This window comes from Streptomyces sp. P17, assembly GCF_032436805.1.
Lineage (GTDB): Bacteria > Actinomycetota > Actinomycetes > Streptomycetales > Streptomycetaceae > Streptomyces.
In genome coordinates, this window is sequence record NZ_JAVRBF010000009.1 from 1 (window position 1) to 111,663 (window position 111,663).

The 111,663-nt window shown below is 70.2% G+C and carries 121 protein-coding genes, 1 tRNA gene and 2 pseudogenes (1 of these 124 only partly in view); 67 read left to right on the forward strand and 57 right to left on the reverse strand.

What is annotated here, in order from left to right:
- From RMT89_RS07605 to RMT89_RS07625, 5 genes are all read left to right on the forward strand, one after another.
- Positions 1 to 539 (forward strand): hypothetical protein (locus RMT89_RS07605; protein WP_315883155.1); only part of this gene is annotated, 539 nt, incomplete at its 5' end.
- Between the two features lie 1,744 nt (positions 540 to 2,283).
- On the forward strand, positions 2,284 to 3,129 hold the full coding sequence (locus RMT89_RS07610; protein ID WP_007496767.1) for a ParA family protein: 846 nt from the start codon (positions 2,284 to 2,286) through the stop codon (positions 3,127 to 3,129).
- Positions 3,130 to 3,740: 611 nt separating this feature from the next.
- The gene (locus tag RMT89_RS07615) at positions 3,741 to 4,184 is read left to right on the forward strand and encodes a hypothetical protein (protein ID WP_007496766.1); all 444 of its coding nucleotides are present in this window, start codon (positions 3,741 to 3,743) and stop codon (positions 4,182 to 4,184) included.
- Positions 4,185 to 4,568: 384 nt separating this feature from the next.
- The gene (locus RMT89_RS07620) at positions 4,569 to 5,024 is read left to right on the forward strand and encodes a hypothetical protein (RefSeq protein ID WP_043731339.1); all 456 of its coding nucleotides are present in this window, start codon (positions 4,569 to 4,571) and stop codon (positions 5,022 to 5,024) included.
- Positions 5,025 to 6,709: 1,685 nt separating this feature from the next.
- On the forward strand, positions 6,710 to 7,861 hold the full coding sequence (locus RMT89_RS07625; protein WP_315883156.1) for a hypothetical protein: 1,152 nt from the start codon (positions 6,710 to 6,712) through the stop codon (positions 7,859 to 7,861).
- A 146-nt stretch (positions 7,862 to 8,007) separates the two neighbouring features.
- Here the strand turns inward: RMT89_RS07625 and RMT89_RS07630 are convergent, their stop codons facing one another.
- Entirely contained in the window at positions 8,008 to 8,367 is a 360-nt protein-coding gene (locus tag RMT89_RS07630; RefSeq protein ID WP_007496763.1) for a hypothetical protein, read from the reverse strand.
- A gap of 167 nt (positions 8,368 to 8,534) precedes the next feature.
- Between RMT89_RS07630 and RMT89_RS07635 the strand changes: the two genes are divergently transcribed.
- The 5 genes from RMT89_RS07635 (at position 8,535) to RMT89_RS07655 (ending at position 12,254) form a co-directional block, all read left to right on the forward strand.
- Entirely contained in the window at positions 8,535 to 9,530 is a 996-nt protein-coding gene (locus RMT89_RS07635; RefSeq protein ID WP_007496762.1) for a hypothetical protein, read from the forward strand.
- Positions 9,527 to 9,661 (forward strand): hypothetical protein, encoded by a 135-nt coding sequence (locus RMT89_RS07640; RefSeq protein WP_007496761.1) that lies wholly within the window; start codon positions 9,527 to 9,529, stop codon positions 9,659 to 9,661. The genes RMT89_RS07635 and RMT89_RS07640 overlap by 4 nt, the downstream gene beginning before the upstream one ends.
- A gap of 97 nt (positions 9,662 to 9,758) precedes the next feature.
- Entirely contained in the window at positions 9,759 to 10,409 is a 651-nt protein-coding gene (locus RMT89_RS07645; RefSeq protein WP_007496760.1) for a DUF402 domain-containing protein, read from the forward strand.
- A 136-nt stretch (positions 10,410 to 10,545) separates the two neighbouring features.
- Positions 10,546 to 10,830 (forward strand): hypothetical protein, encoded by a 285-nt coding sequence (locus tag RMT89_RS07650; RefSeq protein WP_007496759.1) that lies wholly within the window; start codon positions 10,546 to 10,548, stop codon positions 10,828 to 10,830.
- Between the two features lie 95 nt (positions 10,831 to 10,925).
- Entirely contained in the window at positions 10,926 to 12,254 is a 1,329-nt protein-coding gene (locus tag RMT89_RS07655) for a DUF2637 domain-containing protein (protein WP_043731335.1), read from the forward strand.
- Positions 12,255 to 12,551: 297 nt separating this feature from the next.
- Here RMT89_RS07655 and RMT89_RS07660 read toward each other — a convergent pair whose 3' ends face one another.
- Positions 12,552 to 12,737 carry a hypothetical protein gene (locus RMT89_RS07660; protein WP_007496757.1) on the reverse strand — a complete coding sequence of 62 codons (186 nt, stop codon included), beginning with the start codon at positions 12,735 to 12,737 and terminating at the stop codon, positions 12,552 to 12,554.
- 483 nt (positions 12,738 to 13,220) lie between these two features.
- On the opposite strand from RMT89_RS07660, the gene RMT89_RS07665 reads away from it, so the two are divergent.
- From RMT89_RS07665 to RMT89_RS07790, 26 genes are all read left to right on the forward strand, one after another.
- The gene (locus tag RMT89_RS07665; RefSeq protein ID WP_315883157.1) at positions 13,221 to 15,008 is read left to right on the forward strand and encodes a pRL2-11; all 1,788 of its coding nucleotides are present in this window, start codon (positions 13,221 to 13,223) and stop codon (positions 15,006 to 15,008) included.
- A 216-nt stretch (positions 15,009 to 15,224) separates the two neighbouring features.
- Positions 15,225 to 16,289: a conjugal transfer protein gene (locus tag RMT89_RS07670; RefSeq protein ID WP_007496755.1), complete on the forward strand. Its 1,065-nt coding sequence runs from the start codon at positions 15,225 to 15,227 to the stop codon at positions 16,287 to 16,289.
- A gap of 70 nt (positions 16,290 to 16,359) precedes the next feature.
- Positions 16,360 to 16,587 carry a hypothetical protein gene (locus RMT89_RS07675; protein WP_007496754.1) on the forward strand — a complete coding sequence of 76 codons (228 nt, stop codon included), beginning with the start codon at positions 16,360 to 16,362 and terminating at the stop codon, positions 16,585 to 16,587.
- Positions 16,588 to 16,602: 15 nt separating this feature from the next.
- The gene (locus tag RMT89_RS07680; protein WP_007496753.1) at positions 16,603 to 17,178 is read left to right on the forward strand and encodes a hypothetical protein; all 576 of its coding nucleotides are present in this window, start codon (positions 16,603 to 16,605) and stop codon (positions 17,176 to 17,178) included.
- Entirely contained in the window at positions 17,175 to 17,999 is an 825-nt protein-coding gene (locus RMT89_RS07685) for a hypothetical protein (protein WP_007496751.1), read from the forward strand. The genes RMT89_RS07680 and RMT89_RS07685 overlap by 4 nt, the downstream gene beginning before the upstream one ends.
- Entirely contained in the window at positions 17,996 to 20,596 is a 2,601-nt protein-coding gene (locus RMT89_RS07690) for an ATP-binding protein (protein ID WP_007496749.1), read from the forward strand. Before RMT89_RS07685 ends, RMT89_RS07690 begins: the two co-directional genes overlap by 4 nt.
- A 31-nt stretch (positions 20,597 to 20,627) precedes the next feature.
- Positions 20,628 to 21,182, forward strand: a complete 555-nt coding sequence (locus RMT89_RS07695) for a hypothetical protein (RefSeq protein WP_007496747.1) — start codon at positions 20,628 to 20,630, stop codon at positions 21,180 to 21,182.
- Positions 21,095 to 23,275: a hypothetical protein gene (locus tag RMT89_RS07700; protein WP_315883158.1), complete on the forward strand. Its 2,181-nt coding sequence runs from the start codon at positions 21,095 to 21,097 to the stop codon at positions 23,273 to 23,275. The genes RMT89_RS07695 and RMT89_RS07700 overlap by 88 nt, the downstream gene beginning before the upstream one ends.
- Positions 23,276 to 23,421: 146 nt before the next feature.
- Entirely contained in the window at positions 23,422 to 24,240 is an 819-nt protein-coding gene (locus RMT89_RS07705) for a hypothetical protein (protein ID WP_007496743.1), read from the forward strand.
- Between the two features lie 2 nt (positions 24,241 to 24,242).
- A complete protein-coding gene (locus RMT89_RS07710; RefSeq protein ID WP_007496741.1) occupies positions 24,243 to 25,418 on the forward strand; it encodes a hypothetical protein in 1,176 nt (391 codons plus the stop codon).
- Positions 25,419 to 25,582: 164 nt separating this feature from the next.
- On the forward strand, positions 25,583 to 26,002 hold the full coding sequence (locus RMT89_RS07715) for an SH3 domain-containing protein (protein ID WP_007496740.1): 420 nt from the start codon (positions 25,583 to 25,585) through the stop codon (positions 26,000 to 26,002).
- A 348-nt stretch (positions 26,003 to 26,350) separates the two neighbouring features.
- A complete protein-coding gene (locus RMT89_RS07720) occupies positions 26,351 to 27,655 on the forward strand; it encodes an MFS transporter (protein WP_007496738.1) in 1,305 nt (434 codons plus the stop codon).
- Between the two features lie 27 nt (positions 27,656 to 27,682).
- Positions 27,683 to 28,945 carry an MFS transporter gene (locus RMT89_RS07725; protein WP_007496736.1) on the forward strand — a complete coding sequence of 421 codons (1,263 nt, stop codon included), beginning with the start codon at positions 27,683 to 27,685 and terminating at the stop codon, positions 28,943 to 28,945.
- Positions 28,946 to 29,225: 280 nt separating this feature from the next.
- Positions 29,226 to 30,386: an MFS transporter gene (locus RMT89_RS07730; protein ID WP_007496734.1), complete on the forward strand. Its 1,161-nt coding sequence runs from the start codon at positions 29,226 to 29,228 to the stop codon at positions 30,384 to 30,386.
- Positions 30,383 to 31,057 (forward strand): HAD-IA family hydrolase, encoded by a 675-nt coding sequence (locus RMT89_RS07735; RefSeq protein WP_007496732.1) that lies wholly within the window; start codon positions 30,383 to 30,385, stop codon positions 31,055 to 31,057. The genes RMT89_RS07730 and RMT89_RS07735 overlap by 4 nt, the downstream gene beginning before the upstream one ends.
- 196 nt (positions 31,058 to 31,253) lie before the next feature.
- A complete protein-coding gene (locus RMT89_RS07740; protein WP_007496729.1) occupies positions 31,254 to 32,057 on the forward strand; it encodes a hypothetical protein in 804 nt (267 codons plus the stop codon).
- A 108-nt stretch (positions 32,058 to 32,165) separates the two neighbouring features.
- Complete coding sequence (locus RMT89_RS07745) at positions 32,166 to 32,504, forward strand: hypothetical protein (RefSeq protein ID WP_007496727.1); 339 nt, start codon at positions 32,166 to 32,168, stop codon at positions 32,502 to 32,504.
- Positions 32,505 to 32,708: 204 nt separating this feature from the next.
- Complete coding sequence (locus RMT89_RS07750) at positions 32,709 to 33,068, forward strand: SH3 domain-containing protein (protein WP_050815082.1); 360 nt, start codon at positions 32,709 to 32,711, stop codon at positions 33,066 to 33,068.
- A gap of 107 nt (positions 33,069 to 33,175) precedes the next feature.
- A complete protein-coding gene (locus RMT89_RS07755) occupies positions 33,176 to 34,471 on the forward strand; it encodes an MFS transporter (protein ID WP_043731325.1) in 1,296 nt (431 codons plus the stop codon).
- A gap of 32 nt (positions 34,472 to 34,503) precedes the next feature.
- Positions 34,504 to 35,748 (forward strand): ATP-grasp domain-containing protein, encoded by a 1,245-nt coding sequence (locus RMT89_RS07760; protein ID WP_007496721.1) that lies wholly within the window; start codon positions 34,504 to 34,506, stop codon positions 35,746 to 35,748.
- Positions 35,745 to 35,876: a hypothetical protein gene (locus tag RMT89_RS07765; protein WP_279627024.1), complete on the forward strand. Its 132-nt coding sequence runs from the start codon at positions 35,745 to 35,747 to the stop codon at positions 35,874 to 35,876. Before RMT89_RS07760 ends, RMT89_RS07765 begins: the two co-directional genes overlap by 4 nt.
- 113 nt (positions 35,877 to 35,989) lie before the next feature.
- Complete coding sequence (locus RMT89_RS07770) at positions 35,990 to 36,334, forward strand: SH3 domain-containing protein (protein ID WP_007496719.1); 345 nt, start codon at positions 35,990 to 35,992, stop codon at positions 36,332 to 36,334.
- A gap of 237 nt (positions 36,335 to 36,571) precedes the next feature.
- Positions 36,572 to 37,111 carry a hypothetical protein gene (locus RMT89_RS07775; RefSeq protein ID WP_007496718.1) on the forward strand — a complete coding sequence of 180 codons (540 nt, stop codon included), beginning with the start codon at positions 36,572 to 36,574 and terminating at the stop codon, positions 37,109 to 37,111.
- A 61-nt stretch (positions 37,112 to 37,172) separates the two neighbouring features.
- Positions 37,173 to 37,532: an SH3 domain-containing protein gene (locus RMT89_RS07780; RefSeq protein ID WP_007496716.1), complete on the forward strand. Its 360-nt coding sequence runs from the start codon at positions 37,173 to 37,175 to the stop codon at positions 37,530 to 37,532.
- A 220-nt stretch (positions 37,533 to 37,752) separates the two neighbouring features.
- The gene (locus tag RMT89_RS07785) at positions 37,753 to 38,139 is read left to right on the forward strand and encodes a hypothetical protein (RefSeq protein ID WP_007496713.1); all 387 of its coding nucleotides are present in this window, start codon (positions 37,753 to 37,755) and stop codon (positions 38,137 to 38,139) included.
- Between the two features lie 106 nt (positions 38,140 to 38,245).
- Entirely contained in the window at positions 38,246 to 38,464 is a 219-nt protein-coding gene (locus RMT89_RS07790; protein WP_315883159.1) for a hypothetical protein, read from the forward strand.
- A gap of 261 nt (positions 38,465 to 38,725) precedes the next feature.
- Here the strand turns inward: RMT89_RS07790 and RMT89_RS07795 are convergent, their stop codons facing one another.
- The gene (locus RMT89_RS07795; protein WP_007492747.1) at positions 38,726 to 39,196 is read right to left on the reverse strand and encodes a recombinase family protein; all 471 of its coding nucleotides are present in this window, start codon (positions 39,194 to 39,196) and stop codon (positions 38,726 to 38,728) included.
- 178 nt (positions 39,197 to 39,374) lie between these two features.
- The gene (locus tag RMT89_RS07800; RefSeq protein WP_043728929.1) at positions 39,375 to 39,761 is read right to left on the reverse strand and encodes a DUF302 domain-containing protein; all 387 of its coding nucleotides are present in this window, start codon (positions 39,759 to 39,761) and stop codon (positions 39,375 to 39,377) included.
- A gap of 178 nt (positions 39,762 to 39,939) precedes the next feature.
- On the opposite strand from RMT89_RS07800, the gene RMT89_RS07805 reads away from it, so the two are divergent.
- The 3 genes from RMT89_RS07805 to RMT89_RS07815 are packed head-to-tail and all read left to right on the forward strand — an operon-like array spanning position 39,940 to position 42,466.
- Entirely contained in the window at positions 39,940 to 41,316 is a 1,377-nt protein-coding gene (locus tag RMT89_RS07805; RefSeq protein ID WP_007492744.1) for a rhodanese-like domain-containing protein, read from the forward strand.
- 38 nt (positions 41,317 to 41,354) lie between these two features.
- Entirely contained in the window at positions 41,355 to 41,717 is a 363-nt protein-coding gene (locus RMT89_RS07810) for a rhodanese-like domain-containing protein (protein ID WP_007492742.1), read from the forward strand.
- A complete protein-coding gene (locus RMT89_RS07815) occupies positions 41,714 to 42,466 on the forward strand; it encodes a sulfite exporter TauE/SafE family protein (protein ID WP_007492740.1) in 753 nt (250 codons plus the stop codon). Before RMT89_RS07810 ends, RMT89_RS07815 begins: the two co-directional genes overlap by 4 nt.
- 37 nt (positions 42,467 to 42,503) lie before the next feature.
- Here RMT89_RS07815 and RMT89_RS07820 read toward each other — a convergent pair whose 3' ends face one another.
- Complete coding sequence (locus RMT89_RS07820) at positions 42,504 to 42,785, reverse strand: metal-sensitive transcriptional regulator (protein ID WP_007492737.1); 282 nt, start codon at positions 42,783 to 42,785, stop codon at positions 42,504 to 42,506.
- A 76-nt stretch (positions 42,786 to 42,861) separates the two neighbouring features.
- Between RMT89_RS07820 and RMT89_RS07825 the strand changes: the two genes are divergently transcribed.
- The 4 genes from RMT89_RS07825 (at position 42,862) to RMT89_RS07840 (ending at position 44,911) form a co-directional block, all read left to right on the forward strand.
- A complete protein-coding gene (locus tag RMT89_RS07825) occupies positions 42,862 to 43,428 on the forward strand; it encodes a rhodanese-like domain-containing protein (RefSeq protein WP_007492736.1) in 567 nt (188 codons plus the stop codon).
- Between the two features lie 472 nt (positions 43,429 to 43,900).
- Positions 43,901 to 44,170 (forward strand): SHOCT domain-containing protein, encoded by a 270-nt coding sequence (locus RMT89_RS07830; RefSeq protein ID WP_244313309.1) that lies wholly within the window; start codon positions 43,901 to 43,903, stop codon positions 44,168 to 44,170.
- On the forward strand, positions 44,167 to 44,757 hold the full coding sequence (locus RMT89_RS07835) for a sulfocyanin-like copper-binding protein (protein WP_007492732.1): 591 nt from the start codon (positions 44,167 to 44,169) through the stop codon (positions 44,755 to 44,757). The genes RMT89_RS07830 and RMT89_RS07835 overlap by 4 nt, the downstream gene beginning before the upstream one ends.
- 31 nt (positions 44,758 to 44,788) lie before the next feature.
- A complete protein-coding gene (locus RMT89_RS07840; RefSeq protein ID WP_007492730.1) occupies positions 44,789 to 44,911 on the forward strand; it encodes a hypothetical protein in 123 nt (40 codons plus the stop codon).
- 128 nt (positions 44,912 to 45,039) lie between these two features.
- Here RMT89_RS07840 and RMT89_RS07845 read toward each other — a convergent pair whose 3' ends face one another.
- Positions 45,040 to 45,270 carry a Tn3 family transposase gene (locus tag RMT89_RS07845; RefSeq protein WP_007492728.1) on the reverse strand — a complete coding sequence of 77 codons (231 nt, stop codon included), beginning with the start codon at positions 45,268 to 45,270 and terminating at the stop codon, positions 45,040 to 45,042.
- Between the two features lie 20 nt (positions 45,271 to 45,290).
- Here RMT89_RS07845 and RMT89_RS07850 point away from each other — a divergent pair.
- Positions 45,291 to 45,716, forward strand: a pseudogene (locus RMT89_RS07850) (tryptophan synthase subunit alpha); the annotation flags it as partial.
- A 120-nt stretch (positions 45,717 to 45,836) separates the two neighbouring features.
- On the opposite strand, the pseudogene RMT89_RS07855 reads toward RMT89_RS07850, so the two are convergent.
- From RMT89_RS07855 to RMT89_RS07875, 5 genes and pseudogenes are all read right to left on the reverse strand, one after another.
- Positions 45,837 to 46,454: pseudogene (locus RMT89_RS07855) on the reverse strand (cadmium resistance transporter).
- A 302-nt stretch (positions 46,455 to 46,756) separates the two neighbouring features.
- Complete coding sequence (locus RMT89_RS07860; RefSeq protein ID WP_007492721.1) at positions 46,757 to 47,230, reverse strand: ATP-binding protein; 474 nt, start codon at positions 47,228 to 47,230, stop codon at positions 46,757 to 46,759.
- Positions 47,231 to 47,317: 87 nt separating this feature from the next.
- On the reverse strand, positions 47,318 to 47,902 hold the full coding sequence (locus RMT89_RS07865; protein WP_007492720.1) for a DUF6262 family protein: 585 nt from the start codon (positions 47,900 to 47,902) through the stop codon (positions 47,318 to 47,320).
- A 9-nt stretch (positions 47,903 to 47,911) separates the two neighbouring features.
- Entirely contained in the window at positions 47,912 to 50,524 is a 2,613-nt protein-coding gene (locus tag RMT89_RS07870) for a tyrosine-type recombinase/integrase (RefSeq protein WP_007492717.1), read from the reverse strand.
- Positions 50,521 to 51,678, reverse strand: coding sequence for a tyrosine-type recombinase/integrase (locus tag RMT89_RS07875; protein WP_315883160.1), 1,158 nt, complete (start codon positions 51,676 to 51,678; stop codon positions 50,521 to 50,523). Before RMT89_RS07875 ends, RMT89_RS07870 begins: the two co-directional genes overlap by 4 nt.
- A gap of 87 nt (positions 51,679 to 51,765) precedes the next feature.
- On the opposite strand from RMT89_RS07875, the gene RMT89_RS07880 reads away from it, so the two are divergent.
- The 3 genes from RMT89_RS07880 to mihF all read left to right on the forward strand — a co-directional run bounded on the left by RMT89_RS07880 (position 51,766) and on the right by mihF (position 53,269).
- Positions 51,766 to 52,518, forward strand: a complete 753-nt coding sequence (locus RMT89_RS07880) for a tryptophan synthase subunit alpha (RefSeq protein ID WP_007492713.1) — start codon at positions 51,766 to 51,768, stop codon at positions 52,516 to 52,518.
- Between the two features lie 102 nt (positions 52,519 to 52,620).
- Positions 52,621 to 52,827: a hypothetical protein gene (locus RMT89_RS07885; protein WP_139063534.1), complete on the forward strand. Its 207-nt coding sequence runs from the start codon at positions 52,621 to 52,623 to the stop codon at positions 52,825 to 52,827.
- A 124-nt stretch (positions 52,828 to 52,951) separates the two neighbouring features.
- Positions 52,952 to 53,269, forward strand: coding sequence for an integration host factor, actinobacterial type (gene mihF / locus RMT89_RS07890; RefSeq protein WP_007492712.1), 318 nt, complete (start codon positions 52,952 to 52,954; stop codon positions 53,267 to 53,269).
- On the opposite strand, the gene RMT89_RS07895 is transcribed toward mihF, so the two are convergent.
- Complete coding sequence (locus RMT89_RS07895; protein WP_139063533.1) at positions 53,224 to 53,481, reverse strand: hypothetical protein; 258 nt, start codon at positions 53,479 to 53,481, stop codon at positions 53,224 to 53,226. The genes mihF and RMT89_RS07895 overlap by 46 nt on opposite strands.
- 129 nt (positions 53,482 to 53,610) lie before the next feature.
- Between RMT89_RS07895 and RMT89_RS07900 the strand changes: the two genes are divergently transcribed.
- Positions 53,611 to 54,600, forward strand: coding sequence for an ATP-dependent DNA ligase (locus tag RMT89_RS07900; protein ID WP_043728922.1), 990 nt, complete (start codon positions 53,611 to 53,613; stop codon positions 54,598 to 54,600).
- A 208-nt stretch (positions 54,601 to 54,808) separates the two neighbouring features.
- On the opposite strand, the gene RMT89_RS07905 is transcribed toward RMT89_RS07900, so the two are convergent.
- The 11 genes from RMT89_RS07905 to RMT89_RS07955 form a co-directional block, all read right to left on the reverse strand.
- Entirely contained in the window at positions 54,809 to 55,789 is a 981-nt protein-coding gene (locus RMT89_RS07905) for a DUF6884 domain-containing protein (RefSeq protein ID WP_007492705.1), read from the reverse strand.
- Between the two features lie 129 nt (positions 55,790 to 55,918).
- Positions 55,919 to 57,208, reverse strand: a complete 1,290-nt coding sequence (locus RMT89_RS07910) for a hypothetical protein (protein WP_007492703.1) — start codon at positions 57,206 to 57,208, stop codon at positions 55,919 to 55,921.
- 55 nt (positions 57,209 to 57,263) lie between these two features.
- A complete protein-coding gene (locus tag RMT89_RS07915) occupies positions 57,264 to 57,755 on the reverse strand; it encodes a hypothetical protein (protein ID WP_007492701.1) in 492 nt (163 codons plus the stop codon).
- A 71-nt stretch (positions 57,756 to 57,826) separates the two neighbouring features.
- Positions 57,827 to 57,897 (reverse strand) — tRNA-OTHER (locus RMT89_RS07920).
- 88 nt (positions 57,898 to 57,985) lie between these two features.
- Positions 57,986 to 58,402 carry a hypothetical protein gene (locus RMT89_RS07925; protein WP_007492699.1) on the reverse strand — a complete coding sequence of 139 codons (417 nt, stop codon included), beginning with the start codon at positions 58,400 to 58,402 and terminating at the stop codon, positions 57,986 to 57,988.
- Positions 58,399 to 59,091: a hypothetical protein gene (locus RMT89_RS07930; protein WP_007492697.1), complete on the reverse strand. Its 693-nt coding sequence runs from the start codon at positions 59,089 to 59,091 to the stop codon at positions 58,399 to 58,401. The genes RMT89_RS07925 and RMT89_RS07930 overlap by 4 nt, the downstream gene beginning before the upstream one ends.
- 150 nt (positions 59,092 to 59,241) lie before the next feature.
- Positions 59,242 to 60,186, reverse strand: a complete 945-nt coding sequence (locus RMT89_RS07935) for an AAA family ATPase (protein ID WP_007492695.1) — start codon at positions 60,184 to 60,186, stop codon at positions 59,242 to 59,244.
- A gap of 264 nt (positions 60,187 to 60,450) precedes the next feature.
- Entirely contained in the window at positions 60,451 to 60,795 is a 345-nt protein-coding gene (locus RMT89_RS07940) for a GFA family protein (RefSeq protein ID WP_315883161.1), read from the reverse strand.
- Between the two features lie 430 nt (positions 60,796 to 61,225).
- Positions 61,226 to 61,792: a hypothetical protein gene (locus RMT89_RS07945; protein WP_043728862.1), complete on the reverse strand. Its 567-nt coding sequence runs from the start codon at positions 61,790 to 61,792 to the stop codon at positions 61,226 to 61,228.
- A gap of 168 nt (positions 61,793 to 61,960) precedes the next feature.
- Positions 61,961 to 62,176, reverse strand: coding sequence for a hypothetical protein (locus tag RMT89_RS07950; RefSeq protein WP_007492689.1), 216 nt, complete (start codon positions 62,174 to 62,176; stop codon positions 61,961 to 61,963).
- Between the two features lie 36 nt (positions 62,177 to 62,212).
- Positions 62,213 to 62,596 carry a hypothetical protein gene (locus tag RMT89_RS07955; RefSeq protein ID WP_007492687.1) on the reverse strand — a complete coding sequence of 128 codons (384 nt, stop codon included), beginning with the start codon at positions 62,594 to 62,596 and terminating at the stop codon, positions 62,213 to 62,215.
- 558 nt (positions 62,597 to 63,154) lie between these two features.
- Here RMT89_RS07955 and hisH point away from each other — a divergent pair.
- From hisH to RMT89_RS07970, 3 genes are all read left to right on the forward strand, one after another.
- Positions 63,155 to 63,799: an imidazole glycerol phosphate synthase subunit HisH gene (gene hisH, locus RMT89_RS07960; protein WP_007492684.1), complete on the forward strand. Its 645-nt coding sequence runs from the start codon at positions 63,155 to 63,157 to the stop codon at positions 63,797 to 63,799.
- Positions 63,787 to 64,602 carry an imidazole glycerol phosphate synthase subunit HisF gene (hisF, locus tag RMT89_RS07965; RefSeq protein ID WP_007492683.1) on the forward strand — a complete coding sequence of 272 codons (816 nt, stop codon included), beginning with the start codon at positions 63,787 to 63,789 and terminating at the stop codon, positions 64,600 to 64,602. Before hisH ends, hisF begins: the two co-directional genes overlap by 13 nt.
- Positions 64,603 to 64,719: 117 nt before the next feature.
- On the forward strand, positions 64,720 to 64,842 hold the full coding sequence (locus RMT89_RS07970) for a hypothetical protein (RefSeq protein ID WP_315883162.1): 123 nt from the start codon (positions 64,720 to 64,722) through the stop codon (positions 64,840 to 64,842).
- 18 nt (positions 64,843 to 64,860) lie between these two features.
- On the opposite strand, the gene RMT89_RS07975 is transcribed toward RMT89_RS07970, so the two are convergent.
- The 7 genes from RMT89_RS07975 to RMT89_RS08005 are packed head-to-tail and all read right to left on the reverse strand — an operon-like array spanning position 64,861 to position 74,031.
- Complete coding sequence (locus RMT89_RS07975) at positions 64,861 to 65,640, reverse strand: HisA/HisF-related TIM barrel protein (RefSeq protein ID WP_007492679.1); 780 nt, start codon at positions 65,638 to 65,640, stop codon at positions 64,861 to 64,863.
- A 16-nt stretch (positions 65,641 to 65,656) separates the two neighbouring features.
- Positions 65,657 to 66,991, reverse strand: coding sequence for a phosphoribosyltransferase (locus RMT89_RS07980; protein WP_007492678.1), 1,335 nt, complete (start codon positions 66,989 to 66,991; stop codon positions 65,657 to 65,659).
- A complete protein-coding gene (locus tag RMT89_RS07985; protein WP_007492676.1) occupies positions 66,988 to 67,776 on the reverse strand; it encodes an HAD family hydrolase in 789 nt (262 codons plus the stop codon). The genes RMT89_RS07980 and RMT89_RS07985 overlap by 4 nt, the downstream gene beginning before the upstream one ends.
- Positions 67,773 to 70,748: a methyltransferase domain-containing protein gene (locus tag RMT89_RS07990; RefSeq protein ID WP_007492675.1), complete on the reverse strand. Its 2,976-nt coding sequence runs from the start codon at positions 70,746 to 70,748 to the stop codon at positions 67,773 to 67,775. Before RMT89_RS07990 ends, RMT89_RS07985 begins: the two co-directional genes overlap by 4 nt.
- Positions 70,657 to 71,385 carry a phosphoribosyltransferase gene (locus tag RMT89_RS07995; protein WP_007492674.1) on the reverse strand — a complete coding sequence of 243 codons (729 nt, stop codon included), beginning with the start codon at positions 71,383 to 71,385 and terminating at the stop codon, positions 70,657 to 70,659. The genes RMT89_RS07990 and RMT89_RS07995 overlap by 92 nt, the downstream gene beginning before the upstream one ends.
- Positions 71,378 to 72,826 (reverse strand): hypothetical protein, encoded by a 1,449-nt coding sequence (locus tag RMT89_RS08000; protein WP_007492672.1) that lies wholly within the window; start codon positions 72,824 to 72,826, stop codon positions 71,378 to 71,380. Before RMT89_RS08000 ends, RMT89_RS07995 begins: the two co-directional genes overlap by 8 nt.
- Positions 72,823 to 74,031 carry a DegT/DnrJ/EryC1/StrS aminotransferase family protein gene (locus RMT89_RS08005; RefSeq protein ID WP_078508475.1) on the reverse strand — a complete coding sequence of 403 codons (1,209 nt, stop codon included), beginning with the start codon at positions 74,029 to 74,031 and terminating at the stop codon, positions 72,823 to 72,825. Before RMT89_RS08005 ends, RMT89_RS08000 begins: the two co-directional genes overlap by 4 nt.
- A 251-nt stretch (positions 74,032 to 74,282) precedes the next feature.
- Between RMT89_RS08005 and RMT89_RS08010 the strand changes: the two genes are divergently transcribed.
- Both RMT89_RS08010 and RMT89_RS08015 read left to right on the forward strand, forming a co-directional pair.
- Complete coding sequence (locus RMT89_RS08010) at positions 74,283 to 75,722, forward strand: hypothetical protein (RefSeq protein ID WP_007492670.1); 1,440 nt, start codon at positions 74,283 to 74,285, stop codon at positions 75,720 to 75,722.
- Positions 75,719 to 76,237: a GNAT family N-acetyltransferase gene (locus tag RMT89_RS08015; protein ID WP_007492669.1), complete on the forward strand. Its 519-nt coding sequence runs from the start codon at positions 75,719 to 75,721 to the stop codon at positions 76,235 to 76,237. The genes RMT89_RS08010 and RMT89_RS08015 overlap by 4 nt, the downstream gene beginning before the upstream one ends.
- Here RMT89_RS08015 and RMT89_RS08020 read toward each other — a convergent pair.
- The 4 genes from RMT89_RS08020 to RMT89_RS08035 form a co-directional block, all read right to left on the reverse strand.
- Entirely contained in the window at positions 76,229 to 77,014 is a 786-nt protein-coding gene (locus RMT89_RS08020) for a PIG-L deacetylase family protein (protein WP_007492668.1), read from the reverse strand. The two genes, RMT89_RS08015 and RMT89_RS08020, sit on opposite strands and share 9 nt — an antisense overlap.
- 50 nt (positions 77,015 to 77,064) lie before the next feature.
- Positions 77,065 to 78,225 carry a bifunctional class I SAM-dependent methyltransferase/NUDIX hydrolase gene (locus RMT89_RS08025; RefSeq protein ID WP_007492667.1) on the reverse strand — a complete coding sequence of 387 codons (1,161 nt, stop codon included), beginning with the start codon at positions 78,223 to 78,225 and terminating at the stop codon, positions 77,065 to 77,067.
- A gap of 30 nt (positions 78,226 to 78,255) precedes the next feature.
- Positions 78,256 to 78,747, reverse strand: coding sequence for a bifunctional 2-polyprenyl-6-hydroxyphenol methylase/3-demethylubiquinol 3-O-methyltransferase UbiG (locus tag RMT89_RS08030; RefSeq protein ID WP_106432613.1), 492 nt, complete (start codon positions 78,745 to 78,747; stop codon positions 78,256 to 78,258).
- A 341-nt stretch (positions 78,748 to 79,088) separates the two neighbouring features.
- Positions 79,089 to 80,978, reverse strand: a complete 1,890-nt coding sequence (locus RMT89_RS08035; protein WP_043728859.1) for an ABC transporter ATP-binding protein — start codon at positions 80,976 to 80,978, stop codon at positions 79,089 to 79,091.
- A 365-nt stretch (positions 80,979 to 81,343) separates the two neighbouring features.
- Between RMT89_RS08035 and RMT89_RS08040 the strand changes: the two genes are divergently transcribed.
- Positions 81,344 to 81,904, forward strand: coding sequence for an NUDIX hydrolase (locus tag RMT89_RS08040; protein WP_007492664.1), 561 nt, complete (start codon positions 81,344 to 81,346; stop codon positions 81,902 to 81,904).
- Positions 81,905 to 81,996: 92 nt separating this feature from the next.
- On the opposite strand, the gene RMT89_RS08045 is transcribed toward RMT89_RS08040, so the two are convergent.
- The 13 genes from RMT89_RS08045 to RMT89_RS08105 form a co-directional block, all read right to left on the reverse strand.
- A complete protein-coding gene (locus RMT89_RS08045; RefSeq protein WP_007492663.1) occupies positions 81,997 to 82,830 on the reverse strand; it encodes a class I SAM-dependent methyltransferase in 834 nt (277 codons plus the stop codon).
- Between the two features lie 100 nt (positions 82,831 to 82,930).
- The gene (locus RMT89_RS08050) at positions 82,931 to 83,575 is read right to left on the reverse strand and encodes a disulfide bond formation protein DsbA (protein ID WP_050815019.1); all 645 of its coding nucleotides are present in this window, start codon (positions 83,573 to 83,575) and stop codon (positions 82,931 to 82,933) included.
- A gap of 58 nt (positions 83,576 to 83,633) precedes the next feature.
- A complete protein-coding gene (locus RMT89_RS08055; RefSeq protein WP_007492660.1) occupies positions 83,634 to 84,296 on the reverse strand; it encodes a PolC-type DNA polymerase III in 663 nt (220 codons plus the stop codon).
- 91 nt (positions 84,297 to 84,387) lie between these two features.
- A complete protein-coding gene (locus RMT89_RS08060) occupies positions 84,388 to 85,353 on the reverse strand; it encodes a phosphoribosylaminoimidazolesuccinocarboxamide synthase (protein WP_007492657.1) in 966 nt (321 codons plus the stop codon).
- Between the two features lie 31 nt (positions 85,354 to 85,384).
- Complete coding sequence (locus RMT89_RS08065; RefSeq protein ID WP_043728894.1) at positions 85,385 to 86,161, reverse strand: HAD family phosphatase; 777 nt, start codon at positions 86,159 to 86,161, stop codon at positions 85,385 to 85,387.
- Entirely contained in the window at positions 86,158 to 86,925 is a 768-nt protein-coding gene (locus tag RMT89_RS08070; protein ID WP_007492653.1) for a thymidylate kinase, read from the reverse strand. The genes RMT89_RS08065 and RMT89_RS08070 overlap by 4 nt, the downstream gene beginning before the upstream one ends.
- 79 nt (positions 86,926 to 87,004) lie before the next feature.
- Entirely contained in the window at positions 87,005 to 88,117 is a 1,113-nt protein-coding gene (locus RMT89_RS08075) for a DegT/DnrJ/EryC1/StrS aminotransferase family protein (protein ID WP_007492651.1), read from the reverse strand.
- On the reverse strand, positions 88,114 to 89,148 hold the full coding sequence (locus RMT89_RS08080; RefSeq protein ID WP_007492649.1) for a radical SAM protein: 1,035 nt from the start codon (positions 89,146 to 89,148) through the stop codon (positions 88,114 to 88,116). Before RMT89_RS08080 ends, RMT89_RS08075 begins: the two co-directional genes overlap by 4 nt.
- A complete protein-coding gene (locus RMT89_RS08085) occupies positions 89,138 to 89,860 on the reverse strand; it encodes a thymidylate kinase (protein WP_078508474.1) in 723 nt (240 codons plus the stop codon). Before RMT89_RS08085 ends, RMT89_RS08080 begins: the two co-directional genes overlap by 11 nt.
- A gap of 90 nt (positions 89,861 to 89,950) precedes the next feature.
- Positions 89,951 to 90,481 (reverse strand): phosphoribosyltransferase, encoded by a 531-nt coding sequence (locus RMT89_RS08090; RefSeq protein WP_007492645.1) that lies wholly within the window; start codon positions 90,479 to 90,481, stop codon positions 89,951 to 89,953.
- A 43-nt stretch (positions 90,482 to 90,524) separates the two neighbouring features.
- Positions 90,525 to 91,160, reverse strand: coding sequence for a GTP cyclohydrolase I (gene folE, locus RMT89_RS08095; protein WP_007492644.1), 636 nt, complete (start codon positions 91,158 to 91,160; stop codon positions 90,525 to 90,527).
- 49 nt (positions 91,161 to 91,209) lie between these two features.
- A complete protein-coding gene (locus RMT89_RS08100; protein ID WP_007492643.1) occupies positions 91,210 to 91,956 on the reverse strand; it encodes a 7-carboxy-7-deazaguanine synthase QueE in 747 nt (248 codons plus the stop codon).
- Positions 91,953 to 92,363 carry a 6-carboxytetrahydropterin synthase gene (locus RMT89_RS08105; RefSeq protein ID WP_007492641.1) on the reverse strand — a complete coding sequence of 137 codons (411 nt, stop codon included), beginning with the start codon at positions 92,361 to 92,363 and terminating at the stop codon, positions 91,953 to 91,955. The genes RMT89_RS08100 and RMT89_RS08105 overlap by 4 nt, the downstream gene beginning before the upstream one ends.
- A gap of 327 nt (positions 92,364 to 92,690) precedes the next feature.
- Between RMT89_RS08105 and RMT89_RS08110 the strand changes: the two genes are divergently transcribed.
- Positions 92,691 to 94,157 (forward strand): peptide deformylase, encoded by a 1,467-nt coding sequence (locus tag RMT89_RS08110; protein WP_007492638.1) that lies wholly within the window; start codon positions 92,691 to 92,693, stop codon positions 94,155 to 94,157.
- Between the two features lie 256 nt (positions 94,158 to 94,413).
- Here the strand turns inward: RMT89_RS08110 and RMT89_RS08115 are convergent, their stop codons facing one another.
- From RMT89_RS08115 to RMT89_RS08130, 4 genes are all read right to left on the reverse strand, one after another.
- Entirely contained in the window at positions 94,414 to 95,184 is a 771-nt protein-coding gene (locus RMT89_RS08115) for an aldo/keto reductase (protein ID WP_007492636.1), read from the reverse strand.
- Positions 95,181 to 95,780: an AAA family ATPase gene (locus RMT89_RS08120; protein WP_106432611.1), complete on the reverse strand. Its 600-nt coding sequence runs from the start codon at positions 95,778 to 95,780 to the stop codon at positions 95,181 to 95,183. The genes RMT89_RS08115 and RMT89_RS08120 overlap by 4 nt, the downstream gene beginning before the upstream one ends.
- Before the next feature lie 160 nt (positions 95,781 to 95,940).
- Positions 95,941 to 96,651 carry a hypothetical protein gene (locus RMT89_RS08125; RefSeq protein ID WP_007492632.1) on the reverse strand — a complete coding sequence of 237 codons (711 nt, stop codon included), beginning with the start codon at positions 96,649 to 96,651 and terminating at the stop codon, positions 95,941 to 95,943.
- The gene (locus RMT89_RS08130; protein ID WP_007492630.1) at positions 96,648 to 97,130 is read right to left on the reverse strand and encodes an ATP-binding protein; all 483 of its coding nucleotides are present in this window, start codon (positions 97,128 to 97,130) and stop codon (positions 96,648 to 96,650) included. The genes RMT89_RS08125 and RMT89_RS08130 overlap by 4 nt, the downstream gene beginning before the upstream one ends.
- Positions 97,131 to 97,235: 105 nt before the next feature.
- Between RMT89_RS08130 and RMT89_RS08135 the strand changes: the two genes are divergently transcribed.
- The 3 genes from RMT89_RS08135 to RMT89_RS08145 are packed head-to-tail and all read left to right on the forward strand — an operon-like array spanning position 97,236 to position 100,021.
- Positions 97,236 to 98,693, forward strand: coding sequence for a helix-turn-helix transcriptional regulator (locus tag RMT89_RS08135; protein WP_007492628.1), 1,458 nt, complete (start codon positions 97,236 to 97,238; stop codon positions 98,691 to 98,693).
- Positions 98,690 to 99,580, forward strand: coding sequence for an aminoglycoside phosphotransferase family protein (locus tag RMT89_RS08140; RefSeq protein WP_043728851.1), 891 nt, complete (start codon positions 98,690 to 98,692; stop codon positions 99,578 to 99,580). Before RMT89_RS08135 ends, RMT89_RS08140 begins: the two co-directional genes overlap by 4 nt.
- The gene (locus RMT89_RS08145) at positions 99,581 to 100,021 is read left to right on the forward strand and encodes a gamma-glutamylcyclotransferase family protein (protein WP_007492623.1); all 441 of its coding nucleotides are present in this window, start codon (positions 99,581 to 99,583) and stop codon (positions 100,019 to 100,021) included. It abuts the gene before it with no gap.
- Between the two features lie 60 nt (positions 100,022 to 100,081).
- Here RMT89_RS08145 and RMT89_RS08150 read toward each other — a convergent pair whose 3' ends face one another.
- Positions 100,082 to 100,462 carry a hypothetical protein gene (locus tag RMT89_RS08150; RefSeq protein ID WP_007492621.1) on the reverse strand — a complete coding sequence of 127 codons (381 nt, stop codon included), beginning with the start codon at positions 100,460 to 100,462 and terminating at the stop codon, positions 100,082 to 100,084.
- A 3-nt stretch (positions 100,463 to 100,465) separates the two neighbouring features.
- Positions 100,466 to 100,714 (reverse strand): hypothetical protein, encoded by a 249-nt coding sequence (locus RMT89_RS08155; RefSeq protein WP_043728875.1) that lies wholly within the window; start codon positions 100,712 to 100,714, stop codon positions 100,466 to 100,468.
- Between the two features lie 44 nt (positions 100,715 to 100,758).
- On the opposite strand from RMT89_RS08155, the gene RMT89_RS08160 reads away from it, so the two are divergent.
- Positions 100,759 to 100,935, forward strand: a complete 177-nt coding sequence (locus RMT89_RS08160) for a hypothetical protein (protein ID WP_007492617.1) — start codon at positions 100,759 to 100,761, stop codon at positions 100,933 to 100,935.
- A 2-nt stretch (positions 100,936 to 100,937) separates the two neighbouring features.
- On the opposite strand, the gene RMT89_RS08165 is transcribed toward RMT89_RS08160, so the two are convergent.
- The 4 genes from RMT89_RS08165 to RMT89_RS08180 all read right to left on the reverse strand — a co-directional run bounded on the left by RMT89_RS08165 (position 100,938) and on the right by RMT89_RS08180 (position 104,667).
- Positions 100,938 to 101,864: an FAD-dependent oxidoreductase gene (locus RMT89_RS08165; protein ID WP_007492614.1), complete on the reverse strand. Its 927-nt coding sequence runs from the start codon at positions 101,862 to 101,864 to the stop codon at positions 100,938 to 100,940.
- The gene (locus RMT89_RS08170; protein WP_050815017.1) at positions 101,861 to 102,427 is read right to left on the reverse strand and encodes an isochorismatase family cysteine hydrolase; all 567 of its coding nucleotides are present in this window, start codon (positions 102,425 to 102,427) and stop codon (positions 101,861 to 101,863) included. Before RMT89_RS08170 ends, RMT89_RS08165 begins: the two co-directional genes overlap by 4 nt.
- A gap of 21 nt (positions 102,428 to 102,448) precedes the next feature.
- The gene (locus RMT89_RS08175; RefSeq protein ID WP_315883163.1) at positions 102,449 to 103,453 is read right to left on the reverse strand and encodes an XRE family transcriptional regulator; all 1,005 of its coding nucleotides are present in this window, start codon (positions 103,451 to 103,453) and stop codon (positions 102,449 to 102,451) included.
- Positions 103,454 to 103,911: 458 nt separating this feature from the next.
- Positions 103,912 to 104,667, reverse strand: a complete 756-nt coding sequence (locus RMT89_RS08180; RefSeq protein ID WP_007492606.1) for a GntR family transcriptional regulator — start codon at positions 104,665 to 104,667, stop codon at positions 103,912 to 103,914.
- A gap of 767 nt (positions 104,668 to 105,434) precedes the next feature.
- Between RMT89_RS08180 and RMT89_RS08185 the strand changes: the two genes are divergently transcribed.
- The 8 genes from RMT89_RS08185 to RMT89_RS08220 all read left to right on the forward strand — a co-directional run.
- On the forward strand, positions 105,435 to 105,557 hold the full coding sequence (locus RMT89_RS08185) for a hypothetical protein (RefSeq protein ID WP_007492604.1): 123 nt from the start codon (positions 105,435 to 105,437) through the stop codon (positions 105,555 to 105,557).
- A 29-nt stretch (positions 105,558 to 105,586) separates the two neighbouring features.
- Entirely contained in the window at positions 105,587 to 106,039 is a 453-nt protein-coding gene (locus RMT89_RS08190) for an ATP-binding protein (RefSeq protein WP_007492602.1), read from the forward strand.
- A gap of 146 nt (positions 106,040 to 106,185) precedes the next feature.
- Positions 106,186 to 106,449, forward strand: a complete 264-nt coding sequence (locus RMT89_RS08195) for a WhiB family transcriptional regulator (protein WP_007492601.1) — start codon at positions 106,186 to 106,188, stop codon at positions 106,447 to 106,449.
- Positions 106,450 to 106,498: 49 nt separating this feature from the next.
- Positions 106,499 to 106,708, forward strand: coding sequence for a hypothetical protein (locus RMT89_RS08200; protein ID WP_007492599.1), 210 nt, complete (start codon positions 106,499 to 106,501; stop codon positions 106,706 to 106,708).
- Between the two features lie 149 nt (positions 106,709 to 106,857).
- Complete coding sequence (locus tag RMT89_RS08205) at positions 106,858 to 107,130, forward strand: hypothetical protein (protein WP_106432607.1); 273 nt, start codon at positions 106,858 to 106,860, stop codon at positions 107,128 to 107,130.
- Positions 107,127 to 108,857, forward strand: coding sequence for a DUF2637 domain-containing protein (locus RMT89_RS08210; RefSeq protein ID WP_007492594.1), 1,731 nt, complete (start codon positions 107,127 to 107,129; stop codon positions 108,855 to 108,857). The genes RMT89_RS08205 and RMT89_RS08210 overlap by 4 nt, the downstream gene beginning before the upstream one ends.
- 1,179 nt (positions 108,858 to 110,036) lie before the next feature.
- Complete coding sequence (locus RMT89_RS08215) at positions 110,037 to 111,191, forward strand: hypothetical protein (RefSeq protein WP_007492592.1); 1,155 nt, start codon at positions 110,037 to 110,039, stop codon at positions 111,189 to 111,191.
- Between the two features lie 123 nt (positions 111,192 to 111,314).
- Positions 111,315 to 111,663, forward strand: the 5' portion of a protein-coding gene (locus RMT89_RS08220; protein WP_399497759.1) for a DNA translocase FtsK. It continues 2,114 nt past the right edge of the window; only the first 349 of its 2,463 coding nucleotides appear in the window; its start codon is at positions 111,315 to 111,317; the stop codon falls past the right edge of the window.

Consider the following 111,663-nt stretch of genomic DNA (forward strand, 5'->3'; position numbering starts at 1 on the left):
ACGGGGCCGTCGGCCCTGCCCCCAACGGCAACCTCTCCGTACGCCTGACCGTCGAGGCCGACAGCGTCACCCAGGCCCTCACGCGCGGAATCGAGTACGCCCAGACCGCCGCCGCGCAGCACAACATCACCCCCGAGACCGTCATCGGGGCCGAGGTCGTCACCGAGGCCGAGCGCGATCGACGGCTGAGCGACGACGAGTTCGGTGAGCTGTCCGCCGAGGAGGTGCACGGCATCAGCGGCGCGCCGGCGTATGGCGTGTACGTCGAGTTCGACACCGCAGACGTTGCTCCCGAGGCGTACGAGGCACTCTTCGACGCGCTGCACGACCAGCACGGGGCCGTCGGCCCTGCCCCCAACGGCAACCTCTCCGTACGCCTGACCGTCGAGGCCGACAGCGTCACCCAGGCCGTCACGCGCGGAATCGAGTACGCCCAGGCCGCCGCCGCGCAGCACGACATCGCCTCGAACACCGTCATCGGCGCCGAAGTGGGTCTGGCGCTTCGCGCAGACCTGCCGCAGGAACCTGAACGTTCCTGACTCTGTCAGCTCACACAAGCACATACAGCACCCAACGCGCGGTCATCATGAGCAGCACTGGGTGCTGTTCGCGCCTCTGCACGACAAGTGGCAGTTGCACTTGGCGCTCGCCATCAGCGCTGCAGGTCCGCCAGGCCCACTCCAGCGGCGACGTTTCCGCTCCCGTGGCAAGGCGGCGCTGCGTCCGTCGCGACTCTCAGCCCAATCGGCATGTGAGCTTGAGTTCACAAACACACATACTTTCACGCACGCACACATACAAGCGAAGCTACCGACGCTGTCACCTGCGCATTCACGCTTTCCCTCATACTCCTCGACAGCCCCACACGCTCGCCGAAGCACCCGTCAGTGCGTTCACCCGCCCACCCCCTGCATGAGGCGTGCGTTCCATCAGCGCGCGCTTTCACGATTTCACATACTTTCACGCACGCATACACTCATCCACGTGCGGACACTCACACTGTCGCTGACGCGCTGCCATATATGCGCACCCACCTTCCCTCTTTCTGATCTCCACCATCACTTCTCTTCTTTCAATCTCGCGTTCTTCCGCACATCATCTCTCTCCTTCGGATTGTCATGCCCTCTACCCTGCTTTATCTCGCTCTACGAAACCCACATTCACAGTGCCCTACTCCTCCGCTACAACTCATTCCCACCCACGCGCGTTCACATATGCCTTCATTCACCCTGGCGCACTCCCGTGCTTTCCTTTCGTCATGCACAACGACACTCTTACTAGCGCTCGCTCATGACTTCATACCTGCGTGCGGTGAGAAGCTCATCACCAATCACACTCCTTCTTTCGCAACTCTCCAGACTCATTCCTACTGAAGTACCTGCATTGCTTTACGCGCTCTTTCGTTGGCTCTTTCGTTCTTGCTAACGCAGTCCACTTCTGGCATCTCCGCATACGTAGTTCGGGGCGTACTAATGCGCGCACAGTTACGGGCTCACACGGCGTCTCCTGCTCTCGCTGGCGCCTCAGGACACCCGTCATTCCGAACAGCCATAAGCCGTCACGTCGAAGCATGCATTCGCACCCGCTAGCGACCCCACCCAGACGCTCTGTCACGGACGCGCTCTCTCACCCAGTTTCTCGACCTCCCACTCGCTCGCGGTGTGTCGCCCCGGCTTGCGACGACCCTTCAGGCCGCACGCGGGCGCAGGGGTACTACGGCGCACCCAATCGGACACCACCTGCCTCAGGCCCACCCCAACCCGATCTCTCGCAGTGCCCGACACCCCTTCGGCGACCACCCCGTGTGCACGTCCTCCTCACAGCGCAGCTGCGCGAACGTCCCCTCAGCAGGGCTTCCACGAGCGCGTGCACCCGGCACGGCACCACACTTCACACCCACACGAGCACGAGCTCTACCCTCCGGCACCCCTACCGAGCTGGCGCTGCCCCGTGCACCCACCCCACTGGAGCCGCGTCCACCGCGCCCCGCATGGTGCTCTTCGCACACATACGCGACTGGAGGAAGTTCCCAAACATGCAGATTCCAGTTGAAACAACCATCAAGGAACGACGCGACCGAGTCTGACAGGCTCGGTCAAGGCCATCCCTTCCTTGGTCGACACGCTGCTTGAGCTCGTTCTGTAAGGCGTGAGCCGTCCAGGCTGTTAATCTTTCGGCCGTCATCGTGAATCTGTCAGTCCCAAACCCCGTAGACGTCGGCAGTGCATCCCGGGAAGCGAGAAGCCAGGGCGAGGCATCAGGGGAAAGGGGAGGAAGGCACCCATGAAGGTCATCGTCCTCGCCAGTCAAAAGGGTGGTGTGGGTAAGACCACCACATCAGCCAATATCGGTTCGAGCCTCGCCAGTGGCGGCGCGCGTGTAGGCATGGTGGACCTGGAGCTCCAAGGCCAGCTCGGTGTGTCCCTGGGCGCGTTCGCGCGCAAGCCACAGGACATCGGAAGCGCTCTGCTCGACTACATCGACGCCGTCGACGCCGACGATCTCGGCGGCATGGCCCCCTTGCACACCCGCATGATCGACAGGAGCGTCCTACTCAAGGGGTTCGACAACCCCGGAGCGCTCAGCGTCATCGGCTCAGTCATGAACGTTACTGATCGAGCCCGGACCGAGATCGCGAAGCGGGGCTGGGAGGCTGTGTCGAGTCTCCGCCATCTCCTTCTCACCCTTCGCAATGACTTCGACTTCATCATCGTCGACACGCCGCCCTCGGCGGACGCGCTGTCTTCCGTGGCCTTGGCAGCCGGCGATTACGTGATCGCGGTTTGCAACCCGCGGCTGGCGACAGCTGACGGGGCCCGAGTTGTCCGCAACAACGTGGACAGGGTGCCGGAACGCACCGGCGGTACGTGCCACCCCGTGTTCCTTGGCACCGTCATCAACGAAGCCCAGCCCCCCTCCAAGCGCACGGAGGAGGCGGACGCCGTCGACGCCTTCCTGGCCAAGCACGAACTGGCGCCGTTCAGCAAGGAGATCAGGACGAGCCCACAGATCTCAGCGTCGTACGGCATCAGCCGTCCCATCGTCATCGACGAGCCGGCTTATGCGGCAAGCGGCTGGTACGAGGACCTCACCATGGAAATCATCGACCGTATTAGGGGTCTGTCGTGACGCCTTCTACAGACGAGCCTGCGCAGGAACCAACCGCCGCACCCGCCGGCAGGAGGGGCAAGGGGCGGGGTGCGCGGGGCAAGTCCCGAAGCTTCGACTTCACTGCCATCGAGCATGTGGGTAATGACGCCACCGAGGGGGGGTTCCTGGGTGACGACGCAGCTGAGTCCGAACGGCGGGGCGGGGCTGTCCAGGTTTCTGCCCCACCTGTGGAGCCCATCAGTTCTCTGGCTGCTGGACCGAGCCAGTCGGGGGAGGCCGAGGCTTCTGACCTTCCTGTTACTCGGACCCGCGCTCCGGAGGAGCACGACGCAATCCCCACGCCGGCGCCAGATGGAAGCGCGAGCGTCGTACCTTCGCCGTCCCAGCCTCCGAAGGAGGAGTCGACCGGGGCACCTGCCGTGGCGCACGAACCGTCCGCGGTTGAGTCAGAAGTCCAGAACGAGCGACCGTCTCGTCCGGTTCACGAAGAGCCGTCTGAAACGCCTCGTGTGCCTGAGGCTTCGGCTGCTTCGCGTCGCAGGAATGATGGCCCTGGGTTCACCCCCGCTTCGGCCGAGCCGACTCTGAAGCCGAAGCCACGCAAGAAGGCTGCCAGTTCGACGCCCACGATGCAGGAGGAAGTGCTCGCCTCCTTCATAAGGCACCGGACCCAGCGGAACTGGCCCACGTGGTCCGGCCGCATCGAGGGGGAGACGAAGACACGTCTTCTCCAGAAGGCCGACGATGACGCGCTGTCCTCCGGCCGGAACCTCATGCCTGGGCACTACCTCGACGCTGCATTGAGGCTGGTGAAGGACCTGAGTGCCGAGGAGCTCGCTGCACTCGCCAACGAATGGCTGATTGAGAAGTGGTCTGGCGAGCACCCGCCTGGTGTGAGCATCCAGGCCGGCGTTTCTCCGGAGGTGTACGAGCTTCTCAAGGGGCTTAAGCGCACATTGCGCGGTCAGCGCGGCGCCGGGAGCGGCGGGCTGATCCTCGATGTGGTCTCGGCTGCTGTGGATCGTTTCCTGGACGCAGCTGACCAGGAAGGTCCTTTCCCTTCCGCACGCTAGTGATCCCGTAAGGGGGTGGCCCGGCCGTATCGGTCGGGCCACCCCCTTACGACGTGGTTCACGTATTCACCCACTTCCACACACGCGTCACGACATGCACCCCCGCATGCGCACGGACAGCCGGGCCGACCCATGCGCCACCTGTCGCGCCTATGTGCAGAACCGCCCACCGTGACACTGTCATACCCACCGAACGGCCAACGTGCTTCTGACACTTCCAGCGACAGCCGTGCGGAATGCCCTATTCATGCAGGCAGGAGCCGAATATCCCTGCGCCATCGAGGCCCTGACGGTATGAAGATCCGACACGCATTGGTTCTGTCATTACCACCTTCCCGTCGATCGGTGAGTAAGATGCTCTTGACTGAAAGCGAGGACTGATTCATGAGCACGGCGACCAGCGGTTGGTCACTCCGCGCCCTGGCACAAGAAGCGCACGTCCTACCGAAGGTGGCTCGGGACGCAGCCGAAGAAGGCGTGATCGACGCTCAGCACACCGTAGAGACGGACATCGTCCTCGTCCGCCTCTACGGCGCCTTGAAGCGCCTCGTCTGGCCCGAGGAGCGGAGGCCGGCGAACAAGGACCAGGGACTCCGGGTCTGGGAAGCCATAACGATCGAGACAGCGCGGGCCGCCCTTCCGGACGAAGTTCAGGACGACACCGGCCTGTTCATCCATCAGACGGGTTGCGAACTCGTCACAGGGCCAGGTCCTCACTGCCTCGCTCTCTTCAAGCTCGCTGACCAGCCGTTCTACTACGCCCCGTTGGGTCGATGGTTCAACCAGTTGCCTTCCCGGCGTCCCAGCACAGAGCAGAACAAGGACACGGCAGGGGTCTGACAGACCCAAGCAGTACCGGGCTAACCGGTAGAGATCCGCCCAACGGGCGCACAAAAGCAACTGGCCCGGGACTCCGCAATCCCGGGCCAGCCATGTCGAGGAGGTGAGCGCTACTCCACATCCCTAGCTGAATACCTATCGCGCGCGTCCGGCCTCCCTACCTCCCCAGGCGGTGCCGGTTGGCGATGTGAGTTTCCCTCGTACCTCCTCGACTGGAGCACATCATAGCTACCCGTCCGAGGGCTGGCGCAGTCGTGCCCGAAGCAGACCGAAATCGTGCGTCCGCCCGTTCACCGGTTCCTCCGTCCTCGTCTTCCCCGACCGCTCCGCCTGCTTCGGAAGGTACTGGGGGCGGCGGGGGGTCTGTTCTCGCTTCCAGCGAGCCCCTCGTCCTCATGCCGGGCTTGCGCAGCGCTCTGCTCTCGGCTGCGCGGACCGTCCTCGATGACCCGCGGCTGGATGGGGCGTGCGACTCGGTGCGTCTCACGTCTGTACTTCTCCTGGCGAAGGCGCCAGTCGCGTCCTCCCATGTGATCACGATGTCCCGGGATCTCGCTGGATGGCTCGGCTATGGGGTCTCTCATGTCGCTCATACGGTCGTTCCTCGCGTTCGGGCGAGTGGGATCGCGACGTGTGTCCCTGCGCGGGACGCTGCCGGCTGGACTCACGCCCTCGACTTCGAGCTGTTGCCGCTCAAGGAGGCGAGGGCTGGGCAGGGGTTCAACCCGTTGTCGTTGTTGAACAAGCGGGATCTGGCGACGTTCCTGCGTTTCTGCGAGGCAGTGTTGTGCCCGGGGTGGACGCCGCGGGACAAGCCCGCGACGCCGGCCGGGTTCTTTGCACGGCGGCGGGGGTGGGGGTCGGCCACTGACCGTTTGGCCATGCTGCTACTGGCGCTGAACGCGCGTCCGGATGGCCGGGTGCCGATGGCGCCTGGCCGTCTCCCGAAGGGCTTCAACCGGTCCGAGGTGACGGTTGCCCGCCTGCTGGGTTGTTCCGTCGAGGTTGGCAGTGCCGTGCTGAAGCGGTTGTTGGTGCTCGATGGTGTGGCGTGGGACCGTCCGGAGCGGTACGGGCAGGATCGTCTGCTGGTTCCCGCGATCCAGGCCGCGTATCGGCGTTCGCGGGCGGCGTCGACGGCCCCGGCGGAGCCGACCGTGGAGGGCGTGTCCGCTTCCGCCTCCGCGGAGGAGGCGGCCCCGGAGGCGTCGTGCGCGGGGTGCGCTGCACATGAGAAGCCCGACGACCTGCTGCTCGAAGGGGACGGGTGGGCTCAACTCTGCTTCGAGGACGTCCCCGTTGAGGCTGCCGGTAGTGCATGTGGGGATCAGAACACCGAATCTGAGGCATCGTCGCAGGTAGATCAGGGCTTTGACGGTACTTCAGGGGGAGCTGTTTGTGCAGACCCCCACGCTGCCCACCCACCGGTGGTTACTCTCTCTCCTTCTTCTGCGGGTGCTCTGGACTGCTTTTCCGGCTCCGCCGTCTTGGGTGAGGACCGGCTGCCGGAACGCGCGGGCGCGGACGAGGATCTCCAGGAGACGACGGGAATTCTTGCCGGTGCGGCGGGTGGGGCAAGCCCGCTTCGCGGGGAACAGCAAAGCGCGTCGACGGGATCGGGGTGGGGCTCGCCGGTGCGAACTGGCGATTTCGTCGGGGCGGTTGGGGTGCCAGAGGACCTGAAGGTGGCGCTGGCACCGGTGGCGTGGCTGTGGGCCGGGCTGGGACGGGCGTCGACTGGGGCGTGGCTGGCGAAAACGGTGCGTCGGGAGCTGGTGGGCCTGCGGAGATTCGTGGGTGACGGCGAGGGTGTGGCTGAGCGTCGGCTGGCCGAGCGGCTCAAGCGCCGCCTGGACCGGCAGAGGACTCCGGTGCAGGACCTGGCGGCCTGGCTGATCCGGCGAGGGCTGCCGCAGAACAACGGGTGCTGGTCGAACCTGTGTGACGACGGGATCCGCATCGACTCCGGTGGCACCTGCCCCAGCTGCGACTGTCTGATCGGGGATCGGCGTGGCCTGCGCCAGATCGTCGCAACCGAGGTCGCGGCCCAGCACCCGCACGCGACTGGGGGGGAGTGGCGCGGGGTCTACGAGGAGGCGCTGCGCGCGAGGTTCGACTACCAGAGTGCGATGGATGCGGTGCGCCGGGAACGGGCGGCCGAACGCCAAGTCGCCTTCTACGCAGCCGTCGAGGAGCAGAAGGCACAGCTGGCCGAGGACAAGGTGCGGCGGGCTGCGCGGCCGTGTGAGGACTGCGGTCGCGCCGAGGCCGCCGGGCTGTGCCCGGTGTGCTCGCTGCGCCGGTCCACGAAGGCCTTGGTCGACCAGGCGGTCGACATCGCCGTGGCACTACGGGCCGACGTGGACGATCCCCAGGCGGTCGCCGGGCTGACCGCACAGGTCGGCAAGGACACGTGGGCGTTCATCCGGGGTGCCGTGGCGTCGGACGGCACCGACGATCCGGTGTGCCGGGCGTTCGCCGAGAAGGACCTGGCCCAGAAGGTCCTCGAACAGCGCAGGCAGCGGGCGCTGGTTCGGCTGCGGGAGTCCGGGCCGGCCGAGATGGAGGCCGCTCATGTGCGGCGGATGACTCTGCACGGCATGTTCCCGACGGAGAAGAACCGCAAGCGGGCCGATAAGGCGGCCGCGACGGCGCGGGAGCGGGTCGCTCAGGACCTGTTGCGCGAGTTCCTCGGCGACCTGGCCCGGGCGCGAGCCGCGGCGGTGTCGCGCGAGAGGCCGCCGGCGTGGAGCGAGCGGTGCTCCGACCTGGCGGTCCGCCCGCTGGACGAGGACACGGTCGCGGTCGCGGTCGGCGCGGGCACGGGGTCGGTGTGATGCGGCCTGCACCGTACGGTGGCGAACTGCCGTGCCCGGCGCGGGTCGTGTCGGAGGTGTTGGGCGGGCGCTGTGCGGGCCTGGCCGTGCGCGTCACGCCGCTGCGGTTCGCGCGGCGTGGTGCTCGCCGGGGCCCGGTCCTCTTCTCAGCCGGTTGCCGCGGGCTCGGCCGGGGCCGGCTGGGTGGCGTGGATCAGCTTGGACCGTGCGTCGGCGCGTTCGGCGGCGGCGACCTCGCCCCAGAACTTGTGGGTGATCACGAACGCGCTCAGCTCCCGGGCGCGTTCCTGCAGAGCCGTGTAGGCCGCGGTGTCCTCGGCGCTCCAGCCCTCGGTCGCGGGGCGGACGGACGGATACCACTTGGCGGAGTCGTCCCAGCCGTCGTTCGGCTCGACCGACCAGGGCCGGTCCGCCTGCATCGTGCGGAGCTGGGCGTGGATCTCGTGCAGTTCCCGGCGGGCGTCGAAGAGGTCTTTGGGGAAATCGAAGTCGTTCTGGTCGGGCATGAGCGCATCGTAGGCGGCTGGTCTGACACCGCCCCTGCAGCGACGAGCCCACCGCCACAGGTGTGTGAGGCAGACCACATGCCGGTTTGAAGATTCTTTGTCGGACGGGCGTCCTGCCGGTGCCGAGGGGTGAACGCTCGTACCGATCAGCAAGGAGTACAACCCCGATGACCATCCACGACGGTGCTCCCTCGGAGCCGTCCGGCCCCAGCGGCCCTCAGCCGTCGGCCGACCTCGTCGCCGTCCCCCGCTTCCGGCTGGCGCAGCTGCCCCTGGACGTGCGGGGCGAGCTCGCCGAGGCTCGGCGTGCGCTGGCCGGCCGCAGGCCTGCCGCCAGCGACGTCGCGACATCGCTTTCGGAGAAGATCTGCTCGATCGCCTTCCTGGGCGGCGTCGCGAAGCCGGAACCGCGGGAGCGCGGAGCCGACTGGACCTGGGTGCAGCAGGTCGACGGGCAGCTGCGCACGCTGGTGGTCCAGGCGAAGTGGGCGCCCTACGGTGCCGAGGCTGCGCGGGCCCGGCTGGGCGTCTTCGCCGCCCTCAACGCCCGCCGGGCGATCCTCGAGACGCGGACCGTCGACGGGTGGAAGCCGGCGGTCGCCGAGTTCGCCGCCACGTGGCTCGGTATCCCGAACCCCGACACCGAGTGGCTGGAGGCGGTGTCGACGGCGCTGCTGGGCAGCTGGGTGGACCTGCTGGACGAGCCCCTCGTCGACGACGCCGGCGCCCTCGGCCTGAAGCAGCTGAAGCGGGAGTCGGCCGTGGTGCACCGCCAGTTGCAGCCGCTGTGGCGGCGCAAGACGGCCGGCGGGCGGCTCCTGTCGCTCGACCACCCCGTCCCCGGCGGCGGCACGCTCGTCGGCCTGCTCGCCGACCGGGCCGCCCCCACGGAGCCCTCGCTGCTGTGGGAGCCGGAGACGGAGAGCGCGGCGGCCGTGTTCGCCGGACTGTCGCCCGGCGAGCAGCAGGTGGCCCGCGTCTGGGCGCAGTCCGGGCGGACCTCGTGGGCCGAGGCCGCCGACCTGGCCGGGGTCAGTGCGGCCGAGGCCGACAGCGTCCGCCGCAAGCTCCGCCGTCTGGGGCGCCGGTACGAACAGCGGGCGGCGTCCGCCCGTGCCACGTCCGGGCGTCCGCTGCCCGGCGGCTGCGGGAGCTGGGCGTGAACCTCCTCGGCCAGGTCCTGGCCGAGTACCTCGCGGACATCGCCGCCGCGCTGACGGTCACGGCCGCGGCGTGGCTCGTCCGCAAGAGGCGCGGTCGGCAAACCGGCCTGGGCGAGGGGGATGCGACGTAGTCGCGCCGGTTCGCCGGACCCGTGCGCGTGCGGCATGGTGTCCGGCGGGCGCATCCCGTACGAAGGGGTGCGCGGCGAGCGTGCAGGAGGTGGTCAAGTGGAGCCCTTCGGCGTCGGCCAGACGGTGCAGCGGCGGGACGTCTTCCGTGGACGCGTGTGGAGCACCCAGGCGCTGCGCGTGATCGAGGACGCGCCCACGGCCCTGATCACCTGCGCCTGGCCGGGCACCCACGTGCGAGTGCCCGAGACCTACGCGCGGGTGCGCCGCGGCGACCCGTCCGCCTCGCGTGAGGAGGCGGTGCGGCAACTCGCCGCCGGCACCTGGACGCTGAGCGCGGGGGAGTGGCAGGAGACGGTGCTGCTGCTGTGGAAGGCGCCGGGGGCGTACTTCAGCGTCAACGCCTTCTACAGCGGCGACGCCGACCACCGCCTGCTCACCTGGTACGTCAACTTCGAACGCCCGAACGTCCGCCAGCCCGGCGGCTTCGACACCTTCGACCTGCTCGTCGACCTCCTCATCGACGCGGACCTGACCGGCTGGCGGTGGAAGGACGAGGACGAGTACGCCCACGGCCGCCGTCTGGGCATCATCGACGACGCCGAGCACGCGCACGTCGACGCCGCCCGCCAGCAGGTCCTCGCCCTCCTCGCCGACCGGGCAGGACCCTTCGCCGAGGCCGAACGGTGGTCCGCCTGGCGCCGTGACCCGGCCTGGCCGACCCCGTCCCTGCCGGCTCCGCAGCCCTGATCGGCCCCAGCCGACGGCACACGGGACGAGGACGCGACACAAGCGGTACCCGCCTTCTACCGTCCGCGCGATCAGGGGCCCGGCACGCCCATCTCCGCTCGGGAGATGACCGGGCTCCATGCGAAGGACGGACACCATGAAGACGATCGAAGACGGCCTCCAGGTGCACAACGGTCACGCCTGCGGGCCGCTGGCCGACGCCGCCGCCCGTCGAGCCGAGCGCACCGGCGCCCGCCTCGACGAGATAGGAGAGCGGGCCGGCACGCTCACCGACGCCGAGCTGTTCGCCGCGGTGGCCGACGCCCTGCGGCACTTCACCCAGCGCGCCCCGCGCGCCGGACAGGTCCAGGCCCTCGTCCGGCAGATCCGCCAGAGCGGTCCCGTCGCATGGGACTTCACGGGCCGCCTGCCCTGCGCGTGATTCGCCCGCCACGGCGGCCGCGGCAGGACCCGCGGTCGCCGTGGCGGCGGGAAATCTATCCACAGGTGATCCGGGTGACACTCACGGCACAAACGATGGAAGGAGTCGGTGTGCCCCCCAGCCGCGTCCAGCTCACGCGCACCCACCGCGTCCTGATCGCGGTCGTGGTCCTCGGCGCGGTCATCGTGGCCGCGATCGGTTTCGCCGGGTCCTACACAGCCGTCCGCGAGCTGGCCGCCAAGAAGGGCTTCCATAACTTCTCCTACTTCTTCCCGATCGGCATCGACGCCGGCATCTGCGTCCTGCTCGCCCTCGACCTGCTGCTGACCTGGATCCGCATCCCCTTCCCACTGCTGCGCCAGACGGCCTGGCTGCTGACCATCGCGACCATCGCGTTCAACGCCGCCGCGGCCTCCGACCCGCTGGGCATGGGGATGCACGCCGTCATCCCGGTCCTGTTCGTCGTCACCGTCGAGGCCGCCCGCCACACCGTCGGCCGGATCGCCGACCTCACCGCCGACAAGCACATGGAAGGCGTGCGCCTCACGCGCTGGCTGCTCTCCCCGCTGCCGACGTTCCTGCTGTGGCGGCGGATGAAGCTCTGGGAGCTGCGCTCGTACGACCAGGTGATCAAGCTGGAACAGGAACGCCTGGTCTACCAGGCACGCCTGCGGTCCCGGTTCGGTCGCAGCTGGCGCCGCAAGGCACCCGTGGAATCGCTGATGCCGCTGCGGCTCGCCCGGTACGGCGTCCCCCTGGCCCAGACCGCACCGGCCGGCCTTGCCGCTGCAGGCATCGACAACCACCTCCTGCCTGCTGCCGAGCGCACCGCGATCGACCCCGCCCCCGAGCCAGAGGCCATCGTCGGCTCCAGCACCCCGACCACAAGCCCGGCGGACGAAGAGGGCCCAGCTGCCGCGGAGACGGAAGGCGACACCACCCGTCCCGATCCGCACCCGCCCGAGGACGAGACGGTGTCACCCGACCCGGCGAGAGAGGATCCCGGCCCGACCGGCGCAGGTGAGGACCCCGCCCCGCAGGCCGGACAGCCAGATGCCGACGAAGGCGAGGACGACGAGCGGGAGCCCGATGCGGACAACGACCGCGACGACGAAGGTGACCAGGACCACGAGGGCGGCGGTGCCGACGGAAGCGGGGGAGAGGACGGCAACGATCAAGTCCGCCCCGACAGCATCGACCACACGAAGGTCATCGCGTCGATGAAGAACGCCGACGCAGTCCGATACGCCATCACCCAACTGGCGACCTACGACGCCCCGGCGCTCTCCCGGTGGTTGAAGGAGCACGGCAAGAACGTCAACGGCGGACAGATCTGGCGGATCGCCAACAGCGCTTCCAAGCGGGCCGCCACCGAGCCGGCCCAGAGCACGCAGGAGAAGGAGTCGGAGTCGGCTGCTGCGTAGGAAGCGCTCCGCTGCACAGATGCGCCCTGCCGACGGCAGTTCCGTTCGAATCGACTCCGCCGTCCGTCACGTCGGAACCGGCGCGGCCGGCCGGCCACATCATCCGGGCGGCGGCGGCCGCCCTCGTGCAGTGCAGCAGTAGTACGACCGTACGAAGCAGCAGGCCCGCGAGCAGGAGGAGTCTGCCGCTGCACGCCCTGCTCGGCGTGACGCCCTTACGGAGTGCTGCTCGACGTGCTGCTCCTGCACGCTGCTGCTCGTCCTGGTCCAGCGGTGCAGCAGCCGGCGCCGGGACTGCTACTGCACCAGGACGATGCAGTACGCGGTGAAGTGCAGTCCGGGAAACGGCAACCGGATCTCCAGCAGTCGCGTGCAGTCGCCGTGCACCAGCGCGCGCACGCCCGACCCCGGAGAAGGCCGGAGACGGAACTGCCGCCGACCGTAGGCCTCCTGCTCGTGCACTGCCCGGTGCAGCAGGACCACTGCTTCCGGCGTCGATCTGCTGCTCCCGGCCTGCTGCTGTGCTGCTGCTTGCAGTGCCGGTGCAGTCCTGCACGCGGTCGTGCAGTGCAGAAGCAGCTGCTGCTCGTGCAGCGGAGCAGCGCCCGAAGAGCAGCGAGCAGCCCGGTGCAGTGCGCGGCGTACTGCTCGGTGCAGCGGGCCAGCCGCCGATGTGCAGTACGTGCAGTACGGCGCGCACTGCGAGCAGCGAAATCTATCCACAGGCCAACGGGCTTAGCGTCCCTGGAGATCAACGTCCGCTTCCCGCGGGCGGCACCGCGCGCATGGGAGGCGAGGTAGGCGATGGGGCGCAGCGAGTTCGACCGGCAGCTCGAAGAAGGCGTCGAGGCCTTCCTCATGGGCGTCGGCCGGCTGTTGTCCGGGCGGGACATGGACGGGCAGCGCCGTACGGACGCGACGTTCTTCAAGGGCGGCCGGCGTGTCCTCGACGGTGTCGAGGGCCGGGTGGGTCCGTGGTCGTACCGGCCCGGCTGGCAGCGGGCGGCCGCCAGGCTGACCACGCTCGGCGGTCTGGGCGCGGGCGGGTGGCTCTACTGGACCGATCCCGAACAGACGCTCACGGCGCTGGAGTACGGCGGGGCCGGGGCCGGCGGACTGCTGGTGAGCGGCGCAGCGGTGCACGCCGTACGCAACCGCGGCCAGCGCGAGCTGATGCGGGAGTGGGTCGAGCCGCTGCACCAGGCCCTGGTGGGCCCGCTGGGCATTCCCGAGGCCACCCGGCCACGTTCTTACCTGCACGTTCCGCTGAACTTCTCCGACGACGACGCCGAGATCCGCATCGACCTGCCGGTCGCCTTGAAGTTCAAGGAGACCGAGGTCGCCGAGATGATCGTCAAGAAGCTCGCCTTGCAGGGGGTGTCCTTCAGCTGGAAGTACGACGGCCGCAACCCCTACGTGACGGTGAAGAAGGTCCACCGCCCGCCGTCGAAGGTCGTCTTCAGCGACCCCAAGGTCAAAGAGCTGGTGAAGAAGGTGCCGGAATCGGCGCCGTTGATCGGTCTGGAGCGCGGACAGAAGATCGTGTCCGTGGACCTGGACGCCGAGTCCCCGCACGTTCTGGTCTCCGCGGGCACCGGCGGCGGCAAGAGCGTCATCCTGCGCACCATCGCCTCCCAGCTCATTCACCACGGCGCACACGGATACATCCTCGACTTCAAACGCGTATCCCATATGTGGGCCCGCGGCGTGAAGAACGTCGAATACTGCCGTGATATCGCCGACATTCACGACGCCCTGGTCCGGCTCGGGGCCGAAGGACAGCGCCGTATTCACGTCGCGGAGAAGCTCGGCGACGACGCCGACCCGTCCGAGGTTGGGCCGCGCATTGTGATCCTGCTGGAGGAGATCAATGCGACGATGAAACAGCTGACTCGGTACTGGGAGAAGATCAAGGAGAAGGGCGATCCGAAGATATCTCCGGCGGTCGATGCGCTCGCCGAAATTCTCTTCATGGGTCGTGCAGTTCGCCTCCACGTGCTCCTGGTCGCCCAGTCGGCTACTGCCCGCGCTCTCGGCGGTCCGGAAATGCGCGAGAACTTCGCCACCCGCATTCTCGCCCGCTACACGCAAAACGCCTGGAAAATGCTCGTCCCCGAGGTCCAGCCCGCTCCCAAGAGCACCCGCCACATCGGCCGCGCCCAGGTCGTGCTCGGCGGCATGGCCCACGAGACCCAGGTCATGTTCATGAGCGACGCTGAGGCCCGCGCCTGGGCCATGGCCGGCTCAGGCCCCGCGCCCTCCGTCACCCTCACCAAGAGCGCCCCAGTCGCGGCGGATGACTCAGTGACACAGCTGAACAGTGACACAGACGAAAGTCTCCACCTGGGGAAACAGGGGGTTGATGACACAGATCAGACTGTTCACGGCCGAGCTGTTCAGGCCCTGGCGTCCGTCGCCGGGGACCGGTACGAGGAAGGTGACGCGGACGAGGACAGCGACGACGAAGCCGCTCAGCTGCCCGCTGGCGACGAGCAACCGGGAGCCGACGAGGACACCGACCCGCTCGTCGGGCTGCGCGAGGCCGAAGACCTCCTGTCCGACGTCGACCTGACCGCCCTGCGTAATGCCCGGGCCCGTGATCCGGAATTCCCGGCCCCCGCAGACAAACGAGGCCGAGAAAGCCTCTACCGGCTGAGTGACCTGCAACGCTGGGAACGCAATCGCCTCTCCTCTGAAAGCGATGAAGTCGACGAGGACGACGTCTCCGAACAGGAAGACGTCTCCGTCCTCTGACCTCTCCCTGTCCAACCCCAAAGGGCCCGCACTTCGTGCGGGCCTTTTTCGTTGTCGCCGCCGTGCCGACCGACAGTCGTGCGGCTGCGAAATCTATCCACAGGGCAGTCGACATAGCTTCTTGGGTGTGCGCTTCCCGTATCTCGCGCGGAAGCCGATCAGTCACTGCGCCTGCGCGCGCACAACGACCGGACGCGATACGGCCGAGGAGTTCCCATGAAGTTGCTGCGGAAGGTGTTCCGCCTTCCCCAAAAGGACAAGGCGGGGGGTGAAGAATTCGCCGACGCCCTCGCCAGCCGCACCCGACGGAAGGCCGGTGAACAGCCGGAAGCCGGCGCCCCCGAAGACGCCCCGGCCGTACGGACAGACGTGCCGGCGCGACGACCGGACACCTCGGCATGGACGGAGGAGGACGAAGGGTCGGGGAGCGTCGTCGCCCGCCGCACCGGACGGATCGCAGTGTGGGCCGTGATCGGCCTGTTCGCCTTCATCGGCGTGCGCAGCGTCATCGCCCCGCCGCAGCAGCCGACGACCGCGCCCAAGACCAACCCCCAGGCCGAGGCCGCCAAGGACGACGTGCCCGAGGCCGCCGCCCAGCAGGTAGCCGCCAGGTTCGCCCGCTCCTACCTGACATGGTCCAAGGACGACCCCGACTCCCGGGCGACGGAGCTCGCCCGGGACCTGCCCAAGGGCGCGGACACGAAGGCCGGCTGGGACGGCCAGGGCCTCCAACTCGTCGCGCAGACCATCCCTGGCGCAGTCACCCAGACCAGCGCGCACCAGGCCCGGGTCTCGGTCGACGTGCGGGTGTCCAACACCCAGGGCACCGGCTCCAAAGCCAAGACGGTCTCCTCGTGGGTCGGCCTGGAGGTTCCCGTCGCCGAGACGAGCGGACGCGTCATCGTCACAGGACAGCCCGCCCTGGTCGGCCTCGCACAACCGGTCACCTGGAAGGAACCGGGCGCACCCGACACCGACATCGAGCTGTCCGAGCGCACCCGCACGACCGTCGCGAACTTCTTCGAGGCCTGGGTCGACGGCACCGCCGACCAGTCGGCAGCCCCCGGAGCCAGGATCGCGCCGCTCGGCGGCGGCCTCACGTGGCACTCCCTGGACACCTGGGCTGTCGAGACCGGCTCCGGCTCACGGCGCACCGGACTTGCCACCGTCCGCTGGGAGCTGGCCGGCGCCGAACTGCAGCAGACCTACCGCGTGACCCTCACACAGGTCAGCGCCGACGGGGCGTCCCGCTGGCAGGTCTGGCAGGTGACGTCGCAGTGATCACGCCCTCACCTCCGGCCGCGCCGCGCCCCTACGAACCCCCACTCATACCCGCACGCCAAGGAGAGTCATGGGCACCAACCCGCTGACCTCGTACATCATCACCATCGTCTCGTCGCTGTTCGGCGCCGTACTTGTTGTGCAGGTCTTCCTGTATTTCACCAGGAGCCAGTGGGGCAAGTTCGGAACCTGCCTCGCCGGCGCCGCGGTCGCGGCGTTCTGCATCATCAAGACCGACCAGGCCATCGACATCCTCAGCGTGCTGGGGACGAAGATCGTCTCCATCTTCCCGGTGTGAGCGGCGGGATCGACGATGCGAGAATCCCGCACCTTCAGCCGCCACTGGGACCTGGAGACCCGGCAGCACGAACTGCTCGGCGTCGACCTCGGCGAGGGCATCCCCCGCACCACGCTGCGCTACGGGCTCGTGTGCTTCGGCACCTGGTGGACCCTCTGGCTCAGCCTGTTCGGCTTCCCTCCGCAGCCGGCCGTGCCGTTCTTCCTGCTGCCGCCGCTCGGCCTGACCTACGCCGGCGCCAAACGCTCCGTCGTCTACTGGCGGCGCACCAACCTCCTCGTGTGGAGCGTGCACCTTCAGTACCTGGTGCGCGGCGTCCATCCGGTCGTCGGCCGCGGCCGCATCCCCGTGCGTCGGCTCGGAATGCGGCTGCGGACGCGCCGGATCGGCGAGCGCCTGCCGCACCTGGTCCACATGCCCCTGTTCGGCGCGCTGTTCGCCGCCCGCGGCCCGGACCCGGCCCACACCGTCGGCAAGCCGGTGCTCATCCGGCCCCGGGTGCGGCTGTACGGACCGGACGCCGTGGCCCGCTCCCGCCGACGCCTGCGCCGCAAGCACCGCACGGCCGCCCCTCTGGAGAACTCACCATGACCGCCCAGACCCGCATGCCGATTGAGGCGATGCGCGACATGGTCCGCCTCACCGACCCGCACACCGTGCGCGCCCTGCGCAGCAGCGACCGCATCCTGCTCGGCCTGGCCGACGGCGACCGACCGGTCTACCTGCCCGACGCGCCGTCCAACGTGCTGGTCGCCACCGGCGGGGGAGGGGGCACGACCACCGTGCTCCGCTCCATCGCCGCGCAGGCTCTGCACCGCGGAGCGCACGTCGACATCGTCGACCTGGATGCCCGCCGCTCCTCCCACACCTGGGCGGCCTCGCTGGACAACACGGTCGTCTACAGCCGGATCGACGCCATCCACACCTTCCTCATCGAGATGCTCGACCGGCTGCGCCACGAGTACGCCGCCGACCCCGACGCCTGGCACCGGCGCCGCTTCATCGTCATCGAACACGCCGAGCGCCTCCTGGTTGGGCTACGCCAGCACTGGATGCTGACCCACCCCGACAGCCAGCTCGAAGAGGCACCCGGCGTCGAGGCGCTGGGAATGCTGCTGGCCGCCGGCCAGCACAACGGCATCCAGATCGCCGCCGGCAGCACCCGCGGCATCCCTCCCTACCTCGGCACCCAGGTCGGCGACGTGTTCGCCACCCGCGTCCTGGCCTACGGCGGACAGACCCTGTGGGCCCGGGTGGCCCCCGAGGTGTGGCCAGTACCCCCGTACTCCGTCATCCCCGGCCGGATGCACGCCGTCCAGGACGGCACCGCCACCCGCATGCAGGCCCTGCACCTTTCCGAGTCCGAGGCACGCGCCTGGGCGCGCGGCACCGTACCCAAGGAGTTCCGATGAGCAGCGCGACGAAGACGAAGACGGCGAAGAAGGGCGTCTCCCGCTTCGGCCGGCTCCTCGGACTCGGCGCCGAACGGTTCATGCCGGTGCCCCAACTGGTCGCCGTCGCCGACGGCCTGGTGGTGACCGCCACGGGCGCAGAGGCCTGGTTCGTCCTGTCCAGCGCCAACACTGACCTGATGCCCGAACCGGCGCAGGACGCCGAACAGGACGCGGCCGCGCTCGCCCTGGCCAAGGTGCTGCCCGGATACGACGCCCACCTGAAGGTCCTGTGGTCGCCATTGGACGGCGAGGTCTACCGGGCCGAAGCGCACGAGATGTTCACCGCCGGCGACGTGGAGGCCTTCGCCGACATGTGGGCACAGCGCCTGGACGGCCTGGACCTGCCACAGCGTCACCTCCTGCTCGGCATCAAGATCGCCGAGCGGGCCACCGCGACGAACGCGACCGTCAAGGACGCCACCTCCTCAGCGCTCGGCCTGCGCCACACCGGCCTGGCCGAAGGGGAACTCGCCCAGCTCGACGCCGCGGTGCGGCGACTGGAGCGCCGGCTGGAGGCCACGCCGTGGCGGGCGCGGATCGCGCCGGTCGAACTCCTGGCGTGGGCGATCTCCCGCGAGTCCTACCGTCCGCAGCCGGCCCCGCCCAAGCTCCCCGTCGTCACCGGCGCCTCCCTGGTCCGCCTGAGCCTGTCGAGGGCGATCCCCCACTCCGACCACCTCCAGCTCCTCGACGCCCGCGGCGAGACCGCGGCCTGGGTGGCGATGCTCGCCATGCCCGCCTTCCCGGAGGCGATTCACACCCCCGGCGAGCAGGAGTGGCTGCGCTGCCTGTCGGAGATCCGCTACACCCACGAATCCGGCGACGAGCTCCTGGTCTGCCCCGAGGCCAGCGTCCGGTTCACCGTCTGGCGCAAGGGCGCAGCGATCAAGGCCGTCGACAAGGTGCGGCAGTCGGCGAAAGAGCAGCGCCGCTCCGCCGCGGAGAACTCGGCCGGCGAAACCCTGGCCGAGACCGAGGAGACCGAGCTCGTCATGGAGGCCCTGCGCCAGCGGATGTCCCGCGACAGCATGACCCTCCTCGAGGACCACCCGCGGCTGCTGGTGGCCTCCGCCGAGTCGCTCGAGGACCTGCGCGCCCGGTGCGACGCGGTCATCTCGCACTATGCCGGCCTGTCGATCGACGTCATCGTCGCCGCCGACGAACAGCGCGAGATGTGGCTGGAGAGCCAGGTCGGCGACATGCTGCGGGTCGCCGACCTCGGGCACATCCGCGAGACCGACGCCCTCGCCGCGTCCATGTTCTGGGGCGGATCCGAAGCCGGTGACGACGAAGGCCCCATCGCCGGACTGCTCACCGGCACCACCCCGGGCGTGGTCCGCTTCGACATCACCGCCGGCAGTGCCCGCGGTGACGCCACGACCACCGCCTACCTGGGCCGCTCCGGGCGCGGCAAGACGACGGCGATGATGCTGGCCACCCTCACCGCCGCGATGCGCGGCGCCTACGCCCTGATGCTCGGCTTCAAGGGCGACGAGATCGGCCTCATCCGCGCCGGCGAATACCTCGGCCTGCCCTCCCACCACGTCACCTGCGGCATCGACACCCCGGGCGTCGCCGACCTGTTCCGCATGCTCCAGCGCGGCGAAGCGGCCCTGCAAGTCGTCTCCCAGATGCTGATCATGCTGCCCGAACGGATGCGCAACCAGGGCGTCGAGACGCATCTGCTGCGCGCGGTCAACGAGATCGCCGAGCACCACGACCCGGCCTCGTGGCGCGTGGTCGACCTGCTCAAGGACAGCGACAACGAGCTGGCCCGCGACGCCGGGCAGGCCCTCGCCGAGGTTGCCCGCACCCAGCTCGGAGCGCCGGTGCTCGGCAGGCCCCGCGACGGCGCCAGCCCGCTGCGGCCCGAGGCGGGCCTGTGGCTCGTCCAGGTCCCCGGCCTGACGATGCCGCAGGCCGGCACACGGCCGGCGGACATGACGATGAACGAGCGCGTCAGCCTGGCCCTGATGCGCGGGCTGATCGCCTACGCCCTCAACACCGCCTCCCGCGCCGACCTGCGCAACCTGCCCAAGGTGATCAGCGTGCCGGAGGTCCACGTCCTCACCGGCACCGACGACGGCAAACGCTTCCTCGACCTCGTCGCCCGCATGGGCCGCGCGCTGGACACCAGCCTGGCCATCGACAGCCAGGACCCCAACTCCTTGCTCGGCCTGGACGGCGTCCTGGAGGCCATCACCACGGTCTTCGGCTTCGAGCAGAGCACGCGGGTGCAGCAGGACGCGCTCGCCGAACTGCTGCGCCTGCCCGTCGGGGAGGCGAGCCGGGCGCTGATCCACGGCGTCGGCAAGACGGCCCACGGCGTCATCCGCCACGGCCACTGCATCGTGCGGGACCGCTTCGACCGGGTCGCCACCATGCAGTGGGACTCGCCCAGTTACGAACTCCTGCGGGCCCTGTCCACCAACCCCAAACACCAGGCAGAAGACGCCGAACGCGATCAAAGCGGACGCGAGGAAGGGGAGTTGGAGCCCGAGGACGAGGGGGCGGATCACCGCGCCGACTTCGTCAAGGCAGGATCGGAGGGTTGAGTGATCACCCCTATCCGATCGAGGAGAGCTCATGAACCCGCGTATCCGCCGCGCGTCCGCCGCCGCACTTGCTGCAGCCGTCCTGACCGCCCTGGCCGCCTGCTCCAACTCCGACTCCGACTCCGGCTCCGACAAGCCGCAGAAGAAGGGACCGAGCACCGAGCAACTGGTGTCGAAGGCCGCGCAGGACTACATGCACGCGTGGATGGCGGTCAAACCCGCCGACGCCAAGACGATGTGCGAGCTGTCGACGAAGGCCTCTCGCCCGAACTTCGACGAGGACGGCGGCACCCTCGCCGGCTGCGTCAAGGAGCGCAAGACCATCGGCGCCGAGGACACCGACACCACCCGCGCCCCGCTCGACATCAAGATCAGCAACGTGCAGGACGTCCCGGCGTCCGACACCCACCCGGCCGGCAAGGGTGCGCTGGCCACCATGCACCGGTCCGGCGAGGACCAATTCCGATACGCCGTACGCCTTGTGAAGGAGGGTGACAAGTGGCTCATCGAGCAGACGAGCGACGTTGGCGACCGCTTCGCGCACACCGCCGACCCCGTCGCACCGGTCCTGGCCGGGACGGACTGATACTCCGCGCGGCCCGCCGGATCCGCACGTACACATGGCGGCTGCCGCGGCTGCGCACCCTGCTCCTGTGGGGCGTCGGCCTGCTCACCACCTTCATGGTGACCGCGCCGGCCGCGGCCGCCGCCGACGGCAAGTACCACCCGGCCGGCATCGGCGATCTGATGCCGTCCCCACTCAAGCCGCCCGGAGGCCAGGGCACGCTCTTCGAGAGCTACCCGGCCAACACCTTCCAGCTGGACAAGCAGCTCAGCGACGACCTCACCGGCGGCGACCTGATCGACGGCAGCATGCACCAGATCGCCTCGCTCCTCATGGCGATCCTGACGATGATCGGCCGTGCCGCGATCACCATCATGCAGTGGACCTTCAAGGCGGTCTCCCTGCCCGAGATCGAGCCGGCCATCTCCCGCGCCATCGGCGCCGCCGCCCAGCCGATGGTCACGATGTTCCTGCCGGCCGCGCTCGCCGTGGGCATGTTCATCGCCTGGGCCCGGCGCTCCGACACCAGCATGCTCGGCCAACTCGTGTGGGTTGCCGCGTCCGCGGCCATCGCCACCACGCTGCTGACCTCGCCCCAGACCTGGGTCAAGGGTGTCGACGAGGCCCGGCAGGCCGGCTCGAACGTCGCCATGACCACCCTCTCCGGCGGCCTCGCCGGCGACACCTCCAACGCGCTGCCGTTCAAAACGCCCACCCCGACCTGGTCGGACAACGACCGCGACAACGCCGTCCGCAAGGCCTCCGACGCCGTGTGGCGCACCTACGTTGCCGTCCCGTGGTGCGTCGCGGATCTGGGATCCATCGAGGCCTGCAAGCGGTGGGGGCCCGACGTCGTCAAGCTCCGCGACGACATGGACAAGCGCGAGGACTACCTCGCGGAGAACATGAACAGCGACAACGCCGGGCACGAGGCCGTCCAATGGCGCCAGGGCCACACCCCCTCCGGCCGTCTCGGCGTGCTGCTCGCCGCCGTCATCACCGCCGTGATCTTCTGCGCACTGGTAATCATCCTCGCGGCGGCCACCCTCGCCAGCCTCCTCGGTGCGCTGATGCTCCTGGTGTGCGGCGTCGTATTCGCATGCCTGTGGTGCATCCCCGGCAAGCCGAGGCAGTGGGGCGTGGCCTGGGTCGAGGCGCTGGCCGGGACCGTGCTCACGTCGATGGTCGCGATGATGCTTCTCGGCAGCGTCATGATCCTCAACATGGCGATGATCAGCCTGCTGAACGTCTACGGCTGGCTCATCGTCTCCCTGCTCAACATCGCCACCGCCGGCACCGCCCTCAAGCTCAAGAGCCAGCTCGACGGGATCGTCTCCGGAGGCGGCGCCCAGCTGGCCGGCCGCGGTGTGCTGAGCACCCTCGGCAGCCTCGCGACCGCCCGGCGCCTGCGCTCGCTGCGCCCGAACAGCTCCGGCGGCGGCAGCGGCGGCCTGATCGGGGCGATGCGCCGCGGCGGAGGACGTGCCGGCAGCATCCTCGGCGGCATCGGATCAATGGGCGGCATCATCCGCGACCGCTGGGGCCGCGGCGGAGGGGGAGGGGGAGGGGGAGCAGCAGGCGGCGTCGGCAGCGACCCCGGCGAGAGCACCATCCGCGTCACCCGTGCCCGCACCTACCCCGAGCCGCCCAGCTTCCCCCGGCTGCCCGGAGGCTCCTACGGCGACCACGCCGCCACCCGGCCCGGCCTGCCCGGCGGGCCCGGAGGACCTCCCGGCCGAGGCCGCGGACCAGGACCTCGCCCGCTGCCCGGCGGTCCGGGGCAGCCCGCCGACGCAGCCGCCGCACGCGCAGCCCGGGCGGAAGCCGCCCGGCAACGGGGCTACGTTCCCGGCAGCGGCTACGCCGTCCGCCCCGGCCCGCCCGAGCGCACCGGCGTACCGCCGCACACACGGCAGAACAGCTCACAGCCCATCACCGGACAGATCGTCGACACGAACAACCCGGTCGGAGCCCGGTTCCGGGCCTACCCGCCCGCGCCCGCCCAGCGGTCCTCGAGCTCTCGGGCGCCCGCGCCTCCTGCCAGCCGCAGGCCGGCCATCCGCGGCGAGGTCGTGCGCCGGCCTCAACTGCCCCCGGGCCGCGGTAGTTCCTAGTCCGCCGTCCGGCTCCACCGGACCGTCCACCCCTTCTTCCCACGCGTGAGATCCCCGCGGTCCGGCCGCATTGCGGCCGGACCGCCCCGGGGCCATCTCGCCATGCCCGCGTGCCCGCACGCGGGCCGCCCACCCCGGAGTTCCCCATGTCCGACCGCGACCACGACGAGCTGCACAACCCGACACCGACCCCGAAGAAGAATGCCCCGCCCTCCCGCACCCCCGAAGGGTGGCGCGAGTTCCTGCGCGCCGACGAACTGCCCGACGAGATCGCCGATCTGCCCTTCCGTCAGCGGCGCCGCGTCCGCAGAGCCTGGCGATCGGCCCGCCGCGACGCCCGCGCCCGCTGGGTGAAGGCGGAACGCAGGAAGGTGCCCACGCCGCTGAGCGTGCCGATCATCCTGCTCGTCGTCGCGGGACTCGTCGCCGGCGCCTCCTGGCTGAACTCCCACGACGACCGCGACACCGTGCAGACCAAACCCCCGGCAACGTATTCGGCCACGCCAGCCCCGCAGGAGGACACCCCGTCCCCCGCTGCCTCGGCGAGCCGCACGGTCCGGCGCCCCGGCACCCCCGACGGCATCGCCAAGGCCTTCGTCCTCGCCTACACCACCCGGATGCCGCTGCAGGACGGCACCCACTCCGCGGCCGTCGAACGGGCAGCGCCGTACGCGTCCACCGCCCTGGCGGACAACCTCAACAAGCACGACGACATCGACTGGAACAAGCTCGTCGCCGCCCAGGCCACGTCCGCCACCCCCACCCAGGTGAGCATCAACCCGCCTGCTTCCAAGAAGGAGTTCGCCCCCGACACCCCCGTGCGGGTCTACCGGGATGCCACCGCACACATCGAAGTCAAGGGCACCGACAACTACACCTACACCCGCCACCTCACGCTCGAGGTCTCCCGCGCCGACGTCGGCCAGCCCTGGATGGTCACCCGCGTCGTCGGCCTGGAGGAGTAGCCGTGGACCAGGACGACCTCACCCAGATCGCGATGCGGGCGGCCGGCGTCGCGAAGAAGGGCCTGATGCTCAAGCTCGGCGCGGTCGCCGCCGTCCTCTTCTTCCTGGGCCTGCTCCTTCTGGGCGCCATGCCCATGGGCTCCAGCGCCGAGGCCTCCACCTGCGAGGACACAGGCCCGGGCACCGGCGCGGCCGCCCCCGACAGCAACAACAGCCCGCCCGCCCAGGGAAGCGTGCACAAGCAGCAGCTCACCAACGCGAAGGCCATCGCCAAGGCCTCCCAGAAACTTCCGGGCAGGGCGACGCTTATCGCCCTGATGACGGCCATGCAGGAGTCGTCGCTGATCAACCGGCCGGACGGTCACCTGGACTCGGTCGGTCTCTTCCAGCAGCGGCCCTCGATGGACTGGGGATCCAAGGCCCAGATCAGGGACCCCGCGTTCGCCACAGCGTCATTCCTGTACGGGCGCGGCACCAACAAGGGCCTCGTCGACGTCCCGAACTGGCAGACCAAGCCGCCCGGCGACGTCGCCCAGGCGGTCCAGGGCAGCGCCCACCCCGAGCTGTACGCCGGGCGTGAGTCCGAGGTCCGCGCGCTGGCCAAGGAGGCAGGCATCGACCTTTCCCGCGGCGGCACCGACTCCGGCTCGACCTCCGGTGGCACGGCGGACTCCGGCACCGCGTCCGGCGCCGAGCCCAGCCAGTGCGCAGACAGCGAGACGGGCACCTCCGGCAGCAGCGCGGGCGGCACCTTCACCGACGGCACGGCAACCTGGCAGCTGAGCAACCCCCGCTCCGTCAAGGACGCCATCGCTTGGGCCCGCCACCACTCCGGGCTCATGTCGACCAACGGCTGGTACCGCAGGTGCCTCGCCTTCGTGGCGAACGTCTACGGCTGGAATTTCAGCGGAGTCACCTACGCCATCGACCACTACAAGGTCGTGCCCGCCGACATGCGGCACGACGGCGACCGCACCCCGCCCCCGGGCGCCCTCATGTACTGGGACACCGGCCACCGGGCCGGCCACATCGCCGTCTACCTCGGCAACGGCGAGATCGTCAGCAACGACGTGAAACGCCCGGGCTACATCGACGTCGTCAAGGCCGACTTCATCGAAAAGAACTGGAAGGCCAAATACGTGGGTTGGACGCCGCCGTATTTCCCCAAGGCCGGGTGAAAGCGGACACGGAAGGTCCGGCGGCGAGGATTTCGCAAAATCTATCCACAGGGTATCCGTTCTACCTTTCCGGAGTCAGCGCATCGGAGCGCAGGCCGCGAAACAACGGTCGCGGCACCTGCCCAACGGCGCATTCCGCATGCGGATTTCATCGGGAGGACGACATGCAGACCACCAGCGACGGCATACCCGAAGCGGCGCAGGCCACCCCGCCCGCCTCCCGGCGGACCCGGTCCAACCTCATCGGGCGGGTGGCCGCCTCTACGGCCGTAGCCATCTTCGCGGCCGTCGGCACGACGATCGCGATCGCACCCACGGCTTCTGCCGTGGACTCGAAAGGATGCAATTCCGCCTGGTATTACTTCGACGGTCACATCAACACCAACGGCGTCAATCTGAGGAGCGGGCCGGGCACGTCGTACGCTTCCAAGGGCCTGCTGTCCAAGGGGACCCGCACCTACATGTACTGCTACCACAAGGCCTCAGGCGCCAAGATGTGGTCCTGGGAATACATCAAGGTCACCTCCGGCCCCAACAAGAACGTCAAGGGCTGGGTGCGGTCGAGCTACAACGACTGGTGGTAGACGCCAGCGCGACCTGCTGAGGGCAACGAGACCACAGACCCCTCTGCAGCCGCCAGCCCAGCGCCACGTCGGTGACGGCGCGGGCTCACCGGCTGCCCGGCACCGCCCGCCCCTCCCGCGGCGGCACCACCGATGACTCCCGGCCAGGCCCAACCCCCGAGCCTGGCCGGGGCCGGCCGAGCGCGCCGCCTGCATCCGGCGCCCGAGCCCCGGCCACCAGCGCGTGCGCTACGGGGCCCTCGGCCACGGGGGTGCCGCCGAGCCCCCGTCCTCGGCGGCACCCCGCCCCTCACTTCCGTACCGGCGTACGCCCGTCCGGCGCGCGCTGTCCCATCCACAGGAGTCCCTGTGACCACCACCGTGCCGGTCAGAGCACCGGACGTGCAGGCAGCGGGATACACGCGCTCATGGCCGGCGTCCATCTGGACCCTGCTGGTCGGCACGTTCACCGTGAGGGCCTTCGGCTTCACCTTCCCGTTCCTGCCCTATCACCTCACCAACCTCCACCTGGCCACGAGCTTGGTGGGCGTACTACTCGCGACGTTTGGGACCGGCTGGCTGGCAGGCTCGGTCCTGAGCGGCTGGCTCGCCGACCGCTGGGGCCGACGCGCCACCCTGGTCGCGACCATGCTGCTCGCCGCAGCCGTACTCCCGCCGCTCGCTCTCGCACACACCACACCGGCGCTCGTCACCACGTCCTTCCTGGCTGGCCTCGTGTACGACGCCCCACGGCCGGTCGTCACCGCGGCGATAGCCGACGCCTTCCCCGACGCCGCCGCGCGCGCCAAGGCCAACGGGTGGCGCAACTACGCGGTGAACGTCGGTGCTGCCTTCGCCGGCACCGTCGGCGGCCTGCTCGCGGCGCCCCTCGGGATCGGCGCGCTGATCTGCATCAATGCGGCCGTCTGCGGAGGGTTCGCACTGATCGCATGGCAACTGGTCGACTCCCGGAAGCCCGGACGCTCCTTTGCCTCACCGGGTGTGGCCGCCGCACTCAGCGACCCGCGCCTGTGGTGGCTGCTCGCCGCCAGCCTCGCCGCCCTCACCTGCACCGGCAGCCTGTTCTCCGCTCTGCCGCTGCTCATGGAAGGCGACGGCCTGTCGGCCGCGGACTACGGCTGGGCCCAGGCCGCGAACGCCGGCGTCGTCCTCGCGCTGTCGCCCGCGCTGAACGGCTGGCTAAGCCGCCGAGCCAGCCGTCCCCACGCGATGACCGGACTGTTCGCCCTCAGTTCCCTCGGCCTGGCCGTCACCGTAGGCTCCACCGGCTTCGTGTCCACCACCCTCGGCTACGCCACCGCGGCCGCCCTGGCCGTACCCGGCGAGATCGTGATCTTCGTGGCGGCTGCCGACATCCTCAACCGGATCGCGCCTCCCGCGGCCCAGGGAACCTACGCCGGCATCTGGGGAACCACCCTGGCCGGCGCCGTCATCGTCGCTCCAGCGCTCGCCACCTGGGCGCTCACTCACGGCGGCGACGCCCTGGTCGGCGCCTGCACCTTCAGCTCCGGGCTCCTCGGCGCCGCCCTGTGCTGGCCACTCGCCACCTCCGTACGACGTTCCCGCACCCCCAACGCGCCATGCCCTGCCGCGCCTTGGCGCACCCGCGGCCCTGCGCCCGCCACTTCCGTCACGCCCCGCACCCCGTGCTGATCTCCGAACCGAAGGACCCGGTCCCCCATGACCACCGGCACCACCACCGAACGCCCACCCGCCCTGAACGGCTACAGGCACCTGCTGACCGCGCCCCACATCCTGCGCCTGCTGACCGGAGCCGTCGTCGGACACCTCCCAGTCGCGATGGCACCGATCGCCTTGCTCCTGGTCGTGCGAGCCGACGGCGGAAGCGTCCGCCAGGCCGGTCTCCTTGCCGCCGCGTACGGCGTCAGCGCAGCCCTCGGACAGCCCTGGTGGGGCCGCATGCTGGACCGTCACGGCCCGATGCCGACTCTCCTCGGCACGGCCCTCGCCTCAACCGCCGCTTTCACCGTCCTTGCAGTCCTCGACACCGTCGACCATCCGTTGGCCGCCGCGCTGCTCGCCGTCACCGCGGGCGGGGCGACACCGCCGACCGAGGCAGCGCTCCGAGTCGTGTGGGGCGACGTGACCGCCTCCGATGCCCAACTCCGCGCCGCCCTCAGCCTCGACGCCTGCGCCCAGGAAGTCGTGTTCATCGTCGGTCCGCTCCTCGTCCTGGCCGTGGACGCCATTACGGAAGCGCAGGTGACCCTGGCCGCAGCTGCGGTCCTCGGCCTCGCCGGAACGGCCATTCTCGCCACCGCGGCACCCACCCGGCGCTGGCAGCCGGCCCCCGCGCGCCGCACTGACGTGCTCGGCCCCCTGCGAGCTCCGGGCACACGGACTCTGGCCATCGCGCTCCTCGGTGCCGGCGTCGCCCTGGGCGCGATCAACGTCGTGGCCCTGGCGCTCGCCGAGGAACACCGTGCGCCCGCCCTGTCCACCCTCATGCCCGCCGCCCTCGCGGTCGGCAGTCTCACCGGAGGCCTCGTCTACGGCAAACGCCGCTGGCCCGGCACGCCGTCCGCGCATCTGCGCGCAACCACCCTGGGACTTCTTGTCGGCCTCCTGCCGCTGCTGTTCCAGCCCTCGGCACCGGCAGCCGTAGTAGTGGCTGTCCTTCCCGGGTTGTTCCTCGCCCCGCTGCTGGTCAGCGTCTTCTCCAGCCTGGACGACCTGGCCCCGCACGGCACGCTCGGCGAGGCCTCGGCGTGGATGGTCGCGTGCCTGGGCCTTGGGCAGGCCGGTGGAACTGCGCTCGCAAGCTCGGCCGCCGGTCCGCTGCCGTCCATCTCCACCGCCCTGGCCGGTGCCGCCGCGGCCTGGGTCACCCTGGCCATGCGCCGGTCCTCCCTCACGCCCTTGACGCCGCACCCCTCACGCGTGATCCGCCGAGGGCCCCGCGAGACGGCGCCGCTGAGATAGGCGCATTCCGGACTCCCTGGCGCTTGCGGAAGCGCGAAATCTATCCACAGGCCAACCGGGTGATGATCGGGGCTCACCCGCTGACCGGTGACCAACTCCCCTTCGGCGCACGGCGGATGCCGACTCGCGAACGTGCCGCGCCGTCTCCCCTTTCTCCAACGTGTGAGGACGTCATGCACATCGCCCTGCCCCCACCGCTGCGTGGGACTGGCTGTTCTCGGGGTGCCGAGCCAGCTCACGCTCCTCGTCCCGCCCGAACGCTCACCCTGCGGGAGGCGAGATGACCGCCCTCGCCGCTGAGCGCTCCGCACCCCCGAGGACCGACCGTCGGCTGCTGACCGGAGCCTTCGCCGCCTTGGGCGTCGTGATGGCCGTGTGGGGCTCGAGGATGCCCGCGCTCCAGGCTGCCGCCCACCTGACGGCCGGCGAGCTCGCGGTCGTCCTGCTCGGTGCGGCGGTCGGCATGGTCGCCGGACTCCAGGTAGGCGGCCGGCTGGCCGATCGTCACGGTCCCTCACGACTGCTGGTCGGCCCCACGGTCATCTTCGGTGCCGTGCTCGTGGTACTCGGACAGTGCCGCACGCTGCCGTCGCTGGTTCTGGGAGCTGCGGTCTTCGGGCTCGCACACGGGCTTCTCGACGTCGGCGCCAACACCTGTGCGGTCCACGTCGAGCGGGCCTACCGCCGCAAGATCATGTCCTCGCTTCACTGCTCGTACTCGGTCGGGGCCCTCGGCGGAGCCGCGCTCGCGGCCACTACCACGTGGCTGCCGTACGACGTGCTGTTCACCACGGTCGGTGCCGTCACTGTCCTCGCCGCGCTCGCCACCGTGCCGGTCGTCCGCGCAGCACAGCATCTCGACGACACAACCGGGTCAGCTTGTACGGACGATGAGGCCGCACCGTCCTCGTCCCGCGCCACAGTTTGGCTGCTGGGCGCCCTCGCGGCCGGATGTCTCCTGGGCGAGGGTGCCGCAGTGGACTGGAGCGCGGTCCATCTGCACTCCCTGCACTCCGGCGAAGCCACCGCCGCGGCCGCGTACGCCCTCTACAGCGCGGCCATGGCCACGGGACGGCTCTTCGGCGACCGGCTGACCACCCGCTACGGCGCCACCACCGTGGTGCGAGGCGGAGCGGCCCTGGCTGCCGCCGGCCTCGGCGCCGGCCTGGCCATCGGCACCGTCCCGGCCGCCCTGCTCGGCTGGACAGCGCTCGGACTGGGCCTGTCCACCGCCGTCCCCTCCCTCATCTCCGCCGCCGGACGAGGAGGACCACGCGCCGTCGCCGCAGTAGCCGCGACCGGCTACCTCGGCCTGCTCACCGGCCCCGCCGCCATCGGGGCGCTCGCATCCCTGACCAGCGTGCCCGCCGCCCTGGCGCTGCCTGTCCTCCTGGCAGCAGCCGTCGCCCTCGCCGCCCACCGAGCCCTGGAGGCACGATGACCACCCACCCCGACACTGAGATTGACGCACTGATCCTCGACTACAACGGGGTCAAGGGCCTGCAGCCCACCGTCCCGATGTGGCACCAGCTCGCCGAGGTTGCCGACTGGCCCGACAGGGACATCCGCTCCTTTCAGGAAGCCTTCTGGGGCCCCCGGGACGCGTACGACGCCGGTCAGCTGAGCGACCTGGCCTACTGGGCGAAGGTCCTGGGCTACCACCCCGGCCCCCGGGCCCTGCGCTCCCTGCGCGCCGCCGACACCGAGATGTGGATCCGAACCGACGACCGCGTCCTGGACATCCTGTACCGCGCTCACCGGCCAGACCTGCCCATGGTCCTGTTGTCGAATGCTCCGCACTTTCTGAGCGACGCCCTCGACGCCACTGCCTGGCGCCGTGAGCTGATGACCGAGGCCCTGTACTCGGCCCGACTGGGCCTGTGCAAGCCCGACCCCGCCGCCTACCGCCACGCCCTGGCGGCCACTGGAGTCGCCGACCCTGGCCGCGTGCTGTTTGTCGACGATCGCGCAGACAACTGCGCGGCCGCCGTCCGATTGGGGCTGCGCACCCTCCACTACACCGGTGATCCGGACGACCTCGCCCGCCACCTCCCGTCGGGCTCGGCCGCGACCCTCGCACGCACCGTCGGCAGCACGTTGCTGGCCAGCTGACCCACAGCCTCCCGGCGCCGGCGACGAAATCTATCCACAGGCAATCCGGATGACGATTGATCACGGCACGCGGCACCGCCCCGCGAATAGGCCGAACCGACGCCTTCCCCTTTCTCCCTATCTATAGAGAGGCACCATCCTCATGCTCAGAACTCGATCGCGCCTCCTGCGCAGCGCTGCTGCGACTGCGGCGGTGGTGGCAGCGGCCGGCCTCTTCGCGGCTCCGGCCGCATCGGCTGCCGACGAGACCACGGCGAGCGCCTCGGACGCACCGCTGCTGGACATCTCCGCATCGGCCGAGGTCAGCGTCGGTGCAACGACCGATCCGACCACGGATCCGACCGACCCGGGCGACGGCACGGACCCGAGCACGGACCCGACGGACCCTGGCACGCCCACCGACCCTGGAACCGACCCGACCGACCCGGGTACCGACCCGTCGGACCCCGGTACGGACCCCACCGATCCCGGCACGCCGACGGATCCCGGGACCCCGACGGACCCGGGCACGCCCACCGATCCGGGGACGCCGACGGATCCCGGGACCCCGACGGACCCGGGCACGCCCACCGATCCCGGCACGCCGACGGACCCTGGTACGCCGACCGACCCTGGTACGCCGACGGACCCTGGTACCGACCCGTCGGACCCCGGTACGGACCCCACGACTCCAACGCCGACCCCGACGGACCCCAGCCAGGACGGTGGTGGATCCGGTGAGGGCTCGAACTCCGGCGGTGAAGGCAGCAGCAGCTCCGACAGCGGGTCCGCAAGCGGGGACGGAGAGGCGTCCCACAGTGACGACCGCACCTTGGCGAGCGAGCCCAACACCTACAAGCCCGCGGCCGACGCCTCGCTGGCGCACACCGGTGCCTCGGGCGACGGCACCTTGGCGCTGGCTGCCGGCGGACTGCTCGCGGTGGGCATTTCGGCCGTCGGAGCGGCCCGCTATACCCGCCGCAGCACCGGATCCGACGAGCAGCCCGATCCGCAGGGCTGACCCACAGACACGCCGGCGCACCACGTGTGCCGGTGGGGAGCCCGAGCAGCCGGCCCGGGCCATCCCGACCCCCGAACGAACACCTCACCCAGCGAAGGAACGTTCCTCATGCGACCTGCGCTCCGCAACGCCGTCATGACAACGACGGCCACCGCGGTCCTGCTCGGCGGCCTGGCCGCCGTTGCCACACCCGCATCCGCTGTCGGCTCGTCCGCCTGCACCCGCAACGACCGGAACCACTCCGTGTGGGGCCCCAACCTGGAGTGGCCGAACATCCGCACCGGCCCGGGCGTGGCCTACAAGTCCAAGGGCCACCTCGACTCGGCCGGCGAGTTCTGGGTCGAGTGCTCCGCCGTCAACAAGCACGGCAACCGCTGGTACTACGGCAAGTCCCTGTCCAGCGGCTCGTACGGCACGAAGGGCTGGGTCGCCGCCAGCTGGTTCTAGCACCACCGCGCGCCGCCATCGCGACGCGCCCCCAGACCGCTCCTCCGAGGAGCAATGCGGCCGAAGCACCGTGATCTGACCACGGCCAGCCCCATTCCGGGCCTCGGCGACGCCGGTGTCCCACACAGCGCCCAGCGCCTGCCCACTGACCTCTCGCTGAGGCACACCCGTACCCAACTGCACCCCATTTATGGAGGTTTGTGCATGTCTGCACGTCGTATAGCCGTGCTCGCGGCCACCGCGGCCGCCGTCGCCCTGCCGCTGCTGTCCGCCCCGGCGGCCACCGCGGCACCGACCACCGCCACCCCGGCGTCCACCTCGTGGTCCTGCCCCGACAAGCCGCCGCTGCCGTACAAGGTGCACGGGACCAACGCGGTGACCATCCGCTCGAAGGCCACCACCAACTCGACGGCCGTCGGGATCCTCTACAAGAGCCACAAGTTCACGGTGCACAAGACCACCCACCGCGCGAAGTGGCTCTACATCACCGACAAGAACACCGGCAAGAAGGGCTGGGTCTCCGGCAGGTACGTCTACCGCGACGTGCGCATGTGCCTGGACTGACGCGCCGCCTCTCCTCGATGCCCCGGGCCACCCGGCCCGGGGCACCCGGCCCGGCTTTCCCCCTCGCACCGCGCTTCCACTCCAGACCTCACGCCAGGTGATCTCTCATGCCGTTGTTCCCGCACCCCGGAGGCGTCCTGCGCCGTCCGACGCTCATGCGCGCGGCCGACGCACTGGCCACCGCCGTCACCACGTACGCCGTCCCGCTCCTGGTGCTGACGACCACCGGCTCCACCGCCCTAACGGGCGTCGCCTTCCTCCTGGAGTGGCTGCCCCGCCTCGCCGCGTTCACCATCGGCGGCCCTCTCGTCGACCGCTACCGCGCCGACACCGTCTTCCGCGCCGCCACCACCTGCCGAGGCCTGCTGCTTGCCGGCGCGGCCCTCACACTCCTGCTGCTCCCCGGCGGCAGCACCGCCGCCACGACCACGGTCATGGCCGTCGGCGCCCTGAGCGGCCTCCTCGCACAGGCCTCGTTCGTCGCCGTCGAGACCATCGGAGCCCAGGCCAGCCGGACCGCCGGTGCCCAGGCCCACCGCGTACAGTCCGTCCAGATCAGCATCGACCAAGGCGCCCTGCTCGTCGGCCCGTTGCTCGGCGGCCTGCTGCTCCTTGCCGGTCCCTCCACCCTCCTCGCCGCTGTTGCATTCCTCTCCATCAGCGCCGCGATCGTCACCGAACCCCTGCCGGGCCCCAACGTTCCCGTCAGCGGCCCGGAGGCACAGTCGGTCGTCGCCAGCCTGCGCACCGGCTGGCGGACCGTACGTACCATCCCCGCCCTCGGCTGGCTCGTCACCGGCCTGATCGCCAGCAATCTCGCCGTCGCCGTCGCCCAGGCCAGCGCGCCGATCACCGTGCTCCACACCTACGGCGCCTCCTCCCTCGCGGTAGGTGCCGTATGGAGCGCGGCCGGCGTCATCGCGCTGGGCGCCGTTGCGGCCAGCCGCCGCCTCATCGACCACCACGGCCTGTGGCCGGTCGGCGCCGCCGCGGCCGCCACCGCCTGCCTGGCCTGCTTCACCACCGCGCTCGCCCCCGGACTGAGCAGCTACGCCCTGACGATCGCCGTCCTGATGGCCGGTGAAGGCGCGCTCACCGTCGTCCTGCGCACCCTGCGCGCCCGGCTGATCCCGGCAGCCGTCTTCGGCGGCACCCTGAGCGTCACCATCGTCCTGATCGTCATCCCGATGCCCGTCGCCGGAGCCCTCGTCGCCGCACTGCCCGCCGACCGGCTCCCCGCCCTGCTGCTGGCCTGCTCCGCAGCCCAGGGACTCGCGATGGCGCTGGCCTTCCGCGGCCTGTGGCGCCACCGCGCCTCCTACACCGCGCCGCACACCCCTGCCGAACAGACGGCACCCACCAACCCCTCTCCCGCGGCCCTCGCGGCCAGCGACGCCGCCTGACCCAACACCGTGCCACCCCCAGGAGTTGCTCCATGTCCCAACCGATGCTGCTCGTCATCGGCTCCGCACCCGAGCTGATGCGCCGGTACATGCTGGAAGCCGCCGCCGCCGAGCATTCCGTACTCCTCATCGACGACCAGCCGCCCACCTGGCAACTGCCCTACGTCGTCGACTTCGAGACGACCGACCTCAACGACCCGGCACGCGTGATCGCGGCCGCCGAGTCCCTGGCCCGCCACTGGACCATCGCCGGCGTCCTGACCTTCAACGAGTACCTGCTCGTCACGACGGCGCGGGTCGCCGAACATCTCCAACTGCCCGGCAACACACCGACCGCCGTCGCCGCGGCCCGCGACAAGGCCACCAGCCGGCAGCTGTTCGCCGCCTCCGACGTCCCCTCGGCGGCCTCCACCTGGGTACACAGCTTCGACGCAGCCGCCTCCGCCGCCGAGCGCCTCGGCGGATACCCCGTCGTCCTCAAGCCCACCGCGCACGCCGGCAGCATCGGCGTCGTCCGCGTCGACAGCATCACCGACCTGCCCGCCCTCTGGAACATCGCCTCCGCCGGCGCCGCCCACCAGGGCCCCGAAGGCCAGGGCATCCTCCTGGAGGAGTTCCTCGACGGCCCGGAGGTATCCGTCGAAACCGTCACCGACAGCGGCGTCACCACCGCCGTCGCCGTCACCCGCAAGGCCGTCGGCTTCGAGCCGTTCTTCATGGAACAAGCCCACCTCGTCATCGCCGGTGACCCGCTACTCGACGACGTCGCTCCCGTCGCCGCAGCCGCCCTGCGGGCCGTGGGCATCACCCACGGCGTCTCCCACGTCGAGATGAAGCTCACGGCCTCCGGCCCCCGGCTCATCGAGGTCAACGCGCGCCTCGGCGGCGACCGCATCGGCCAACTCGTGCGCCACGCAACGGGCGTAGACCTCGCCGCAGCCGCCGCCGACCTCGCCATCGGCCGAACCCCGGACCTCACGCCCACCCACACCCGCAGCGCCGCGATCGGCATGATCTACCCGCCCGCCGACGGCACCGTGACCGGACTCGCCCTGCGCCCCCACCCGTTCGACGCCCATCACCTGCAAGAACTCCAGTGGCTGTGCGACGTGGGCGACCACGTCACCCTCAAGCCGTCGCCCAGCACGCCCAACAACATCCGAGCAGGCTTCGCCATCGTCGTCGGCGACACCCCCACCGACGTACGCCGCCACCTCAACAGCGTCCTGGACCGTGCCCAGGTCAAGGTCCGTCCCACGATGATCAGCGCCGCATGAGCCCCACCCCTGGCCGCCGCGCCGTGGCTGAGCGTCCGCCCGCCGAGCTCCAGGAGACCAAGGCCGTCGTCAGCGCCAGCCAGTGCGCGGCCGCCCTCCGGTACGCGAACCAGGCCCGAGGCCCCTGAACACGTCGAGGCGTCCGCCTCACGGCCCGGCACTCCGCCCGCCTCTGCATCTCGGAACTCCGGCTGTCACCGAAATCCGTCGAGCAAGCCGTCCCGAAAGGACACCGAACGCCATGACCGGCATACGCCGTCTCGCCACCGTCACCCTGTCCGCGTCCCTGCTCGCCGGGACCGCGGCTGCCCTCGCGCCGACCGCATCGGCCGCCACGTCGTCCACGTGCACCTACAACATCGCGGACCACAACGCCCAGGTCGACGGCGCCGGCGTCAACTACCGCACCGGCCCCTCCACCAGCTATCGCAGCAAGGGATTCCTGTACACCGGCGATGACCTGCGCGTCTACTGCGGCAAGGGCAACTGGTACTACACCAAGCTGACGCACCGCTCGAAGAGCGGCCTCGCCTCCGGCACCTACGGATGGATCCGCAGCGACATGCTGCTCTCTCTCGCCGGCTAACCGCGCCACCCCGTCTGTGGGATCCAGACCCCCTTGTCGGAATCCCCGCCGCGAAGCCGGCCGTGCCGAATACAGCAGCTGCTCTCGAATTCGCAGGCGAAGCACGCCTTGCCGAGCTCGCAGCAGTGCCGCGGACGAACTGGATGGCCCTACGCGGCACCCGCTCCCGCTCACCACCCATGTCAACGGCCCGGCCACACCACCTGCAGTCAGTAACCAAGCACCGAAAGGCCCACTATGCGCGCCCTCAAGCGCTCCACCTCTGCCGCCGTCGTCCTCACCGCGCTCGCCGGCACCGCCGCGCTGGCCACTGCCACCCCGGCCTCCGCAGCCAGCTACCAGTGCAGGACCAGCAGCCACACCGTCGATGACCCGACCTACAACGGGCCCGACTCCGACAACTGGGACCTGACCGTGACGCTCTGCGCCAAGAGGAGCGGCGGCTACATCTACACCACCGCCAAGGTCAACTGGGACGGCCCCTACACGGCAAAGAACCGCAGCACGCTCACCTTCAACAACGCCAAGTTCCAGCTCCAGACCAAGCACAGCGTCCGCGGCACGGACCCGGTCGTGAGGTCCGCCGCCTACACGGGCCTGGAGCACGCGCTCGAGCACAGCAGCGGGCACGGCAACGGCTCCTACGAAACAGGAACCACCGCGTACAAGGCCGGATCGGGCCGCTACCTCGCCGACGGCTACATCCAGCTGGACTGGAGCGGCGACGGCAAGGGCTACAGGTCACCGGTCCTGTTCACCGCATCCCCGACCGTGTAGGCGCCGACCCCGTCTCGCGCAACCACTCCTGACCCGCAACTCCTCTGATGGAAGGATCGTCATGCAAGCCCGCACCTCTGCGCGCCTGGCCGTCACGACCATGCTCGCCCTCTCGGTGGTCGCCGGCGTGACGGCAACCACCGCCTCGGCTGCTACTCCAGCAGTCGGCGCCAGTGCCTGCACCACGTCGGTGAAGCTCAACACCGACGTCAACACCACCGTCCGTTTCCGCACGGGGCCGGGGACCAAGTACCTCGCGACCGGGCAGCTCGCCAAGGGCACGAAGGTCTACTGGGCCTGCAACAAGGGATCCACCGGCAGCGCGAAGTCCTGGGGCCTCGTCAAGGTGAAGTCGGGCGCTCACAAGAACAAGATCGGCTGGGTGGCCAGGACGTACATCAACACGCCGATGCAGTTCTGACCCGGCAACCCCCGGCACCTGCTCTCGGAGCCGCGTCGGCTCCGACGCGGCTCCGAGAGCCCCGGTCTGCCTTTGCACAACCGGACGCGCGACTCAGCCGACTTCTGCAGCGCCTGTCCCGCAACCGCTGCAATCCCGGCCCCTCCTCGATACACACCCTCAGCACGCACCGGTCGCCCCGCATCTGAACGCAGGCGACCACCACCCAAGGGAGCACTCCATGTCCGTCCCCCGCCTCGTCACACGCACCCTGCCCGCCGTCCTCGGGGGCGCGCTCGCAGCTGCGGCGTTTGCCACCACACCTGCCTCCGCAAGCTCAGGCTGGTGGACGTCGCCGGGCGGGCGCGCCGAGGGCTACTACAACAGCTTCAACGGCCACGTCTATGCAAACGATCTCAAGCGGGACGGGTACAGCGCGATCACTCAGGTCCGCACCAACCGCAACGGCTACTTCGTCGCCGACGTCACGGACAAGTGGGCCAACGGCCGCGGAAGTTGGAAGACGCCGACCCTCTACTCGGGCGTGGTTTTCAAGATGCGGGTCTGCGTGGTCAAGAGCGGTCACAAGCCGACTAAGTGCTCAGCCTGGCACCAGTTTGAGAAGTGATTTCCTCCCGCCTCGGGGATGGCAGAAGCCGTCCCCGAGGCTGCCCCGGCCTCCACATGCGCGCCCGACCGTTGCTCCACCTCGTCTCGTGAAAGGTGCTTCCACCGTGAGCGCACTCACTCCTGCTGCGGCCTGGCTCACCCAGCGTCTTACCCAGCACGCCCCTCAACTGGGCGTTTTCCTCCCAGCGGGTTTCCCCTCCACGAGTGACGACAGCGCCGCACTACGCCTGTTCGCCGACCGCGGCGCCGGCGTTCTCGAGGTCGGCATCCCGTTCCACTTTTCCGAACGCCACGGTGCCCGGATCGTGGGTGACCTGCGATGACGTCTGGCGTACATGTACGCGACGCGGTCGCTGGTCTCGACGGGCAGTCAGAGAGGGCGCCGGACTCCTACCTCTGTTCCCAGGGGAAAAGTAGCTGTCAGTGATCCTCTGGTTGGTGATCCCGGGTCCCGGTATCAACGCGAGCGAGGTCGGTCTCCTCGTCCTCCGTGCCGCCGGACCAGCGGCCGAACAGCCCGATGGGCTGCTCAGGGGTGGCGCCGAGTACGCCGGGCCCCTTTGTACGGTGCGGCGGCAGCGGGATCACGCGCCCTCCCCTTCGCTTCGGGCCTGCGCCAACAGCGTGGCCACGATTTCGTTCGTCCCGTCTCCGGTCTGTTCAACGAGCGTGTTCACCACTTCGCCGGTGGTGCCGTTGCCGGGGCCGGTGAGGTCCACCCGGGCCGGACGGCGTGGGGCGATGATCTCGGGCCCAGCCGGTGCCTCGTTCTCCTCCGCTTCGGCGAGCGCGCGGTACAGCGAGGCGACGGACGGGTGACGCCCTGCGTTCTTGCCCGTCTTGATGGTCAGTTTCTTCGCGATCTCGGGGACGGGAACACCACGGTCCTTCAGCGCACGGGCCAGCAGCAGGGAGTCCTCGTCGATGACCTTCGGTCGTCCGCCGTGGTTGCCCTTCGCCGCGGCGGTCACCTGGCCCTCCAGGGTCTTCTCCCTGATGTAGTTCCGCTCGATCTGGGCGGCGGCGGCCAGGACGGCGAAGAACATCGTGCCCATGCCGTTGGGGTCGTAGATGCCGCTGAAGCGGGCCGGTGAGGAGTTCGAGCTGCACGCCCGCAGCCTGGAGCTGGCCGGACAGGGTCATCAGCTCGGCGGCGTTGCGGGCAAGGCGCTTGAGCTCGTGGACGGTGAGGATGACCGGTTTGCCTGGGGTCGCCGGCCGGGCGTGAGTGGGTCAGGTGAGGGACCCCAGGGCGGCGTCCAGCCGGGCCGTGGCGTCGGTGGCGACCGGCTCCAGGGCGGGCAGGCCGGTGAGGGTGACCATGGTGCCTGGGTCGAGGGCCTGGACGAGCGTGGTGTTGCCGTCGCGGCGGACCACGACGTTGCAGGGCAGGAGCAGGCCGATGCTGCGGTCGGCTTCCAGGGCCTGGTGGGCGAGCGGCGGGTTGCAGGCGCCGAGGATCAGGTAGTCCTCCATGTCGTGGCCGAGCTTGGCCTTGAGCGTGGCCTTGACGTCGATCTCGGTGAGGATGCCGAAGCCCTGATCGGCCAGGGCCTTGCGTACGGCGGTGACGGCGGTGTCGAAGTCGGCGTCGAGGCGGACGGTGCGGTCGTAGGACACGGACACTCCCGGATAGTGCGGAACGACTGATTCCTCTATACCCCACCGGGTACCCGCCGGGCGTCAGGCGATGCCTTGAAGGGGCGCTTCCCGCATCTGGAATACCCCCCTGGGTATAGCTGTTAGGGTGAGTGTCAGATACCCCCCGGGGTACACCGTCCGAGAGGAGTCATGAGCCGTGTTCTTCGTCGACACCCTGGAATTCGAGGGCCTGGGCAACCGCAGCTACCTGGCCGGCGGGCCCAATGCGGCGGTGGTCATAGACCCGCCGCGGGACATCGACCAGGTCATAGCCGCAGCGGCCCGCCGTGGGGTGCGTATCGCTTTCGTGGCCGAGACCCATGTGCACAACGACTACGTCACCGGCGGTCTGGAGCTGGCGCGCGTCACCGGCGCCCGGTATCTGGTGCCGGCCGGGGCGAACGTGTCGTTCGGCCGCACCCCGGTTGCCGACGGCGACACGGTGACGGTGGACGAGGGGCTGGTGCTGCGCGCGATCGCCACTCCCGGGCACACCCCGCACCACACCTCCTACGCCCTGACCGAGGACGGGCGCGGGGTTGCGGCGTTCACCGGCGGGTCGCTGCTGATCGGCACCGTGGGCCGCCCCGATCTGGTCGAGCCGCGACTGACGGAGCAGCTGGCCCGCGCCCAGCACGCCTCCGCCCACCGGCTGGCCGACGAGCTGGACGACGAGGTTCCGGTGCTGCCCACCCACGGCTTCGGAAGCTTCTGCTCCTCCTCCCAGGCCGAGGGGGACGCGACCACGATCGGCAAGGAGCGCGAGACCAACGACGCGCTGACCCTGGACGTGGACACCTTCGTCGCCCAGGTGCTCGCCGGGCTGGACGACGTGCCCGCCTACTACGCGCACATGGGTCCGGCCAACACCGAGGGCCCCGCGCCGGTCGACCTCACCCCGCCGAGGCGTGCGGACGCCGAGGAGATCGCCTCGAGGCTGGCCGCGGGTGAGTGGGTGGTGGACCTGCGCAGCCGCATGGCCTTCGCCGAGGGACACGTGGCCGGCTCGTTCAACTTCGAGGGCGAGGGCAAGCTCGCCACCTATCTGGCCTGGCTGATCCCGTGGGGCAAGCCCGTCACCCTGCTCGCCGACACTCCGGGGCAGATCGCCGACGCGCAGCGGGAGCTCGCGCGGGTGGGCATCGACCGCCCGGCCGCCGCCGCCACCGGCGACCCGGCCGGCTGGATCCGCGAGGGCGAGCAGCTCGCCTCCTTCCCCCGCGCCCGCTTCGCCGACCTCGCCGATGTCCGTGAGCGCGGCGACGACGTCGTCGTCCTGGACGTGCGCCGGGACTCGGAGCGCGCGGGCGGCTACATCGACGGCTCGGTCCACATCCCGATCCACGAACTGCACGGCCGCATCGGCGAGGTGCCGGACGGGGTGGTGTGGGTGCACTGCGCCGGAGGGATGCGCGCGGCGATCGCCGCCTCCCTGCTGGATGCCGCCGGCCGCGACGTGGTCGCCGTCGACGACGGCTTCGACGCCGCCACCGAGGCGGGACTGACCCTCGCCCGCCCCGACGGCACCGACTGACACGCCCTACCGCGCCACCGCACGAAAGTGATCGAACGATGTTCTCGCTTCTCCGCCGCGGCCCCGGCCGCCTCATCCCCCAGCTGGCCCACCAGCAGACCAGTGACGGCAGCGCCGTCCTGCTGGACGTCCGTGAAACACCGGAGTGGAACGCCGGGCACGCGCCCGGCGCGCTGCACCTGCCCCTTTCCCGTCTGGCGGCAGGCGCGTCGCTCCCGGCAGCCGTGCAGGGCAGGCCAGTGGTCACGATCTGCCGCTCCGGTCACCGTTCCCAGCAGGCCGCCAAGCTGCTGGCCGGACGCGGCGTTCAGGCCACGGACGTCACCGGAGGCATGACCGCCTGGGCGCGTGCGGGGCTGCCGGTCACCGGTCCGGACGGCAACGAGGGTGTCATAGCGTGAGTGCCCTGATCCTGGCCCTGATCGCGGGGGCGGTGGTCGGGCTCGCGCTCGGCGCGCTCGGCGGTGGCGGCAGCGTCCTGGCCGTCCCGGCCCTGATCTACCTGCTCGGCTTCACCCCGGCCGCCGCCACCACCGCCAGCCTGATCATCGTCACCGCCACCTCGCTCACCGCCCTGTACGCCCACGCCCGCACCGGCAACGTCCGCTGGAAAGCTGGCGCCCTGTTCGCCGCGGCCGGGCTCCTGCCCGCGGCCGCAGCCGGAGCCGCGGCATCCCGCCTGCCCCAATCGCTACTGACCGCCGCGTTCGCTGCCATCGCCGCGCTCGCCGCCGTCAGGATGCTGCGCCCCAGCCGCACCGCCGCCGGCCCGGCGGGCGGCGAGGCACAGCCCGCCAAGGCCGCCGGAACCGGCGCAGGGCTCGGCGCGCTGACCGGACTGCTCGGAGTCGGCGGAGGTTTCCTCGCCGTGCCGGCCCTGGTCACCGTGCTGGCGTTCGAGATGCAGGCCGCCGTCGGCACCAGCCTGCTGGTCATCTCGGCGAACTCGCTGGCGTCCCTGGCCACCCGCGGCGCCACCACCGCCGGCGTCAACTGGGCGGTGATCGGCCCCTTCACCGGGGCGGCGATCCTCGGCGCCTGGGACGGCAAACGCCTGGCCGCCAAGGTCACCGGCACCCTGCTGCAGCGCACCTTCGCCGTCGTACTGCTGGCCGTGGCCGCCTTCATGCTCATCGACGCCCTCACCTGACAAGCCAGGCGGGCGGTCGGGACCGGGGCACCACGGCTCACGCCAAAGACAGGAACAGCTTCTCCAGCCGGGTACGCATCTCCTCCCGATCCCCGGAGGCGGCCATGTCCGCATCGGTCAGGCAGTGCTGCAGACCGGTGGCGATGATCGCGAAACCCGCCTTGTCCAGAGCCCGGGACGCCGCCGCGAGCTGCGTGACGACGTCCTCGCAGTCCCGCCCCTCCTCGATCATCTTGATCACACCGGCGATCTGGCCCTGCGCCCGGCGCAGCCGGTTGACCACCGTCTTCAGTTCCTCAGCCGCCATCGCCAGTTCCACAACCCACACTCCTTCGAGATACCCCCTTGGGTATCCTATCGAAGGGGTAACCCGAACCACGCAAAGGAAAATCCCCGTGGCACCCACCACCGCCCTCACCGCCGACCAGGCCAGCGCCCGCCTGCACGAGCTGACCGTCATCGACGTGCGCACCCCCGGCGAATACGCCTCCGGCCACCTGCCCGGCGCCCACAACATCCCCCTCGACCACCTCGATACGGCCCTGCCCGCCCTGAAGACCGCCGCAGACCGCGGCGACCTCCTCATCGTGTGCGCCTCCGGCGCCCGCTCCGCCCAAGCCTGCCGGCGCCTGGCCGACCAGGGCATCACCGCCGCCACCCTCACCGGCGGCACCACCGCCTGGACGCAGCTCGGCCACGACACCCACCGACCCGCCGGCACCCGCACCCCCTGGGCCATGGACCGCCAAGTCCGCCTCGCCGCCGGAACCCTCGTCCTGACCGGCCTGATCGCCGGACAACGCTGGAACGCGGCCCGCTGGCTCTCCGCGGGCGTCGCCGGCGGCCTGGTCCTCTCCGCCCTCACCAACACCTGCGGCATGGCCAAGATCCTCGCCAAACTCCCCCACAACCAGCCCAAGGCCACCGACCTGGACGACACCCTCGCGGCCCTGACCGGCTGACCCCTGGCCGCAAGGTGACCGCCCCGGATACGCGGCGACAGCCTGCGATCCATCGCCCGTGAACTCCGCCTCAGCCGCGGCACCGTCCTGCGCTTCGCCCGGGCCGCCGATGTCGAGCAGCTCCTCGTCGCGGCAACCAACCGTCCCCAACTTCTTCGCCTGTTGCAGGGGCCGGGCGGCCGAAGCAGGCCACGACCAGGGCCAGACCCAGGACGGGCCGCTTGCCGGGGAAGTACGGCGCAGGATGACCGCAGCGGCGGAGGGTGGGCGCATCTCACCGATGCGGCCTGAGCACGCTGAGTCAGGTTTTGACGATCTTCGGTGTCTGATCGCCCCGAGCCGCCCGCTCGCCCGCACGGCCTGCTGTCCCTGAGCGAGGGCCGGTAGGCCCTCTTCACCGACGTCGAACCGCGTCATCCTGGAAAAGGAGAGCTCACAGCTGTAGGCGGGCCGAGAGTAGGTGATCGGCGTGATGTGGTACGACGGGGGCTGGGGCGGCTGGTTCTTCATGGCCGTGTTCATGGTGCTGTTCTGGGCGCTGGTGATCTTCGGCATCGTCGCGCTCGTCCGCTACTTCAGCGGTGCCCATCACGACCACCGGTTCGAACGATCTCCCTCGTCCGGTGAGCCGGGATGGGGAAGCAGGCGGGCCGAGGACCTGCTGGCCGAGCGGTTCGCCCGCGGGGAAATCGACGAAGACGAGTACAAACGACGGCTCGCGCTGCTGCGGGAGCACCGGTGAACCCGGACCGCCGGCGCGGCACATGGTTGATCATCGCCGGGGCGGTTGCCGCACTGGTGCTGGGCATTGCGACCACCATGGTGCTGGCCGGCACCGGCTCCTTCCGCCATACGGCTCCTGCGGCATGGCGCGCCGAAGGAACGCGCTGCAGTGCGCCCCCGCTGCCGGGCCGGGTGGTGGACGTGACAGCGAGCGACATGGGGCGGGGCATGATGGGCGGCGCTCCCGGCGGGTACGGCATGCGCATGATGCATCTTGCGGCCCGTCCCGCCACGGTCTCCGCCGGTGCGGTGTCGCTGCGGGTTGTGAACACCGGCGCCATGGCGCACGAGGTGGTGGTGCTCCCACTGCCGCCGGGCCAGGTCATCGGGGAGCGCCCCACCGGCCCTGACGGGAAGATCAACGAGGCGGACAGCCTGGGCGAGGCATCCCGCAGCTGCGGAGCGGGCGAGGGGAACGGCATCGCCCCTGGCGCGATGGCATGGACCACGCTGACGCTGCGTCCCGGGCGCTATGAACTGGTGTGCAATCTCCCCGGCCACTACCTCGCCGGGATGTACACCGAACTCGACGTCACCAGCAGGTAGCACTCCCGGCAGCACGGGCGACCGTCAGCGCGTGCTGTCCGCCTACGACGAGGTGGGCCGGCCAGGGCCGGAGACGTTCACCCAGCACGTCCACGACGGCGGGCAGCACCTGCGGCACCCGCACCTGCCCGGCCTGCCGCTGCCGAGGCCCTGACGGGCCCGCACGACTCCAGGCGCCCGGCGGGAGGGTGACGGCCCCGCCGGGCGCCTGGCCTTGTGTGTCTCAGCCGCTTCCGGCCTCGCACACGCCGCGTGCAGCGTCCGCGGGCGGTGCCAGGGCCCTCACGACGCGCCCGCCGGACGGGCAGCGTCCTCGGCCGCCCGGCGCGGGCCGGGAACCACGGAGGACAGCGGCAGTTCCAGACGCTTGTCCATGGCCAGGCGGAATGTGCCGTACGGGTTGATGTTCGACCAGAACAGGGCGGTCAGAGCGCGCCGGTCCTCATCGGTCAGCTTGTCCGCCCACTCCGGCTCGGCCAAGACCTGTTGCAGCAGCAGGGTGTTGACGTGCACCAGCGGCTCGGTGTGACACGCCCGTGGTCGTCATGAGCTATTGGTCGACGGTCCAGGTCCTTGGGCTGCGGCGTATGGCCGGTGAGCTGGCCGCCAGCGGTGCTGCGGGGTGCCTTGTTCCGGATGTGCCGCCGGAGCGGTTGGAAGAGTGGGTAGCGGCAGCGGCAGCGGCGGAGGCCGGGATCAGCGCCCCTCTGCTCGCCAACCGGCAGGCTGAATTTGACGAGTTGAGCGTCACGGGCCGGGCTGCGGCGGGGTTCGTGTACGCGCCGGCCGTCGCGGGACAGCGGACCGGTTACTCGGCCGGGATCGACCTGGAAAGTCTCGCTGGTTTCGTTCGATCCGTTCGGCACTCTGCTCCGGCCACCGCGGTGCTGACCGGCATCAGGGTCTCGACTCCTGAACTCGCGGCGGCGTCGTCGGCCTGGAAGCCGTTGACGGAGTAGTGGTCGGCTCTCCGCTCATTCGCGCTCTGAGCGATGGCGGTTTGAGTACGGCAGCCGGCCTCGTTGGGAAGTTCGCTGCCTCCATCGCCCGATCACGGGGGCGGTGACCCCGTGCCCGTACTACGGGCCGAACGCGCCGCCCTCGATGAGGATGAGAAGACCAATGGCGATCAGCACCAGTCGCATCAGGATGTGACCCCAGCGGCTGAGCGCCTTGGCGATGACGGGTCGGGTGGCGAAAAAGCGGCCAGCTAAGCACCAGACAGCCACCAGGATGAGGAACACGATGGCGTACACGGTCATCCCGCCGACGCCGGCGGTGGCGAAGACCGGGACGTAAACGCCGATGTTGTCGCCGCCGTTGGCGAAGGTGACCGCGGTGACCTCGAGAGCCTTGGGGCCGCCCTCGATTGCCTCTTGCTCGTCGTCTTCGTCGCCCCGGTGCTTCCACGCCTGCCCCGCTGCTTTGAGGCCAAGGGCAAGCGGCAGAAGTCCGAGATAGGGGATGGCCGACTCGGGCAGGAACGTCGCACCGAACGCGGCGGCGACGGCGACGGCGAGGATGCCGCGAAGCCGAGGTACTGGCCGACGACGATCCGGCGGGCCGCGCCCTGCTGCCCCGCTCCCTGGGGCGAAGAACAGGGACAGGATCAGGATGTCATCGATGTTGGTGACGGCGAACAGACCCGCTGCCTGCCCGACAATGCCCAGATCCACTTTTGGTTGCCCCTCCGCCATGGTTGCGGGGACACAGTCTCCGGCGGCGGGTACTGCACCGGTCACGGCCTCGGCGAACGAGGTGTCTCGTCTCTGCTCACGATCGGCGGGCTCGGCTCGATGTCCGAGAGCAGGCGGCCTCCGGGCATGCTGGCGCAGGATGCCCGGAAGCCGCAGTCCCGGCCGGTGCAACCGGGGAAGAGGTGGCCCGGCGAAGCTGGGAGAGCAGCAGGAAGCGGAGCCGCCGCATGAGGTACACGCTTTCGGTCACCGCGGTCAACGGCGCATACGTCCGTGAGGACACGATGTGGCCAGCCTGGCCGTCACGGCTGGCGGCCGGCTACGTCTCCGGCCGGGTCGTCGGCTAGGACCACCGCCGCGGTGATGCGTTTGCCGACCGGCTTGCGGTCGATGGCGAAGCTCTGGCAGACCGCCATGACGATTTCGAGTCCGTGCTGGCCGACTCGGCCCGGGTCGGCCGGCAGAATGGCCGGCAGGGTCGTGCTGCTGTCCCACACGTGCACCTGGACGGCGCCGTCTTCGACCTCCAGGGTGAGCAGGCAGGGGCCGGGTGCGTACTTGCGGGCGTTGGTGACCAGCTCACTCACGACCAACTGCACCATGCCCATGGCTCGGCCGGAGACCGGGAGCCCGTGCACGGCCTGGACCTCGGTCAGGAACGATCGGGCCAGATCGCGGGCCTCGGCGATTTCCTCGCTTCCTTCGAAGGCGGCCGAGACGGATATGAGGGTGCTGTCCAGCGACCGCTGGCCCTCTCCCTCTCCAGCCAGGTCCATCCAGCCGGCCTCACTTCCGAAGCGCACCACATTGCCCAGCCCGTTTACCCCCGAAACCTGATCGCACGCATCGTCTCCCACTTCGACTCAAGCCCGACCGTGCTGGGCTCGCTCAGCGAGCTCGGCTTCGAGGTCGCCGATGCGGGTCTCCGCGTGTCTGAGGTTGGCGCGGCAGCCTTCGAGTCGTTCCTGAAGAGCCCGGTGCTCTTGTGTCAGCTGGCGGATGCGGCGCTTCAGGGTGGCGTTCTCGGTGACCACGGCCTGGACCGATTCGCCGCTGCCGGTGGCCGTTTCCGTGTCGCGGAGCTGGCCCATGAGCTCCCCGACGCGGGTGCGTTGGGACCTGATCTCGTTGTGCGCCTGGGTCAGGCCCTCCTCGGCGTTGAGGGCGCGTTCGCGCCAGGTCGCCTCGATGCGGTCGTGCTCGTCGGTGCTGCGTTGCGCGCGTCGCGTGTGAGTGGCGGCCACCGCGTTCTGGCAGAGGGCGCGGGCCTCGGGGTTCTCATAGAGGAAGGTGCTGGAGACGGCGGCGCGACGGGCGATGGCCGTGACGGTGAGCCGTTCGCTCTCGCGGCGGAGCTGGGCGATGGCGGTCTGCACGTCGGCGAGCTTGCGCTGGGTCTGTCGGCGCCGTGCGGCGATGGCAGCAGCGGGCGGGGTCGTGGAAGTCATCGGCTTCGTTCAGCCGGCCTGGGAGCTGCCGTCGTCGAGCTCGGTGTCGGACTCGTCCTGCTGGTGGGCAAGCTCACCGGCTCGGAAGGCGGCGGACCAGACGCGGCCGTAGTAGTCCTGGGGACGGCGAAGGTCGAGGCTGAGGGCTTCTTCGAGGAGGCCCACCGCGGCCAGGGCGCGCTCCAGCCCGTCGATCGCGCGAGCGGTGGGGTCGAAGTATTTGTGCAGGTAGTCCCGGGTGGCCGGGTCGGGTGCACCCTCGGCGAGCATGCGCCAGTGCTCGCGTTTGCGGTGCCAGTAGACGAGGTCAGCGCCGGTCATGACGAACTTGTCGCAGTTGTGGCAGTCGAGGTTCCAGGGGCAGGCGCCTCCGTCGACGACGGGCTGGAAGGTGCAGAAGCCTCCTTCCGCCGGCGTCGAGCGGTGGGTGAGGTCGACGAGCATGGCCTCGGCTTCCTGGCGGGTCATGGGTTCGCCGCCGGACAGCACGATGCCCGGTTCGAGGGCGCCTGGTCCGCTGACCCAGACGGTTTGCAGCGCGTCGCTGAGGCGCGGGTCGGTGTTGGCGATGTGGGCGTAGTGCTCGGCCATGGCGTCGGAGACCTGACCGAGGTAGCGCTTGATCTGCGAGAGGTTCGCCCCTGCCTTGAGCAGGTTCGTGGCCAGGGTGTGCCGGGCCTGGTGGGCGACGGTGTGCGGGATGTCCAGGGTGAGAACCCAGGCGTGGAAGAGCGTGTGGAACCAGCCGTAGCTGACGCTCTTCACACCGGTCCGGTTGGCCGTACGGCGCGGGAAGAGAGCCAGTTCGAGTTCCTCGGCCGGGGTCGGCGGACGGCCGTGGCGTTGTGCGAAGCGGGCGCGGGTCCTGGCCTGTCGTGCCTCGATGCGCTGGTAGATCCGCTCCGAGATGCGGATTCCCTCGTCGAGCTGCCCGACCTTGGTCTGGTCGTGCCAGAGCAGGGGCAGCTGCTTGTACCGGCCGATGCAGTCCAAGCGGAGGGTGAGGACCTCACTGGCCCGGCGTCCGGTGACGACGATCGTCTCCCAGATGTCGCGCAAGCCCCGGTCGTCGATGTCCGTGCTGTCCAGGCGGGTGAGGTTGGCGTCGTCGGCCAGGGCGCGGGCCGCCTCGTCGGAGAACGGCCGGCGGCGCTTGCCGCGGACGTTCCCGCCGCTGGGCAGCGCCACAACGAACTGCCGTGCCAGTCCGATGCGTTCGGTCTCGCCGGCGTCCATGGCGGCTCGCAGCACGTGGCGGGTGGCACTGAAGATCCCGGCGACCTGCACCTTGGTGACATCGACCGGTCCGCCTCGCTGCTGGACCTTGTGGTGGACGCCCAGCGGTTTCAGTCCGTGCTCGGCACGGTGCCGCTGATCGGTGACGAAGCCGACCATGTGCTCCTTGCGCAGCAGCGTGGGGTCGTGGCCGCCCTTCGGGGTGTGTGCTTCCAGGTAGGCGCTCAGCTCGACGCACCCGCGTCGCGGTCGGGTGAAGGCGGTCTTGCCCCGGGGCGGGGCGGTGGTCAGCCGCATGTCCATCCAGTCCCACAGCAGATCGCGCAGCCAGCGCTGGCTGACCAAGGTGAGGTCGAAGTAGCTCAAGTGGCCGCCGAGCCGAATGCCGTAGTGGTCCGTCTCGATGTACCCGGCCTCCTTGGTGTCCTGGCGGCTGAAGTAGACGAGCCGCAGGTGGTGCAGCATCGCCCGGGCCATGGTCCGCGGGTGCTGCGGAGTGACGTCCAGGTCCAGGTCGGCCAGGGAGTTGATCTCCTGTCGCTGGCACTCGGTGACCAGCCGCTGCACCACGCTGATCGGCCAGCGTGCCCCTTCAGCAGGCCCCTGGGCATGCCGGTGCAGCACCCACTTGAACTCGGCCCCGGCCAGCGGCCGCAGACCCCGCAGCGACAGCACGCCGTCCGTGCGCCCGGCCGGCGTCGCCTCTGCGCACCAGTGACGGAAGACAGCTTTGTCGGCGTAGTTCACCGTGAACGTCGCGGGCACGCCGCGGCGGGGGCGCTGGTGGACCGCTTTCGCGTTTCCCGGCCGGCCCTCCCGGATGTAGCGCAGAAAGTGGTACGGACACAGGCCGATGTAGTGGCCGGCTCCCTCCGGGCACGAGGGCACCAGGCAGTCACCGAGACGAGGAAACGGCTCCTGCCGGGCAGCCCAGAGCTCGTAGTCGTCCGGCCTGCCCTTCCGGCGCTGGAACGCGCTCCACTTCACGAGGGCAGCGGAGTGCAGGAAGCACAGCGAGTTGCCGCTATAGGCCGGCACCTCGGGGCAGAACACGCAGTTGCCGAGGTGGCGTCCACCGCGGGGCTTGAGCGGCACGGCCTCCTTCAAGAAGGCGACGATGTCGCGGCCCTCCTGCTGGAACCGGCTCCACTGCGCGGCGTGGCCGCAGCAGTAGTCCCGCCAAGTATCCCGGCTGCGCTCGCAGTCCGGCACCCCGCACAGCCAGCCGTACACAGGGTGATCACGCGGGACCCGGATCACGTCAGGCCGCAGTACTGGGTCGAACGCCGGCCCGGCGATCAGGGCCTGGAGAAGCTCCAGCCGATCGGACGTGGTGCGCGTCCCGGCGGTCGAGTCCGTAGCAAGGGCCAGGGCCGGGGCGCTCACCCCTCTTCACCCCAGACCGTCTGCAAGGCCGCCGAGAACTCCGGCGAGTGGAGGTCGGGATGCCCGTAGACCTCGTCCACCATGCGTGCCGAGGCCCAGTTGCCGACCTCCTTGGCCACCATCGGGTCCTTGGACACGTCCAGCACGTCGTTGGTCAGTTGGTGCCGGAACGCTTGGGGCTTGATGCGGCCCGGCAGGCCCGCTCGGCGTCCGGCCCGGCGCAGCACCCCGCGCGCTGCGTCGGCGGACCAGGGCTCGCCACGCCGCGGCCCGCTCAGCTGGATCAGCAGCATGCCGTGCCCGGCCGCGACACCGGTGTACTCCGTCGTCATGTAGGTGAAGTAGCGGCTGATCATCGCCGGGCTCGCTCGGTAGATCTCACCACCGGTGATCACGCCGTCGACCATCTGCCAGTCGGGCTTGATCTTGGCCGCCGCGCGGTTCTGGTTGCCCGCCCGATGGCAGACGTGCACGTGCGGGTCCCGGCACTCCCCGCAAGCCGCGTTCTGCCGAAGGTGCAGGTCGACCAGGTGCAAGCCGGTCAGACCGCCGATGCGCATGGCGGTGTCCGACAGCCACTGCACGACCATGACGTCCCGCGCTGTGTTCACGCACTCCAGCAGGCTCTGCCTGGTGCCGTCCGGCAGCATCTTCGGGTGCCGGCGCGTCGGCCGGTTGGCGGGCGCAAGCGGGTTGGCGGGCATCGACTTCATCAGGTGCCCCAGGAAGGCCCGACTGCGATCGACCTTCGTCGGCAGCCGTTCCACCGCCAGCGCCGACCGCAGCTCGGCGTTCACGCCGCTGCCCGTGCAGACATGCAGGTAGAAGCCCTTCAGGCAGGCCGCGGCGACCTTCAGTGCCGACGCACCGTACGGACGCTTCGGCGGCAGGCGCCAGGGCTGCCCCCACGGCATCGGCACTTGCGCCCCGACAGCCCCCATGTAGCGCAGCAGGTCCCGCAGAGTCACCGTCTGGGCGGTCAGCTTCTCCCGGCGGCACCACCGCAAGTGGTCCACCAGGGAATACGCGTACGTCTTCTGCGTCCCCGACCCCTCGTACAACCGGAGGAAGCCATCAGCCTCGTCATGGACGGACCCGTCAGCACACACGATCGTGTACGACCGGACCCCTCCCGCACGCGTCAGAACCTGCACACGCAGGTCCCCCACCACCAAGGCAGAATGCGTCATTCCCCGCCCGCCCCAAGCTCTTCGAGTACGTGCCGGAGACTACGGGCGCAGTTGGTTAACGCACCCGGGACAGCTCAACAGGCGACCCAAACGGGTGATGCGGAGACTCCCAGGCAGGTCGGTAAATACCACGAGCCCCTGTTCGACGGCCCTCTGATCACGGCCGCCTACCAGCAGGCGCTGCGCCAGGGCACCGGTGTCCTCGACGCTCTGCGGACCGTGAACCGAGTGGCGGCCACGACCGAGGCGTCCGTCGTCGTGATGGCGTACTGGGCCTCCGTTCGCGACTGGGGGCCAACCCACTTCGCCCGCGACCTCGCCTCCGCTGGAGCCGCCGGAGCGATGATCGTTGACTTGCCCTCCGAACAGGCCGGACCGTGGATGGCGGCCGCACGCGCCGCTGGTGTCCACACTCCGCAACTTGTCTCGCGGCAGGCCAGCGACGCAGAGCTGGACCGCATCGCCGCCACGGCGACCGGGTGGGTGTATGCGCCGGCCGCCGACGCCCGCACCGGCTACACCGGACAGCTCGACATCCCTGCACTCACCACGTTCACCGAGCGGCTGCACGCCGCCGGCCCTACACCGGTGGTCACCGGCATCGGGATCTCCACACCCGACAAGGCGGCGCAGGTCCGGAGCCTGGTCAGTGGAGTGGTGATCGGGACCCCCGTCGTACGACCGCTGCTGGAACTCGGCTCCTCTCACGGGTTGCGTGCCGCCGCTGACCACGTCAGCGCGTTCGCCGAGGCGCTCAGCCCCACTCACCGCACCAATCTTGGTACGCCAGTAGGCATACGGTGAGCGTCGGCATCGGGTGGTCGACCACCCCGGCGAGCCGACTCGTACCTGAACTCGCCAAGCGGCCCAGCCCCACCGTTCCGAAGCCGCTCAACAGGAGACTCTTTGCCACCCACGATCCGCTCGCGCCGCGTGGAGACGTCGGCAGTCCGCCGCCGTCAGCCCGTCGCACCCAAGCCCGACCCTCAGCGCATCTTCCTCGAACCGGCCTACACCGACCCGGCTGTTGCCGCCGAGTACGCCCAGGTGTGGGAGGAAGAGGAGGCCGAACGAGCCGCCCGCCGCCGACCCTCGCGGCGCTCAGGGCCATGACCGTCATGGATGCCCCGGACGCGCAGCGGACCGGCTATGGGGCATTGCACGAAGCCCGGGCTCGGCAGCCCCATCCGTTGTCCGCATGACCCACCCGATCAGCCGATGAAAGAGGAACCCGCCCATGCCTTTGCCCCCATTGACGCCGGAACAGCGGACCGCCGCACTGGAGAAGGCCGCAGCCTCGCGTAAGGAGCGCGCCCTCGTCCTTGCCGAACTCAAGCAGGGCCGCCGTACCCTGCGAGAACTGCTGGAGAGCGACAGCGCTATCGTCCGACGGACGCCTGTGCGCAACCTGCTGGAGTCGCTCCCCGGCATCGGCAAGGTCCGCGCCGGCCAGATCATGTCCGAACTCGACATCGCCACCAGCCGACGGGTCCAGGGGCTTGGTGCCCGTCAGAGGCAACTGCTGCTGGAGAGGTTCGAGGCCGCCACGGCCTGAGCCCTAACGCCCAGCGTGTCGACGGCCGGGTAGAAGGAGAGGAGCACGACGTGGTGGAGGGCGGCGTCCTGATTGCCGGGGCTGCCGGTGCCGTACTGGCTCTGTGGGGCTTGGTGCGCGCCGAGCACCAGCCGGTCTTTTGGGGCCTCCTTGTCGCTGCTGCGAGCCTCGCGGACAGGATTGGAATCGTCGACCTGTCTGCCCCTGTCCACATCGCCCTCGGCGCGCTCGCTTAGCCGGCGCGAAGGCTGGAGCCTCGACTGGGCCGTCACACCATCGGCCCGCGCCCGTTCGGCCGCCGTGCAGCGCGCACCGCCGGGACATCCCGTATGTGTGTTCCCGTGGCCCTGACCCCTCCGATCAAGCCGATGCTGGCCGAAGCACGGCGGGATCTGCCCCCGGAGGGCGCGCTGCCCGGCGGCCTCGCCTTCGAGCCGAAGCCCGACGGATTCCGGGCCATCGTCTTCGCCCGCCCCGGCCTGGTGATGGTGCAGTCCCGCCGCGGTGCAGACCTGACGGCCTCGTTCCCCGACATCGCCGAGGCAGCGGCCGCGGTCGCCGCGGAGGACCTGGTCCTGGACGGTGAACTAGTGGTGCCGCATGAAGGTCGATTGGACTTCATCGAACTGCAGCACCGTGCTCGCCGGCGGGGCCGCAAAGCCATCCAGGCGGCCAGCGAGAAACCTGCGCACCTGATCGTCTTCGACGTCCTCCAGATCGCGGGAGCCGAGCTGCTTGAGCTCCCTTACAGCCGACGGCGCGGCCACCTCGAAGACCTCTTCGCCCGCCACACGCTCAAAGCCCCGTTCACCTTGTGCCCCGCTACGACGGACCGGCGCCAGGCTCAGGACTGGCTGGACCCCTCCTGGGGCACGGTCGGCATCGAAGGCGTGGTCGTCAAAGGACAGTCCCAGCCGGTTCTGCTCGACCAGCGTGCCTGGGTCAAGGTGCGTTCGCGCACGACGGCCGAAGCGATCATCGCCTCGGTCACCGGACCCGTCGACAACCCGACCACCCTGCTGCTGGGCCGCTATGACACCGACGGCCGCCTACGGCTGGTCGCTCGGACCACTCCGCTGCCGACCGCGATGCGACGCGATCTCGCACAGCGGCTCGTCCTCGGCGGCCCCGAACACCCATGGACAGGCCGCCGGTTCAGCGCAGGGTGGGGCACACAGACTGAGCTGCACCACCAGCCTGTGCGACCAGAATTGGTGGCGGAGTTCCTCGCTGACACAGCCGTCGACGCGGGGCGGTTCCGCCACCCTGTGGTCTTCCAGCGCGTGCGAGACGATCTTGTCCCCGATGACATTCCGCTGATGGATCGGTGAGCCCTGGCAAAGGGGGCGCGTGCCGTCTCCATGCGGGCAGAACGTGCCGCACGCCGGGACACAGTGCTGTGGAGCGGTCAGCGGCCCGGACATTCTTGGCAAAGCATCACGACGAGCAGACCGTGGTTGCGTACCTCGGGCTCCTCTCGCCTCCTGGCCATGGCGGCTTCTGGCACACGGCAAGCTGCCCCTGCAGAGGCAGGTTCCGCTACGGCTGGGGGTGATGCCGGTCGAAGAGCTTGGCGGCCTCTTCCCACCACGCCTCCCGGAGGTCGCTGTCCTCACTAGCCCGCTTGCACAGACCGCGATGCTCACCGATTCCTCCAGAGAGGGGGGTGAACAGGTGGGGGACAGAGACGCGCAGCAGGTCCGCGTAGCTGTGGGCGCCGAGAAAGATCACGTCAGCGTCGTCGGTGCCCAGCGCCGCCGTATGAAGGGCGACCTTTTCGGCGGTGACGGCTCGTTCATCGCCGAGCCTCACGTTGTACGGAGGCAGCGGCTGGGCAAGCGTCACGATTCCGTGGAGCGCTGACAGGATACGGATGAGGGATACGTCGGTCAGAGCGTCCGCCGCCTGCCGCAGAGATCGGTGGTACTGGCCGATGTACAACTGGCCTGCGGGGATCACGCCGCGGTAGTGGTACGTCTCCCAGCTCGGCTCAGCCTTCTTGTCCCCGCACTGGACGATGACGACGCGCCGACGGCGCACGTTCACGCTCCCGCGCTGGCGTGCGTACTCGCGGCCGGCTTCGGTCAGGTACAAGGAGGCTCCGGACTCTTCCCAGGTCCTGGTCCCTGCTCTCCACGATGCAGGGCGGACGTCGGCGTACCCCGCCGCGTTGACTACCTTCAGCGTCGGCGTGCGGAACCACGTCTCGCCGCGGTGGTAGGCCTCGTCGTCCCGGCCGGCGACGAGCTGGTCGGGACGACGTGCGGCAGTGATGACCGCCTCGTGGGGCTTGGGCGGCAGCTTCGGCAACAGACCAGGAGCCGTGTCCTGGGGCGGCTCCCCGTGCTCGTCCAGCCAGGCCCTCAAAGCCTGGCGTCCGGCTTCCGTCATCACGCGTACGCCGTTGGCACGGCAGATCAGCCGGTCGCCTTCGAGACGGTCCAGGGCAGCCGGGTGACCGGTGACGATGCCGTTCTCGTGCGAGGCGAGGATCTTGGCGCCGGTGGGGCTGAGGGGCAACAGAGTCCTTTCGTCGGGCTCGGGCGCGGGAGGCGCCCGGGCCGGGGGAGTCCGCTCATGCTCGGGCGGAACGGTCGTAAGCGGTGTGCGATCAGGTCGGGTGCGGCGCCGAGGCCGCCGGTGGCGGAGTCAGGCGGCGCGCGAGCGTGCCGCGGGAGAGGTCGTGGGCGGGAGCAGGGCCGTGAAGTGGGCCTCACGGGCGCGGTGTTGGTGCAGTCGGCGGGTGAGTTGCGTTTCGCGTCTGCGCAGGCGGTCCAGTTCCTCGGAGACACGGGTGCGAGCGCGCTCGGCGTTCTGCTTGCCGGCGGCGATGCGCAGTGCCTCCAGGTCGCGGCGGGAGGTGAAGTGGACGGCGAGGGCGCGCAGCACGGCTGCGGCACGGCGCTGAGTCAGGGGGGAGACCGATACGGTCCGGCCGGGGCCGGCGGGCACTTGGGCCTTGGAGGTGTCGGGGGAGGTCGCGGTCACGGTTCGTCCGCTGTGACTCCAACCGCCGTGCACGGTGACGCCGTTGACCTTGGGCATGCCGATGCGGTCCTTGGTGGACCAGGCCGCGTTCGTGGGCCTGCCCCAGCAGGCATAGAGCCCTCCGGGCAGCGGGGAGCTGCCGCAGATGTCCGGGCCGAGGGTGACCAGGCCGCGTCCCACGCGCGGGCCGCTGATCTCGTACACCACCCGGCCGGGGAGCACGTTGACCTCGAGCTCCCGCACAGTCAGGGCGCCCATGTCCGTGCCGTCGCTCGCGGCGAGCGGAAGCCGTACGGGGATGGCATGGGGAGCCTGGACGGGCGGCTGGCGGCGCCGCACCAGGCCGGTCAACTGGCGGCTGCGATGGCGGGCGCCTGCCCGATCGGCGCGGACCCCGGCCAGTTCCTCCTCCAGGGCGCGGACTTTGAGCCGCTCGTACGCCGCCTGGGCGTCGGCGCTATGGCGGACGGCCGCGCGGATGAGGTCGCTGCGGTCGGGGCGCTGTCGCCAGTGGCGTACGACGGCGACGACCAGGGCTTCGGTCACGGCGCGGGCCCCATCGGGGATACGCCGGCTCTCATAGCCGTTGCGCAGGACGACCGCGCGGGAGGCGAGGAAGTAGTGCGCGCGCTGGACGGTCGCGGGGTTGATGGACTCGGTGGCGCCGTGGATGCGGACGCCGTTGACGACGGGCTCGTCCGGGCGGGGCGTGAACGCCTTGACCTGGTCGGTGCCGTCGCCGAAGTGGACGCGTACCGTGCGCGGTTCGAGCGGTCCGCCGTAGGGCGTTTCGGGTACGACGATCAAGGTGCCGTGGAGGCGTCGGCCCCGCACGACGTAACGGACCTGGCCGTGCTCGAGCACGTCGGACGTCACCGACACGGAAGGACGCCCGGGCAGGCCGAGCGCGAGATGGAACGGCAGCGGTGTGGCGTGGGCGGGCCCGGGCATCGTGGTCCTCCTTCAGAGTCTCGGGCGTCGGTGCGCCGGCGGTCGGCGGGGTGGGTCAGGGCTGGAGGGTGATGCGGAGGTCTTCGAGGTAGCTCGGCTCGACGGCGAGGGCGACCTCCTCCAGCGACTCCTCGATCTCGGTGCCCTGGAGGTCGGTGCGGTAGGGCTCCTGGCGGCCGCCGTGGTGCAGGACCAAGTCCGTGAGCGACCAGGTCGAGGCGTGGTCCGCGCTCTGCCAACGGAAGGTGACCGCGTCCGGCAGCGGCGTGATCGCCTGGGTGAGGAAGTGGTCCCTGACTTCTTCGCGCAGCCGTTCCCAGATTTCGTCCGGGGCGCAGTAGAGGCCGGGCTGTGCGTCGGACAGGGGGTGTCCCTTGCGGTTGCGGCCGCATCCCCGGCAGAGCTCCTCGCCCCGGTCGTTGTGACGGCTGCAGGTGGTCTCCCGGCACTTCCACAGCACGCCGGCCGCGACGGCGGCCTTGAGGATCGCCGGGCGGCCGGCTGCGTCGGAGTGGTCGAGGAGGGTGGCGACTTCGATCGTGGGCACAGAGGTCCTGTCAGTACGGGGGCATGGGCAGGGCACGGCGTGGTGGGCGTGCCTGGGTGGAGGGGGAGGGGTGCGTCCGGCGGGTATCCATCCCGCGTCTCCGGCTTTGCGGCCGGGCTCTCCGCAGTTGAGTTACGGACGCACCCCGCTGGTCTCAGGGAGAGACCAGCATTACGAGGTGACTCTTAAGACACTACATCAGGGGTAACGGTCGGTGCAAGTTTTAAGAGTCACTCGGTGTTGAAGAGATCGGCGGCCGCGCACAACTGGTCTACCTGCGTGGTGCTGAGAACGTCGTGCGGGTCGCCGTAGGTGCCGAACAACTCGACGGCCGACCGGGCGAGGCCGCGCACGCCGAGCGGTCCGAGGGCTTCGACCAGCTCAGCCAGGGCGTCCGCGTCGCAGGTGCACGGGTGGTCGTTGCAGCCATCGCAGCCCAGCGGCGGGAAGCCGAGTGCCGTCAGCCTCTCCTGGACGGCCTCGTAGAAGTCGCCGCCTCCCGTCTCGGCGAGCAGCAGCTGAACGGCGCGGACCGCGACCACCGGGTTGGGGACGGTCGAGCGGGACGTCACGGTGTCGGTCCACCGGACCAGGAGGCGGGCTGCGCCGTCCGTCGCGACGCGTGCCGTCGTACGCAGCCAGGTCACGCGCTCACCTCCGTCCGGCCATCCAGGCTCGCCAGCAGCGGGGCGACGAGAGTGCGGGCGACGTCGATTGCCGGTCGGCGCCAGAAGGGGGAGCGAAGGATGGAGGACCACACGGTGTCGGTGACCGCGATGCTCTCCTGATCTTCGAAGTCCGGAAGCGTGCCGGGCAGATGGGCCCCGGTGATGTCGACGTGGGCACCGTCGGGGCGTACGGCGACGAGGTGTTCCAACTGGCATCCGCACACGTCGCGGGCCACGTTCGTGCCGCACAGGTCGGGATCGAGGCTGCACGAGTCGGAGAGGATGACGGCCATCTCCCATCCCGTCTCGTCGCACAGAGCGCGGGCGAACGCGTGGCACTGGCCGTGCAGGAAGGCCGCTCGGGCGCGATCGTCGAGGCGGCCCGTGGTCACGGCGTAGGTGGAGTGGTTGCTGCCGGGGACGGTCACGGTCATGCCGTCAGGGAGCGTGAAGCGTCCGGTCAGCAATTCCATGGCCTGCTCCAGGAGGTCGCGGGCCTCCAGGGCGGCGGTGCGGTCGCGCCTGCTGTAGGCGCGACGGTGGTCGTCGTCGATATCTCCGTCTGCGTCGAGGTAGCGGTCCAGGGCGGCCTTGTGCCGATCCGACATGGAGCGGTAGGTGGAGAGGAGGCGGACGAGCGGGTCGTCCCGGTGAAGGGTCTGCGGCATCGGGGCCTTTCAGGGCGCGGCGGGTCCGGCCCGGAAATGGGCAGGCCGGACCGCCGTGTGGACAGGGAGAGTTCGGGATGGCCGCTCGGGCGCGGGCAGCACGGGGCTGCGCGGCGCCCGAGCGGGAGGAGAGGGGTCTGAGCGGTGGTCTCAGTCCCGGCGCAGTTCGTTGCCGCGCTTGGTGATGTGAGCGCCCAGGGTGATGCCGACGCCGTTGGGCAGCAGCAGCGGGTGCCCCTCTGCCTGGCGCAGGCGTACGCGGTGCATCAGGTCGCCGAGTTCCTCGAACGTCAGGTCCGCCTGGAGGGCTTCGGCGGCGAGGTCGAACGGCGGCTCGAAGGCCTCGCCCTGGCTGAGCCAGTCCGTGATGCGGGCGGCGAACCGTGCGCCGGGCTTGGTCTCGACGGCGCCGGACAGGTCGTCCGTGGGGGCCTTGACGACCACGAGGGTGTGGGTGTGGTCCATCGTGGCGACGAGGTCGAAGTCGTACTCCATGCCTTCGCGGGCGACCGGAGCCAGGCCGACGATCCTGCGGTGGACCCGGCCGGACTCGTCGACCTCAGCGACGTAGTCGAGCTTGTCCCGGACGGTGGCCACGACGTGGCCGGGGTATCCGAGCAGTGCGTCGAGCATGTTCTGCTCGATCGGGCGTACCTCGCGCCAGCCGCTCCAAGTGCTGCCGGATGAGGCTCTCTTGGAGGCGCGGTCGGCCTGTTCGCGTACTCCGCCCGCCCCGCTCCAGAAGGGTGAGGCGGTCGAGACCACGACGGTGTCGTAGCGCTGGTCGGCGCAATGAGCCAGGGCCGTGACCAGGGTCTCGGGGGAGTAGTAGCTCAGAGGCGGGCACGCGTCGAAGGGGAAGGTGTCCGCGTAGGCGCTCACCCGGCCACGCTGGGTGTCGATGACGGCGACCCGCTTGCCGATCGAGGTGGCCAGGGCCAGGGCGGTGTAGGTGGTGCCCGCTCCGGGCGGACCGTCGAGGAGGATTCGTGCCGGGCGCTGCTGGCGCACAGCGGTGGTGAACTGGAAGCGTTCGTTGCGGCTAGGGTGCGGGGCGGACGACTCGGCCGCCGGATGGGTGATGGTATCCGTCAAGGTTCCTCCGGGAACCAGTCGGTTGAGTGTTCAGCGAGTCCCGGCACCGGCACATGATGTCCAGTCGCGACCGGTGTCGGGACCAACGCCCTTTGACTCTTAAGACTATACCATGCTTTCGGTGTTTTCGCAGCTCAGGATGGGCGTGAGGCGCTTATCTCTACGTGCTGCACGTGAGGTGAAGTGATGTTCGCGATCGCACCGGAGGGTGTCGCCGGGCCGTGCGGACGGGACGGTCATCCGCCGGCCTCCGTTCCCGTGGTGCTACTGGCCAAGCGGGTCGGGGGCCAGCGTGACGGCCATCCATGGCACGGCGGCGTCGCGGAAGCTGTGTCCCACGGGATCCAGGCCGGTCGACTCGGTGAGACTGAAGATCGTCACCATGATCATTTCCGAACCGTCGGCGACGGAAACGAGGTGCGTCCCGCAGCGCGGCCAGAAGCCCCGGCGCAGGGTCGGCCAGGTCGCGAACCACGTCGGCTCGCCGGCGGGGCCTGTCCAGGTCAGGTCCTCGACGCGGAATCCGACCCACGCCACCGCTGGCGAGCCGGAGATTCGCGTGCAGTGCTCGCAGGAACACAGGTGGGGGTCGTGCGGGTCGCCGGCCACCGCGTAAGCGATGTCGCCGCACTGGCAACGGCCAGTCCGTCGTTCAGACCTGGTGGTCGGCCTCGACATTCGAACATCTCCCTCGGCTTAGCACGGAAGTTGGGAGCGCAAGTGTGCTACGGGGCGGGAGGACAGGGCTGGCGTTCGGGAATCACGGCCCCTCAAACGGGAGCATGTTCACTCCTCGCGGTGAACGGTTCGGCGCTCCGGCGACTTTCCGGCGAGAATGCCGGCGCCCGTCCCGGGTGCTCCGGGACGGGCGTCCGTCTTGATTCTCTTCCGACCGAGGGGAGGTGTATCCAGGCGGTTCGTGGAGGGCGGTAGGTGGCGCTGACCGCGGCTCGGACGGCCAGGCCTGTCACTCCGAGTGCGGCATGCTTGCTCCCGGCTCCGCCTCCGCCTCAGGGCGTCGGCGCGCTCGAGCTGGTACTCAGAACCGATCCCCGATGTTCTTGTCCTTGAGGATCTTGTTGGCCGTTGGCACCCACCAGAAAACGCGGCCGATCTCATCTGTCCCGTCCGAGTCTGTGAAGTGGCCCCGGTGGAGAGCCATTTCGATCGACGAGTTCTTGACGCCCAGCTTCGCGGCCAGGTGGTTGGTGTAGACCCGGCGCCGGCCTGAAGCAGGGTCGATCGTCGGTTCGACCGGTAGCCAGCGGCCGCGGCCCTTGTTCGCGATCTCCTCGACGATGCGGCCGGAGCGGTCGAGGTAGCCCAGGGCCTTGCCCAGAGCCAGAACGACCTCCACCGGGAAACGCGGCGCTGAAGTCACCAGGATGTCGTCGCCTAGGTCGATCCCCAGCGCTTCGGCAACCACGTGCAGAGCCGGCTTGTTGGCCGGCGGCTTGCCCTCCATCGCCTTCTGCGCCGGCGGCTTGTGCCACTTCTGCGCGGCTGTGCGCGACTTCATCCCTAGCGCTCGACTGATCTCGCTCAGGCTCAGCGGTTCTGTCCGCTTGGTCAGGTCGATAACGTCTACGTCGTCCGTGCTACTCATCTCTAACAATCCTGTCTCTTATAGCTTGCGTCGGGTCGAGGATACGACAGACTGTGGGGCCTTCGTTCCCGGCGGGGCCGAGGCCGACTCGGCCTGGTGGCCGGCTGGGGCCCCGGCTGAACGTCTCCGCCGACGGGGCGGGGACTGGCCTGGCCGAGCGCTGGTCCGCTACGGCCGGCGCCTGGCGCCGGCAGCGTGCCACCGGACGCGGTCGACCTCGCGCAGCGCCGCGAGCACTCGCCCAGCGGTAAGCGGCAGGTGCTGGTCGGCGCACTCGAAGGCCCAGGCCTTGTGGGCGTAGCAGGTGGTCCGCTCGTCGGCCGGCATTCCCGCCTCCTCCAGCGCATCCTCGCGTGCGATCATCCGCGCCAGGCTGTTCGTCATGACGGTCCTGCCTCCTTCACGTTCGTAGTTCGGTGGTCAGGAGCCGAAGGTGAGGTCTTCGCAGCGACAGCCGGCGATGCCGCAGGGGAGTCGGCCGTCGACGACCCGGCGGGCGTGGACGGGGCCGAGGTGACCGCACGTACAGCGGCCGTTTGGCGCGACGCCGGTTGCCAGGCGGCGCGTCTCGACCTCCGCCAGAGCCTGGTTGCGCTCGAACTCCTTGCGTGCTTCGCTCAGGCCGAGCTCGATGGCGGTGCCGTCGAGGGAACCGTCGAGATCCGTGAGGTCGATGGCCGCCAAGGCGTCGGCGAGGTCCGGGGTCTGGGTGGCGTACGCCGCCAGGGTCTCCCAGGCGCGGGTCTGAGTGAGGGCCTGGTCGGCGGCCCGGCTGTACTCGCTGATTTTGATCTCGGTGCTCATCGATACGGCTCTCCAGGGGCGAGGAGCGGCGGCCGTCGTGAAGGTCCTCCGCGAACTCTAGCAAGATGTGACTCTTAAGACTCTATAGGTGACGCGACGTGAGCGCAAGCCTTAAGAGTCGGTCGGGTTGCGGTGCGGTCGTTGCGGAGCGTGGTGGGCAGGCCGATGCTGCGGGTGTCCCGGACGGCACCGCGGCGTTGGCGGGCGGGCAGCTGGTCGGTGGTGCTGTCGTGAGCTGCCTGGCTGGCGAAGGCGACGGAGAGGTCGGCGTCGGTCTCGCAGAAGGGCCCGAACTGCGGTCCGAGTACGAGGCGTTAGCAGGTGCTGCCCCAGGTGCTGGACACCCAGAGCAGCTCGTCAGCTGACGCCCTCGAGAGGGGGCGGCTTGGGGAAGGGGGACGCTAAGAGTTCAAGCACGCTGACTCGTAGAGCTCAGGTGAAACCACGGCAGCGGCTAGTCGTCACCGATATACTCATAGTGACCTTTGCCGTCTGTGTGTGACGGCGGCCAGCTACTTCAACCGGGGCGCTCTCGGCGGCCCTTAGATTGAGGCGTTCATGCAGGACGACCGACCCGTGGTCGGCGTGATCGACTACCGCACCGGAAACAGCCAGAGCGTGGTTCACGCGTTGAACTTCCTCGGTGTGCCGAACCGTCTGCTCACCTCACCATCGGATTTGGATGGCATCGACCGGATCATCCTCCCGGGTGTCGGATCAGCCGGAACCACGATGACCTACCTGTCCGAAGCCGGATGGCCCGAGGCGCTTTACGCCCGGGTAATCGAAGGCCGCACCCCGTTCCTGGGCATCTGCGTGGGCCTGCAGGTCCTCTTCGAGACCAGCGAGGAACAGAACGCGACCTGCCTGGGTTGGTTGCCCGGGACCGTACGGGCCTTCGACGGCGCCGACGTACGGGTGCCGCAGATGGGCTGGAACCAGGTGCACCGCACCTCGGCCCATCCCTTCCTGGCCGGCCTGCCGGAAGCGGGCCACTTCTACTTTGTGAACAGCTATTACGCCGACCCCGCGGACGCCGGGGACATTGCGGCGACCACGGAGTACGGCCTGCCCTTCACCTCTGCTGTCGCGCGCGGCAACATCATGGCCACGCAGTTCCACACCGAGAAGTCCGGCCCGCTGGGGCTGGATCTCCTCGAGCGGTTCGCCAAGACCCCGCAGGAGGAGCTGTGCCCGGCCTGACCACCACGACGGGGCTGACCACCCGACTGATCGCTTGCTTCGACATCATCGACGGCAGGGTCACCAAGGCTCGCCGCTTCGAGGACAACATCGACGTCGGAGACGCCGCCGAGGTCGCCGCGTCGGTGTACGCGGACGGCATCGACGAGATCATCTTCTACGACATCCTTGCGAGCGCCCAGCGCCGCCAGGCGGACCTGAACACGATCCGTAAGGTCGCCGAGACCGTGTTCGTGCCGCTGACGGTGGGCGGCGGGATCCGTTCACTTGAGGACATGCACGCCGTGTTGGCCGCCGGTGCGGAGAAGATCAGCCTGGACTCGATGGCGGTGCGCAATCCCTCGATCATCACCGAGGGGTCGGCCGAGTTCGGCCGCCAGTGCATCGTGCAGTCCATGCAGGTCAAGCGTGTCCCGACGGCGCCCGAAATCCCCAGCGGGTACGAGGTGTTCATCGATGGCGCCCGGCAAGCCACCGGCCTAGACGCCATCGCGTGGGCGCGGCGGGGCGAGGAGCTCGGCGCGGGGGAGATCTGCGTCAATTCCATCGACCAGGACGGCACTCACGAGGGCTACGACCTGGAGATCACCCGGGCGATCGCCGAGGCGGTCAACCTGCCGGTGATCGCCTCCGGCGGCGCCGGTTCCGCCGAGCATGCGGCGGCGGCGTTCACCGAGGCGGGCGCGTCGGCGGCGATCGTCAGCTCGCTGCTGTACTCGCCGCGCATGGAGCGCACCGTCCCGGTCGGGGAGATCAAGGCCGAGCTCGCCAAGCGGTACGGGCTCCCTGTCCGCCTTACCTGAGCAAGCTCCCTCCCGGAACGAAGCCGGGCCCAGCCGCGGAACGCGGCTGGGCCCGGCTTCGTTTTCCGGCGCGCACGGCCGTCCCGGGCGGGCCGGGCGTGCGGTGGTTCAGGGGTGGTGCGTGGTGACGGGGGGGCGGCTGTCGGCGGTGAGTGGCCGGGCGCCGTCGTAGCCGCCGAACTGCTCGTCGACGACGAAGCCGGCCGCGTGCAGCAGCTCGGTCAGCTCGGCGGGGTGTAGAGGCGGACCGATCGGGTTCTACGTGGGTGGCGTGCGGTGGAGGCGGCCGTCGGCGTCGGGCAGACCGCGGGGAGCGGTGAGGTAGGCGCGGCCGACGACGCCGCCCCAGCCGGCGTGCCACAGGCGCGTCAGGTCGGCCCACCCGGCCAGGCCGCCGGCGTACCACAGGTCGGCGCGCGGGTGGCGGCCCGCGATGCGGTCGAGGGCCTGCCAGGGGGGCGGGGTGCGGTGGGTGGCCGCGCGGGCGTCGGTGATCAGGATGGGCTGGGTGCCGCCGGTGGCGTCGAGGAGGGCGTCTAGGGCGTCGGTCAGCGCCACGCTGGTGGTGCGGGTGAAGCCGTCGGTAACGATCCGTCCGTCCACGGCGTCGAGGGACAGCATCAGTTGTCCGGCGTCGGCGAGGGTGGTGAAGTCCGGCCAGGCGTGCGGGTCGAGGCGGCCGTCGGGGACTAGGCCGGTAGAGCCGAGCAGGACACCGGCGGCGCCGGCGTCCAGGAGGCGGCGGACGGCCGGGGCGCGCGGGGCCAGGCGGCCGCCGGCCCACAGCTGGCCGGGGTGGTGGCGCACGGCCGTCTCCAGCAGCGCGGTGCTGGTGCTGGTGCCGGTGGAGCGGTCGAGGTCGATGACGGCGGTGGGAACGTCGTCGTCGAGGAGGTCGGCGAGCAGCCGTCCCGGCGGCAGGCCGGGGAGGGAGGTGACCGTGCCGTGGCGGACGTCGACGTTCACCCGCCAGTGACCGGTCGGCCCGGCGGGGACGGCGGTGGCTGTTGCGGTCGCCGGGGTGTGGGTGGTGGGCATGCGGGCGCCTCCGGGGTCAGGCGGCGGCGAGCGCGGCCGGGCGGGGGACGGGCGGTTCGTTCCAGGTGGCGGCGTGGGCGAGTTCGGTCCGCATGGCGGCCAGTTGGGCGGTGGTCCAGGTACCGGTGCTCACCACGAGGTCGAAGCTGGAGGCCATCTGCCGGTGCAGCGTGCCCGCCGCACGGTGGGCCCCGTCGCGCAGGTAGGCGCCGGCGTCTCCACGCAGCAGGTGCCCGGTCAGGCGCTTCTGGATGCTGTGGTGCAGGTTGGGGCGCAGGCTCGGCAGGTCGGCGGCGTCGGCGATGTCGTGCCGACCGGAGCGGTGGTACAGGGTCCAGGCGGATTCGACGCTGCGGGTGACGGCCCGTCCGCCGAGCTGTTCGACCAGGGCGCGCGCGGCGCGCAGCGTGCTGCCGTAGCCGACGTTGTCGTCGATGACCAGTACGGTCGTGTCGCGGGCGGCGGCGGTCAGGCGGTCGCGGTAGGCGCGGGGCGCGGTAGCGCGGTGGCGGACGGTACCTCCGGCGCCGAGGTAGGCGACGTTCCCCTGGTCGTGGAAGCCGAGGCGGACCAGGTGCACGTCGATCGGTCGGCCGAGCAGGGCGGGAAGGACGGTCCGGGCGGTCAGCGCGAGGGACAGCGACCCGTACAGCGGGGCGAGGACCGTGGTGATGTCGGGCTGGGGCGCCAGTACGTGCTCGGCGAGGAAGCGCAGCTCGTTGCCGATCTTGACCGTGTTGTCGAGCTCCCGGAAGGTCCGCCAGCCCGCCTCGTGGGCCTGCAGCAGCGCGAGGTCGCCGGGGTGCGGGGCGAACGGGCCGGCGGCGCGGTGGCCGTGCAGAGCGGCGGCGGTGGAGGTGGCGATCTCCAGCAGGCGTTCCAGCGCGGCCGGGCGCGGATCGTCGGTGAGGCGGGGGCGGTCGGTGAGGCCGTGCCAGAGGGTGTAGGCGCCGGCGGCGGCGAGGTTGTGGAGGTTGTCGAGCAGTGCGTGCCGCAGTGCCGGGGCCTGCCCTGGCGCCTGGCGGTCCAGGCGGCCGAGGGCTTCGCCCAGCGCCGCCCAGGACGGCAGCGCCGTACGTGGCTGGTAGTAGGCCGGGCCCCGGCCGAGCCGGATATGCCGCGCGCCCGCCTCGGGCCGGGGCCCGCTGGCGTCCGGGAGGAAAGCGTCCAGCAGTGCGGGGTCCAGGCCAGCGCGGGCTGCGAGGCGCAGTTCGGAGGCGGGGATGTGCACCAGGCCCAGCAGGTCGCAGGCGACGGCGCTCCCGGCGCGGGGATCCGGCAGGGTGGGGCCGGTGGGGTGGGCCGTGTTCGCCCGGGGTGGGGGAGAGACGGTGGTAGCCGTGGTGGTCACGTGGGCTCCGTTTCGCGGATCGGCTTGCTCGCGGCGTGGTCGCGCAGCACGGTCAGGCAGGAGGCGAGGTTGGTGAAGCGGGTGGTCGGCCCCGATCCGGGCGGGGGCTGCCCGGTGGGGGTGATCCAGACCGGGTGCAGTCCGGCGGCGCGGGCACCGACGACGTCGGTGTCCCACTCGTCGCCGACGTACAGGCACTGCTCGGGCCGGACGGCCAGGTCTTCGCAGGCCCGGTGGAACGGCGCGGGGTGCGGCTTGCGGTGGCCGTTGCCCAGCGCGCACACCACGGTCTCGAAGTATGGGTCGAGGCCGGCCTGTTTGACCTTGGCGTGCTGGTGGTCGGCGTCGCCGTTGGTGATGACGCCGAGCTGGTAGACCTGCGCGAGGCGCCGGAAGGCGTCGACGGTGGAGGGGACGGGTCGGATCGCGCGCACCTGCCGGTGGGCGAAGTCGTCGACGTGGGCGGTCAGTTGCCGCTCGCCCAGTTCGATCCCGGCTTCGCGCAAAGCGACTTCCCATACGTGGCGGCGGGCGGCGGTGTGCGAGCCGAGCGCGGCCAGGGCGTGGTCGTAGTTGCCCCACAGCCGGTCGGAGGTGTTCACGTAGGTGGAGGCGATGACGGCCGCGCTCACGCCGGGATGAGCGTCGGCGAGGCGGGCGGCGACGGCGTGCAGGGCGCGCTGCCAGATCGCGCGGGTGGGGATCAGCGTGTTGTCGATGTCGAACAGGACGGTGGTGACCGCGGGCAGTGGCGGCGCGAGCGGCTGGTGGGGGTCGGGGTTCACTGGGCTGCTCCGTGTCCGGTCATCCGCGCAGCCAGAGCGAGGGCGGCCAGGCCCTCGGCGGCGGCGGGGGCGTTCTCGTCGCGGGTGAGGCGGAAGAACAAGTCCGGCATGAGCAGGCCGAGGATCCGGGCCCGGTCCAGGGGCAGGCCGTCGAACCGGTCCAGCAGCCAGGTCGTGCCGAGGAGTTGTCCGCCCAACGGCTCGGCCAGCGGGCAGGTGATTTCCAGGACACCGTGGTGCTCGCGGACCGCGGCGTCGGCGAGCAGGCCGGTGTGCTTCAGGCAGGAACCGGCCAGCTTGGCCAGCGTCTGGTCGAGGTCGTGCAGGCCGGCGAATTCGGCGTCGATCACCCACCAGCGCGGCTCGGTCGGGTGGACGAGGATGTTGCACAGGTGGAGGTCGCCGGTGGCGTGGATCAGCCAACCGCCGGGGGCGGCCGGGGTGAGGGAGCGGCGCGCGAGGTGGATGAGCGAGCGGCAACTGAGCTGTGTCGGTGTCCCGTTGAGGTGCAGGGTGTGGTCGGCCCAGGGCTGCAGCCGGCGAGCGAGGTCCTCGACCCAGCCGGACAGCACCGCGGGCGTCTGGAGCGAGTGGTCTACGTCGTCCTCCCGGCGGGGGGTCAGCGTCGCGGTGGCGCCGTGGACCAGCCGGGCGGCCACCTCGCCCAGGACCGATAGGAACCGCTCCGGGTCGGTGGCGGCCAGGTCGCGTAGGGGGATGCCGTCCAGAGCCTGGGAGACCAGCGTCGCGTCCTCGCCTCGGTAGTGCAGCGCGGTGGCGGGCACGGGCAGATGCCGGGCGAGGGCCTGCAGACCGGTGTGCTCCCGTTCGGCGAACGCCCGGCCGCGGCCGGGCTTGATGATGACCGCTCCCGCGGCGGTGCGGGCGCCGAAGACCGGCGTGCTGCTCGGCCGCAGCTGGGTGAGCGTCCCGTCGGGGGAAGCGTAGGCGGGAGCGGGGGCGTGGCAGTCGTCCGGGCTGTCCCAGTACGGGGCGGGTACCTCGTCGCGGACGCGGTCGACGGCCGCGGCGATCTCGTCGGTCAGCGGCAGCGGAGTGGGACGCTCGGCCAGCAGCTTGGCGTCCAGCAGGCCGGCGTCCAGTACCGTCCAGCGAGCCTGGTCGTCCTCGCCCGCGTACAGCAGCCGGATCCGTCCGCCGCCCTCGGGCAGCAGCGCGGGGTAGAAGGCGTAGCGGGAGTCCGGGCTGCCGGGGCCGCCGCGGTGCAGGACGGTGCCCAGCGGTCGCCAGGTTAGGCCGTCGCGGGAGTGCGCGGCGGCCAGGGAGCGGGAGGTGCCGGCGCCGTAGACCATCAGCAAGCCGCCGTCGGACGTCGCGGCGACGGCGGGGCAGTCGGCGGCGTACGCGTCCGGGGCTCCGGCCGGGCCGGTGGGGACGACGACGCCGTGGCGCTGCCAGGTGCGGCCGTCGTTGGAGGTGGCCAGGTGGATGCGCCGGTGATGGTCGTCGCGTCCGGCGTACCACATCCACCAGGCGCCGCCGCGGTGCAGCACGGCCGGCAGCAGCACGTGCTCGCCGTCGGTCGCCCCCTCCTCGGTGCCCGGGGTGAGGACGAGTCGGGGGGCGGCCCAGGTGGTTCCGCCGTCGCGGCTGATGGTGTGGTAGATCGACCAGGCCCCGCCGTCGGGCCGCGCGCTGAAGTAGGCGTGCAGCGCGTCCTGGTGGACCGCCAGGCTCGCGCCGGTGACGTCGTCGCAGCCGTCCGGGACCGGCAGCGGCCGGGCACCGTCCAGGGGCACCGGCCCGCCCCCGGGCTCGGGCGCAGCCGTAAGGACGATGCGGTTGCGGCCGCCGGTGTACCAGGGCTCGGGGGCGCGGCCGGGCAGCTGCCGGGGGATGTAGGTCCGGGCGTCGGCCGGCCCGGTGGTCACGGCCAGCAGGCGGCGGCCGCGGTGGCGGATGAGGGCCGGGGCGAAGGTGATGCGGCCGTCGGCGCCGGCCAGCACGCCGCGGTGGCGCCCGACGAGGTCCGCCCGCCCCTCCACCCGGTGCGGTCGTCGGCGTGGGCGCGGCAGTCCGGCCGGTGCGGCGGACAGCAGGAAGTGATCGCCCGCTTCGAGGAGTTCGCTCACCTGGGTGGTCTCGCGCACTGCGCGGCTCAGCGCGGTGAACGCCGCCTGGTCGGTGGCCGTCTGGTCGACGTACGGGCGCATCCACGCTGCGACGCCCTCCAGCGAGTACCGGTCGGTGACCTCCAGGCCGGCCGCATGCAGCAGGTCTTCAGCCTCGGTGAGGCGGTGGGTGCGGGTGGGCGGCATGTAGTCGTCGGCCGACACCGTCGACAGCGGTTGGTAGCGGCCGTGGTCGAGGTATCCGCCGCCGGTCAGGGCGGTCATTTCCGCGAACCGGCCGCGCTTGAGCAGGTCCCGCAGCACCGAGGTGCGGGTCAGGAAGATCGCGTGGAGGCGGCCGCCCGGTGCCAGCACGGTCGCGGCCCGGCGCACCGCCTCGAGGGCGTCCGCGTCATCGAGCAGGTGGTACAGGGGGCCGAACATCAGCACCGCGTCGAACTGGCCCGGGGGCGGAGCGAGGTGCTGCGCCGGGCCGTGCTGCGTGCCCAGCAGGTGCCCTTCCAGACCGGCCTCGCGGAAGCGGGCGCGGGCGCTGTCCAGGCTTTTCACGGACAGGTCGGACAGGGCGACCAGGTGTCCGCGGCGGGCCAGTTCCAGGGCGTGGACGCCGGGGCCCGAGCCGATGTCGAGAATGCGGCTTCCCGGGCGCAGCCCGGCCAGGACCTGCTGGTGGAGGACCTCCGTCTCCAACCGGTGGTAGGGGCCGGAACGGGTGCGCCGCCACTCCCGCTCGGGGTCCGCGTCGTAGAACGCGGCCACCCGCTCGATGCCGCCGACGATCGTGGGGTCAGCGGGCGTCCGGCCCGCCGGGAAGGCGCCAGAGGTCCCCGTCGCGGTGAAGCCGGTCGCGGGCGGCGAGATGGTCGAGGCGACGCTCAAGGAGGTCGAGGTCGATGTCATGGCCGAGGTCACGCAGCCTCTCGTCGAGTTGGGTGGTGGTCAGGGGGCCGGCGGCCAGCAGGCACGCGGCCATCTGGTCGGCGTCGCGCAGGACCCGCCAGGGCAGGACCAGCGCGGGCAGGTCGGACATGGACCAGGCAGTGAAGTGCGGCGACGGGTCCGCGGTGTCCGAGGCCGCCAAGCACGCCAACTGCGGTTCGTACGGGGCGAGGTGGTCAAGGAAGAAGCGGGCGGTGCGGCCGGAGTCGACGACCTCGTCCACCACGATCAGCGGCTGGTCCTGCGGCGGCGTGCCGGGGGCAAGGAGCCCGTCGGCCGCGGCGAGAAGCTCCAGGCCGTCGGTACGCTCGCCGCGGCGGCGAGCGGCGGCGGCCAGCACCGTCGCGGCGGGCAGGAGATCGGCCAGGGACTGGGCGGTGATCCACCCGCCCTGCAAGATCCCCACCAGCGTCACCGCACCGGGGTGGGCGCGGCGGATCTGCCCGGCCACGTCGGCGGCCATCTGCTGGTACGCGAGCCAGGACACCATGCGGGCCCGGCGGCCGACCGCCGCGGTGAACACCAGGTCGGACGCCGGCACCTCGGTCGGCGTTCGCGGGCTCAGGCGGTCAGGCATCGCGGACTTCCGGGGCGTAGCGGTCCCACAGCAGCGCCATCAGCCGGTCCGAGCCGCCCGCCACCCGCGCGAACGCCTCCTTTCGCGGTTGGTCCGCCGGACCGCCGCCGGCGCCGTGGGCCGGGGCGGGAGTCTTGCGGCGCGCCCACAGGCTCGGTGCGGGCGGCAGCGCCCCGCCCGCAGCGCGCACGGCGGATTCCAGGCCGGCCAGGTGCTCGCCGATGCTGCGGCCGAGCGCGGTGATCTCTTCCGGGTGGTTGAAGGGCGTGCCCACGTCCAGGGTCAGCGGCACCAGGTACACCGCAGCTGGGACGCCGGTCAGGGCCCGGCGCAGTCCGGCGTGGGTGAGACCGGTGAACACGCTGTCGTCCAGGTGCACCACCACCTGCCCGTCCGCCTCCAGGCGCCCGGTGCGCCATGCGGTACCGGAGACCCGGGCCATCTCCTCCTCGTGGACCGAGCCGCGGGCGAGCGCGAGGCGGACCCGGCCTCGCTGACCGGCCGGCAGCATCCCGGCGAACACCGGGCCCGCGGCCATCGCGCCGAACGCCTCGCTGACAAGCAGCACCGGCGCGCCCGGATGCGCTGCGGCCAGCGCTGGCCAGCGGGTCTGTGCGACAGCGGCGATCTGCCACAGCACGTCGCCCTCGCGCACGGCGCGCACCGCGTCCGCCGCGACCTCGGGCCCCTGCAGCGCCCGCGCCAGCTCGCACAGGACCTCCGGGATCCGGGCATCGGCGGTCAACGCGGCGGCCCGCTCCGCCCAGGTGGCCGGATCGCACGGCCCGGCCGAGCAACTGTCCGGCTGCCACCGGTTCCAGGCCGCCTCGGCCAGCAGCGAGCCGAGCCCCTCCAGGACCTCGTCCAGCACCCCGGCCGCCCCGCCGTGGCCGAGGACTGCGGCGCTCCACCGCGCGCTGCACACGTCCTGCACCGCCGATTCAAGGAACGCCAACCACGCCAGCCACGCGTACCACCCGGCCGGTTCCCGCGCCGCGGGCTCCGCCAGCGGGCGGGCGAACGCCGCGTACCGGGGCCACCGTTGCTGGACGGCGGCGAACCGCCGGCCGGGCGCAGGAGCGCGGCCGGGCAGGTACATCTGCGCGTCGGCCGCGTAGTAGCCGAATCCGCGCAGGTACACCCAACCCTCGCGCACCACCCGGTCGTCGAAGAACGCCCGCGCCGCCGCCGAAAGTTGATCCTCCAGCGCGGCCGGAACACGGAAGCCGCCGCCGTCCGCCAGATACTGCGCCGGCGCAGCACTCGGTGGCGGGCTGATCGCGCCGCCGGCCTGGAGCGCCGCCGTCCAGCCGCGCTCCAGTTCCCGGCGCTGCGCGGCCATCTCCTGCGACCAGCCGAACAGCCGGCGCCGCGCCGGCAGCTCGAGGCCCGCCCGGCCGGGCTCGGCGGGCGCGGTGGGGACGGCTGCCCCGGCAGTCATGCCGCCACCGGCCGGGCCAGGGCCTGGGACGCCTCGGCGAAGACGGCGGCGTAGGCGTCGATCGTCTCCTCGGTGTCCTCGCCGGTGACGCTCACGCTGATCCGGCCCGCGTTGTAAGCGCTCTCGCCGTGGAAGGGACCGCACCGCCGCGGCCGCCAGGTGCCGGCCGCGGCGTGCAGCGGGACCGGACACGTGAACAGTGGCATGCCGGACAGCGAGCCGACCGACGGGTAGTGTGCCGGAACCCCAGCGTCCCGCAGCCGCCGCAGGTAGGTGTCGACGGCCACCCCCTGCTTCAGTTCGCCGGGCTGGATCTGCGGCCGGTAGGAGAACCAGCCGCCCATGCCGGCGCCGGGCCGTACCACCGGCGGCCGTACCCCCGCCAGGCCCTGAAGGCCCCGGCTCAGCCGCTCCAGCAGCGCGCGGCGGGCCGCCAGGCGTTCCACCAGGTCCTCGGCGTTGGCCAGGCCCACCACCGCGGCCAGCGGGTGCATCCGCATCTTCAGCCCCAGCCCGGTCTCCCCGAACGCCGCCAGCTCCGGGTCCTCCAGCAGCAGAGCGCGGCCGCGGTAGTGGCCGGCCAGCAGCGCCCGCTCGCGCCACTGCGGGCGCGAGGCGCTGAACAGGCCACCCTCACCGGCGGGCCAGGACTTCCTGTCCTGCATGCTGCCGACGCAGATGTCGCCGAACGTCCCGACCCGCTGCCCGTTCAGCGTCGACAGGTAGGCGTGGCTGATGTCCTCGATCAGGTGCAGACCCCGTTCGCGGCAGATTCGGGTGATCTCCTCCATCGCGGCGGGATGCCCCAGGTAGTGCGTCACCGTCACGCAACGGGTCAGCGGGGTAATCGCCGCCTCCAGCGCCGCCGGGCACAGGTTCCCGGTGTCCGGCTCGACGTCGACCAGCACCGCGTTGAGCCCGGCGTGCAGCGCCGGTGTCAGCGAGGCGTGGAACGTGGTGACCGGCCCGATCACCTCCGAGCCGGGCGGCATGTCCAGCGCGAGGTAGGCCGCGTGCAGCCCGGCGGTGCCCGAGGAGAACGACAGCGGATCCGGCAGGCCCAGAACCTTCTCGATCCGCTGCTCCAGTTCCCCGATCACGCCGGAGCCATCTGCCACCGACAGCGGCCCTCCCGCGCGAATGTAGTCCGCGAGCGCCGCAGCGATCCGTTCGCGCTGCGGACTCGGCTCAAAACGGTGCGGCATGGCGTTCTCCAACTCCCGTGTAACGGCGGCCGGTAGGCGGCCGTACGCGTCGTGACAGGTGGCGGCGACGGCCCGGATGAAGGCCGGCCAAGCCGTCGGCGCGGTCGGCCGGCGGCGGGCTCACAGCACACAGCGCTCGGAGAGACCGCGGCAGAGGGGACCGGAGAGAACGTTGAGAATTTCGCGGGGAGAGCGAGAAAAGCCGAGAATTCGCGCTCCACACAGGAGATCTGACGTAGCGTCCGGGCGTGATGACCCTCCGCGACGCGACGTCTGCGGACGCCGGGTCGGCGTCCGCGCCCTCCTCGAACCGGGCCCTGGCCGCCGCCCTCCGGGCAGCCCGATGGACGCCCCGTGATCTCGTCCGGGCCCTCAACTCCCGCCTGGAAGCCGCGGGCCAGCCCACCTTGCACCTGACCGCTGGCCGGGCCTGGCTCAATGGCACCAGGCCCCGCTCGGCGACCGTGCGCCGGCTCGTGGCCACCGTCCTCACCGAGGCCACCGGCACCCCCTCCACCGCCGCGGACCTCTGGGGAGAGCCCGCTGCGGGCGGCACGACGCCCGAGAAGACCGCCACCGACGACCTCGTCGGCCGCCGCTCGGTCGCTGATGTCCTGGCCACCGCCACCGCGTGGACCGCCACCGACCCGCAAGAGCAGGCCATCCTCCACCCGGCAGGCGACAGCCAACTCCTGAGCGCCGTGTGGGACGCCACCCGGCAAAGCCCGCTGCGCGCCGCTGCACAGGGCACCCAGGAGCAGGTCCTGCCCGCGTTCGTCGACGTCCTCGAAGGCCATCTCGGCCGCCTGCGGCGGCTGGACGACACCGCCGGAGGCGGAGCCCTGTCCCAGCGGTACGTGCGCACCGAACTCGCCGGCGTTCTCGACCTGGTCCGCAGCAGCAGCTACACCACCGACGTCGGCACCCGCCTCCTTGCCACCGCCAGCGGCATGGCCCAGCTCAGCGGGTGGATGGCCTTCGACGCCGACCTCCACGCGGCAGCCCAGCGCTACCAGCTCCTCGCGATCCGCCTCGCCCGAGCCGCCGACGACACCATCACGGTCGCCAACGTCTTAGGCATGCTGGCCTACCAGCACGCCGCGGCCGGCAAGCCCGCCGCCGCCCTGCGCTACGCCGAAGCCGCCGTCGACCACACCGCCCGCAGCAGCCCCATCGTCCGCGCTCGCGCATGGGGCCGCATGGCCACCGCCCACGCCGCCGCCGGTGACATCAGTGCCTTCCGGGACGCCACCGAGCGCTGCCGGGCCCTCCTGGAACACCGCCGGGACGACGACCCTCCCTCCCTGTACTACTTCACCCCCGAACAGGTCTCCGCCGAGGCCGGCCACGCCCTCGTCGAACTCGCCGCCACCAACCCCGCTCACACCAGGCGCCTGCTCGCCGAGGCGACCACACTCCTGTCACCCCTCACCGACCACGGCCCCACCAGCGGCTTCCCCCGCTCCGCCCTCCTGCACGGCATCCACCTTGCGCACGCCCACGTCCTCGCCCGCGACCCCGACGCCACCGCAGCCACCCTCCTGCAACTCGCCGACCGGGTACCCGACGTGCAGTCCATCCGCTGCCGCAACCTCCTGCGCCGGATCCGCCGCTCCGCAGGCGCCCGCATGCGCGCACCGGACGGCGCCCGTGCGCTCACCGCCGTCGACAGGGCACTATCGGCTTCATGACCTTCGTGCCCACCGCCCCCGACGCCCCCGCCGAGATATGCCTGACGCCCTCCGTGACCGCCGCGCCCTACGACCATCCGGACGCCCGCCGCCTGACCCAGGCCCTACGCGCTGAACAGCTCGGCCTGTACGGCTTCGCCGACGATCCGGACACCACCCCCGAGGCGGACTTCGACCCGCCCCGCGGCCTGTTCCTCATCGCCCACCTGGACCAAGAGGCGGTCGGGTGCGGAGGCGTACGCCTCCTCGACGAGCACACCGCGGAGATCAAGCGGATGTATGTCTCCGGCGAAGCCCGCGGCCACGGAATCGGCCGGTACCTTCTCGAACACCTCGAACGGCACGCTGTCAGCCGCGGGGTAACGCGGATCATGCTGGAGACCGGACGGCGCAACACTGCCGCCCTGGCCCTCTACCGCCGCACCGGCTATCTGCCCTGCCCCTCCTACGTCGCCGGACGCGACCACCGAGTCAACCGGGCCATGATCAAGCCCCTCGGCAGCAGCTCACCGTGACTGCTGGAGGACAGCCCCGCCCGGCGCTGGCCTCCCGCCAAGGAGGGTGAAGTACTCCGTCGCGATGATCGACTCTCGCGTCGCTTCGGGAAGCCGCGAGAGGATCCCAGGAAGAGGCCGCTCCCGCGCTGCTTCGCTGCGGTGCGCCAAGATCGCCGCCCACTTCCTATCCAGGCAGTCGCTCACATCGACCGTCGCGTTGACGTGTCCGTCCGGCACGCTGAGCACCTTCTTGCCGACCCGCGTCAACAGCACACCCAGTTCGTCCACCCCCGAATCCGGATGCGTCGCGGCGTACAACGCATCGGGCTGCCACGGAGCCCCGGCCTGCGGGTAGAGGTGTTCCAGGCCCGCGGCGTGGAACGCCAGCAGGGTCGCCTGGTGGGTGCGGAGGTGATCCGGGTGGCCGGTCAGTTGGCCGTAGGCGTCGTGGGTGACGACGATGTGCGGCCGTACGGCGCGGATGTGTTCGACGATCAGTCCCGCCACCTCCTCCAGCGGGGCGTCGCAGAGCCGGGGCCGGCCGGGCGCGGAGTCAGGGATGCGGGCATCGGCGAATCCCAGCATTCGCGGCTTGCCCGCCCCCAGGATGTCCAGGGCGTCGGCGAGTTCACCGGCCCGGTGGCTGTCGGGTGCCCAGGTGGCGGTGACCACGGCGGTCGCGGCGCCTGCGGCGGCGTGCTGCGCGAGGACGCCGCCGACCAGGAGGGACTCGTCGTCCGGATGGCCGAAGACGGCCAGCAGGGACGGCCGGGACGTAGAAGAGGACGGAGGCACGGATAAGACCCTTTCTGTCGAACGCGGTAGCGGAGGGTGGTCGCGCCGGGCTACCAACCGCGGGAGGCGTACGGCTGGACGTGGGCGGGCGGGTGATCGAGCGGGAGGCTGGGGTTCCAGGCGGTCAGGCACTGGGCGCTGGGCACGAACAGCGGCTGCGGCAGCGCGGCAAGGGGCCAGAATCGCCAGGACCCGACGGCTTCCTCCCGCTGCTGCGGCGTGCCGGACCAGGTGGTGACCAGAACGGGCACCGTCACGGGAACGATGTCGCCCACCTGGTCAAGGAGGGTGCCCAGTACCCGCGCACCGCCTGGGTCCGCCAGCAGACCGGCCTCTTCGTAGAGTTCGCGGACTGCCGCCTCGGCGAAGGACTCGCCCGGCTCCACGGACCCGCCTGCCAGCTCCCACGTGCCGCGCCGGTGACGGCCGAGAAGGACACCGTCGGCACCCTGGACGATCACCCCGACCCCGAGCGCGGCGGTCGGCGGCGGCAGCGACCTGCTGCGGGGCCGGCTCGGCACGCGCTCCGGGCGGCGGGCCGCGTACAGCCGGTAGGAGACCGAGTTGTCCGGCTGCGGGGAGTCGATCGCCGTGACCGACTCCAGGATGAAGCCGTGCTCGCCGAGGAGGTCTTCCCACAACTGCGGGCTGAGCACCCACATGTGCACAATGTGGTCCTCGGTCGTGCCGGGCAGCCGCAGCACCTCGGGCCGCGAGGCCACTTCGCTGGAGGGTCCGCGGCCGTCGGAGTTGGTGTGCAGCGCCGAGAAGATCAGCCGGCCGCCGGGCCGGATGCCGTTGGCCAGGGCGGCCAGCAGCTGTCGCGGGTCGGTGAACGGGAGCCCGCTGACGGAGTAGACCAAGTCGTACGGACCGGCGGCGCGCAGGTGGTCCGCCGCGTCGGCGCACTCCAGGCGCAGACCCCGGGTGGCCGGGTAGCGGGCGGCGGCGCGCTCGTGCTGGGTGGGGGAGGAGTCCACGGCGGTGACCTGAGCGCCGAGGGCGGCCATGTAGGCGGCGTGCCGGCCCAGCCCGCTGCCCAGGTCGAGCACGCGCAGCCCCCTCACGTCGCCGAAGACCTCGATGCCGGGGCCGGCGTCGGGGACGTCCCAGTCCCACCCGTCCAACTCGGGCAGCTTGACCGCCCGGGCGAGCTGGTGAGCGCCGTACGTCGTCCAGGCGGCCATGTTCTGTGCGTCGGTGTCCGACATGAAGTGCTCTCCAGCAGCAAGAAGGGATGTTCAGGGACGCAGGGCGTAGCAGCGCAGGACGTCGAGGTCGGCGGTGCGGACGATGGACCAACCGGCCGTGAGCAGCTCGGCGTCCGCCCTCGTGATCCCAAGCCGCTGGAGGGCGGGATCGCTGGTCGTACGGCGGCCAGCAATCTCGGTGACGACCCAGAACGTGCCGCCGGGCGCCAAGAGGCGGCGGACGCGGTCGACGAACGCGGCCTTGTCGTCCATCCACCGGTAGACCAGGCGGCAGGTGACGATGGCGTAGGCCGCATCGGGCAGGGCGGCCAGGTCGCCGGTGGTGATGTCCCAGCACCGCCAGCCCGGCCCCGGGGCAGTACCGGTGTCTTGGGCGGCGGCGAGGGCGAGGGCGCTGGGGGAGCAGTCGATGCCGGTCGTGCGGTATCCGAGCTCGTGATGCAGGTGCCGGGCCAGGGTGCCGTCACCGCTGCCGATGTCGAGAGCGGGACGACTACGCCCAGGACCAAGGTGATCGTTCATAAGCCCCAACTCGGTCTCAGACAACGGTCGGTACCGGCGCCCTTCGGCCCAGAGCGGTTCCCAGTAGGCGGCGCTCGCGGTAGACCCGGTGATGGTCACGCTGCTCCTCCCCAGGCGGTCGGCACGGCCGTGGACCCGATGTGCCGCTCCGCCCAGCGTCGAACCGCCGGGGGCAGGGGTTTCGTCTGCCTGGAGCCACCTACCCCGCGTTCGGATACGCGGGCGGGCACCGGGCCAGTGCGGTCGTCGGCGGGGATCAGGGAAGGGAGCACAGGCTTCTCCTCGGCGATGCTGTCGTCTCGCCGCCACACGGCGGCGGGACGACGGGCGGGCTCAAGTGGTCAGCGGTCCTGGGAAAGTTGAAGGAGCTCGGCGAAGGTTCCGCCGGCGTGGACGAGGTCGTCGTACCGGCCCTGTTCGGTGATCCGGCCGTGCTCCATCACGATGATGTGATCGGCGATCTTGGTGTTCTCCAGGCGGTGGGTGACCACGATGGTGATCCGGCCTGCGGCGATGGCCTTGATCTGCTCGAAGATCTGGTGCTCACCGCGCGGGTCCATCTGGGAAGTCGGCTCGTCCAGGATCAGCAGACCCGGCAGGCGGTACAGGGCCCGGGAACACGCGATGCGCTGCCACTGCCCGCCGGACAGCTCCGAACCCCCGAAGACCTCGCGGGACAGCAGGGTGTCCAAGCCCGCGGGCAGGTCGTCGATGGCTTCGCGCAGGCCCACTGCGTCGATCGCCTCCCAGACGGGGCCGTCGTCGTAGGTGCGGGGCTGACCGAGGGTGACGTTCTCCCGGAGCGGCATCGGCCACTGGGCGAAGATCTGTGGCACCAGCCCGGTCTGCGCCCACACGCTGGCGGGGTCCACCTTGGCCAGGTCGGCACCGTTCCAGGTGACCTTGCCCTTGTCCGCCAGGTAGATGCCGGTGAGCAGGCGGGTGAGCGTGGACTTGCCTGAGCCGTTCGCGCCGACGATCGCGAGGATTTGACCGCGCTCCAGGGTGAGGGAGACACCGTCGACGGCGGGCTTGTCCTTGCCCGGGTACTGGTAGGAGACCTCCTCGAGCCGGATCTGCTCGACCATGTCGCCGGGCCTGTCTGGGCCGCGCTTGGGGGTGCGGGCCGCGGCGTCGTCGAGGAAGGCCTGCATGTCGCTCAGGTAGAGGCTGGTGTGAAAGACCGCAGCGCCGTTGATGACGACCTGGGAGAGCGCGGCGAGCGTGGTCTGCACGGCGATGACGGCCGTGGCCGCGACCGCCAGTTCGATCCGACCTGAGACCGCCAGCCACGCCAGCGCTCCCCAGGTCGCGACGAGGAACACGCCGCCCGCCACGGCGGAGATCAGAGCGATCCGCAGGGTCCGCGGCGCGGCGGCCAGGGTGCGCCGGTCGCACCGGTCGGACAGGGCCCGGTACCAGTAGACGAGGTAGTCGGTCATCGAGTTGGCGCGGACCTCGTCTCCGTACTTCGACGTGGTCGCCCACCAGCGCATCATCCCGCGCACGTTACGGTCGGCGATGTTGGCGTAGTGGATCTCGTAGTCGACCCGGGCGGTCAGGACCGCCCCGACACCGGCCGGCAGCACCGCGAGCAGGAGCAGCGGCAGCATCAGCGGGTTCAGCACCGACAGCACCCCGCCGGCGGTGACCATTCGGATCAGCGCGGACAGGAACCGCTGTGCATCGGCGACCATGACCTGGGTGCGGATCACCCCCATCTCGGCCGCCTCGTGCCGGTCGGAGAACCCCTCCTCCGCGTACGCGGACGCCTCCACCCGGCACACGGCCTCGACCAGGGCGCTGTCCGTCTCCGTCGTCAGCCGCGGGGTGATCCGCCGCTCCGCGTACGTGGCCACCGCCGCCGCGCCGCGGCCCAGCGCGGCAGCGAGCGCAACCACCACCAGTGCCGGGACAGCTCCGTGCAGCCGGTCGCCGGCGGAGCCGTCGCCGAGAACTGGCCTCATGGCGCGGGCGGTGGCGGTCAGCAGCACTGCGGCCGAGATGCCCGTGACCACCTGGCAGCCGAGCAGCAACTGCACGGCCCGCCGGTCGGTCCGCCACGACAGCCGGGCAATCCGGCGCAGAACGGCCGGGATCTGCCCGCACATCCGCCGGAAGGACACCTCGGCGAGCGGATTGACGGAGTACTGCCCGCTATAGGTGATCTCTGCCGGTGGTGGCGGAGGAGGCGCAGTGGCGTGGTGTTCGTTCGTAGCGGCCGAGGTCAACGTGGTCCCCCTTGACGGTCGTCCTGCGTTGTCGTGAGGCTCAACGACCCGGCCGGGATATCGAACACATGTGTTTCGGTCGGTCCTGAAATCCCGAGATAGAGCGGGTGGCGGCGCGTGGACGATGCATGGATCCAGCCCGCGCAACAGGTGTGTGAATGTGGGTGGTTGGCCGAATCGCCGACGATGGTGCTCGCGAGCTGGGGATGGGCGCGTTGGGCCGCACCGGCTCGCACTCGAGTTGTAGAGTGCGAACCTCCCCGTACGCCACGAACCTTCGCTGGAGCTGACTGTGCACGTGCTCGATGCCCGTATCCGAGCGGTCGGTGACCGGGAGCGTTCCCGGACCGAATCGGAGGTGGCCCGTGGCGATCAGTGATGCCGCCATCTCGGACGCCCTGGCCGCGTACCTTGAGCGCTACCCGGATGAGGCCGAGCTGCTGTCCCGGCCCGTGCAGATGCTCTCCAGCGGTGAGGGCTTCGCCTCGCGGCGGAGCTTCCCAATGCACGTGACGGTGGGCGCGTTGCTGGTGCGTGGCGGCTGCGAGATCCTGCTGATCGAGCACCGCGCCTACGGGATCACTTTGCAGCCCGGAGGCCATCTCGAGCCGACCGACACCACGCTGATCGACGCCGCTGTGCGCGAGCTCTCCGAAGAGACCGGCCTCGATGCTGCGGCAGTGTTCCTGGCGGATCCGGTCCCCGCGTATGTGGAGTACGGGCGCGTGCCGGCCCGCCCGGAAAAGGGGGAGCCGGACCACTACCACCTCGACATCGGGTTCGCCTTCACGACGGACCACGCGGACGTGGGCCAGATCCAGGAAGCGGAGGTGACCGGCGCCGCCTGGTATCCACTCAGGGATGCCGAACGGCTCGTCGGCCACCGCATCGCCCGGGCAGTCATCAGGCCGGCCCACGCGGGCTGACCCCGCAGAACCGTACGATTCGGGCCAGCCGCCGCACTGGATCGTGCCGCGCACCGGCCGGGACCCGGCGGGCTCGGTCCGACGCCCTCCGATCACGCCTGGGCTCCGTCGAGTTGAGCGACGACGACGAGCCAGCTCGTGATCGTGACGTCGTCGGGATGAGTCTGGGCATACGCCTCATCCAGGATTGCCATCTGCTGTTCGTAGGAGAAGCCGCGTTCGGGGCGGGCGAAGACCGGGATGGACAGCCAGGCCCTACGCTCGGCCATGGTGGTGTGCTGGGCCGTGACGTCCGTTTCCACCAGCGTCAGCCCGGCTGCAGCCAGATGGCCGGTGACGGCCGTGAGCGGCAGTCGGGCGGCGCTCGCCGGCGCCGGGGGCGTGCCGTAGTCGCGGGCGGCGATCTGCTCGATCAGCGAGCCGAGCGAGGGCTTGGCGGGTCGGGTTTGTGCGTCCGGGTGGGTGACTCCGGCGAATCCGCCGCCGATATTGAACACGAATCGGCCGCCGGGACGCAGAACGCGGCGGACCGCGGTGAACACGGCAGCCACGTCCGTCTTCCAGATGGCCGAGTTGCACACGACGGCGTCGACGCCGTGGGCGGGGGCGTGCTCAGCCAGGTCCTCGGCGGGGGCGGAGACCCAGGACAGGCGTGGATCGTTCAGGGTGCGGCGGCCAATGCGCTGCATGGCCGGAGCGCTGTCGAGGGAGATGACCTGGGCGGCGGGCGGCGCCAGGGCGAGGATGGCTTCAGCTGTCGCCCCGGTGCCGCCGCACAGGTCAACGATCATGTGGCTGTCGGTGAGGCGGGCACGGGCGGCGAGGTCGCGGCTGGAGGCGCTGTACATGGGGAAGGTGCGGGCGAACGTGGCGTAGGCCTCGGCGGTGGTCTCGTCGTCCCAGCCGGTCAGGGCGTCCTGCGTCAACGTGGTGTCCTCGATTCGGTGTTGGTCCCGGGCCGGCCGGTTGGCTGTGGCGTCGGTGGCTTCAGCCGTACTGCGCGCAGGCCGCGCCGGGGGTGCCGGATCAGTCGAAGGACGGCTTGCGGTCCCGGGTCCGCTTGAGTTCGAAGAAGCCGTCCGTCGCGGCCACGGCGAGCAGGCCGTCCCAGAGCCGTCCGGCGGCTTCGCCGCGGGGGGCCGGGGTGACCACGGGGCCGAACAGGGTCGTACCGGCGATCCGCAGGACGGGGGTCCCGACGTCGAGTCCGACCTCGTCGAACGCCTCGTGGTGCGAGTCCTTGATGAGCTGGTCGAACTGGGCGCTGGTGGCCGCCGCGGCCAGCGAAGCTGGCAGACCGGCCTCCGCCAGGGCTTCGGTGATCACGGTGGGATCCTCGCGGCGCCGCTGGTTGTGCAGCCGGGTGCCGATGGCGGTGTACAGCGGGCCCAGCGCAGGGCGGCCGGCGTGCTCGGCGGCGGCGGCGCAGACGCGCACCGACCCCCAGGCCCTTTCCATCAGCTTCCGGTAGTCGTCGCTGAGGCCCTTGCCCTCGCGCTGGTCGAGGTTGAGGTAGGCGAGCGACATGATCCGCCAGTCGGCGCGCACCGGTCGGACCTGCTCGACCTCCAGGAGCCAGCGCGAGGTGATCCAGGCCCAGGGGCACAGCGGATCGAACCAGAGCGGGACCTCGTGGACATCGTCGCTGTGCGGCTCTTCCGTGATCGTCATGATGGGCACCGTCCAATCTCCGTGTGGTCGTGCACGGGTTCGGCGTTCTGTAGGTGGGTTACATGTCGAACAGCCCGCTCTGGACGGGCAGGTTGTGCTTGGCGGTGCGACCAGCGACCTTGACCAGGGCCGCAAGGCCGCCGAGCCGAGGGTCTTCGTCCGCGGCGCTGATGAGCCGGAGGAAGACCTTCGCGGTGACCTCGACGTCGGCCAAGGCCCGGTGCCGGTCCGGCGGCTGCGGGATGCCGAAGTGCGCCAGCAGCGTGTCGAGTTTGTAGTTCGGCAGGTTCGGGATGAGGCGCTTGGCCAGCGGGATCGTGTCGAGGAAGTCGGTACGGGCCAGCGTCGGGCAGTGCTCCGCCTGGTGGTGGATGATGCCGGCCTCGGTGGCCGCGTGCTGGGCCACCAGCAGGTACGGGGTGCCGGCCGTGAGCCGCCGGTCCAGTGCCCCCAGCGCCTCGGCCGGGGCGGGGGCCGCCTCGAGCTGCTCGGCGGTCAAGCCGGTTTGAGCGGTGTCCGCCGGGGTCACCGGGGCGAACGCCGGCGGCCGGATCAGGGACGTACTGCGGCCGGTCTCCCGCCAGACGCCGTCCAGGCAGCGCAGAGCGAGGGCCGCGACCTCGATGGGCTGGGCCGGGTAGCCGGTGGGGGTCGTCGTCTCGAAGTCGATGACCACGAACGTCGTCGCCCGAAAGGCCGGGTCCTCGGTCAAGCGACCCATGTGATCACCGTTCTCGTGGGTTCCGTCACGCTGCTCGCCCCGGCCCGCGCCGAGGCGAGCATGCCCGACTGCCAGCCGTCGTGATGCACCGTCACCGGCCGATGACGTCGGCGACGGCCCGGGCCGCGGCAGGTAGATCCGGCCCATGCCAGTGCTGCTCGCCGGTCCAGGTCTCGCTCAGGGACCGGTACAGGTCCGTCATCACCGGCAGGAAGTCGGGCGGGAGCGAGGCGGGCCGCGGCCACTGGCTGCGGGGCACGCCGTCGGCGATCAGTTTGCTGGTGGGGATCTCGTTCCCGGAGCCCACGTACCAGTCCCGCAGGACCTGCTTGCCACAGTGCACGCCGTCCAGCATCAGGCGGCTCTCGTCCGGTGTGCCGGGGCTGTCGGCGAGCACCAGCTCCTGATCGCTCGACATCAGGTACTCGGCCTTGCCGTCGCAGTGGCTCAGCCCGACCTTGTCCGCGTGCCCGGTCAGCACCGTGTTGATCGTGAGGGTGACCTCGCGCAGGGCCTGGAACTGCTCGTCGTCCAGGCCGGCGAGGTGCTGGGCCTCGGCCGCGGTGAGGAACCGGTTCACGTCGTCCCGGGTCGTTGCGTACTCGATGAGCGGCCGCTTCAGCTTCTCGCCGACCGGGGGGACCGTGTCGAGTCCGACATCGGCCGGGGTCAGGTCGCCGACGGCCAGCCGCCGGTGGACGGAGCTGCCCGGCGGGAGCTCGTTGCGGAAGAGGACCTGGAGGGGGAGCAGGTAGTTGCCGGACGCCGGAGTGAGGGGACGGGCGGTGGGGTCCGGGAGGCGCGCCAGGGTGAACTCGATCCGGTTCGGGGCGATGAACCGGCGGAAGTGCGTCCGTACGCCGGCATCCTCCAGCAAGCGGAAGTTGAAGACGGCCATGCGGCAGATCGCCTCGCCCTTGCCGGGGATCGCATCCGGCATCCGGCCGTAGTGGAAGACGGTGTAGTGGTCGGTGTACTCGAAGACGCCGACGCCTTCCCGTCGCGCGGTCGGCGGTTCGATGACGTGCAAATTCTTGGTCGAGTTCAGGACGGGCATCGTGCTCCTCGGGGTCGACGGCATTGCGCCGTCATCGGGTGGGGTCTGCGAGCCGGGGCGCCGCGGTGCCCGCGGCGGCGGCCGGACCGGAGCCGCCGGGCTGTGTGCTTTCGCGCGGTACCTGCGCCCCGGCGGGCGAGGGGACGTATTCCGCAGCCGCGTTGCCAATGGGGGTCAGGTGGCCGTCGATCACCGTGAGCACCTGCATGCCCGCTGCCCGGGCGGAGTCGATGCCGTCGGGAGCGTCGTCGACCGCGAGGCAGCGCTCCGGCGTGACGCCCAGGCGGCGGGCGGCGGTGAGGAACAGCTCTGGGTCCGGCTTGCCGCGGGTGACGTCCTCGCGTGCGACGACGGCCGCGAACGCGTCCTTCAGACCCAGGGCGTCGAGTCCCGGGGCGACGAGCAGCCGGGTGGCGCCCGACGCCACGGCGCAGGGAAGGCCGGCACGGCGTGCCTGCTGCAGGAGCTCCACGACGCATGGGATCGGCGTGATGGTGTGCACCGTGGCCAGCAGGTGGGTGCGGCTGTGCTGGATGATCTCGCTGTGGGGCAGATCCCGGCCGCCGGGCAGCACTGCCAGGAGGTCGTGGATGGACAGGCCGATGTGCCGGCCGTACCAGTCGGGGTCCAGAGCAACGCCGTACGGCTGAAGGGCTGCGCGCAGCGCGTCCTCGTGCCCGCGCCGGGTGTCGGCCAGGGTGCCATCGAAGTCCAGGACCAGGGCCTGGACCACTTCGTCGATCGCGGGCACACAGGTGCCCGTGCCGCGGTCGCCCGGACAGGCCGAAGGCTGGGCGGCCGTACTCATGCCGCCTCCGCGGTGGTGCGCCGACCACAGCACATGCACGCCGCGTCCGGGCCCTGCCACGGCTCCATCAGGCAGGCCAGGGCGCCGCCGGCGCCCTGGATCCACGCCCGGATCTGCTCGGCCGCCTCGTACTCGTCGACGCTTCGCCGGTCCACGACCCGGTAGCGGGCCGGGTCGGTGGCGGCGAGCCGCTCGAAGAGCGTGCACGCCGCGCGCATGAAGTCGGCCTGCTCGTCGGTGAAGACGCAGCGGTCGCGCCGCTGGGCGCGCTCCACGGCCTTGGAGGCGTCGTCGGTGACGAGGATCGTGAGGTCCGGCAGTGGCCGGTAGGAGGAGGCGAGGTCCAGCAGGTCGGTCGCCGTCTGGAGGGCGGCGTCCGGGTCGTCGGGGTGCAGCAGAAGTGCCTGGCACACCGCGGTGGTGTCCACGCTGCGGCCTTCGATAACGGTCTGCCCGCGGGCCAGATCGGGCAGGACAGTGTCCAGGTCGTGCCGCTTGATGGCCATGAGGAGCAGGGCCTCGGCCATCGGAGTGCCGCCGCGCAGGAACGGGTCCCCGGCGCTGGCGTCGCGCAGCGAGCGAAGCAGGGTCTCCCCGAGCCCGGGGCGCCCGTTGGCCCGTTGGGAGAACTCGTCCAGCATCAACGGCTTGGTCTTCAGGGCCTCGACGGCACGGTTGGTGAGGTAGGTCTTGCCGACGCCGTTGAGGCCCTCGGCGGAGATCAGCGGGCCGCGGCTGCACGGGGGAATCGGTGTGATCGTCATGCTGCGGTATCCGTTCGGGGACGGGGACGGCGGGCCGCCGGACCCAGTTGGCCGGCGGGTGCGGGCTTGCGGGGGTTGGTCAGGCGCGCCATGCGTCGGCCTCCCGGGTGAGGACGGCGGCGTAGCGGTCGAGGACTGCTTCGTCGTCGCGCTCGCTCAGGACGATGGCGAGGGTGCGGTCCAGAATCTGGGCGGCGCCGCGGCACGGGGCCCGATCGCCGCCGGTGAACATGGGCCGGGTGTCGCACGGCACCAGGCGGAAGCTGCCGGTGGAGCTAGGCACTCCGAGCTGGGCGAGGTGCTCGGCGAACGCCCGGGGGTTGGGCAGGCCGATGCGCAAGAGCGGGGAGTAGTGGTTCCACGTCTCGTCCGTCGCCGGCTGGAGCGGCGTGAGGCCGCGGGCGCCGGTCAGGGCGCGCAGCAGGTAGGCGGTCTGGGCGCGGCGGCGCTCCAGCAGGGCCGGGAACCGGAGCAGGTTGGCCTGGGCGAGTGCCGCGATCAGCTCGGGCATACGCCCTGGGAGTCCGAGCTGTTCCTGGGGGCGGCTGCCGGGCGGGGGCGTCAGCCAGTGGCCGCGGAAGGCCCGGACGTGGGCGGCGATGGCTGGATCGCCGGACAGGACGAAGCCGCCTTCGTTGCTCCAGAGGATCTTGCCGTCCTTCGTGCTGAAGCACCCGGCCGCGCCGACCGAGCCGGCCGGGACGCCGGCGCGCGACGTTCCCGCGGCCTGGGCGGCGTCCTCGACGATGGCGAGCTCCCGCTCCGCAGCGAACGCGCGGAGGCTGACGGGCGCGCCCATCCTGCCCCACAGGTGCACCGGGACGATCGCCTTGGTCCGGCCCGTGACCTTGGAGGCGGCGTCGGCGTAGTCGAGGTCGAGGGTGTCGGGGTCGCTGTCGACGAACACCGGCTTCGCGCCGAGCTGGACGACTGGTTGGGCGGTCATGATGACGGTGAGCGCCGGCAGCAGGACCTCGTCGTCGGGCCCGACCCCGGCCGCGGACAACGCAGCGTGCAGGGCCGTCGTACCGGAGGACACCGCGACCGCGTGCCGCTGGGCGAACACCTGGGTGAGGTCGTGCTCGAACCGGGTGGTGAACTCGGCGCCGGTAGCGTCGGGCATGTGGGACAGCGCCGCCAGCACGCTGTCGCCGAGGTCCTCCGCCCGGGGGAGCGGTGGCAGGCCGGTCACCTTGCCTCCCGCGCGAGGAGACGGGGCATGCCGAGCACGAGCGGGCCCATGTTCACGCAGTCCCGGGAGAAGTGGGAGCAGTCCGTGCACGCCGGACGGCCGGCGAACAGAATCCGCGCGTCGGCGCCGACTATGCTGCGCTGCTCCGCCGGGGCGGTGGCGGCGATCCGGCGGTCGGACGGGCAGTCCCACAGCGAGCCGTCGGGCTGGATGAAGAACAACTGCGCCCCGCCGAAGCAGTCCGCGACCCGGCCGCTGTCCTGGGTGGCGATCGAGGCGAGGAACTGCCGCACGTAGTCGGGGTCGGGGAGGGCGAGCCCGCCCGGGTCCGCCTGGAGGCGGCGCAGTTGGTCTTCGACCGCAGGGACGTCGGCGGGGGTGTGGCACCGCTCGGCGAAGAGCTTGTGGTCGGGGGGCAGGGAGATGGGCTGCGGGACGTAGTAGTCGACGCCGACCTCGGAGGCGAGTCGGGCGACGCCGGTGATCTCCTGGGGGCGGTCGCGCATGACCACGGTGTAGATGCCGACCCGCGGGCTCGGCCCGGAGCCCCGCTCGCTCAGCAGGGCGCGGATGCCGTCCAGGACCTCGCGGTGGCCGACCCGGCCGGACCGGGACGGCCGCAGCAGGTCGTTGACGGCTGCGTCCGCGCTGTCGAGGGACACCGAGACCCCGTCGACGCCGAGCTCGACGAGCCGTCGTGCCATGCCGGGCCGGGTGAGCGGCACGCCGTTGGTCGCGACGACGACGTCGCACCCGGCGTCCTTGATCGTCTTGATCAGGCTCAGGGTGGGCAGCCAGTCCAGCGGTTCGCCGCCGGCCAGGATGACCCGTTCGACCGGCGAGTCGGCCAGGGACTGCGCGAACTCCTCCATGACGGTGCGGTCGAGGTCGCGGACAGGGATGTGGGACAGCAAGCCCGGGCCCACGGGGAGCGCTTCCTTGTGGTCGGCCAACTCTCCGAAGTAGCAGTGCGGGCAGCCGAACGAGCAGGGCGAACGCAGCGCCCACAGCAGCGTGATGTCACGAAGCACGGCTGACCTCCCGCTGTGCCACGAGGGCGAGCACGGCGTCCTCGACGGCCTTGCCGGTCTCTTCCGGGCCGTGGCCGGTCACGTCGATCACGGTGAACCGGTTCGGCTCGGCAGCGGCCAGCTCCCGGTACAGGTAGTCGGTCTGCTCGATCACCTCCAGGGCGCTCGCCGGCAGCGTGCGCCCGATCCGGGCGGCGAACCGGGCCACACAGACCTCTAGGTCGCCGGTCAGCAGGAGGGTGGCGTCCGGCATCGACCGCCACCGGCGGGCAGTGGCCAGGATCTGCTCCGCCACCGCCCGGGCGGGCGTTGGCAGGTGCTCGTCGTGCAGGATCGCCCCCTGACACACGGCCACGCTGTCCACCCCGCGGTCCTCGAGGACCACGTCGACGCCGGCCAGCATCTCGGGGGTGAGGCGCTCGAACTCGCGGAACTTCAGCGCCAGCAGCGCGAGCGTCTCCACGACCGGATGCCCGGTCCGCAGACAGACGTCCCCGCCCGCGGCGAGGGCGGCGATCACCTGGCCGGGCAGGGTGTCGCCGGCCTGGTCGGTCAGCTCGTCCAGCCGAAGGCACCGCGAGCCGAGCGAGGCGGCCACCGCGCGGACGGCCGTGGTCTTGCCGACCCCATTGATGCCCTCAACGCTCACCCACAGCGGCCGATCGGGAGCCTCCCAATCGCGGCGGGGCCTGGGAACCCTGGTGGTGGTCATGCCGGCCTCCGGCACACGAACAGCAGCCCAGGCGCCCAGCCGGTAGCCACCGCCGGAGCGCCCGGTCGGGGTCGGTACTGCTCGCTCAGTTCAGTGCTCATGCTGTCCCTCCCACGGGAAAACGATCCAGGTGTCGTTCAGCGATGCGATGTGGTCGATGGCGCGGTCGGGGTCGGCCTCCTGCGTCCAGTTGGCCCGATTCACGGTGAGGACCGCGGTGCGCACCCGGGCGGGGCCCAGGGCGCGGAGCAGGTCGGCCGTGTGGGCGAGGGTCGCGCCGCTGCCGGCGATGTCGTCGACGAGCAGCACGTCCAAGTCCGTCAGGTCGCCGAGCGAGGCGGGGTTGCGGACGATCGGCAGCAGGGTCTTGGCGGCGTTAATGCCGTCTACGGTGGTGCGGGTGACCTCGACCGTTCGTACGTCGCGGATCCCGAGACGGTGGGAGAGCCACACGGCCGGGATCATGCCGCCGCGCACGATGCCCACCACGGCCTGCGGTATCCCGCCGACCGTCACCAGTTCGGCGAGGGCCTGCGTGGCGGCGCCGATGTCGTCCCACGTCAGGTACAGGGGGGCGGGCCGGTCAGCGTTGGGCGCGGGCGGCGGCGGGGACGTGGCCATCTGCTGCACCTCCTTCTTGGTTTGCTTGCTTGCCGGTCGGGAATCAGGCCGCGTTCCACTGGGCGGCGGCGAGGGTGACGAACTGCTGGTTGAGCACTGGGTCACTCCGGAACTGGCCGCCGGCGTGCACCGTGGTGGTGCGGGCGGCCTCCATCCGCACGCCGCGCATGCTCATGCACAGGTGCACACCGCGGACGGCGACGGCGACGTCTTCGCGTCCGATCACGCCGGCCAGGTGCTCGGCGAACTGCTGGGTGAAGCGTTCTTGAACCTGGAGTCGGCCGGCGTAGTGCTGGGCGATCCGCCCGAACTTCGACAGACCCACCACCTCCCCGTTAGGCACGTATCCGGCGGTGACCTGAAGGTTCATGGGCAGCATGTGGTGTTCACAGAGCGACCACACGCTCATGCCGCCCACGATGACCAGCTGATCGCTCAGCTGGGACTCGGTGAAACAGGTGGCCGTCGCGGCATCGTCCGGGGACAGGAACGCGCGCCACCAGGCCGCGACACGGTCCGGGGTGCCGGCCAGGCCCTCGCGAGCGGGGTCCTCGCCCAACGCGACCAGGAGCTGGGCGATCAGGTCGGCGACCCGGCAAGTGTCGATGGCCGCGCCACAGGGGCCGGCAACGGGGACGGGGCTCAGGTCCGGCTCGGAGCTGGCGACAGATGTCGTCATGGGCTTCTCTCGCTTCCAGGGCTGGGGAACGGAGCAGGCGGGCGGGAGCTCAGCGGCCTCGGGCGTCAGCGAAAGCGATCACGTGGAGCCGGGTGGTGAAGCGCCAGTGCCGGGCCGCGACCGCGTCCGCGAGGACCCGAGTGGTTGCGGTGATCTCCTCAGCGGTGGTGCCTTCCGGCATCACCCACACCGGTGCGAGCCGGTGCGCATCGGCGAGCTCGGCGATCCGGTCGAGGTCGGCCACCGTGGAAGCGACGAACTTGAACGCCGCCCGCTCGGAGGCCGCGAACGCCTCCAGCGCGGCGGGTACGAGGCTCTTGGCCTCTTTCACGCCGAAACTGGCGAGCTTGGGCGAGACGTTGAACCGAACCCCTTCGACTATCAGCTCAGGGAGAGGAGCGATGGTCCCGTTCGTCTCGAACTCGACCCGCTTTCCGGCGGCCAGCAGCTTCCGGACGAGAGGCACCAGGCGCGGCTGCTGGATCAGCGGTTCACCACCGGTGATCACGACCAGCTCCACCGGCGAGGACGTGCCCCAGGACACCAGGTCCGCCACAGACCGCCTCGTCGACTCCTTGCGCGGGTCGAACTGGGACCAGTCCCAGGTGTACTTCGTGTCGCACTTCGCGCAGGTCAGGTTGCACCGGGAGAGGCGGATGAACAGGGCAGGGTGCCCACAGCTCGGCCCTTCGCCCTGGAAGGTCGGCACCTCGACGCCGAAGCACTCCGCAACGATCAGCCATAACTCGGCATCGTCCGTCGTCGGTCCGTTGACGATCGACTCGAGTGTGGTCACTGCCCCTCCACATCGAAGCGTGCCCAACTACTGCCGGTCTCGCGGACGAGGACCGCGACCAGGCGGCCGGGAACCTTCTCCAGGAGGTTCTGGATGAACCAGCCAGCCAGGAACTGGGCCAGGCGCTCCGAGGTCGGCTCGAAGGGGAGGATCTCGTGCAGGTTGCGGTGGTCCAGTTCGGTGTCCAGGAACTTTTTGAACGGGGCGAGAGCGCCGAAATCGGTGACGAACCCTGGCTCTTCCAGATGCGGAGCCGTCAGGATGACCTCCACCTCGTAGCTGTGGCCGTGCTGGCGGGAGCACTTGTGCTCGGGCGCCAGCCCGGGGAGGCGGTGGCCAGCCTCGAATCCGAACTTCTTGCCGATGGTGAAGGCCCCGGACGGCAGCGGAACGGAGTTGAGATCCATGAGCTTCCTTCGGGAGTAGGGAACGAGGCGGCTCAGGCCGCCGGAGCAGTACACACAGAGGTCGGCCATCGTGCCTGAGCCCTGGTGGGCCGTACGCTCGCACCATGCACCAGTTCGCCGAGGTGATCGTGTGTCGCTCAACTGTGCGTGCAGCAATAGGAGTTGGTGGTCATCCTGCGGCGACGAGCGAAGGGCGGCCGCTGACGTACGCCGATTACGACACAACGCCCGCCAGCTAGCACCATTGAGCACTCGCCGGGCAGGATGAGGCGATGGTGAGGGGCACTCACTCACGATCTTGCCGAACTCCCAGAGGGGAAAGGCGCCTTGGACAGCGAGGAGCGCGGCACGTTCGCCGCTGAACTCACGCATTGGCGAACCGTTCGGAGTCTGTCTAAGAGGGCTTTGGCGGCGCGACTCAACGTTGACCCCTCGTACGTCAGCCATCTCGAGGCCGGCCGCGAGCATGGCAGCGCCCACCTCGCTCGCCGCGCTGATGCGGAACTCGATGCCGGCGGTGCCTTGTGGAGTGCTTGGCAGCGGACCGACACCACTTGGCCCAAGGCTGAGCAGTCCGAGCCCCCTTCCCACACAGCTCTGCTGGTGCTGGAAGACGATGCGGCCCTGGACTTCGACGGCAGCACCTTCCACCTGCGGATGCGCCGGCTTCTGCGTAACGTCGGTGCTGATCCCGTCACGCGCTACCTCGTCCGCATTAACGTTGACCGCTACCCCTCCGAACCGGAGCGCTCCAACGCCCTTTACCGGCGCCACCCTCTGACCTGGGAGGAACTTGGTCTGGAAGCCCACTGCGGTGAAGATCCCATGGGCTGGACCGTCAAACACGACCGTGACGCGTTCAAGGAGGTGTGGCTTCAGTTCCAGAGCGCCACCAGCCGCTTCCCTCTCTACCCGGGCCAGGAAGCGGAGATCACTTACTCCTACAGCGTCAGCGCCGACAAATGGGGTCCCTGGTTTCAGCGGGCTGTCCGGTTGCCGACCCGGCGCCTTTCCGTGGAACTCGCCTTTCCGACCCTGACCGAGCCGACCGTCTGGGGGACGGAGACCTCCATGAGTACGGACTTTGCGCCTTTGCGTACGCCTCCTCGGCAGAGTGCGAGGGGTGACCGGACGGTCTTCGCCTGGACCACGATGGACCCACCCCTGCACGCCCGCTTCCGCTTGGAATGGCGCCTCAAGGATCCCGACACGAAAGAGAACACCCCTGTGAGCACCCTCTCCGCGAGCCAGGCCATGGCGAACGCCGGCATCGTCCAGGAAGGCGCCCCTGTCCTCTCCAGCCCGGCCCGTCCGTTCGACCTGCCGGCCGAAGCCGCTGAGGCCCAGCGCATCGTCGGTGAACTCTTCCGTGCCACCGAACGGGTCCGGGAACTGCACACGTTCGGTAAGGGCATGGGCATCGCCGCCCCTCAGCTCGACATCGACCGCTCTGCAGCCGTGGTCGTCCCTCCGGACCCGGAAGCCGAGCCAATCGTGCTGCTGAACGCCACTATTGAGGAGACGTCCGCGGACCAGGACGAGCAGTTCGAAGGATGCTTGAGTTTTTTCGACGTCCGTGGTCGCGTTCCCCGCCCCCTCAGCATCGTCGTCGCGCACTGCGACCTCGACGGCAACACGCGGCTGTCCCGCTTCACGCAAGGGATGGCCCGCCTCGTCGCCCACGAGCTCGACCACCTCGACGGCGTTCTCTACCGCGAGCGCATGCGCCCGGGTGTCCGACCGATCCCGGTCGAGGAATACCGGGGAACTGGGACCCAGTGGCAGTACGGCTGAACCGGGCCCAGCTGAGTAGGTGACACCGGTGGGCCATTTCATTTCTTCTCAACCCCCTCTGTCTGCGCTTTGGCGTGAATGACCGAGTTCGACACGGTTTCCAGAGGTGCCCCAGGCTGCTACTGGCTTGGTGCCGCCGTGCGCGCCGATGAACTGTGCCCAGCTCGGGAACCCGGCCCGAGCGCGACGCGGCGTACCAGGTCGACCTGTCAGCCGAAATGACGGCGCTGCGGGGCGGTGGCCATTGCGGTGGGCATCAGACCGGACCGTCCTGCACGGCGGCCACGATCTCGTGGAGGTGCCGGGGCTGGCTGGTGCTAGGGATGGGGGCGACGTTAGAGCTCCGGGAGAGGAGCCAGTGCAGCGGGGCGGCGGCCCCGTGGACTCGGGCCAGGAGGCCACCGTCCAGCGGCCGGCAGGCCACGTATGGCATGCCCAGGTCGCGGCACATCTCCACGGCGTCGTCGTTGCGGTCGGTGGTGTTCAGCACGTTCTGCACCGCGGCGACGGGCCGGTACTTGAGCACGTACCGGATGTCCTCGGGCATGACCTTCGACAGGCCGATGTGCCCGATCTTCCCCTCGTCCTGGAGGGCTTGCATGACGGCGATCTGGTCGTCGCGCGAGACCTCGGGGTCGATGCGGTGCAGGTAGCACAGCTCCAGCCGTTCCACCTTCAGGCGGCGGAGGCTCGCTTCGACGCAAGCCCGCAGGTAGAAGGGGTTGCCGAGCGGCTTCCACTGACCAGCGGCGGGGCGGACCATGCCGACCTTCGTCGCGATCAGCACGTGCTCGGGGTAGGGGTACAGCGCTTCGCGGATGAGGTGTTCGACGGTGTGGGGGCCGTAGGCGTCGGCGGTGTCGATGTGGCTGATGCCGTGGGTGTGGACGGCCTGTCGAAGCACGCTGAGCGCGGTGTCGCGGTCGTCCGGGTCGCCCCACGTGCCGGGGCCGGTCAGGTGCATGGTGCCGAAGCCGAGGCGGGAGACGGTCTTCCCGGCGATGGTGATGCTGCCGCCGGGACTCATACGAGCTCCTCCTTCAGGCAGCGCTGAACGGCGATGTCTACGGCGTGGGCCTGGCTGTCGGGGTCGCTGGTCACCCGCTGGTGGGGGATGACGTCGTTGGCCAGGAGGCGGTGCACGCGGTCGTCGACGAGGCGCCGGAAGTGAACGTCGTAGTCGTGGCTGGTGTCGACGGGCACGCTCTCGTCGAGCACGGTCGCGAACAGCAGGTCGTACTTGGGGAGCTGCGTGGAGGCGAGGGTCAGCAGGCGATCACGTTCGCGCCGGGTCGGGGTCTCGGCCCGGAACGCCATGGCGGCCTCGAAGTAGGCAATGGCTTCGTGGGCGGCGTGGTCGATGAGGACGACATCAGCGCCCTGAGCGGCGGCGTTGGTCTCGTCGAGGATGCCCTGGGCGATGATCCGCTCGGTGGACTGGGCGGTGTGGTGCTGCATCGCGGGCAGGCCCGCCGCGGCGATGCGCTTGCCGGGCTGCCCGGCGCGCGTCACCGTGACGCCGTGGCCGCGCAGCTCCTTCTCTATGCGATTCAGGAGCGTCGTCTTGCCCGTTGAGTGGGTGCCGAGCACAGCGATCCGATGGGGCTGGGAGGAGGAAGTCACCACAGGGTGGGGTCCGTTTCTGGTTCGGGGGAGGTAGGCAGGCCGGGCGGCACGGCCGCGGTGCCCAACTGGTCCCAGGCGTCACAGCGGGAGAGGGGTGGGGACTGCTGCCTGCCCGATGGCCGCAGAGCCAGTGTCGTGCGGCGACCGGGCAGGGGGTCTAGGCGGCGGATGTGGCCAGCTCCTTGAGTAGTTCGAGCAAGCCAACGACGCGGAACGACTGGAGGCGGCGAACGAGCTGCGAGGCCAGGAACGTTCCGATGTTCGGGTGGCCGTAGGGCAGCGGTGCTTCGGGCTGCGCGACGACCTTCACACCGCCTCGTCCGTCACGCCCGTACAGCGTGCCGTCAACGCCGTAAAGGGGCGCGCTCCTGGCCAGGAACACCATGGGGTCGTTCTCCAGGTGCTTGCAGAGCCTCGCGGCGGCACGGGCGTGCCTGCGGCACACGGGCGGCTGGTTCGTGAGGATGCTCGGCTGGGATGGATCGTAGTCCCGGGGGCCGGCGAGGAAGATGAACCCGAGCGGCGTGCGGGCGGGCCGGGTGCAGACCTGGCAGAGCATCGTCTGCATGCACACCATCTGTCGGTGGGGGTGTATCAGCTTCCACTGCGGCTCACCGGTGATCCGGCCCTGGGCATCAACGGGGTTCCAGCCGCACCGAGCCCACAGGGCGCCGCGCGGGTCGCGGTCCCGCGGGTCCTCGTCCGCGTAGCAGAGCCGCAGGCCCGTCGGGTGCCGGGTGATGATGAGGTTGTCCGGGGCTGCGTCCTCCCCTGTCCTCTGTGTGATGTAGGGGACCAGGGAGAGGTTCTTGTCTGTCGGCTCGATGGCTCGTGGGTTGTACGAGAGTCTGAGGGATGGGAAGGTCACGGCTCCTCCGTACGACCCTCGGACTCCTGGTCGGCGACGAAGAACCAGACGTCTTTGCCGGCATCCGTTTTCGAGACCGACGATTCGTCGACCAGGGCACGCACGAGAGCCAGTCCGCGGCCGCTCTCATCAAGCGGCCGTGCGTTCCGCCGCTCCAAGGGACTCGGATCGCTGTCACGCACCACTGCGGTGACGCCGCCGGGAACGCGCTGCACGAGAATGTCCGCCTGGCGGCGCCCGCTGTCATCAGGAGCGGTGTGCTCCAGCACGTTCGTCAGCAGCTCGTTGACGGCGAAGAGGACGCGGTCGACCGTGTCCTCCCCGGCGCGCCACCACCGAAGGTGTCCCCGCACGATGGACCGCACGGTCGCAAGGTCCTCGGCCACCACATCGAACGTCGCTTCGTACTGGCGGCGGCTTCCTCTGGACATCGCGCGAGCCGGTCCGCCCGCCTGGGGGGTCTCGAGAAGCGCGCTCATCGATGCTCCGTCCGTTGTGCCGGAATCCCCTTCATCAGGGGACGGTTGCGGTGTGTACTGGGACCGAACCGATCAGCAACCATTCAGGCAGAGCGCGGCGCGGGCGTGCAGAGCCTGATGCCGAAAGCCAGAAAGTTCGGCATGACAGCGACGGGACCGGAGATGCCGCAGCCAGAGAAACAGCTGAAGCCAGAAGAATCACCGCAGGACTGGTTCGGCTCTGAACTGCGCCACCGCCGCAAGGAACACGGCCTGTCGGCAAGGGCGCTGGGGCGGTTAGCCCAGGTCAGCGACGACATGATCCTGATGATCGAGAAGGCCAAGTACCCCTCCCTGCAGCGCGAAGTGGCGCAACAGTTCGACAAAGTCCTCGACACCGGGGGCGTCTTCGACCGCGCGTGGCCTATGGCCTTTGGTAAAGGGGATGCCGAAAAGAAACGCGCTGATGCCGATAAACGCTCCTCGGGCCGTGCGGAGGGAGCGATTCAGGTGCACGCAGGCCGCATCCTGGGCAGAGACGATGTACCTCCTCGCCCTGGGAGCCATGAGCCCGTGTACCGACGGCGATTCCTCCAAGGCGGCCTCGCCGCCCTTGCCCCCATAGACCTCATGCAGGCGTTCGCCCCGCCAGGCCTGACGCTGCCCGACTCCATTGGCATGCGCACCATCGGAGAGGTGCAGGAAGTCGCCACAGTCATCAGCGGGCTCGACAACAAGCTCGGCGGCGGCGGCCTGGTCAGCGAAGTCGCCAGCCCGGCCATGCAGTGGGCTGCCGGGCTCCTCCAGGTGCAATGCCCGGAGCATCTGCGCGCAGAACTCTTCGCCGCGGTCTCTCGACTCGGGATCGTCGTCGGAGCCTCAGCCTTTGACGCCTACCGGCACGCTTACGCCACCCAGACCTTTACCTTCGCCGCCGATTGCGCAGAAGAAGCAGGAGACTGGCACCTGCGCGCGAAGACCTACAGTCTCCTCGCCCGGCAAGCCGTCTGGAAGGGCGAAGCGGACGACGGACTCACCTACGCAGAGAAGGGCCTGGTGCGCTCCGACCGGATCACGGCCACCGAACGGGCCATGCTGCACACGGCGCGGGCCAGGGCGTTCGGAAAGATGGGGAATGTCCGAGACTGCATGGCGGCCGTCGGCCAGTCCGACGAGGCATTCGAACAGGCACGCCCTCAGGAAGACCCGGCGTGGATGGCCTACTACGACGAGGCGCAGCACAATGGCGATACCGCGCACGCTCTATTTGATCTCGTCGTTGGCGAAGGCCAGGACCCCGGCCGGGCTGCGCGCCGCTTCGCGACCGCCGTGCGGGGACATGGCGACGCCTGGAAGCGGTCCCGGGCGATCTCGCGAACCAAGCTCGCTGCGCTCATCATGGCGACGGGAGATCCTCGGCAAGCCGCCGCGATCGGCCACGAGGCTCTTGATGAAGCTGGCCAGCTCACATCTCGACGTGCCGCCGATGACCTTCGTCAGCTAGGGGCGTTTGCTGCCAAGCACCCCACCATTCCGGAAGCGGCAGGGTTGCGGGAGCGCATCGCCGCTACGGTCTCAGCATGACGACGTCGGCAGTAGCACGTGCCCGGCACGTACTCGAACAGGCTTGTGCCGGTGCGGGGTTGGCTGCCGATCGTGCGGAGCCGGTACGGCTGGCAGAGAACCAGATCTGGCGGCTTCCTGGGCAGCAGGTGATAGTGCGCGTCGCCCGGGAGGGACAGGCCTCCGCTGCGCGACGGGAGGTACGTGTAGCGCGCTGGCTCGCCGAGAACAACGTGCCGGCCGTGCGCCTGGTCGACGTTCCCCAGCCGGTCGAAGTGGACAGCTGCCCGGTGACCTTCTGGGAAGAACTCCCGCCCCACGAGCACGGCACGACCACCGATGTCGCGCAGCTGCTGCTGCAACTCCATACGCTGCCTGCCCCCGACTTCGATCTCGGGCACCTCAGACCGTTCGTCCGGATCAGCGAGCGGCTGGAGGCAGCAGCGACATTGGACCGGGCGGACGTCTCATGGCTGCACGGGCTCCACCAGGAACTCGAGGCCGCCTGGGCGGACCGGCCAGCCGGCCGACGTGACTGCGCCGTTCATGGCGATGCCTGGCCCGGCAACCTGGTCCGGCTCATCGGTGGCGGCCGACGGATCATGGACCTTGAGCGATTCTCCCTGGGGCCGCCGGAATGGGATCTCGTCTCAACGGCCGTTCGCGCGAAGACGACTGGCGCCGTCACTGCAACGGAGTACGACACGTTCTGCGAGACCTACGGGTACGACGTCACCGAGTGGGACGGGTACGGGATCCTCGCAGGGGCTCGGGAACTTCGCATGGTGACGTACGCAGCCCAGCACGCAGCGAGCCACCCCGGATGGGCCGAGCAGGCTCAGCACCGGGTCGACTGCCTGCGTGGCCGCAGAGGCCCTCGCCCTTGGAACTGGAAGGGAATCCTGTAGGTGGACCGGCTAGCCGCGGGCCCAGACGTCCTGTTCTGCTACGGCACACTTCGCTTCGGTACCGTCCTTGAAGCCCTGCTGGGGCGGATACCCGCCCGAGTCCCGGCGTCCCTGTCCGGTTGGCGCGCTGCTGCGCTCGAGGGCCGGGTCTACCCCGGCCTCGTCTCGGCGCCCGACGTCGCGGCGGACGGCATGGTGCTGACCGACCTCAGAAGCAGAGAGTGGAAGATCCTCGACGCATTCGAGGATGACCGGTACGAGCTGCAGGCACTGACCCTCTCCTCCGGGACCCGCGGGTGGGCGTACGTATGGCCACACGGTGAGGTCCGGCCGGAGAACTGGGACGCAGTCGAGTTCGAGGCCCTACACCTGCCGGAGTACGCAGCCAGGTGTGCACGCATCGCTCCGGCCCTCGCTGCGGGCAGGCCTAAGCCTGAGTAGCGACAGCGGCGCCCCGCCGGCGCCGCCAATCTGCCGCCCTTCATCTCTGGGGGATGAAAATCACGCGGTCTTCCAGGCTCGCAGCTTCTCAGCGATCCCATAGCTGTCGAGCTGGAAGGCGCGAACGTCGTGAATCAGATCGCGCCAGAGCTCGAACTTCTGGTCCACGCGCTCCCCGGAGGCTTCCAGGTAAGCGATGGCCACGCCGTACGCGAAGACCTCGTTACGAGCGGGCAGGGGCCGGAGGAGCACGATCTCCTCAAGGAAGGTCGCAGCTCGCCAGAAGGCATCTGGGTCCGCCTGATCTAGACGCGGAGTGTTCGCACGGTGTCGCTGTGCCATCCCCACGAGAATGGACAGGTCATTCACGGTGAGGTCACGCCGCAGGATGTCTTCCTGGCGCTCGAGAAACCACCGGTAGTCGACGAAGAGCTCAGGCACAGGTCAGGCCGCCTGCGGGGTGCTGTGGGCGGCCGGCGGAAGCCCGCCGAACTCGGCGTCGAAAGCCTCCATGATGCCGGGCTCTGCGATCACGCGACGGAAGGCAGCAGTTGCCGTATCCAGCGCCCGCTCCTGCTCCTTCTCATCAGCAACCTTGGCGAGGTAGGCCTTGACCGTGAGTCCTGCAGCGGCGGCCAGAGACTGCAAGGTGTCCCTGGTGTGCGTGTCGATCTTGACGCTCGTATCTGCCATGACCCCGAGTATGCCGTACAGCATACTCGGCTGACTACTCTCCGGTGGAGGTCGAGGACAGCGAGCTGATCGTCCCGGTACCGCTGCCGAGGGACGTCGCGGAGACCGCGCCGACGCACTCCGTGCCCGACCTCGTCGCCGCTCCCGAACGGCACGCGGGGGATGCTGACCTGCGTCTTTTTCGTCCGATCGTGCGGGATGCATTCCGCAGCGAGCACTGACCTTACGAATCTGTCCCTTCCCTACTGGGTAGTAGAGCCCTCTCGTAGTACGGCATGAGGGCACAGCGTTGTCCGTCACCCATTGCGATGGCGATCCGCTGCATTCTGGCACTCTTCAAGTCCCCGGCGATCATGATCCGCCGGTCCTGGGCGTCCGCCGGACAGTAGCCATCGGTGTCGCTGTATAGCCCCGCAAGGCCAGCAGGTTTCGAGCCAGCGTTCATGAGTACGACGTCGGCGGCGAAGGTGTGGACTCTTCCGTCGGCCCGCTGGGCTGCTACTCGAACACCTCCTGGAATCGGCACGACCGTCGCATGTGTCGTCTCTTCGAGATGGACGCGCGGATCGTCGGCCACCTCTTCCGTCTTGTACCGATCGCTCTCTGGGTGGAGGACGTGGAGGGACACGTCGGCTTCCGGGTGAGCACGCAGCCACGTGCCGAGCGGCCGGTCTGCACCCACGACCACGATGCGACCGCACTCCTGCAGCGCCTTGGGCATGGTGCGCCAGAGAGGTGCCAGAGGGGAAAGACCAGGGGCGTCGACCCAGTCGACGTCCGCAATTCCCATCGTCGATACGCCGGTCGCAACCACGACAGCGGCGGCTCGGAGATCACGTCCGTCTGCTAGCAGGACCTGCGCTTCTTGTTCATCGGCGCCGACCGAAACCGCCCGTCCGAGAACAACCGTGCAGGCCCCGGTCGCTTCGAGCCGTTCCATATCGGCAGTGAGTGCCTCGGCCAGCTGCGGGCCGTTCGTCCAGCCGCCGGCCAGGTTGTCCAACGCGCCGATCGCGTAAAGCTTGGAGCCGATTCGTTCGGCTTCCACGAGGGTGGTGCGCATCCCGAGACTGGCCGCGGTCAGGGCGGCCGAGACTCCCGCGGGTCCGCCGCCAACGATGAGCAGGTCGGTCTGGCTGGGAGCGTTCATGCCGCCCCTCCTTCCAGGGGGCCGCCTTTGCCCGACAGCAGCGATTCGGTTGTCAGCAGGTTCCGTCGGTTGATGTTTCGGCCTGCGAGCAGCAGGGCGGCTTCGTGGTATTCGGGTCCGCCGGTCGAAGCGCAGGCGTCGGTGACGATCCAGGGGCGGACGCCGGAGTGGTACGCGGCGAGCGCGGTGTCGTAGACGCAGGCGTCGGTGTCGATGCCAGCAAGCACGATGTCGGTCCAGTTGGCCTTCCTGACCAGGGCGCTGAACTCCTGAGTGAAGGCGCTGGAGCCGGGCTTGTCGATGACGGCGGCCGCGGCCTTTGCGAACGGGTCTAGCTCGTCCACGATGTGCTGCTCCTCCGGGCTCCGAAGCCCGGTCCAGCCTGTGATCTGTTCGTAGGGGGAATCCGGCGGATTGAAGAAGCGGGTGAGGACCAGCGGCTGACCGAGTGCGACCCACGCCTTGACCAGGCGTACGACGAAGGGGACGACTCCTCGACTGTGCTCGTTGATGAAGCCGGCCTGCACGTCGACGACCACGAGCACGGGCCTACGGGAGTTCACTGGGCCTCCTGAATTCGAAGATCAGATGTCGTTGTCACGCAGGACTTCTTGCGCGGTACGAAGCCGGTCCGGCAGCTGGCTGGTGGTGAGAACAGCCTCCCGCATGAGCTGATGCTGAGCCGTCTCTTGCGGGCGGGCGGCGGTCAGCCGGGTGAGGGCACCTCGTAGGAACCGCCACCCGAACTCCTTGGGCATGACCGGGTCGCGCCCCTCCTCGATCTCGTCGAGGACGTATGAGCTCAAGCACCACAGGGTCTGGACGTCCAGTTCCAGGGCGACGATCGCGTCCATGGACAGGGCTCGCTCTGGGGAGAGCGGGTGGTAGGCGACCCCCGACCAGCCGGCGAAGCCGAGGGCGATGGCCTGGCTGCTGAAGCCCACGACATCAGAGTGCTCGAAGCCTTCGGAGAACAGGGCCCGCTCGACGTCGTCGCCCAAGCGCACCGTTTCCTCGGGCCGCTGGCGGTCGACCAGAACGGACGGGGTGGTCAGGAGCTGCATCGCCGTTTCCAGATTCGGCCCCTGCCACGGCGAATCCTCCAACAGGTAGGCCGACAGGACGTAGGTCGGTGGCTTCAACTCCTCGCACTGCTTGGTCACTTCCGCCAGGAGGGTGCGGATGCGTTTGTCGGCCCATTCCAGGTCTTCGAGGTAAGAGCGATACCGCCAGACCGCCAGGTCGCCCAAGGACTCCACAGTCCGGTTCTGAACCAGATGGAAGATCGCCACACCGCAGTCGTAGAGGTGCAGTTGGGACGTGGTCTCGGCGTCAGGGTGAAGAGCCGGGGTCGCACGGTGGCTGAGTCGCGCTGGGCCGTGCTCGCAGGGAATGCCACTGATCAGGGAGACGGCGTCGCCGATGTACACCGGCAGGAACTTGTGGCTGACCACGGTCGCCGGCCCAAGGGCGGGTGCCGAACCAGTATCTCCGGCCGAGCCGGCGTTCAGCGACGCGTGAAAGACCTCCAGCACCTCCGGCGGACACGCCGCCTTGAAGCGATCCAGGATCTCGGCCGTCTCCGGCACAACCTCCGTGGCACTTCCATACTTCCGCCACCGGGAGACCGTCTTCGGATCCACGCCAAGCTTCCTCGCGTACTCGCGGATTGACAGACGATGGGCGTCACCCAAGAGAGCCGCTTCCCGGCCCGTCCACTGCACCACGGCTGTCATTTGACACTCCCTCTGCCAGCGCAGACTGCAGATTACGGCCTCGCGCCCACACGGCGCCCACACCGAGCCCACACGGCGACCTCTCGGCCAACCGCCCTGATCTAGATGCTGATTAAGACATTCCGCATGGCCTGGATCACCGCGAGGAAAGGGGCGACGTGACGACCTCCCTCTGCTGTCGTACACATCGCGAGACAGCACCTGGCACTTGCCCGAAGACACGCGATGCTGATGGATCGCGCCACCGCTTTCACCCAGACACGACGTACGTGCCGGGCCCCTGGACGCGGATTCCGCACGGCGCTCGCGGCTCACGGTGTGACGGCGTAGTCCAGTACGTACGACGCGGAGTCCATGACCGTCTCCTCGACTTCGACCGCCCGTCCTGCTGCGTCGTAGAGGGTGCGGTACGCGGCGAGTACGGAGCGGGTCGGCGGGATGGCCAGCTGTGCGGCCTCTTCGGTGGTCGGCATCCGGCTGCAGACTTCCTCGTGACCATCCACCGGCGTGTGTCCGGCCGCGGACAGCACGGCGTGGATACTCTCGTGCGCGCTCTCGGCATGTACGAGCGGCGATCCCTTGACCAGGTCGGCCGGAACGTAGCTACGGACGAGTTTCACCGGCCGGCCAGCCGACAGGTAGCGGCCGGTGCGAAGAAACGATCTGTCGCCCTCTTCGAGGCCCAGCACTCCTGCAATGCCTGCCGGCACGCTCGCCTCAAGTGTGAAAAACAGAGTGTCGGTGTCCAGGACCTGTGTGTCGTCGGACGCCAGGACGGTCGGATGGTCCGGCCGCGACCTGCCGGAGAGCTCTCGGGATGCAACACGCCTGAGCGGCTTTTGGCTGCGTACGTAGTTGCCGGAGCCTTTCCGGCTGTCGAGCATGCCGTTCGCCTTCAGGACCTCGAGGCCCTTGCGGAGCGTCACGATCGAGACGTCGAGCTCTTTGGCGAGGTCCGGTTCGGCCGGGAGCCGCTTGCCGGCGGGGTAGTGCCCTTCCTCGATCAACCGAGCGATCTTGTTCGCGACGGTCAGGTACTTGGGCAGGCCGCCCGGCGCCTCTGTCATCTGTCTCCCCTGGCTTCTTCTTGGCGACCTGATCGTACGGGGGCCGCTGCCCGCAGCCCCGGGCGTCCCCGCCCGTCGTAGACAGTTTAGCTAGCCCAAAAGGAAAGCAAACTAGCTTGCCTCTTGATCTATATAGCTTGATTTGATTCACTGTGGCTGTCGACGACGGACTGCCCCGCCGACGACGAACTGGCTCTCCCTAGTCCTCACGTCCATGCCGGACCCCGTCCGACGCCGGACGTGACGGCCAGGGACCGGCCAGAGGCCCACTACCTCCTCGGTTCCACGCACCACCGGGACCCAGGAGGGACTGGTCACCGGAGGCGCCTCGACGTGAAGCAGCTCCGGACCCGGCCGAGCCCGTACAACAACTCAAGAGCGTGATCCACCGCAGAACACCGGCATGACTTAGGCCGAGGTGAGTGGAGACCAGCCGGCCGAGAAAGGGCGAAAGCCCACGACGTATCGCGCAACCGGCTTCAGAGAAGGTGCGGCAGACATTCGCTGCGAAGACCGCCTGGGACTGATCTCCTCGGGCGCGAGCGGTCCGCATCCACTGAGATCAACGCGCGCTGGAAACGCGCAACTACCCGGTTACCAGTAACCGCGGCCGCCGACGCCCGTCACCGCGACGAGCGCCGACGGCCGCGGCCACTCGTGACACAGACAGACCGCCAGACCCACCCAGGCAGAAAACGGCGACGGCCCCGGGAGGCACCCCGGGGCCGCTGTCGGTCGTACATCCATCGCGAGAGAGGACCACGACCATGACCCCCATCATGGCATCCCTGCAGATCACCGCCGCACAGGCCGACGACCAGCCGCACGACCCGATCATCGAAGAGGCACTGCGCCGCGTGCAGACCGGCAAGAGCGGAGGGAGCCGGTGACGAGCGCGACCTGCTCCGGAACCGGAACTATGGCTTACGACAGCACCGCCGACCCGGACCAGCTCGCCGAGATCTACCTGCGAGAGCAGGACGGCATGCTGGTCGGCCACTTGATCCCCAGCCAGGCCACCTTGAGCGAACTGCGGGAACGCGTCGGCGAGTTCCTCAAGTCGGCAGGCATCGACTCCGACGTCGCCGACATCGCCGTGCTCGCTGTCTCCGAGCTCGTCGGCAACGCCGTCCGTGCCTGCGGCGAAGGTGTCCCGGTCATCGCGGACGCCCACGTAGGCAAGGAAGGCGTCGTCGTCGGCATCACCGACCCCGAGCCTTCACGGCTGCCGTCGCCGTCCGCCGTCCCCCTGGACAACGCGGAAGCCGACTCCGGCCGGGGCCTGGCCATGCTCGAAATCCTCAGTGTGACCATCACCGTCGAGCCCACGCCCTTCAGCAAGCGGGTCCTCTGCACTATCCCCCTCCCCTAGTCCTGTCCGCTTCTGCGAGGGGCGGGAGGGAGCAGGTCAACCGCAGCCAACGGTCGGGATCACTGATCCCGCCCCTCCTCACCAGTGTGGAAGGCCCAATCCGGGCTTCCCGCAACCAACTTCACTCACAACGAGAGGCATCTCCCTTGAACGACTTCCGGCACGAGGCCGCGTGCAGGGAAGAGGACCCTGAGCTCTTCTTCCCCATCGGCAACATGGGCCCGGCACTCCTGCAGATCGAAGAGGCCAAGGCCGTCTGCAACGGCCGCTGCCCCGTGAGGGAAGAGTGCTTGCAGTGGGCGCTCAACAGCGGGCAGGACTACGGCGTCTGGGGTGGGCTGAGCGAGGACGAGCGCCGCGCCATGAAGCGCCGTGCCGCCCGCAACCGTGCCCGGCTGACCACGGCCTGACGACGTCTCCCCTTCTTCTCAGCTCAACCAGCCCAGGAGGAACACCCGGATGAAGCTCCCCGCCGGCCTCGCTCGCATGATGTCGCCCCTGCGCCACATCGACGCGAAGCCCGACGACCTGGTGCTCGAAGCCCACCATCTGCTCACCGTGCACCTCCCGAAGCACCAGGGGTTCTGGGAGGCAGAGAACGCGCTGGCCAGCCGGGCCACCGCCATGATCCTGCTCGCCGGCTACCTGCGGGAGCACCGCGACGGATAGGCGTACTGCCTGTCCAATAGCTCGTCCGCGCCGCCAACGGCGCAAACACAAAAGAAAGAGGCCCCGTGCCGGGGGCCTCTTCTTGTTCTTGTACGCGACCGCTGCGAAGGAGCGAATCGCATGCTCAACCGTATCAGCGGAGGCGCCCAGTGAGTAGCGCCGCCGCCTCTCCCGACATGAGCAAGTCGACGCCCGAGACCTACCCCCCGCGCGGTTCCCTCGCGCCGCTGATCGCCACGCTCATCGCGCTCGCAGCGGCGGTGCTCGCCCTGTTCGACCTCTTCGCAAACGGTCTTGGAGAAACCTTCACGCACCTGGCCGTCGGTCTGGCCGTCTTCGGCGCCGTCCGGATGTGCGTCGGCTTCGCCCTCGATCCCTACCGACCTCCCCTGTCCGACGATGTCCCGGAGACCAGCACATGAGTACCACCGTCGAGACCCGCGAGCCGGAGGTCGTCGAGCAGCCGTCCCACACCGCCGCCTCGGCCCCGACAGCACAGGAGATGCCCGAGCACGACGCACCAGAGAAGGCCGCTGCCGCGCCGGCGGAGCAGCCGGTGCAGAAGTACGCCAAGTGGGAGATCGCCCTCGCGTTCTTCGGCATCCTCGTTGGCACTGGCGTCGCCACCATCGGCCTCTACTCCAGCTTCGGAGCCCTCTACAACAAGGCCGCGCAGCCGGCCTCCGCGGGCGGCTGGGAGTGGACGGACCCGTGGATCCTCCCGGTTGGCATCGACTCGTCGATCCTCGCCTTCGGCATCGTCAACCTGCTGCTGATCCGCGTGCGTCGGCAGCTGTGGTGGGTCAAGTGGGTGCCGCGCGCCGGCACCATCGTCACGATCTACCTCAACTGGGAGGCGGCCAACACCGTCCCGGCCCAGATCGGGCACGCGGCCCTGGCCGCGCTGTGGGTCGTGTTCTCCGAGATCGCCGCCCACCTGTACGCCGCGCACATCGGTGAGGCCGACGGTGTGCGACGCATGGGAAAGATCCGCCTCTCGCGCTGGCTGGTCAACCCGATCACAAGCTTCCGGATCTGGAAGCTCATGCGGCGCGACGAGGTCACCGACTTCGAACAGGCCCGCGCGCACCACCAGGAGTGGATGGTCTACTCGCAGCGGCTCGCCTCGAAGTACCAGACACGACGGTGGCGCCGGCAGGCCACTCAGGAGGAGCTCGCTCCCTTTCAGCTGGCCAAGGTAGGACTTTCAGTCGATGAGGCCCTGGCCGTGCCGCTCATGGAGGAAGTGCGCGAGCAGCAGCGTTTGGGCGCGGCGGCCTTTCAGCGGGCCGAGGCGGAGATTCAGAAGGTCGAGGCTGACGTTCAGACGCTCCACGCGAAGATTCAGGCGGAGGTCCGCCGGATTCAGGTGGAGGGTGAACTGAAGATCGCGAAGGCGGCCGCCGAGCGTGACGCCCGCGCCGAGATTCAGAAGGCCGAGGCTGCATTTCAACTGGCTGAGGCCGAGCGTCAGGCTGAGCTCGAACTCGTTCAGGAGCGTGCCCGAGCCCGTGCGGCAGAGCTGGTCCAGGAGGCCGAGCGGCGCCAGGCCATGGCGCAGATCGAGACGGAGAAGTCCCAGGCTGCGTGGGCTTTGGAGCACCAGCGGCTGCGGAACGCGGCCCGTGAGGAAGAGCGACGGGCCGAGGTTGAAAACCAGCGGCGCGCAGCGCAGGAGGCGGCCGACCTCAAGGAGGCGACCGCCGAGCAGGAGCGCCGGGCGGCCGAGCATGAAAAGGCCCGCCTGAAAGCCGAAGAGGAGGCCGCTGAAAGCGCCGCGCGGGCAGCTGAACGCCAAGCGGAGAAGCTGAACGCAGACCTGGAGGCCCAGCGCGCCCGTGAGGAGATCGCCGCTTCGGAACTCCGTACCGCGAAGGCGTCCGAGGAAGCGGCTGAACGGAAGGCCCGGGCCGCTGAATACGAGGCCCGAGCGTCTGAAGCCCTCTCCCACGCCAAGCTGTCGGTGCCTGAATGGCAGGCCTTGCGGGTCGCGTCGATGATCCGCGCCCGTGGCGAGGATGAGGTCAAGGTCGAGGTGGTGAAGACCGAGCTCGACGTGTCCACCGGCACGGCCCAGGACCGGATCCAGCGGGCACGGAAGATCCTCGGCGACCCCCAGGCCAGGGAGCTCCTGCCCGCTCTCGCGTAAGTGGAATGGGCCAGTTCTCCGTGCGGCAGCCCTTGGTCCGAGCCGTCGGAGCTACCCCGGGCCGGGCGGCTCTGACCGGCCGGCCCGGCCTTGCCCGTAGTCCTCTCCCAAGGCCCCGGCCAGCGCGTTCCGCGCCGCTGCCGACCTCCTCGAGCACACCGAAAACAACCCCTGAGCCCTGCTACGGAAAGTAGCGGCGAGGCGAGGAGAGGCGAGGCGCAGTGAGCGGGAAATCCCCGTCCACCCCCCTCAGAAGGCCCCTGAACGGGGGTTTTCCGGGGGCGCGCCTGCCTCCTCGCTTCTCCTCGCCTCTCCTCTCCGCTACTGAAAGTGAGGATTTTCGTCGTGGCGGACACTGAGACCGCAGAGCGTGAAACCGTCTCCACCACCCCCGACAACGTGGACACCGAGCGCGGCGAATACGTCGTCCACACCGCCCAGGACGAGGCTGCTGAACCGACCGCAGAGCCCCGCTCTGTGCGCCGTGGACGCCCTCGCGCGGTGCCGCTGATCATCCACGGCGTGAACGTAACCGGAATCGGGGTGGGCGCCCTGTACACGGCGGTCGGCATGCCCGGGCTTGCTGCTGCAGGCCTTGCCGGCGCCGCCGTCGGTGCCGCGTGTCTGGTTGGTCGCCGGCGCAGGACGGCGTCCGCGGCACGTCGGAGTGCCGGCGGGTCGAACCGGTCGGCGGGCGCCGGTACCCGGCGCCATGGCGGCCGAGGTCACCGTGGCGGCCTGGGCGGGGGCCGCAGTCTGACCGGCCGCGGTGGCCGCGGTAACCGGGCCGGTGCAGGAGGCGGCACCTCCTCCGGCGGCCGCCCGTCCTCCGGCAGCGGGGGAGGGGCCGGACGGCGCCGGAAGGACAGAAAGCCGTCCGCGCCTGGAGGCACCGGGTCCTCCACCCGAGGCCCGGGCCGCGGCACTTCCGGCTCCGGCTCCCGAGGGGGCTCGGGCGGCGCGTCCGGCGGTGCAGGCTCCGGTGCCTCGAAGGGCCCGGCGGGGTCTCGGTCGGGCAGGGCGTGGCAGACTCTCCGCGGCTGGGCGAACAAGGCCCGTCGGCGGGGTGCTGGAGGCGGCACCCCGGGCTCAGGGTCCGGCAATTCCGGCTCCGGAGCTCCCGGCGGTGGCAATGCCGGCACTCCGACGCCGACGACGCCTGGGCGCGGCCGCCGACTGTTGCAGCGCCTGCGCGGTGCCGCCACGCGGCTGCGCCAGCGAATCGCTCGCACCGGGCAGGGCAACGGCACTCCCGCCAATCAGGCCGGCGGTCGGCTCTACCTGCTGCGCCGACGACTTGCCCGCAGGATCGCCCACTGGGCCCGGTGCGCCGGCGCCGGCACCCTCGCCGCCCTCGGAGGCCTGGCCACGCTGCCGGTCGGGTTCCTCTGGGGAGTGCTGCGGCTGCTGACCAATCACCGCGATCCGCTGGGCGGGTTCGCCTTCCCGGTCCGGATCGCCGGACGCATCTGGCGCTTCTTCTTCCGCCGCTCCCGCGCCCGTCACGACAACGACGCCCAGGCGGACGCCCTGAACCTGAACGTGAACGACCCCCGAAAGGACTCCGATCCCGTGACCGGAACTTCCATCGCCCCCGGCTCCACCGCGCTCGACGGCCAGAACAGCAAGTTCGCCCTGTCGATGAAGGCGGCCGCCGACGGCTACCTCGGCTTCAAGCCGACCAGCATGATGCACGTCGCCGCCGAGTACGCCGGCCTGCCCAACGGCATCCGTGCCGTGGCGGCAACCGTCCAGAGCACGGCCGTCACCGGTGATCAGACGCTGCCCCTGTCCAAGCGGGTCGTCCACAAGCTCCTGGAGGCCTACGAGGAGGCGCTGCTCGCCGCCAAGACCGCGGACGACATGGTCACCCAGTTCCAGACGCTCCACCGCTTCGACATCCAGCGGATCCTGAACCCCCGTACGAACGAGTGGATGTGGAACGTCACCCCGACGGGCGGCGAAGGAGCGGAGACCGCCATGTTCCAGCCCGGCCGGATCGAGGCCGGCTGCGTGCTCACGGCTGTCCTGTACCGCTCCTACCAGCCGGTGCACATGATGCAGCGGGGCAGCGAGATCGAGGGCATGGGCTACGGCCTGAAGTCCCTCGCCGACGCAGTCGACGCCCTGTGGAAGCGCACCAACGCCTTCTACCCGGTCGACGACCGGGTCACCGACGACATCGGTCGCGTCACGACCCGCCTGAAGACGGCGGCCCAGCACGCGGAGATGGCCGGAAAGCTGTTCCTGGAGGACCACAGCCGGGAGATCAGCCACAACACCCACCCGCGCAAGGGCCCGGCGGCCGAAGGCATGTGGAACGCCCCGCGCTGAGCAGCCTGCGCACCTCGCACCGGTGGAGGCGCCCCCAGGCCCTGGTGGCGCCTCCACCGCGTGCTCGTCATCTACTCGCCCCCGACCCCGCCCTGCCCCGTGCGGAACTGGATGGAGAACTTCATGTCGATGCGTCACTGGGACTGGTCCGCGCCCAGCGGCGGACACCCCGCATTGCTTGGCTACGCCACCGAGACCGCGGCGTCGATGGTCATGCTCGCTCCGCTCACCGGCCTGCCCTGGTACGCCTCCGCCATCAGCCTGTCCAGCGCCGCCCTCGCCGGTATCGCCTACGACGCACGCCAGGGAACGACCAGCAGCACCCTCATTACCCGCGCTGCCTCATGGTTCACCGCGACGACGTGGACCTCCTGGGCGCTGGCGTCCGCACCGCTCGGCACGACCGGATGGGCCGTCGGCGCCGGCCTGGGCGCGATCGGCCTCGCGCTGAACGCCGGCGCGAGCCGCAGCG

Excerpts from the sequence above, each read along its gene's own strand:
- RMT89_RS07610 (WP_007496767.1), top strand. The coding sequence starts at position 2,284 with ATGAAGGTCATCGTCCTCGCCAGTCAAAAGGGTGGTGTGGGTAAGACC.
- RMT89_RS07615 (WP_007496766.1), top strand. The coding sequence starts at position 3,741 with ATGCAGGAGGAAGTGCTCGCCTCCTTCATAAGGCACCGGACCCAGCGG.
- RMT89_RS07620 (WP_043731339.1), top strand. The coding sequence starts at position 4,569 with ATGAGCACGGCGACCAGCGGTTGGTCACTCCGCGCCCTGGCACAAGAA.
- RMT89_RS07630 (WP_007496763.1), bottom strand. The coding sequence starts at position 8,367 with ATGCCCGACCAGAACGACTTCGATTTCCCCAAAGACCTCTTCGACGCC.
- RMT89_RS07635 (WP_007496762.1), top strand. The coding sequence starts at position 8,535 with ATGACCATCCACGACGGTGCTCCCTCGGAGCCGTCCGGCCCCAGCGGC.
- RMT89_RS07650 (WP_007496759.1), top strand. The coding sequence starts at position 10,546 with ATGAAGACGATCGAAGACGGCCTCCAGGTGCACAACGGTCACGCCTGC.
- RMT89_RS07655 (WP_043731335.1), top strand. The coding sequence starts at position 10,926 with ATGGAAGGAGTCGGTGTGCCCCCCAGCCGCGTCCAGCTCACGCGCACC.
- RMT89_RS07670 (WP_007496755.1), top strand. The coding sequence starts at position 15,225 with ATGAAGTTGCTGCGGAAGGTGTTCCGCCTTCCCCAAAAGGACAAGGCG.
- RMT89_RS07675 (WP_007496754.1), top strand. The coding sequence starts at position 16,360 with ATGGGCACCAACCCGCTGACCTCGTACATCATCACCATCGTCTCGTCG.
- RMT89_RS07680 (WP_007496753.1), top strand. The coding sequence starts at position 16,603 with ATGCGAGAATCCCGCACCTTCAGCCGCCACTGGGACCTGGAGACCCGG.
- RMT89_RS07685 (WP_007496751.1), top strand. The coding sequence starts at position 17,175 with ATGACCGCCCAGACCCGCATGCCGATTGAGGCGATGCGCGACATGGTC.
- RMT89_RS07690 (WP_007496749.1), top strand. The coding sequence starts at position 17,996 with ATGAGCAGCGCGACGAAGACGAAGACGGCGAAGAAGGGCGTCTCCCGC.
- RMT89_RS07695 (WP_007496747.1), top strand. The coding sequence starts at position 20,628 with ATGAACCCGCGTATCCGCCGCGCGTCCGCCGCCGCACTTGCTGCAGCC.
- RMT89_RS07705 (WP_007496743.1), top strand. The coding sequence starts at position 23,422 with ATGTCCGACCGCGACCACGACGAGCTGCACAACCCGACACCGACCCCG.
- RMT89_RS07715 (WP_007496740.1), top strand. The coding sequence starts at position 25,583 with ATGCAGACCACCAGCGACGGCATACCCGAAGCGGCGCAGGCCACCCCG.
- RMT89_RS07725 (WP_007496736.1), top strand. The coding sequence starts at position 27,683 with ATGACCACCGGCACCACCACCGAACGCCCACCCGCCCTGAACGGCTAC.
- RMT89_RS07730 (WP_007496734.1), top strand. The coding sequence starts at position 29,226 with ATGACCGCCCTCGCCGCTGAGCGCTCCGCACCCCCGAGGACCGACCGT.
- RMT89_RS07735 (WP_007496732.1), top strand. The coding sequence starts at position 30,383 with ATGACCACCCACCCCGACACTGAGATTGACGCACTGATCCTCGACTAC.
- RMT89_RS07745 (WP_007496727.1), top strand. The coding sequence starts at position 32,166 with ATGCGACCTGCGCTCCGCAACGCCGTCATGACAACGACGGCCACCGCG.
- RMT89_RS07750 (WP_050815082.1), top strand. The coding sequence starts at position 32,709 with ATGTCTGCACGTCGTATAGCCGTGCTCGCGGCCACCGCGGCCGCCGTC.
- RMT89_RS07755 (WP_043731325.1), top strand. The coding sequence starts at position 33,176 with ATGCCGTTGTTCCCGCACCCCGGAGGCGTCCTGCGCCGTCCGACGCTC.
- RMT89_RS07760 (WP_007496721.1), top strand. The coding sequence starts at position 34,504 with ATGTCCCAACCGATGCTGCTCGTCATCGGCTCCGCACCCGAGCTGATG.
- RMT89_RS07765 (WP_279627024.1), top strand. The coding sequence starts at position 35,745 with ATGAGCCCCACCCCTGGCCGCCGCGCCGTGGCTGAGCGTCCGCCCGCC.
- RMT89_RS07770 (WP_007496719.1), top strand. The coding sequence starts at position 35,990 with ATGACCGGCATACGCCGTCTCGCCACCGTCACCCTGTCCGCGTCCCTG.
- RMT89_RS07775 (WP_007496718.1), top strand. The coding sequence starts at position 36,572 with ATGCGCGCCCTCAAGCGCTCCACCTCTGCCGCCGTCGTCCTCACCGCG.
- RMT89_RS07780 (WP_007496716.1), top strand. The coding sequence starts at position 37,173 with ATGCAAGCCCGCACCTCTGCGCGCCTGGCCGTCACGACCATGCTCGCC.
- RMT89_RS07785 (WP_007496713.1), top strand. The coding sequence starts at position 37,753 with ATGTCCGTCCCCCGCCTCGTCACACGCACCCTGCCCGCCGTCCTCGGG.
- RMT89_RS07795 (WP_007492747.1), bottom strand. The coding sequence starts at position 39,196 with ATGGGCACGATGTTCTTCGCCGTCCTGGCCGCCGCCGCCCAGATCGAG.
- RMT89_RS07810 (WP_007492742.1), top strand. The coding sequence starts at position 41,355 with ATGTTCTCGCTTCTCCGCCGCGGCCCCGGCCGCCTCATCCCCCAGCTG.
- RMT89_RS07830 (WP_244313309.1), top strand. The coding sequence starts at position 43,901 with ATGTGGTACGACGGGGGCTGGGGCGGCTGGTTCTTCATGGCCGTGTTC.
- RMT89_RS07860 (WP_007492721.1), bottom strand. The coding sequence starts at position 47,230 with ATGGACCTGGCTGGAGAGGGAGAGGGCCAGCGGTCGCTGGACAGCACC.
- RMT89_RS07865 (WP_007492720.1), bottom strand. The coding sequence starts at position 47,902 with ATGACTTCCACGACCCCGCCCGCTGCTGCCATCGCCGCACGGCGCCGA.
- mihF (WP_007492712.1), top strand. The coding sequence starts at position 52,952 with ATGCCTTTGCCCCCATTGACGCCGGAACAGCGGACCGCCGCACTGGAG.
- RMT89_RS07910 (WP_007492703.1), bottom strand. The coding sequence starts at position 57,208 with ATGCCCGGGCCCGCCCACGCCACACCGCTGCCGTTCCATCTCGCGCTC.
- RMT89_RS07930 (WP_007492697.1), bottom strand. The coding sequence starts at position 59,091 with ATGCCGCAGACCCTTCACCGGGACGACCCGCTCGTCCGCCTCCTCTCC.
- RMT89_RS07945 (WP_043728862.1), bottom strand. The coding sequence starts at position 61,792 with ATGAGTAGCACGGACGACGTAGACGTTATCGACCTGACCAAGCGGACA.
- RMT89_RS07950 (WP_007492689.1), bottom strand. The coding sequence starts at position 62,176 with ATGACGAACAGCCTGGCGCGGATGATCGCACGCGAGGATGCGCTGGAG.
- RMT89_RS07955 (WP_007492687.1), bottom strand. The coding sequence starts at position 62,596 with ATGAGCACCGAGATCAAAATCAGCGAGTACAGCCGGGCCGCCGACCAG.
- hisH (WP_007492684.1), top strand. The coding sequence starts at position 63,155 with ATGCAGGACGACCGACCCGTGGTCGGCGTGATCGACTACCGCACCGGA.
- RMT89_RS07975 (WP_007492679.1), bottom strand. The coding sequence starts at position 65,640 with ATGCCCACCACCCACACCCCGGCGACCGCAACAGCCACCGCCGTCCCC.
- RMT89_RS07995 (WP_007492674.1), bottom strand. The coding sequence starts at position 71,385 with ATGCCTGACCGCCTGAGCCCGCGAACGCCGACCGAGGTGCCGGCGTCC.
- RMT89_RS08000 (WP_007492672.1), bottom strand. The coding sequence starts at position 72,826 with ATGACTGCCGGGGCAGCCGTCCCCACCGCGCCCGCCGAGCCCGGCCGG.
- RMT89_RS08005 (WP_078508475.1), bottom strand. The coding sequence starts at position 74,031 with ATGCCGCACCGTTTTGAGCCGAGTCCGCAGCGCGAACGGATCGCTGCG.
- RMT89_RS08010 (WP_007492670.1), top strand. The coding sequence starts at position 74,283 with ATGACCCTCCGCGACGCGACGTCTGCGGACGCCGGGTCGGCGTCCGCG.
- RMT89_RS08015 (WP_007492669.1), top strand. The coding sequence starts at position 75,719 with ATGACCTTCGTGCCCACCGCCCCCGACGCCCCCGCCGAGATATGCCTG.
- RMT89_RS08025 (WP_007492667.1), bottom strand. The coding sequence starts at position 78,225 with ATGTCGGACACCGACGCACAGAACATGGCCGCCTGGACGACGTACGGC.
- RMT89_RS08030 (WP_106432613.1), bottom strand. The coding sequence starts at position 78,747 with ATGAACGATCACCTTGGTCCTGGGCGTAGTCGTCCCGCTCTCGACATC.
- RMT89_RS08050 (WP_050815019.1), bottom strand. The coding sequence starts at position 83,575 with ATGACGATCACGGAAGAGCCGCACAGCGACGATGTCCACGAGGTCCCG.
- RMT89_RS08055 (WP_007492660.1), bottom strand. The coding sequence starts at position 84,296 with ATGGGTCGCTTGACCGAGGACCCGGCCTTTCGGGCGACGACGTTCGTG.
- RMT89_RS08060 (WP_007492657.1), bottom strand. The coding sequence starts at position 85,353 with ATGCCCGTCCTGAACTCGACCAAGAATTTGCACGTCATCGAACCGCCG.
- RMT89_RS08065 (WP_043728894.1), bottom strand. The coding sequence starts at position 86,161 with ATGAGTACGGCCGCCCAGCCTTCGGCCTGTCCGGGCGACCGCGGCACG.
- RMT89_RS08070 (WP_007492653.1), bottom strand. The coding sequence starts at position 86,925 with ATGACGATCACACCGATTCCCCCGTGCAGCCGCGGCCCGCTGATCTCC.
- RMT89_RS08085 (WP_078508474.1), bottom strand. The coding sequence starts at position 89,860 with ATGACCACCACCAGGGTTCCCAGGCCCCGCCGCGATTGGGAGGCTCCC.
- RMT89_RS08090 (WP_007492645.1), bottom strand. The coding sequence starts at position 90,481 with ATGGCCACGTCCCCGCCGCCGCCCGCGCCCAACGCTGACCGGCCCGCC.
- folE (WP_007492644.1), bottom strand. The coding sequence starts at position 91,160 with ATGACGACATCTGTCGCCAGCTCCGAGCCGGACCTGAGCCCCGTCCCC.
- RMT89_RS08105 (WP_007492641.1), bottom strand. The coding sequence starts at position 92,363 with ATGGATCTCAACTCCGTTCCGCTGCCGTCCGGGGCCTTCACCATCGGC.
- RMT89_RS08115 (WP_007492636.1), bottom strand. The coding sequence starts at position 95,184 with ATGAGTCCCGGCGGCAGCATCACCATCGCCGGGAAGACCGTCTCCCGC.
- RMT89_RS08130 (WP_007492630.1), bottom strand. The coding sequence starts at position 97,130 with ATGAGCGCGCTTCTCGAGACCCCCCAGGCGGGCGGACCGGCTCGCGCG.
- RMT89_RS08140 (WP_043728851.1), top strand. The coding sequence starts at position 98,690 with ATGACGACGTCGGCAGTAGCACGTGCCCGGCACGTACTCGAACAGGCT.
- RMT89_RS08155 (WP_043728875.1), bottom strand. The coding sequence starts at position 100,714 with ATGGCAGATACGAGCGTCAAGATCGACACGCACACCAGGGACACCTTG.
- RMT89_RS08165 (WP_007492614.1), bottom strand. The coding sequence starts at position 101,864 with ATGAACGCTCCCAGCCAGACCGACCTGCTCATCGTTGGCGGCGGACCC.
- RMT89_RS08180 (WP_007492606.1), bottom strand. The coding sequence starts at position 104,667 with ATGACAGAGGCGCCGGGCGGCCTGCCCAAGTACCTGACCGTCGCGAAC.
- RMT89_RS08185 (WP_007492604.1), top strand. The coding sequence starts at position 105,435 with ATGACCCCCATCATGGCATCCCTGCAGATCACCGCCGCACAGGCCGAC.
- RMT89_RS08190 (WP_007492602.1), top strand. The coding sequence starts at position 105,587 with ATGGCTTACGACAGCACCGCCGACCCGGACCAGCTCGCCGAGATCTAC.
- RMT89_RS08200 (WP_007492599.1), top strand. The coding sequence starts at position 106,499 with ATGAAGCTCCCCGCCGGCCTCGCTCGCATGATGTCGCCCCTGCGCCAC.
- RMT89_RS08210 (WP_007492594.1), top strand. The coding sequence starts at position 107,127 with ATGAGTACCACCGTCGAGACCCGCGAGCCGGAGGTCGTCGAGCAGCCG.